Origin of the sequence: Anaerococcus faecalis (assembly GCF_013371425.1) — a bacterium.
GTDB classification, from domain to species: domain Bacteria; phylum Bacillota; class Clostridia; order Tissierellales; family Peptoniphilaceae; genus Anaerococcus; species Anaerococcus porci.
In genome coordinates, this window is record NZ_JABVBA010000005.1 from 1 (window position 1) to 115,343 (window position 115,343).

105 protein-coding genes (1 of these 105 running past the window's edge) are annotated in these 115,343 nt (G+C 30.0%); 100 read left to right on the forward strand and 5 right to left on the reverse strand.

Annotated elements, in window-relative coordinates; genetic code table 11:
* Window positions 1–791: 791 nt before the first annotated feature.
* Entirely contained in the window at window positions 792–1,451 is a 660-nt protein-coding gene (locus HV819_RS05655; RefSeq protein ID WP_154539926.1) for a winged helix-turn-helix domain-containing protein, read from the forward strand.
* Window positions 1,452–1,743: 292 nt separating this feature from the next.
* Here the strand turns inward: HV819_RS05655 and HV819_RS05660 are convergent, their stop codons facing one another.
* Window positions 1,744–2,766, reverse strand: a complete 1,023-nt coding sequence (locus tag HV819_RS05660) for a PTS transporter subunit IIC (protein ID WP_154539928.1) — start codon at window positions 2,764–2,766, stop codon at window positions 1,744–1,746.
* A gap of 301 nt (window positions 2,767–3,067) precedes the next feature.
* On the opposite strand from HV819_RS05660, the gene HV819_RS05665 reads away from it, so the two are divergent.
* From HV819_RS05665 to HV819_RS05700, 8 genes are all read left to right on the forward strand, one after another.
* On the forward strand, window positions 3,068–4,231 hold the full coding sequence (locus tag HV819_RS05665) for a M20 metallopeptidase family protein (RefSeq protein ID WP_154539930.1): 1,164 nt from the start codon (window positions 3,068–3,070) through the stop codon (window positions 4,229–4,231).
* Window positions 4,232–4,409: 178 nt separating this feature from the next.
* Window positions 4,410–5,789 (forward strand): MATE family efflux transporter, encoded by a 1,380-nt coding sequence (locus HV819_RS05670; RefSeq protein ID WP_154539932.1) that lies wholly within the window; start codon window positions 4,410–4,412, stop codon window positions 5,787–5,789.
* 39 nt (window positions 5,790–5,828) lie between these two features.
* A complete protein-coding gene (locus HV819_RS05675) occupies window positions 5,829–6,209 on the forward strand; it encodes a MerR family transcriptional regulator (RefSeq protein WP_176269764.1) in 381 nt (126 codons plus the stop codon).
* Window positions 6,173–6,604 (forward strand): GyrI-like domain-containing protein, encoded by a 432-nt coding sequence (locus HV819_RS05680; protein ID WP_154539936.1) that lies wholly within the window; start codon window positions 6,173–6,175, stop codon window positions 6,602–6,604. Before HV819_RS05675 ends, HV819_RS05680 begins: the two co-directional genes overlap by 37 nt.
* 53 nt (window positions 6,605–6,657) lie before the next feature.
* Window positions 6,658–7,521 (forward strand): nucleoside hydrolase, encoded by an 864-nt coding sequence (locus HV819_RS05685; RefSeq protein ID WP_176269705.1) that lies wholly within the window; start codon window positions 6,658–6,660, stop codon window positions 7,519–7,521.
* Complete coding sequence (locus HV819_RS05690; RefSeq protein WP_154539940.1) at window positions 7,522–8,046, forward strand: FUSC family protein; 525 nt, start codon at window positions 7,522–7,524, stop codon at window positions 8,044–8,046. It abuts the gene before it with no gap.
* Between the two features lie 82 nt (window positions 8,047–8,128).
* A complete protein-coding gene (locus HV819_RS05695) occupies window positions 8,129–9,019 on the forward strand; it encodes an ABC transporter ATP-binding protein (protein WP_176269706.1) in 891 nt (296 codons plus the stop codon).
* On the forward strand, window positions 9,012–10,232 hold the full coding sequence (locus HV819_RS05700) for an ABC transporter permease (RefSeq protein ID WP_154539944.1): 1,221 nt from the start codon (window positions 9,012–9,014) through the stop codon (window positions 10,230–10,232). Before HV819_RS05695 ends, HV819_RS05700 begins: the two co-directional genes overlap by 8 nt.
* Before the next feature lie 58 nt (window positions 10,233–10,290).
* Here the strand turns inward: HV819_RS05700 and HV819_RS05705 are convergent, their stop codons facing one another.
* Window positions 10,291–10,947 carry a hypothetical protein gene (locus tag HV819_RS05705; protein ID WP_154539946.1) on the reverse strand — a complete coding sequence of 219 codons (657 nt, stop codon included), beginning with the start codon at window positions 10,945–10,947 and terminating at the stop codon, window positions 10,291–10,293.
* 209 nt (window positions 10,948–11,156) lie between these two features.
* On the opposite strand from HV819_RS05705, the gene HV819_RS05710 reads away from it, so the two are divergent.
* The 5 genes from HV819_RS05710 to HV819_RS05730 all read left to right on the forward strand — a co-directional run bounded on the left by HV819_RS05710 (window position 11,157) and on the right by HV819_RS05730 (window position 15,701).
* Window positions 11,157–11,699 carry an ECF transporter S component gene (locus HV819_RS05710; protein ID WP_154539948.1) on the forward strand — a complete coding sequence of 181 codons (543 nt, stop codon included), beginning with the start codon at window positions 11,157–11,159 and terminating at the stop codon, window positions 11,697–11,699.
* A gap of 157 nt (window positions 11,700–11,856) precedes the next feature.
* A complete protein-coding gene (locus HV819_RS05715; protein WP_154539950.1) occupies window positions 11,857–12,276 on the forward strand; it encodes a PPC domain-containing DNA-binding protein in 420 nt (139 codons plus the stop codon).
* A 1-nt stretch (window position 12,277) separates the two neighbouring features.
* Window positions 12,278–13,567, forward strand: coding sequence for an HAD-IA family hydrolase (locus HV819_RS05720; protein WP_176269707.1), 1,290 nt, complete (start codon window positions 12,278–12,280; stop codon window positions 13,565–13,567).
* Complete coding sequence (locus tag HV819_RS05725; RefSeq protein ID WP_154539954.1) at window positions 13,564–14,871, forward strand: radical SAM protein; 1,308 nt, start codon at window positions 13,564–13,566, stop codon at window positions 14,869–14,871. Before HV819_RS05720 ends, HV819_RS05725 begins: the two co-directional genes overlap by 4 nt.
* 17 nt (window positions 14,872–14,888) lie before the next feature.
* Window positions 14,889–15,701 (forward strand): Cof-type HAD-IIB family hydrolase, encoded by an 813-nt coding sequence (locus tag HV819_RS05730; protein WP_154539956.1) that lies wholly within the window; start codon window positions 14,889–14,891, stop codon window positions 15,699–15,701.
* A 53-nt stretch (window positions 15,702–15,754) separates the two neighbouring features.
* Here the strand turns inward: HV819_RS05730 and HV819_RS05735 are convergent, their stop codons facing one another.
* Window positions 15,755–16,816 carry a zinc-binding dehydrogenase gene (locus tag HV819_RS05735; protein WP_154539958.1) on the reverse strand — a complete coding sequence of 354 codons (1,062 nt, stop codon included), beginning with the start codon at window positions 16,814–16,816 and terminating at the stop codon, window positions 15,755–15,757.
* A gap of 197 nt (window positions 16,817–17,013) precedes the next feature.
* On the opposite strand from HV819_RS05735, the gene HV819_RS05740 reads away from it, so the two are divergent.
* From HV819_RS05740 to HV819_RS05795, 12 genes are all read left to right on the forward strand, one after another.
* Window positions 17,014–17,805, forward strand: a complete 792-nt coding sequence (locus HV819_RS05740) for an MBL fold metallo-hydrolase (protein WP_154539960.1) — start codon at window positions 17,014–17,016, stop codon at window positions 17,803–17,805.
* Window positions 17,805–18,614 carry a tRNA 2-thiocytidine biosynthesis TtcA family protein gene (locus tag HV819_RS05745; protein ID WP_154539962.1) on the forward strand — a complete coding sequence of 270 codons (810 nt, stop codon included), beginning with the start codon at window positions 17,805–17,807 and terminating at the stop codon, window positions 18,612–18,614. Before HV819_RS05740 ends, HV819_RS05745 begins: the two co-directional genes overlap by 1 nt.
* Window positions 18,611–19,495, forward strand: coding sequence for an undecaprenyl-diphosphate phosphatase (locus HV819_RS05750; protein ID WP_154539964.1), 885 nt, complete (start codon window positions 18,611–18,613; stop codon window positions 19,493–19,495). The genes HV819_RS05745 and HV819_RS05750 overlap by 4 nt, the downstream gene beginning before the upstream one ends.
* Window positions 19,496–19,594: 99 nt before the next feature.
* Complete coding sequence (locus HV819_RS05755) at window positions 19,595–20,740, forward strand: glycosyltransferase (protein WP_154539966.1); 1,146 nt, start codon at window positions 19,595–19,597, stop codon at window positions 20,738–20,740.
* 4 nt (window positions 20,741–20,744) lie between these two features.
* Entirely contained in the window at window positions 20,745–21,524 is a 780-nt protein-coding gene (locus tag HV819_RS05760; RefSeq protein WP_176269708.1) for a glycosyltransferase, read from the forward strand.
* Window position 21,525: 1 nt separating this feature from the next.
* Window positions 21,526–22,434, forward strand: coding sequence for a YveK family protein (locus tag HV819_RS05765; RefSeq protein ID WP_176269709.1), 909 nt, complete (start codon window positions 21,526–21,528; stop codon window positions 22,432–22,434).
* Window positions 22,427–23,032, forward strand: a complete 606-nt coding sequence (locus HV819_RS05770) for a P-loop NTPase family protein (RefSeq protein WP_154539972.1) — start codon at window positions 22,427–22,429, stop codon at window positions 23,030–23,032. The genes HV819_RS05765 and HV819_RS05770 overlap by 8 nt, the downstream gene beginning before the upstream one ends.
* 9 nt (window positions 23,033–23,041) lie before the next feature.
* Complete coding sequence (locus tag HV819_RS05775; protein ID WP_154539974.1) at window positions 23,042–23,542, forward strand: SH3 domain-containing protein; 501 nt, start codon at window positions 23,042–23,044, stop codon at window positions 23,540–23,542.
* 660 nt (window positions 23,543–24,202) lie between these two features.
* A complete protein-coding gene (locus tag HV819_RS05780; protein WP_154539976.1) occupies window positions 24,203–25,039 on the forward strand; it encodes an SAM hydrolase/SAM-dependent halogenase family protein in 837 nt (278 codons plus the stop codon).
* The gene (locus HV819_RS05785; protein WP_154539978.1) at window positions 25,039–25,590 is read left to right on the forward strand and encodes an ECF-type riboflavin transporter substrate-binding protein; all 552 of its coding nucleotides are present in this window, start codon (window positions 25,039–25,041) and stop codon (window positions 25,588–25,590) included. The genes HV819_RS05780 and HV819_RS05785 overlap by 1 nt, the downstream gene beginning before the upstream one ends.
* A 2-nt stretch (window positions 25,591–25,592) precedes the next feature.
* Window positions 25,593–27,305, forward strand: coding sequence for an ABC transporter ATP-binding protein (locus HV819_RS05790; RefSeq protein WP_176269710.1), 1,713 nt, complete (start codon window positions 25,593–25,595; stop codon window positions 27,303–27,305).
* A complete protein-coding gene (locus HV819_RS05795; RefSeq protein ID WP_154539982.1) occupies window positions 27,302–28,129 on the forward strand; it encodes an energy-coupling factor transporter transmembrane component T family protein in 828 nt (275 codons plus the stop codon). Before HV819_RS05790 ends, HV819_RS05795 begins: the two co-directional genes overlap by 4 nt.
* A gap of 888 nt (window positions 28,130–29,017) precedes the next feature.
* Here HV819_RS05795 and HV819_RS05800 read toward each other — a convergent pair.
* Window positions 29,018–30,337, reverse strand: a complete 1,320-nt coding sequence (locus tag HV819_RS05800; RefSeq protein ID WP_154539984.1) for a C1 family peptidase — start codon at window positions 30,335–30,337, stop codon at window positions 29,018–29,020.
* 72 nt (window positions 30,338–30,409) lie between these two features.
* Here HV819_RS05800 and HV819_RS05805 point away from each other — a divergent pair, with 72 nt between their 5' ends.
* The 48 genes from HV819_RS05805 to HV819_RS06040 all read left to right on the forward strand — a co-directional run bounded on the left by HV819_RS05805 (window position 30,410) and on the right by HV819_RS06040 (window position 74,336).
* Window positions 30,410–30,700 carry a hypothetical protein gene (locus tag HV819_RS05805; RefSeq protein WP_154539986.1) on the forward strand — a complete coding sequence of 97 codons (291 nt, stop codon included), beginning with the start codon at window positions 30,410–30,412 and terminating at the stop codon, window positions 30,698–30,700.
* A gap of 61 nt (window positions 30,701–30,761) precedes the next feature.
* Window positions 30,762–31,832, forward strand: a complete 1,071-nt coding sequence (locus tag HV819_RS05810) for an ABC transporter ATP-binding protein (RefSeq protein WP_176269711.1) — start codon at window positions 30,762–30,764, stop codon at window positions 31,830–31,832.
* Window positions 31,832–32,716 (forward strand): carbohydrate ABC transporter permease, encoded by an 885-nt coding sequence (locus HV819_RS05815; protein ID WP_176269712.1) that lies wholly within the window; start codon window positions 31,832–31,834, stop codon window positions 32,714–32,716. The genes HV819_RS05810 and HV819_RS05815 overlap by 1 nt, the downstream gene beginning before the upstream one ends.
* Window positions 32,717–33,535 (forward strand): carbohydrate ABC transporter permease, encoded by an 819-nt coding sequence (locus HV819_RS05820; protein ID WP_176269713.1) that lies wholly within the window; start codon window positions 32,717–32,719, stop codon window positions 33,533–33,535.
* Window positions 33,516–34,826, forward strand: a complete 1,311-nt coding sequence (locus HV819_RS05825; protein WP_154539992.1) for an MBL fold metallo-hydrolase — start codon at window positions 33,516–33,518, stop codon at window positions 34,824–34,826. The genes HV819_RS05820 and HV819_RS05825 overlap by 20 nt, the downstream gene beginning before the upstream one ends.
* 9 nt (window positions 34,827–34,835) lie before the next feature.
* On the forward strand, window positions 34,836–36,155 hold the full coding sequence (locus HV819_RS05830) for an ABC transporter substrate-binding protein (protein ID WP_154539994.1): 1,320 nt from the start codon (window positions 34,836–34,838) through the stop codon (window positions 36,153–36,155).
* 233 nt (window positions 36,156–36,388) lie between these two features.
* On the forward strand, window positions 36,389–37,792 hold the full coding sequence (locus tag HV819_RS05835; protein ID WP_176269714.1) for a carbohydrate ABC transporter substrate-binding protein: 1,404 nt from the start codon (window positions 36,389–36,391) through the stop codon (window positions 37,790–37,792).
* A gap of 1,145 nt (window positions 37,793–38,937) precedes the next feature.
* Window positions 38,938–40,026: a DMT family transporter gene (locus tag HV819_RS05840; RefSeq protein WP_235942766.1), complete on the forward strand. Its 1,089-nt coding sequence runs from the start codon at window positions 38,938–38,940 to the stop codon at window positions 40,024–40,026.
* Window positions 40,026–40,289: a hypothetical protein gene (locus tag HV819_RS05845; protein WP_154540000.1), complete on the forward strand. Its 264-nt coding sequence runs from the start codon at window positions 40,026–40,028 to the stop codon at window positions 40,287–40,289. The genes HV819_RS05840 and HV819_RS05845 overlap by 1 nt, the downstream gene beginning before the upstream one ends.
* Window positions 40,290–40,296: 7 nt before the next feature.
* On the forward strand, window positions 40,297–40,590 hold the full coding sequence (locus HV819_RS05850) for a BMC domain-containing protein (protein WP_154540002.1): 294 nt from the start codon (window positions 40,297–40,299) through the stop codon (window positions 40,588–40,590).
* A gap of 8 nt (window positions 40,591–40,598) precedes the next feature.
* Entirely contained in the window at window positions 40,599–40,889 is a 291-nt protein-coding gene (locus HV819_RS05855) for a BMC domain-containing protein (RefSeq protein ID WP_154540004.1), read from the forward strand.
* A 12-nt stretch (window positions 40,890–40,901) separates the two neighbouring features.
* Window positions 40,902–42,335 carry an aldehyde dehydrogenase family protein gene (locus HV819_RS05860; protein ID WP_176269715.1) on the forward strand — a complete coding sequence of 478 codons (1,434 nt, stop codon included), beginning with the start codon at window positions 40,902–40,904 and terminating at the stop codon, window positions 42,333–42,335.
* 8 nt (window positions 42,336–42,343) lie between these two features.
* Window positions 42,344–44,893 (forward strand): choline trimethylamine-lyase, encoded by a 2,550-nt coding sequence (gene cutC / locus HV819_RS05865; RefSeq protein ID WP_176269716.1) that lies wholly within the window; start codon window positions 42,344–42,346, stop codon window positions 44,891–44,893.
* 20 nt (window positions 44,894–44,913) lie between these two features.
* Window positions 44,914–45,876 carry a choline TMA-lyase-activating enzyme gene (cutD, locus tag HV819_RS05870; protein ID WP_176269717.1) on the forward strand — a complete coding sequence of 321 codons (963 nt, stop codon included), beginning with the start codon at window positions 44,914–44,916 and terminating at the stop codon, window positions 45,874–45,876.
* Between the two features lie 8 nt (window positions 45,877–45,884).
* On the forward strand, window positions 45,885–46,223 hold the full coding sequence (locus tag HV819_RS05875; RefSeq protein ID WP_154540012.1) for a BMC domain-containing protein: 339 nt from the start codon (window positions 45,885–45,887) through the stop codon (window positions 46,221–46,223).
* Window positions 46,220–46,675 (forward strand): EutP/PduV family microcompartment system protein, encoded by a 456-nt coding sequence (locus tag HV819_RS05880; protein WP_176269718.1) that lies wholly within the window; start codon window positions 46,220–46,222, stop codon window positions 46,673–46,675. Before HV819_RS05875 ends, HV819_RS05880 begins: the two co-directional genes overlap by 4 nt.
* Window positions 46,663–47,187 carry a cobalamin adenosyltransferase gene (locus tag HV819_RS05885; RefSeq protein ID WP_176269719.1) on the forward strand — a complete coding sequence of 175 codons (525 nt, stop codon included), beginning with the start codon at window positions 46,663–46,665 and terminating at the stop codon, window positions 47,185–47,187. The genes HV819_RS05880 and HV819_RS05885 overlap by 13 nt, the downstream gene beginning before the upstream one ends.
* A gap of 4 nt (window positions 47,188–47,191) precedes the next feature.
* On the forward strand, window positions 47,192–48,028 hold the full coding sequence (gene eutJ / locus HV819_RS05890; protein WP_176269765.1) for an ethanolamine utilization protein EutJ: 837 nt from the start codon (window positions 47,192–47,194) through the stop codon (window positions 48,026–48,028).
* Window positions 48,018–48,311 (forward strand): BMC domain-containing protein, encoded by a 294-nt coding sequence (locus HV819_RS05895; protein ID WP_154540018.1) that lies wholly within the window; start codon window positions 48,018–48,020, stop codon window positions 48,309–48,311. Before eutJ ends, HV819_RS05895 begins: the two co-directional genes overlap by 11 nt.
* A complete protein-coding gene (locus HV819_RS05900) occupies window positions 48,305–48,574 on the forward strand; it encodes a EutN/CcmL family microcompartment protein (protein ID WP_154540020.1) in 270 nt (89 codons plus the stop codon). Before HV819_RS05895 ends, HV819_RS05900 begins: the two co-directional genes overlap by 7 nt.
* Window positions 48,575–48,585: 11 nt before the next feature.
* Window positions 48,586–48,906, forward strand: a complete 321-nt coding sequence (locus HV819_RS05905) for a hypothetical protein (RefSeq protein WP_176269720.1) — start codon at window positions 48,586–48,588, stop codon at window positions 48,904–48,906.
* Window positions 48,907–49,551 (forward strand): phosphate propanoyltransferase, encoded by a 645-nt coding sequence (locus HV819_RS05910; protein ID WP_176269721.1) that lies wholly within the window; start codon window positions 48,907–48,909, stop codon window positions 49,549–49,551.
* 147 nt (window positions 49,552–49,698) lie between these two features.
* Window positions 49,699–49,980, forward strand: a complete 282-nt coding sequence (gene eutM / locus HV819_RS05915; RefSeq protein ID WP_154540243.1) for an ethanolamine utilization microcompartment protein EutM — start codon at window positions 49,699–49,701, stop codon at window positions 49,978–49,980.
* Between the two features lie 55 nt (window positions 49,981–50,035).
* Window positions 50,036–51,610, forward strand: a complete 1,575-nt coding sequence (locus HV819_RS05920; RefSeq protein WP_176269722.1) for an acetaldehyde dehydrogenase (acetylating) — start codon at window positions 50,036–50,038, stop codon at window positions 51,608–51,610.
* A 36-nt stretch (window positions 51,611–51,646) separates the two neighbouring features.
* Window positions 51,647–51,925, forward strand: coding sequence for an ethanolamine utilization microcompartment protein EutM (gene eutM, locus HV819_RS05925; RefSeq protein ID WP_326831241.1), 279 nt, complete (start codon window positions 51,647–51,649; stop codon window positions 51,923–51,925).
* An 11-nt stretch (window positions 51,926–51,936) separates the two neighbouring features.
* The gene (locus HV819_RS05930; RefSeq protein ID WP_176269723.1) at window positions 51,937–52,728 is read left to right on the forward strand and encodes a tetratricopeptide repeat protein; all 792 of its coding nucleotides are present in this window, start codon (window positions 51,937–51,939) and stop codon (window positions 52,726–52,728) included.
* Window positions 52,725–53,651 (forward strand): DUF4037 domain-containing protein, encoded by a 927-nt coding sequence (locus tag HV819_RS05935; RefSeq protein WP_176269724.1) that lies wholly within the window; start codon window positions 52,725–52,727, stop codon window positions 53,649–53,651. Before HV819_RS05930 ends, HV819_RS05935 begins: the two co-directional genes overlap by 4 nt.
* Complete coding sequence (locus HV819_RS05940) at window positions 53,652–54,302, forward strand: DUF4125 family protein (RefSeq protein WP_176269725.1); 651 nt, start codon at window positions 53,652–53,654, stop codon at window positions 54,300–54,302.
* Window positions 54,286–55,137, forward strand: coding sequence for a MerR family transcriptional regulator (locus HV819_RS05945; RefSeq protein ID WP_154540036.1), 852 nt, complete (start codon window positions 54,286–54,288; stop codon window positions 55,135–55,137). Before HV819_RS05940 ends, HV819_RS05945 begins: the two co-directional genes overlap by 17 nt.
* 10 nt (window positions 55,138–55,147) lie before the next feature.
* Window positions 55,148–56,233 carry a 1-propanol dehydrogenase PduQ gene (locus HV819_RS05950; RefSeq protein WP_176269726.1) on the forward strand — a complete coding sequence of 362 codons (1,086 nt, stop codon included), beginning with the start codon at window positions 55,148–55,150 and terminating at the stop codon, window positions 56,231–56,233.
* A 190-nt stretch (window positions 56,234–56,423) separates the two neighbouring features.
* Window positions 56,424–57,836 (forward strand): LCP family protein, encoded by a 1,413-nt coding sequence (locus HV819_RS05955; RefSeq protein WP_176269727.1) that lies wholly within the window; start codon window positions 56,424–56,426, stop codon window positions 57,834–57,836.
* A 27-nt stretch (window positions 57,837–57,863) separates the two neighbouring features.
* The gene (gene murJ, locus HV819_RS05960) at window positions 57,864–59,387 is read left to right on the forward strand and encodes a murein biosynthesis integral membrane protein MurJ (protein ID WP_176269728.1); all 1,524 of its coding nucleotides are present in this window, start codon (window positions 57,864–57,866) and stop codon (window positions 59,385–59,387) included.
* An 11-nt stretch (window positions 59,388–59,398) separates the two neighbouring features.
* Window positions 59,399–61,360: a polysaccharide biosynthesis protein gene (locus HV819_RS05965; protein WP_176269729.1), complete on the forward strand. Its 1,962-nt coding sequence runs from the start codon at window positions 59,399–59,401 to the stop codon at window positions 61,358–61,360.
* Window positions 61,361–61,368: 8 nt separating this feature from the next.
* On the forward strand, window positions 61,369–62,637 hold the full coding sequence (locus HV819_RS05970; RefSeq protein ID WP_176269730.1) for a DegT/DnrJ/EryC1/StrS family aminotransferase: 1,269 nt from the start codon (window positions 61,369–61,371) through the stop codon (window positions 62,635–62,637).
* Window positions 62,638–62,646: 9 nt separating this feature from the next.
* A complete protein-coding gene (locus HV819_RS05975; protein ID WP_176269731.1) occupies window positions 62,647–63,240 on the forward strand; it encodes a sugar transferase in 594 nt (197 codons plus the stop codon).
* A gap of 28 nt (window positions 63,241–63,268) precedes the next feature.
* The gene (locus tag HV819_RS05980) at window positions 63,269–63,823 is read left to right on the forward strand and encodes a GNAT family N-acetyltransferase (RefSeq protein ID WP_176269732.1); all 555 of its coding nucleotides are present in this window, start codon (window positions 63,269–63,271) and stop codon (window positions 63,821–63,823) included.
* Window positions 63,824–63,826: 3 nt separating this feature from the next.
* Window positions 63,827–64,753, forward strand: coding sequence for a 1-aminocyclopropane-1-carboxylate deaminase/D-cysteine desulfhydrase (locus HV819_RS05985; protein WP_176269733.1), 927 nt, complete (start codon window positions 63,827–63,829; stop codon window positions 64,751–64,753).
* A complete protein-coding gene (locus HV819_RS05990) occupies window positions 64,746–65,711 on the forward strand; it encodes an ATP-grasp domain-containing protein (protein ID WP_176269734.1) in 966 nt (321 codons plus the stop codon). Before HV819_RS05985 ends, HV819_RS05990 begins: the two co-directional genes overlap by 8 nt.
* Entirely contained in the window at window positions 65,712–66,803 is a 1,092-nt protein-coding gene (locus HV819_RS05995) for a sugar-transfer associated ATP-grasp domain-containing protein (RefSeq protein WP_176269735.1), read from the forward strand.
* Between the two features lie 17 nt (window positions 66,804–66,820).
* A complete protein-coding gene (locus HV819_RS06000) occupies window positions 66,821–67,906 on the forward strand; it encodes an NAD/NADP octopine/nopaline dehydrogenase family protein (RefSeq protein WP_176269736.1) in 1,086 nt (361 codons plus the stop codon).
* The gene (locus HV819_RS06005) at window positions 67,899–68,462 is read left to right on the forward strand and encodes an acyltransferase (protein ID WP_235942767.1); all 564 of its coding nucleotides are present in this window, start codon (window positions 67,899–67,901) and stop codon (window positions 68,460–68,462) included. The genes HV819_RS06000 and HV819_RS06005 overlap by 8 nt, the downstream gene beginning before the upstream one ends.
* A 4-nt stretch (window positions 68,463–68,466) precedes the next feature.
* Window positions 68,467–69,474 (forward strand): sugar-transfer associated ATP-grasp domain-containing protein, encoded by a 1,008-nt coding sequence (locus tag HV819_RS06010; RefSeq protein ID WP_176269737.1) that lies wholly within the window; start codon window positions 68,467–68,469, stop codon window positions 69,472–69,474.
* 2 nt (window positions 69,475–69,476) lie between these two features.
* Complete coding sequence (locus tag HV819_RS06015) at window positions 69,477–70,520, forward strand: threonine aldolase family protein (RefSeq protein ID WP_176269738.1); 1,044 nt, start codon at window positions 69,477–69,479, stop codon at window positions 70,518–70,520.
* Complete coding sequence (locus HV819_RS06020; protein WP_176269739.1) at window positions 70,507–71,793, forward strand: O-antigen ligase family protein; 1,287 nt, start codon at window positions 70,507–70,509, stop codon at window positions 71,791–71,793. The genes HV819_RS06015 and HV819_RS06020 overlap by 14 nt, the downstream gene beginning before the upstream one ends.
* Window positions 71,790–72,482, forward strand: coding sequence for a YveK family protein (locus tag HV819_RS06025; protein ID WP_176269740.1), 693 nt, complete (start codon window positions 71,790–71,792; stop codon window positions 72,480–72,482). The genes HV819_RS06020 and HV819_RS06025 overlap by 4 nt, the downstream gene beginning before the upstream one ends.
* A 9-nt stretch (window positions 72,483–72,491) precedes the next feature.
* Window positions 72,492–73,145: a CpsD/CapB family tyrosine-protein kinase gene (locus HV819_RS06030; protein ID WP_154540070.1), complete on the forward strand. Its 654-nt coding sequence runs from the start codon at window positions 72,492–72,494 to the stop codon at window positions 73,143–73,145.
* A 1-nt stretch (window position 73,146) separates the two neighbouring features.
* Entirely contained in the window at window positions 73,147–73,926 is a 780-nt protein-coding gene (locus tag HV819_RS06035) for a tyrosine-protein phosphatase (protein WP_176269741.1), read from the forward strand.
* Window positions 73,923–74,336 (forward strand): SH3 domain-containing protein, encoded by a 414-nt coding sequence (locus HV819_RS06040; protein WP_176269742.1) that lies wholly within the window; start codon window positions 73,923–73,925, stop codon window positions 74,334–74,336. The genes HV819_RS06035 and HV819_RS06040 overlap by 4 nt, the downstream gene beginning before the upstream one ends.
* 467 nt (window positions 74,337–74,803) lie before the next feature.
* On the opposite strand, the gene carB is transcribed toward HV819_RS06040, so the two are convergent.
* A complete protein-coding gene (carB, locus tag HV819_RS06045) occupies window positions 74,804–78,013 on the reverse strand; it encodes a carbamoyl-phosphate synthase large subunit (protein WP_176269743.1) in 3,210 nt (1,069 codons plus the stop codon).
* Window positions 78,014–78,697: 684 nt separating this feature from the next.
* Between carB and HV819_RS06050 the strand changes: the two genes are divergently transcribed.
* The 26 genes from HV819_RS06050 to HV819_RS06175 all read left to right on the forward strand — a co-directional run.
* Entirely contained in the window at window positions 78,698–79,852 is a 1,155-nt protein-coding gene (locus HV819_RS06050; protein WP_154540078.1) for an iron-containing alcohol dehydrogenase, read from the forward strand.
* 247 nt (window positions 79,853–80,099) lie between these two features.
* Complete coding sequence (locus tag HV819_RS06055; protein WP_176269744.1) at window positions 80,100–80,576, forward strand: hypothetical protein; 477 nt, start codon at window positions 80,100–80,102, stop codon at window positions 80,574–80,576.
* Window positions 80,577–80,854: 278 nt separating this feature from the next.
* Window positions 80,855–82,120, forward strand: coding sequence for a tyrosine--tRNA ligase (gene tyrS / locus HV819_RS06060; protein ID WP_154540080.1), 1,266 nt, complete (start codon window positions 80,855–80,857; stop codon window positions 82,118–82,120).
* 120 nt (window positions 82,121–82,240) lie between these two features.
* Window positions 82,241–82,540, forward strand: a complete 300-nt coding sequence (locus tag HV819_RS11950; protein WP_154540082.1) for a hypothetical protein — start codon at window positions 82,241–82,243, stop codon at window positions 82,538–82,540.
* Between the two features lie 387 nt (window positions 82,541–82,927).
* Window positions 82,928–86,416: a hypothetical protein gene (locus tag HV819_RS06070; RefSeq protein ID WP_176269745.1), complete on the forward strand. Its 3,489-nt coding sequence runs from the start codon at window positions 82,928–82,930 to the stop codon at window positions 86,414–86,416.
* 289 nt (window positions 86,417–86,705) lie between these two features.
* Window positions 86,706–88,646 (forward strand): methionine--tRNA ligase, encoded by a 1,941-nt coding sequence (gene metG, locus HV819_RS06075; RefSeq protein ID WP_154540086.1) that lies wholly within the window; start codon window positions 86,706–86,708, stop codon window positions 88,644–88,646.
* On the forward strand, window positions 88,646–89,410 hold the full coding sequence (locus tag HV819_RS06080) for a TatD family hydrolase (protein WP_154540088.1): 765 nt from the start codon (window positions 88,646–88,648) through the stop codon (window positions 89,408–89,410). Before metG ends, HV819_RS06080 begins: the two co-directional genes overlap by 1 nt.
* Before the next feature lie 3 nt (window positions 89,411–89,413).
* The gene (gene rnmV / locus HV819_RS06085; RefSeq protein ID WP_154540090.1) at window positions 89,414–89,944 is read left to right on the forward strand and encodes a ribonuclease M5; all 531 of its coding nucleotides are present in this window, start codon (window positions 89,414–89,416) and stop codon (window positions 89,942–89,944) included.
* Window positions 89,941–90,780, forward strand: coding sequence for a 16S rRNA (adenine(1518)-N(6)/adenine(1519)-N(6))-dimethyltransferase RsmA (gene rsmA, locus HV819_RS06090; protein WP_154540092.1), 840 nt, complete (start codon window positions 89,941–89,943; stop codon window positions 90,778–90,780). Before rnmV ends, rsmA begins: the two co-directional genes overlap by 4 nt.
* A 68-nt stretch (window positions 90,781–90,848) precedes the next feature.
* A complete protein-coding gene (locus HV819_RS06095; RefSeq protein WP_154540094.1) occupies window positions 90,849–91,079 on the forward strand; it encodes a glutaredoxin family protein in 231 nt (76 codons plus the stop codon).
* 313 nt (window positions 91,080–91,392) lie between these two features.
* Window positions 91,393–95,037 carry a hypothetical protein gene (locus HV819_RS06100; protein ID WP_176269746.1) on the forward strand — a complete coding sequence of 1,215 codons (3,645 nt, stop codon included), beginning with the start codon at window positions 91,393–91,395 and terminating at the stop codon, window positions 95,035–95,037.
* A 76-nt stretch (window positions 95,038–95,113) separates the two neighbouring features.
* Window positions 95,114–98,614: a hypothetical protein gene (locus HV819_RS06105; protein WP_176269747.1), complete on the forward strand. Its 3,501-nt coding sequence runs from the start codon at window positions 95,114–95,116 to the stop codon at window positions 98,612–98,614.
* A 290-nt stretch (window positions 98,615–98,904) separates the two neighbouring features.
* Complete coding sequence (gene ilvA / locus HV819_RS06110; RefSeq protein WP_154540116.1) at window positions 98,905–100,089, forward strand: threonine ammonia-lyase; 1,185 nt, start codon at window positions 98,905–98,907, stop codon at window positions 100,087–100,089.
* On the forward strand, window positions 100,090–101,520 hold the full coding sequence (locus tag HV819_RS06115; protein WP_176269748.1) for a UDP-N-acetylmuramoyl-L-alanyl-D-glutamate--2,6-diaminopimelate ligase: 1,431 nt from the start codon (window positions 100,090–100,092) through the stop codon (window positions 101,518–101,520).
* Complete coding sequence (locus tag HV819_RS06120; RefSeq protein WP_176269749.1) at window positions 101,517–102,719, forward strand: aminoacetone oxidase family FAD-binding enzyme; 1,203 nt, start codon at window positions 101,517–101,519, stop codon at window positions 102,717–102,719. Before HV819_RS06115 ends, HV819_RS06120 begins: the two co-directional genes overlap by 4 nt.
* Complete coding sequence (locus tag HV819_RS06125; RefSeq protein WP_154540122.1) at window positions 102,712–104,004, forward strand: NAD(P)H-dependent oxidoreductase; 1,293 nt, start codon at window positions 102,712–102,714, stop codon at window positions 104,002–104,004. Before HV819_RS06120 ends, HV819_RS06125 begins: the two co-directional genes overlap by 8 nt.
* Window positions 104,005–104,096: 92 nt before the next feature.
* Window positions 104,097–104,768: a response regulator transcription factor gene (locus HV819_RS06130; RefSeq protein WP_154540124.1), complete on the forward strand. Its 672-nt coding sequence runs from the start codon at window positions 104,097–104,099 to the stop codon at window positions 104,766–104,768.
* Entirely contained in the window at window positions 104,765–105,709 is a 945-nt protein-coding gene (locus HV819_RS06135) for a sensor histidine kinase (protein WP_154540126.1), read from the forward strand. Before HV819_RS06130 ends, HV819_RS06135 begins: the two co-directional genes overlap by 4 nt.
* A 93-nt stretch (window positions 105,710–105,802) precedes the next feature.
* A complete protein-coding gene (locus HV819_RS06140; RefSeq protein ID WP_154540128.1) occupies window positions 105,803–106,570 on the forward strand; it encodes an ABC transporter ATP-binding protein in 768 nt (255 codons plus the stop codon).
* Window positions 106,554–108,566: an FtsX-like permease family protein gene (locus HV819_RS06145; RefSeq protein ID WP_326831240.1), complete on the forward strand. Its 2,013-nt coding sequence runs from the start codon at window positions 106,554–106,556 to the stop codon at window positions 108,564–108,566. The genes HV819_RS06140 and HV819_RS06145 overlap by 17 nt, the downstream gene beginning before the upstream one ends.
* A 2-nt stretch (window positions 108,567–108,568) precedes the next feature.
* Window positions 108,569–109,810: an erythromycin esterase family protein gene (locus HV819_RS06150; protein WP_154540132.1), complete on the forward strand. Its 1,242-nt coding sequence runs from the start codon at window positions 108,569–108,571 to the stop codon at window positions 109,808–109,810.
* Window positions 109,811–110,014: 204 nt separating this feature from the next.
* Window positions 110,015–111,757: an ABC transporter ATP-binding protein gene (locus HV819_RS06155; RefSeq protein ID WP_154540134.1), complete on the forward strand. Its 1,743-nt coding sequence runs from the start codon at window positions 110,015–110,017 to the stop codon at window positions 111,755–111,757.
* Window position 111,758: 1 nt separating this feature from the next.
* Window positions 111,759–113,480, forward strand: a complete 1,722-nt coding sequence (locus tag HV819_RS06160; RefSeq protein WP_176269750.1) for an ABC transporter ATP-binding protein — start codon at window positions 111,759–111,761, stop codon at window positions 113,478–113,480.
* A 20-nt stretch (window positions 113,481–113,500) separates the two neighbouring features.
* Complete coding sequence (locus HV819_RS06165) at window positions 113,501–114,082, forward strand: MptD family putative ECF transporter S component (protein ID WP_154540138.1); 582 nt, start codon at window positions 113,501–113,503, stop codon at window positions 114,080–114,082.
* Between the two features lies 1 nt (window position 114,083).
* Window positions 114,084–114,785, forward strand: a complete 702-nt coding sequence (locus HV819_RS06170) for an energy-coupling factor transporter transmembrane component T (protein ID WP_154540140.1) — start codon at window positions 114,084–114,086, stop codon at window positions 114,783–114,785.
* Window positions 114,772–115,343: the 5' end (the start) of an ATP-binding cassette domain-containing protein gene (locus HV819_RS06175; RefSeq protein ID WP_154540142.1), read on the forward strand. Its footprint extends 829 nt past the window's final position; the window shows 572 of its 1,401 coding nt (coding positions 1–572); it begins with the start codon at window positions 114,772–114,774; the stop codon falls past the right edge of the window. The genes HV819_RS06170 and HV819_RS06175 overlap by 14 nt, the downstream gene beginning before the upstream one ends.

Genomic DNA, 115,343 nt, shown 5'->3' on the forward strand with positions numbered 1-115,343 from the left:
TATTAGACTAATAGGCGCAATCCTCATTGATATCAATGAGGATTGGATAACTTCTTCTAAATTGTATATTAGAATGAAATAGTAAATATTGGACTAGGATAATTTACACAATATTATGGACTTGACTAATAAAATGACACTAAAAGGTATAAAATAATTAAAAGATATATTTACAAGATATATAGATATTAGAAAGATAGGAAACAATGAAAAAATAAAATTTAATGAGTGTCTAATAAAGGCGAGAAGAGGAGTATCCTAACTATGATTTTGATTATATGCTTATTAGGATAAATGAAAAATTTTATTATACTATTGACTTGATTTCTCTAAGAATATATTAAGAAAGATTTGATTTATTTTGATACATAATAAGATAAGGTTTTTATTCTATAAGTTGATAAGATAAAGATAAGTTCCTTTAACTTAAGTTGATATATTTAGTCAAGTAGTTAAAAATATTATAAAAATCATAGCGAATATATTCTTATACTTGATAAAAAAGTTAAAAGATTGGACAATTCCTCTAACTATTATACATATAAATAATACTGAAAAACTAGGTGTGGATGATTAAGAATATGTAAGAAGCTAATAACTTTACATATAAATTATTAATTGTATCTTAAAGATTAAGGATAGTTTTTTTAAGCTTTTATTGAAAAAATATGAAATGATAATGAATTTTTTCGCTAAATTAATTGAATTAAAGACCTTACAATTATATAATTAGTTGTAAGCGGATAATTCTATTTAAAATTAAACTTTTATGTTTATAGATTGGAGAGACAATGAAAATAGCGTCTATGGAGAATGAAAATGGAATTTCTAATTTGCTGAATTCTAAATTTGATGAGAATGAAGTTGTCGTTAAAAGGTATGAAAATTATGAGGATATTATCTTAGAGGAGGATCTATCAGAATTTGACCTTATTTTGGTTGATATGACTCACAATAGATGTATAGAATTAATTCAATACATAAAGCAAACAACTGATATACCTGTTATATATCTTACTAATAGGTACAAAAAAAGTCCTTATGAACAAGAATTAGATGATAAAGACTTTGTGATTCATTCTTACTCAAGAGAAGAATTTGTGAAATTTACCTTAAAGAAGGTAGAGGAGATTAACAATTCTAAGATTATAAATTTTGGTTTTTGTTCGATAGAAGTTGATAATGGTATTTTTAGGATAGGCAATGATATTTTAAACCTAACTAAAAGTGAAATCAATCTTTGTATCATTCTTATTAAAAGAATGGGAAATCCTGTTTCTAAGGAATTAATTGTAAAAGAGATGGCAAAGATGGGTATAGAAACGACTGATAGGTCGGTTAGAGAACATATCAGAAAGGTTCGAAAGGAATTCAAAAAAGTTAAACTTGCCCCAATTAAGACTGTAAGAGGGGAAGGATACACTTGGGTTTTGGAGTCTTGTGAGTGTTAGCATATAGGTTTAAAACTAAGTAAAGATAGTATTTTTCTATTTAATAATTTAGTTTTTAATTACAGTTTAAAAACAGTATTTAAGTTTTAAACTGAAGCTTAAAAACCGAGATAGGGATTAATAGCTTCAGTAAGGACTTAATACTGTTTTTTTATTTCTTATAATTATATAAAGAATTATTTATAAAAACCAAAAGCAGTATTTCATAAGAGAAATAAAATATTTTCAAATATTTTTTAGATTAAATTCCAAAAACTCTTGTCTTATATTGGCAAGAGTTTTTGCTTTCTTATTACTTAGAAAAATCAAGTTTTAAGTCTCCTTCTTTTATCCATCCTAACTTTCTTACAAAATAATCAATTATAAGAGAAACAATGGCAGGTAATATTATATGCATCAATAAAACTATTAATAGAAGAGTGAAAAATGGAGTTGAACTCATCTCTGTAAAGGTTGATATTTGACCAACCAAGCCACAGGTTCCCATTCCAGCTCCTATTGGGGAGTTTTCAAGTTTAAATACAAGGGTAGATACGGGTCCAAGTATTGCAGAAGCAAGGGTTGGTGGTATAAGTACCCTCGGATTTCTCATTATATTTGGCATTTGAAGCATGCTTGTACCAAGCCCTTGTGCAATCAAACCTTCCATCTTATTTTCTCTGTAAGATATTACAGCAAATCCTATCATTTGACAACAACATCCTATTGTCGCAGCACCAGCGGCAAGGCCTGATAGAGATATGGTCATACAAAGAGCGGCAGATGAAATAGGCAAGGTTAGGACAATTCCTACTATGACTGAGACTATAATTCCCATAATAAAAGGTTTTTGTTTTGTAGCATCCATTATTATAATTCCGATTTGAGTCATGAACTTTTGGATGACAGGTCCTACAAAACTTGAAATTGCAACTCCAACCAGAACTGTTACAACTGGGGTTACAACTATATCAATCTTAGTTTCTTTTGAAATAAGTTTTGCTACTTCAACAGAAATTAAGCTTGCTATGAATACTCCCATAGGCCCACCCAATTTGTTAGAGGCTATACCAACAATAGTTGATGAAAATAAAATCATTCTGTCAGCCTTTAGAGCATAGGCAATTGATACAGCTATTGCAGGACCTGTAGCTTCTTGTGCAAGTGGCCAAATTGTTTCGGATAAGAATTTTATATTAAAAGATTGTCCTATAGTATTTAGGATTGTTCCTACCAAAAGTGTTGCAAAAAGACCAAAAGCCATAGCTCCCAAGGCATCTATAAAGTAGACTTTTGCTGAAAGGCTTATACCTTTTTTTTCTAAAAATTTTCTCATTATATTCCTCCTAAGTTTTTATATATTTAAATTATCTTATAATATATTTTATTTTTTGTAAATATTCTTAAAATATGGCGAATTTTTTTTAACAATTAGACTAATTTGTATTTTATCAAACGATTATAATGCATTAAATTCTTGCTAATCCATATTTTAAACAAGAAGATTTTATACATATAAAAATTATTAATTTTATCTCTGATTATTAGTAATTATTTTCAGAAATGGGTATAGAAGTATAGGAATAAAAATCTCATCATTTGATGTTTTTTTTATTTTGAAAAGAAAGGATGTTATTATGAAAGATTATTTTAAAGAAGCAAAAGAACTAAAAGATCAATTAATAAAAGACCGTAGACACATTCATGAAAATCCAGAACTTGGATTAGAATTACCAAAAACCAAGGCTTATGTAAAAAAAAGGCTAGAGGACTTGGGTGCTGAAGTTAAAGAAATTGGGGAAAGTGGTATACAAGCGACCATTAAGGGAGAAGCAGGTGGTGGAAAGACAGTGCTTATAAGGTGCGATATGGATGCTCTTCCTATGGATGAGGAAACAGGACTTGATTTTTCATCTAAAAATAAAGGGGTAGCCCATACTTGTGGTCATGACCTTCATACAGCTATTGGACTTTCTACTGCAAAACTTCTAACAGAGCATAAGAAAGACTTCAAGGGTGAGGTAAGATTTATGTTCCAACCTGCAGAAGAAATCTTTAAAGGCTCTAAAATGATGATAGAAAATGGAGTGCTTGATGGAGTGGATATTGCTTTAGCTCTTCATACAAATCTAAATCACAAGGCAGGCTCAATTTCTTATTATGAAGGATATATGGCAACTAGTTGTGATAACTTTAAAATAAATATAAAGGGTCAAGGTGGTCATGGTGGTTATCCTCATACTACAAAGGATCCAATAAATGCAGGTGTAATAGTATATCAACAATTTAACCAACTTATAAGTCGTGATGCGAATCCATCAAAGCATACTACCCTAACATTTGGACAATTTGCTTCAGGCTCAAACTCTAATATAATTCCTGATACAGCTACACTTCAAGGAACTATTAGAACATATGATCCAGAAATTAGGGAAAAACTTCTTAAAAGAATGGATGATATCGTAAAGGGAGTAGCTAAGCTTACAAATTGCCAAGTAGACCTTGAGTTTTTTGCAAGTGTTCCAAGTCTTTACTCAAATCCTGACCTTACAAAAGAACTTGTAGGATATGTAAAAGATTCTTCAGATGTAGAAATGATAAGCAGTGAAAGACTTATGGCAAGCGAGGATATGGCTTTTGTTTCAGAAAAAGTTCCAACAGTTTATTTCTTGCTTAACTCAAAAGTTGAAGGAAATGAATTTTCTCATCATAATCCAAAGGTAGACTTTTCAGAAGATGCTATGCCTATAGGAGTAGGCTTATTCCTAACTTGTGCTATTAATTGGCTAAATAACAATTAAATTTTACAATTTCTGACCAGCCATAGGGCTGGTTTTATTTTACAAAAATTAAAGAAAATTACATTATTGAAAATAAAGCATATTAAAAAGTTCACTTTTACATAAATATTTCTTGACTCTATAATAACTATAGAGTTTATAGTATTAAGGTATGATAATATTTTAAGGAGAATTAACGATGAATTATAAAAGAAAAGATATATTAAAAAAGATGGCTTTATTTTCTATACCATATCTTATATCAATCCTTATGCAGGCTTTGTATGGTATGGCAGACTTATTTATAGTAGGTCAATTTAATGGAGTAGAAAGTATAACAGGAGTTTCTATAGGTAGCCAGGTTATGCATATGATAACCGTAATGATTATAGGTCTTGCTATGGGAACTACAGTACTTATTGGAAAAGCAGTAGGTAGTGGAAGAAAAGATGAGGAAGCAAAGATTATAGCTAATACTGTAAATATATTTTTTATATTTTCTATAATCATTACTATAATTTTATTATATTTTCTAAAGTCTATAGTTTATCTTATGTCAACACCAAAAGATGCTATAAGCGAAACGATTCATTATCTTAGGGTATGCTTTTTGGGAATTCCTTTCATTGTTTTCTATAATGTAATAAGCTCTATTTTTAGAGGAAAGGGTGATAGCAAAACACCAATGTATTTTGTAGCTATTGCTTGTGTTTCAAATATTATCCTAGATTTAATTCTTATAGGTGTGCTAGGAATGGGAGCTATGGGTGCAGCACTTGGGACTGTCTTATCCCAGGCTGTAAGTGTGATTGTTTCTCTTCTTTTTATGATGATTAAAGATATGGGTATAAAAGTAAAAAAATCCGATTTCATTATAAATAATAGGATTATAAAAGAACTACTTAAAACTGGTGTGCCGATTTCTCTGCAAGATGGGTTTATACAAATATCATTTTTACTTATAGCCTTATTTGCCAATCTTAGAGGAATAGAAGATGCAGCTGCAGTTGGCATAGTTGAAAAAATTATAGGAATTTTATTTTTAGTTCCCTCTACAATGCTTTCTACAGTATCAGCCTTATCAGCTCAATATCTTGGTGGTAAAAGAATTATTCATGCTAGAAAAACTCTTAAATATGCGATTTTACTTTGTTTTTCATTTTGTATGATATCATTTTTATTAATGCAGTTTGTAGCAGAAGACATAGTGGGACTTTTTACAAGTGATAAGATGGTAATAATAAAGGGAGGCCAATATATGAGAGGTTATGCTTTTGATTGTGTTCTTGCTGGAATTCACTTCTGTTTTAGTGGATATTTCTTTGCTTGCAAAAAATCTTCTATATCTTTCTTTCATAACTGCGTATCAATCATATGTGCAAGAATTCCTATATCATATTTTGCATCAATTTACTTTAAAGATACACTTTTCCCAATGGGACTTGCACCAGCAGTTGGCTCTCTTATTTCAGTTATAATTTGTCTTATAGCCTATAAATTTATAAAAAAAGATGAGGATAAGCTTATAAAAAAAGAATTATTGAAGGAAAAGATATATGGAAAAAAAAGACTTATTTAGAATAGGAGAGATGGCAAAGATTTTTCATCTAAGTGTGGGATTTTAAGATATTATGAAAAGATAGGACTTATAAAACCTCATTATATAGATTTGAATTCTAGTTATAGATACTATCATACTAGTCAATTTGAAAACTTTAATACTATAAGATATCTAAGAATCCTAGGCATGCCACTTGATAAGGTATCTGAATTTTTAAATGATAGGTCTATAGGAAGTATAAAAAATATGCTTAATGAACAAAAGGATGAAATTTCTAAAAAAATTAAGGAACTTACACTTATAAAAAGAAAAATAGACAATAGATTAGTTCAACTTGAAAGTGTAGAAAAAAGTAAACCTGTAATTATTAAGATTAAAAAAGTTCCATCTAGAAAAATTGTTTGGATAAAAAAACTTCTAAAGTTAGAAATGAAATAAATATAGAATTTTCTATAAGAGAACTTGAGAAAAACGAAAAAAATGCCATGGTGTTTTTTGGAAAGGTTGGGTTGGGAATATCCAAAGAAAATCTTCAAAAATCAAATTATAATACCTATGATAGGTTTTTTTTAATTCTTGATGAGGAAGATAACTACAACGGAGAAACTTCTTTTATAAAAGAGCATAAGTGTGTAATTATTAGGTATTTTGGAGGGCATGAAGATGCCTTTAAGCTATATGAAAAATTAATGGTATTTATAAAAGAAAACAATCTTGAAATAACTGGATTTTCACAAGAAATCACTCTAATTGATTATGGTTATTCCAATGATAAGTCAAGGTTTCTTACAGAGATACAAATTCCCATAAGTGATAGCCATATAACTTGTTAGAGCTATGAATATATTAGCTTAATTGGTATAATTACTTTTAAAGGAAGTGAATTATGCAAAGAGAAAAACCATTTGTTTACATAGATACTAATTTTAGCTTATCAGAGATGTTAATGATAAAACTTGCCTTTAATTCAAGTGAGTTTGAGCTTGTAGGTTTATCAACTATAACATCCTTTATGGATAGCAAGGCAGCAGCCAATAATATCCTTTCTATGGTGGCTGAGGAAGGGCTTATCTTTCCTATAGCTTCTGGAGAGAATAAGAACTTAAAGGGACAAGATATACTTAGTCTTGGTGAAAATAAGACTTATTTTAATAAACCATTAGATTATTTACAAGAAGATGAAGGATATAAGGCTTTGTACCAAATAGCCCAAGATTGTGGAAGGCTTGATATAATTACTACAGGACCTTTGACAAATGTTGCCAAGGCTATTATAAAATATCCGGACTTTGTTTCCTATATTGACCATATTTTTATATATGGTTCAAGTTTTGGCATGGGCGATATCACTCTAAATTCAGAATTTAATTTCTTTACAGATCCAAAGGCTGTAAATATTGTTTTAAATGAAGATATAGAAACTTTTATTCTGCCTATTGATCTTTCAAATAGCTTAGGACTTTCTGATGATATTTTAAAAATTGATACTCATGATGAGATTTTATCTAAGATTTTTAATCTTTATAAAAAACTTGATAAGGATCAAAGAGATATATCTAGAGTGCTTTTACTTTATATGGCCATGACTCCACAGGCATTTATATTTGAAGAAAAGTCTATCAAGGTAAGTGAAGATATTGATAGGGGAAGTATTTTAGAAATTGATGGGAAAAAGAAAAAATATATAGCAAATAGGGTAAATGAGAAAAGTTTTTATGACTTTTTAAGGGACAAACTAGGTGATATATAGATGAAGTTAAAAAGACCTGGGCAAAGAATTTTAAAAACATCACTGGCAGTTTTTTTATCCTTTGTTTTTTCACATTTTAGGTCAAGCTATGCCTTGCCTTTTTATTCTGCCATAGCTGCGATTATTTGTACCAAATCAGACTTTAATGACTCTATAATTGTTGGGGTAAATAGGATTTTTGGGACACTCATAGGTGGTATTTGTGGATTTTTATATTTATTGTTTGTAAAAAATAGACTCAATAGTGAGCTTATAAATTATTTTTTTATCTCAATAATAATAGCCTTTTTGATATGGTTTATGTCAAGTATTAATAAACCTAATGCCATATCTATTATGGCAATAGTTTTTTGTTCTATATCTATAAATCACGCAGGAGAAAGCTTTGGAGCTATAGAATTTGCTTTAAATAGGACCTTAGATACCTTGGTAGGGGTTGTTATAGCAATCTTTATAAATTCTATAGACTTTGAGCTTAGAAAATTTATGATATTTAAGAAAAATAAGGACTCTAAGGACTTGTAGTTAATAGCTTTTATTTTTTGGATAAGGTTTATATTTTAAAATAAGAGGGTAGTAATTTAATAGAAAAATACAAGGAGATATTATGTTAAAGGTTAACAATGTTACAAAAAGTTTTGGTGATGTTACTGCCTTAGACCATGTAACTTTTGAAGTGAAAGATGGAGAGCTTTTTGGAGTTATAGGTCAAAATGGTGCTGGCAAGTCTACGCTTTTTAGGTGCATAATGGATTTTTATTCTAAATATGATGGTGAAATCACTTATAATGATAAGAAATTTTCAAAGCTTGCTCTTGAAAAAATTGGATTTTTGCCAGAAGAAAGATCACTTGATCCAAAAAGAAAGGTAGAAGATCAAATTAGATATTTTGCCAAATTAAACAAGATGAAATTTTTATCAGATACTAAACTTAAAGAATGGTTTGATTACTTTGAAATAGATGGAAAACTATCATCAAAGATAAAGGAACTTTCTAAGGGCAACCAACAAAAGGTTCAACTTTTGTGTTCTTTAATCTATAAGCCAGAATTTGTAATTCTAGATGAGCCATTCTCAGGACTTGACCCTTATAATATAAGGCTTTTGAAATCTATCATAAAGGATATAAATAAAGAGGGAACTACAATTATGTTCTCTTCTCACAATATGGAAAATGTAGAAAGTCTATGTAATAAGTTAATCATGCTAAAAAAGGGGAAAATAGTTTTGAATGGTTCACCATCTGAGATAAGAAATTCTTATGAGAGAAAAAAACTTATTGTAGAAAGTGATAAGGACCTATTTTTCCTAAATGACGAGAATATTGAAATCTTATCTCAAGATGGAAATATGTGGACTTTTATCTTAAAAGATGAGGATTATGCTAAGGTTATTTTTAGAAAGATAGTTGATGAAATTGGGTTTGTTTCATATTTTGACCAATCCCCACCAAGCCTTAATGAAATATTTGCAAGAAAGGTGAAAGAAAATGTCTAGATTTTTAACAGTATCCTTAGATACAGCCAAAAAACATATCAAATCAGCTTCCTTTTGGATTATGGTTCTTATGCCTTTTATAATGGCTATTATAATATGGGTAATAGGCTATATATCATCTTCAAATAAAACTCCAGATACTATAGCAGTTGTTACTGAAGATAGCTATAAGAAAAAATTTGAAGAAAATCCCTTGATTGATTTTAAATTTATAAATAATAGGAATGAGGCTAAAAAAGCTCTAGAAGATAAGGAAATATCAGCCTATCTTCTAGTGGAAAACAAGGAAGGGATAATAAACTTTGATTACTATGGAGATACTACAGCGAGAATTCCCCTTATTGCTATAAATTCACTTTCAGAAGAAATCCAACATGAAGAAAATTTGAAAAATTCTAATATTAATGCCAAACAAAATGCTATACTTTCTCAAAAAGCATCTGTTAATCTTCATGAAATAAAGGATAATTTGCAAAATCCAGTTAATATGATTGCCTTATTTGGAACAATTATGATAATGTATTTTGTATTAATAATTTATTCACAAATTATAATGCTTGATATAGCTGTAGAAAAGGGTTCTAAGATGCTAGAATTTATCTTCTCATCAGTTAAAGCTGGAACTTACATGGCAGGTAAAATCTTTGGGACAATACTAGCCCTAATAATTCACATAGGTATATATATAGTTTTTGGATTAATAAGCTTTGCTATAATAAGGCTTACTGGTTTGTGGGATAAGATAGGGCAAATGATTGATTTGAATAATATTTTAAAGGGGGTCAACTATCCTTTAATTGCAGAAATATTTTTGTTCATGGTATTAGGAATAATGATATTTATTATACTTTCAGCCATGCTAGGCTCTTTGGTACAAAAGCAAGAAGATGCTGGAAAGATGTCTACGCCTATTATGCTTATAATTATGTTTGCCTACTTTATATCAATATCCTTTGTTGGAAGTGAGCCAAACTTATTTATAAAAATACTTTCATATATCCCATTTGTATCAACTTTCTTTATGCCAATGAGATTAATCTATGAAAATGCAACACTCATACAAGGTTCTATATCACTTCTTATCCTATTTGTAGGAATTATAGTAATGTATATAATAGCTTCAAGGGTATACAAGAAAAATATACTAAATTATTCAACAGATAAACTATTTGGAAGAGGAAAGAAACTTAAATTAAAAAAGAAAAATAAATAAAATAAGAGGGACTGATGCAAAATAATGAATTATTTTGTATCAATCCCTGATTTTTTGTTTATTTTTTATAAATTCTGTAATTTATTCCACCAACAAGGTCAACTTGGTAGTCTGATTCATCAAAGTATCCTTTTAAAAACTCATACCTATATAAATGATAAGGGGAATTCTCAACTCTTAGTTCAAAGTCTTTTGTATTTATTTCAAAGGATTCATGGTGGTCGTGACTATGTCCACCTTCACAGGTATTATTTAAAGAATCCTCAGGATTGACAAAGTCTTTAAAGTATTTTTCATGACAATTTACATTGGTTATTAAAAATAAGTCTCCGTTTTTATCAATACTTGCAGAAAGTCCATTATCACAAGGCATTCCATCAAGCAAGTACATATTTAAATCAGAAAAAATATCATTGAAATTGTCAAAACATTTACCTTTAGCCTTTTCCCTTCCAAATTCAAATAACTTACCTTTAGCATTATCTGAATTTTTAATGGCATAGGCAAGTCTATTTTCAACCACATCAATCTTTGAGTCAAGCCAACCATGAATATTTTCTTGATCTATTAAAGTATCCAAACTTTCATGACTTACAGCTTTGATTTGTTTATCTAATTTTTCTGTATTTCCATCAAGAAGATAGTTTGTAATCTCATCTTGAAATTTTATTTTATCATACATCATATAATGTATAGGTCCTAGAAATTCACTCATTTAATCACTCCTTTATTCTATCTTAGTATTATAATAAAAATTTTAAAATAATACCGTAACAAATGTTACATATCTACTTTACAATGAAAAATTAATTTTAAAAGATAGGCTGGCATAAAAAGAATAAATTTACAATTTACCATGCCTATTATATAATTGATTTGTATATCTTACATAGATTCATAGATTAATTTGATAAGGAGGATCAGATGAATAATCTTAATACTAAAAAACTTACATATACAGGCTTATTCATAGCTTTAGTATTTATTTTTTCGGCATTTTTCCAAATACCTCTTGCAACACCAATGGGAGAGACAAGATTTCATTTAGGAAATACTTTTTGTATTCTAGCAGGAATAATTCTTGGACCAGGTTTTGGAGGACTTGCATCAGGATTGGGTTCTGTAATATTTGACCTAACAAACCCGCTCTACTTTGCATCAGCACCCTTTACTTTTATAAATAAATTTATGATGGGATTTGTGGCAGGCCTAGTTTATAAACAACTAGGAAAAAAGGATTCAAAAAAATCAGTTGTAATAGCAGGAATACTAGGACAAATAACATATATAATACTTTATTTAAGCTATACCTTCCTAAAAAATAAAATAGCAATGGGCTTATCAAATGTAGCAAACCTTACAGAAGTAGTACAAAAACTTGGAGTCTCAAGTATAAATGGGCTTATTTCTGTAATAATAGCTTCTATATTTGCTCTTGCAATAATAAAAAAGGTTAAATTAGATTAAATTTAAAAATATAATTTTTAAAAAGACGGATTTTTATTTCTGTCTTTTTTTTATATAAAAACGAGCTTAATATATTAAGGAATCTAAAAGCTTATGGGTATAATGTATATAAAAGAATATTAATTTTTAAGGAAAGAGAAAGAAGAAAGGATAAGTAATGATTTATAAAAGATTTGATGATAAATTAGTAATTAGACTTAGAAAAGGTGACAAACTTGTAGAAAGTGTAAGAGAAATCTTAGAAAAAGAAAATATTAAAGCAGGTTTTGTTACAGGAATTGGAGCTACTAATGACCTTAATATAGGTTTATATGATCCAAAAGAGAAAAAATACAATAGTAAAACTTATAAGGAAGACTTGGAGATAACAAATTTTGCTGGAAATATTTCAAATATGGATGGCAAGCTTTACACCCATTTTCATATAACTTGTGGAAAAAGTGATGGAACAGCTATTGCAGGTCACTTAAATGAAGCTGTAATTTCTCTAACTGCAGAGATTTTTATCACTATTATTGATGGAGAAATTAATAGAATTTATGATGAAGAATTGGGACTAAATTTAATTGAGTTTTAATATGAATACTTTTATTTTTGATATGGATGGAACTATCTTTGATACTGAAAGTTTTTATTATGAAACTTGGATTGACTTAGCTAAGATTCATGGCCTTGATTTTGGTATTGAAGATAAGATGAACTTATCAGGAAAACAAAATAAGGAAGCCATAGCCTACATGGTGAAAAACTTCAAAATGGATGAGGATAGGGCTATCTCTTTGAGGGCTAAGTTAAATCAATTAAGGGATGAGAAATTTAAAACACTTGATTATTCCTTAAAAAAGGAGGGACTTTTAGAGATCCTATCCTATCTTAAAAAGGAAAATAAAAAAATAGGTCTTGCTTCATCATCTATAAAATCTAGGATTAATTTTTTGCTTGATAGGGAAGGAGTAGGTGGATTTTTTGATACTGTAATTTCATCAGATGATATAGTAAAGGGGAAACCAGATCCCGAAATATTTAATCTTTGTATGGAAAGATTAAACTCAAATAAAGAAACAACTTATATAATCGAAGATTCTCTTGCTGGGATAAAAGCTGCCAAGGCAAGTGGTGCTGTAGCAGTTTTAATCCTTGATCTTGATAAAAGTGATGAGATAAAATCTCATGCAGACCTTGTTTTCAATTCACTTTTAGATTTTTTAAACTTTATTAAAAAAAATGAAATTGAAGATAGAAGGGATAAAAATTTTAAGATAAATTGTCCTTATTGTAAAACTACTTTCGAAAAATCTCTTCCCACAGCAATTCTAAGGCACATGGAAAGCTATAATCTTTTGGAAGATAATAAATTAGACCTTGTAAAATGTCCTTCATGTGGTCATGAATTTAGGCTTAATTATAGGTTTGCTTATACTGACTATGAGAAAAAACTCATGTTTTTAAATGACCCTAAATTTGAAAAAAGAATTAACCAATTAGCCTTTAAGTCATCTCTTAAACTTGTGGATAGGATAAAGGGAGAAAGTATGGATGGATTTATTATAAGGATGACCACAAATATAGAAGATTTAAGGGAAAAGATTAGGATATATGAAGATAAGAAGATTGATAATATAGTTGAACTTATGAAAATTGTAATTAAGGAGAATCCAGACTTTAAAGTAGATACTAAATCTATTAAAGGATTTTTCTATAAAAATCATAATAAATTTAAGATTATCACCAATACTGGTTCATACGAAATGGATTTTATAGAAGATTTATATAAATCGCTTTTAGATAAGTATGGGGACTTGATAGATGAAAAGGAAGTAAGTCTTGTTGATAAAACTTGGGCTTATGATATGATAAAATCTCTATGATAGTATATTTAGATAAGGAAAATTTAAGAAAGGATGTCTATGATATCTTAAATATTTTCTATGAAAGGTATGACTTTTACTTTGTAGAAGAAAAGAGTAAAGCAGATCTTTTAATTGAAGATAAAAAGATAATATATGATGGGAAGGAGATTTTCTTGAAAGATAAATTAGATATGAAAATCTCCCTATATGAAATCCTAGAAAAAATTACAGGAAAATCATCGGCTTGGGGAATCTTAACAGGTTCAAAACCATTAAAGCTTTTAAAAAATCATAGCCTTACTGACTTAAAAAATATATATAAGGTCTCTGATAAAAAAATTGGCTTATTAAAGTCTGTAAAACTTAGTCAAGATAAGAAAAATTTCAATAAAAATGATTTTAATATTTATATAAATATTCCATTTTGCCCAAAAAGATGTTCTTACTGCTCTTATCCTACTATTGTGTCTAACACAGTAGACAAAAAAGCTTATATCAAAACCATCATAAAAGAAATTAGTGAGATTAATATTCCAAAAAAACTAGATACTATATATATAGGAGGAGGAACTCCTTCAAATCTTGATATAGAAGATATAGAAAGAATCCTTGAAGCTTTAGATAATAAATTTAGCTACATGGAATTTACATTTGAAGCTGGAAGAGAAGATAGTCTAGATTTTGATAAACTTAAATTATTAAAAGACATGGGAGTTGGCAGAATATCCCTAAATCCACAGACTTTTACTAAAAGTGTGCTAAAAAATATAGATAGACCTTTAGACTTTGATAACTTTATAAAATTATATGATTATGCTAAAAGTTTGGGATTTATCATAAATATGGACTTTATCATAGGACTTTTTGGAGAAAGCAGGGAAAGTTTTAGGAAAAATTTCAATATTTTAGAAAAGCTAAGACCAAACAATATAACCTTTCATGCCTTGGCTCAAAAGGTAGGATCTAAGTTTTTTGAAAATAAGGTAAATGGAGATAAGGATGAAGCCTATAAAATTTCAAATGATATAGAAAATTTCATTAAAGAAAATTCCTATAAGCCTTATTATTTATATAGGCAAAAAAATATAATAGGAAACCTTGAAAATGTAGGATATGAGATAGGTAATACAGCACAAAGATATAATATCTTAATAAATGAAGAGCTTGAAAATATTATAGGACTTGGTATGAATTCCAATACTAAGCTTACTAATGGCAAAAAATACAGAAATAGCAGAAATCTCAGAGATTATTATAAGAATATAGGAGATGAGATATATAAAAAAAATAAATTGATTGAAGAATTTTTCATTAATAATTAAAAATAAAAGGAGTAGCCATGGATAAGGATATAAAATTAGTTGCAATTGATCTTGACGGAACTCTTTTAGACTCTCATAAGGAAGTTGCAAAGAGAAATATTGATGCTATTAATAAAATTAGAAGCAATGGAGTCTATGTGGTAATTTCTACAGGTAGGCCATGTGCTGGATTTTCTTGGATACTTGATAAGCTTAATCTTTTTCATGATGATGACTATTCTATAACAAATACCGGTACTCTTATCATGAAGAATATGGATAAGTCAGATGTTTGGAAAAAGTGTCTTAGCATGAAAGACTTCAAATTTGCCCAAACTCTTATTAAAGACAATATGCAAATAGGAATTTACAATAAATATTCTATTTTAAATAATTATAAGGTTATAAACAAACATTTCTTATTTGAGGCAGATATATTAAAAATGCCTATAGAAAAATTTGATGAAAGCGATATGAATACAGATGTTGATAGGATTACTATAACTGGAGATACCCATATAATGGATGAGTTTTCTGAAAAATATAACGAAAAATTATTAAGAGATTACCAAACAGTAAGAAATGTACCAGAAGTTTTCGAAATTTTAAACAAAAAAGCAGATAAGGGAAAAGCCTTAACAGAACTTGGGAAAATGCTTGGTATAGAGCTTGATGAAATGCTTGCAATTGGAGATTCAAATAATGATAAGTCAATGCTTTCAATCGTTGGAATTCCTGCGACTTGCTCAAATGGACTAAAATCAGTTAAGGATATATGTAAGATAGTATCAGACTTTTCAAATGATGAGGCAGGAGTAGCAAGAATAATAGAAGAAGTTTTTGATATATGAATTTATTAAAAAAGGCTATTGCCAATAATTGATTATTTGCAATAGCCTTTTTTTTACCATTTAATATGAACAACAGGTTTTATCAAATCTCTTGGTTTTTCATGCATTATATTAAAGGCATCTTCAATTTTTTCAAAACCATCATATGATTTATTTAGTAAAAGTGATGGGTCAACTCTCTTATTTGCAATCATATTTAAGAGCCTTTCAATTCTTTTTGCTCCACCTGGACAAAATCCTCCCACTATTGATATATCACCCATACCAAGTCCCCATTCAAGGGTTGGGAAAGATATGGTATCTTTAGAGTCAAAATAATTAACATTTGAAATAAAACCATTTGGTTTAACCATTCTTAAAGCTTGATTTATTGAATTGGCATTTCCACCAGCTATAATCACAGAATCAATACCGTTTGGGAAAAGTTCTTTAACCTGCTCATCTACAGGACCTTCTTTATAATTTATAATCTCACTAGCCCCATATTTTTTTGCCAGTTCAACACAATTAGGTCTTGTACCAACACCTATAATGTGACCTGCTCCTTGAAGTTTAGCTCCTGCTACAGCCATAAGACCAACTGGACCAATTCCTATGACTACAACATTATCGCCAAACTTAACCCTAGCATTTTCTACCCCATAAAAACCTGTACTCATCATATCGCAAGTCATAAGAGCTTGGTCTACAGTTACATTTTTAGGTAGGTGAACTAGGTTAGCATCAGCATTATTGACATGGAAAAATTCCGCAAAAGATCCATCTTTTGAATTTAAAAATTTAAAAGATCCCATAAAGCTACTATCATGAGCGTTGTTTATATTACGGTCTTGAAGACCTACTTCGTTCCAATCTGGTGTAACACATGGAACAACTACTACATCACCTTTTTTAAATCTTTTTATTTCGGATGAAACTTCAACAACTTCAGCTACAGCCTCATGACCTAAGATTAAATTTTCCTTAACTCCAGCTCCACCATGAGCTGAGTGAGTGTCAGATGAACAAGGTGCTAGAGCAATAGGTCTTAAAATAGCATCATTTCCCTTTAAGGATGGCTTCTTTTTTTCAATCCAACCAGTTTTTGGTGTCTTTATTACTCCAAATCCTTTCATATATCTCTCCTTTTATGTTTAACTTCAAAATCTTCTAATAATTTATACCCAAGAAGATAGAAATTAAAAATATTAAATTATAAAATATTGAAAATAAGCTAAAAACTAGTATTATAAAACAGTAATTGTTTGCGTAAGATTTTAAAAATCTTTAATATTTTATATTGAAATATAAAATCAGATATGAAGGAGGAGATATGAGTAGATTTTGCTCTCTATCCTCAGGATCTTCGGGAAATTGTGTCTTTGTTGAGCATAGAGGTAAAAAAATTCTTATAGATTGTGGTTTTTCAGGAAGAACTATAGAAAAACTTCTTGAGAAAATCGGAGAAAATGCTAACGATCTAGATGGAATCTTCATAACTCATGAGCATGCAGATCATGTTAAAGGAGCAGGAGTTTTATCTAGAAGGTATGATTTACCTATCTATGCCAATAAGGGAACTTGGCTTTCTTTGATAAAATCATGTGGAAAAATAAAAGAAGAAAATATCAAATTATTCAAGAGTAATGAGTTTTTAAATTTTAAGACATTTGATATCTTGCCAATTAGAATCCACCATGATGCCAAAGAACCAGTTGGATTTATCCTATACTTAGACAATAAAAAGATAACTGTCCTTACAGATACAGGAATTATAGATGAAAAGATTGCAATTGAAATTAGGGGCTCTGATATATATTATTTTGAGGCGAATCATGACCTTGAGGCCCTCAAGAGAGGTCCATACACCTATCCTATGAAAGTTAGGATTATGGGAAACATGGGACATTTATCAAATGAGCAATCAGCTATGGCTTTGGCTGATGCCCTAGAAGGTAAGAATGAGAAAATATTTCTTGCTCACCTTTCAGATACTAATAATTCTGCTGATTTGTGTAAGTTAACAGTTGAAAATTACCTAAAATCATGTGGCTTAGATACTGATAGAGATATAAAGTTAGAGGTTGCTAGAAGGTATGAACCTTCAACCATAGTGGAGTTATAATGGATATAGAAGAAATAGAAAAATCGATAATAAAAAAATATAGGAAGGAACTTTGGTCTAAGTTTGTCAAGGCTGTCAAAAAGTTTGAGCTTATTAATGAAGGAGATAAGGTATGTTGTGCAATTTCTGGAGGAAAGGACTCACTCCTTACTGCAAAACTTGTAGAAGAGCTTCATAAACACTCAAATGTGGATTTTGAAGTAGAATATCTTTCAATGGATCCGGGATATGACTCCTACAATAGAAAGCTATTAGAAGAAAACTTGGCTTACTTAAATATAGATGCCCATATATATGATTCAGATATCTTTGAAGTAAGTGAGAAGATTTCTGGAAACTATCCTTGTTATATGTGTGCAAGGATGAGAAGGGGATTTCTTTATGCCAAGGCCAAAGAGTTAGGTTGTAATAAGATTGCTCTAGGTCATCATATGAATGATGCCATAGAAACTACTCTTATGAATATATTCTATGCTGGGAATTTCAAGACCATGAAGCCAAAGCTTAAAGCTCAAAACTTTGAAAACATTGAGCTTATAAGGCCAATGTACTTTATAGAAGAAAAAGATATAATAGCTTGGAGGGACTATGCTGGACTTAATGCTCTAAATTGTGCCTGTACAGTAACAAAAAAAAGCGAGTCCTATACTAGAAAAAAGATTAAAAATCTAATTGATGACTTAAAAGACGATATACCAAATCTTGAAAAATCAATCCTAAGATCTGCCGACAATGTAAATTGCGACATGGTATTAGGTTATACCTTAAATGGCAAAAAACATTCATTCTTGGAGGAATTTGAACAATGATATTAGACTTATTAAAGGTAGCTATCCTTTCAATTGTAGAGGGAGTTACAGAATTTTTACCTGTTTCATCAACAGGACACCTTATTTTGGTAAACGAATTTGTAAAACTTGAACCAGATGGTTTTGCCAATGCTTTTAACGTTATAATCCAGCTTGGGGCTATACTCTCAGTAGTAGTTTTATATTTTAGAAAACTTAACCCTTGGGATTATGAGAAGACAAGAAACTACTTTCCCAAAAATTACAATAATTTAAATATGCAATCAAAGGCATATTATAGGCTAAGTCACCCTGACCAAAATACCATAGAATTATGGAAAAGGGTAATAATTGGGGTTATACCTGCAGGAGTTTTGGGACTTTTACTTGATGATTTTATAGATGAACACTTATTTAAGCCAATGGTCGTTGCAGCAATGCTTTTGATTTGGGGTATAATTATAATCTTGGTTGAGAATAAAAATAAAAGAGAAAAAATGCAAAGACTTGATAATCTAAGCTTGATTTCTTTTAAAACAGCCTTTTTTATAGGATGCTTTCAAGTTCTTGCAATGGTACCAGGAACAAGTAGATCAGCTGCAACTATAATAGGAGCCATGCTTTTAGGCTTGTCAAGGGGAGCAAGTGCAGAATTCTCATTCTTTCTTGCAATCCCAACTATGCTTGGAGCAACCCTACTTAAGGTTATTAAAAATGTATCAGGTTTTTCAGGCTATGAGTGGTTTTTAATCCTTGTAGGAATGGTTTTATCATTTATAGTTGCCTATATAGTTATAAAGAAATTTATATCTTATGTTCAAAGAAATGATTTTATAATTTTTGGGAAGTACAGGATAGTCTTATCTATTCTTGTATTTTTATTCTTTGTAATATTTAGGTAAATATCAGGGGATTTATTCCCCTTATTTTTATGCTTTAAAAAAACTTACTAATGGTGTAAAATTAGACTAAGAGTTAAAATTAGACAAAGAGGAAAATAGATGAAAATATTATTTTTTATATCAGCATTTGCACTTTTTTATGCAATGCTAGGTTATCCAATTACTTTAATATTACTGGATAAAATTTTAAAAAAGAAAAACAAAAAGGACTATACATATAAACCCAAGGTATCAATGATAATTTCAGCCTATAATGAAGAAAAAGTTATAGAAAAAAAACTTGAAAATATCACAAAATCAGACTACAAAAATCTCGAAATCATTATAGCCAATGACTGCTCTGATGATAGGACTGTAGAAATTTCTCAAAATTTCATAAAGAATCATCCAGATATAGACATAAAAATAAATACAGCCAAAGACCACTTTGGAAAGACTAATGCACAAAATGAGGCAGTTGCTGTGGCTAATGGTGAGATTATAGTTTTCTCTGATGCAAACTCCATGTTTAAGGAAGATGCTATAAAAGAACTAGTGTCATATTTTACCTCAGATGATATAGAATATGTATGTGGTTCACTAATATATAAAAAAGATGATGATATATCAAGTGTTGTTGCAGAAAATACTTATTGGAATCTTGAGCTTAAGATGCGTGAAATAGAAAGTAAGATTGATACTATAGCTGCAGGAAATGGGGCAATCTATGCTTGTCGAAAAAAAGACTACAGACACTATAATCTTGTTTCAAGTCATGACTATGAAATGCCACTTTATGCAGGACTTAGTAATAAAAGAGCACTTTACAATAAGGATGCCATAGCAGTAGAAAAGGCAGGAGCTACAACTGAAGATGAATTCAAAAGAAAGGTTAGGATGCAAAGAAGGATATTGACAAATATTTTTACAAACTTAAAAAGACTCAATGTATTTAAATATGGTTGGTTTTCTTTCTTTCACTTTAATCACAAGACCCTTAGGTTTTTACAAAGCTTTTTTCATATAGTTTTATTTGTAAGCAACATATTTTTGTTAAATGAAGGGCCATTTTATAAAATTACATTTTTAGGACAAATTTTATTTTACCTAATAGCCCTACTTGGATATTTAACGAAATCTCAATCAAAATTATTATATTTTCCACTTTATTATTCTATGATGATGCTTGCACAAATAAAGGGTGCTATCAACGAAGCAAGTGGTAAAAGCAAGCCAACATGGGAGAAGGCAGAATCAACAAGGTAGAATTATGAGATTAGAAGTATTAGTATCAACTATGCATCAAAATAGCATAGACTTTTATAAGAAATTAAATATAAAATCAGATTGCATAATAATAAATCAAACTGATAAAGAAAACTATGATGAAGTGATAGATAAAGGCCACAAGATAAGGATGATATCTACAAAAACAAGGGGACTTGGTAGGAGTAGAAATATTGGATTATTAAATTCTAAAGCTGATATAATATTATTATGTGATGATGATGAAGTATTTGAAGATGATTATGTTGAAAAAGTTAAATCGGAATTTGAAAATTATTCTGATACACATTTTTTCATAATGAAGACTATAATTTATCAAAATGGAGAAGAGATTATAAAGGTAAAAGATGATAGTGAACTTAAACTATATAATAGTTTAAAATATGGGTCAGTTCACTTTGCCTTTAAAAGAGAAGTAATAGAAAAGTACAATATGTCATTTTCGACTTACTTTGGAGCAGGTACAAATCATGGCTCAGGTGAGGATTCTTTATTTCTAAGAGATGCTTTCAAAAATAATCTTAAAGTAAGATCATCAAATAAGCTTATTGCAAAAGTATACAACGATGAGTCTACATGGTTTACAGGCTATGATGAAAAACATTTTTTTGATAAAGGAATGCTTTCTAAGGCTTTATTTCCCAAAGCTTATAGGGTATATATAGAATACTACCTAAAAGGTCACGAAAAATTAATGATAAATATAGATAAAAAGACAGCTAGAAAGAAGATGTTGGAAGGGGCGAAATATTTTGGAGGTTAAGATGAAAAAGAAAAAATCGATATTAAGCGTTATACCCAAAGCTCTAGTTTTTGGTATTATAGTGGGTATAGGATTTTACTTTTTGGCACCAAGACTTGGTCTTAAAAGTTATAGGGCGCAAGCCAAAATACTTACAACTGATACTAAAAATATAGAAAAAGATGATAAGACTGCCTACACTTATGCAGAAACTGTAAATTCAGATGCTATTAAAAATAAGGTTATAGAAAATCTAAAACTTAATTTAAATCCAGCAGAACTTGACGAAAAGATGGATATTGATACAGTATCAAACACCCATATTATTAATATAAATGTAAAAGATAGTGTAAAATTAAGGGCAGAAGACATAGCAGATGAGTATGCAGATCTTACGGTTTCAGTAATAAATCAATTATATAATGCAAATGCCAAAGTTCTTGACTATGCTTATCAAAACGGATCTTTATTAAAGCCTTCGGCAGAAATGACAACTAGAGTTGGTCTTGCAGCCTTTGTAACATATTTTATCCTATCTTCTTTGCGAATATTCTTATCAAACTCTAGAATAGAAGATGAAATTATAGACGACAATAGAAAAGTTATAAGAAAAGTAGTCTTTGAAGAAGATAATGATAATGAAAAAGCTAAAGATTATGAAGATAAAGAAGAAATTGAAGAGAATAAAGATAATGAAGAATTTGTAGTTTATGAAGAAGTTGAAGAAGACAAAGAAGATGAAAAAACTAAGGAATCTGTAAAAATAGATGAGTTCAATAAAGTAGAAGAAGACTATGGATATAGGTATAAGAATACTAAAGAGGATAAAGAAGAAAATGTAGAAACAAGGGAAATATTCATAAATGACGGTAAAAAATATATGATTATATCTGATATACCAAAATATGAAGATGGTGATTTAGATGTTTAATAAGAACAAGAATTTAAGAGTAAAAAAAGCTTTTGAAAATCTTAAAGATAACTTTATAAAGTCGGTTGATAGACACGAAGTTATTCAATTTGTACCAGCTACTGAAAAAATAGATAAGACTTCTATAATTCTCAATCTTGGAAGAATACTCACGAAAAATGGATATAAGGTCATAATAATAGAATCAGACTTTAGAAATCCAACACTTTCTGAAAAGGCAGAAGTTGAGATAAATAGGGGACTAGTTGATATATTAGAAAAAGAAAGACCTTATGAAAATTATATTATAAATGATTCCATAGAAAAAGGGCTTGATATGATACTTGCTCCGGAAAAAAGAGAAGACACTCTAGGTTTTCTTGATATAGATAGGCTTGATGATATATTTTACTTACTTTCTGAAAAGTACGACTATATCTTACTTGATACAGCAAGCAATGAAAAAAATGATGATGCACATTTTTATGCTGACTTAGTAGACTCAGTAATGATTCTTGCACCTAAAAAAGATTTCAGGGACAAAAAATTAAAAAATGCCCTAGAAAAGCTTGAAAATGTTGGGGCAAAAATAAGTGCAATCATAAAAACAGAAAAATAAGGAGCTATTATGAAAAAGAAAATTTTATTTATTTTAAGCCTTGGACTTATCTTGTCTGCTTGTCAAAAAGAAGACTACAAGTCTCAAAGACATCCTGAAGAAAACAATAAAAGCCAAGTTGAAGCCAATGTACAATATAGTAAAAAAGATAAATCTAATGACACAAGTAATGCTAAACTTAAAAAAGAGAATCCATCAGAAGAGAAAAAGGATGAGAAAAATGCATCCAATACAGACAATAAAGAAAATAAAAAGATAGAGAATGAAGAAGAAAAAACAAAAAATCAAGATGAAAAAACAGAAAATAAAGATGAAAATATAGAAGGTTCATTTACAGTAGATAATATAACAAATATCAGACGAAATACAACAACAGACTCAGAAATAGTAGCAAAATTACAACCAGGGAATATAGTAAACAGAACAGAAATTGATGGAGAGTGGTCAAAGGTTATATTCGAGTCATATGAAGGATATATCTTGACAGAACTTCTTGTTCCAGCAAATTAATATCTATTTTTAATGTAGGGCAAAAAAGCCCTATTTTTTATATCTGTATATAATTTATTATTCATATTATGGTGAAAGAACTTTATACTTTTAAAAATTATACATATATATAATTGTGTAAAAAAAGTCATTTGAAAGCTTATCTAGTAGAATATTTTAAAAATAAATAGGTAAATCAAATTACCTAATTAAATCTTACAATCAATTGTTTGAAAAAAGATAGGTATTTATGTAGTAAAGCTATCTAATATAGAGATACTGACGGATAATATAAATGTAAGTAAAAGTGAAAATAGTAACTTTAAAGCTAAGAATAACAAAGGTAATAGAAAATCTATGTGAAAAACCTATAAAAGCACTTTTTAAATAAGGACATAAAACTATCTTGTTTAGAATATTCATGTAAATGTCAAATTATAATTTAACAAAAAATAGTAGTATATACCTATAATAATAAAAATAAGACTATAGCAAGCTTGATGAGCTTTTTAGAACCTATCTTTTGTAAGGCACTAAAGCTTGAGATAGATACATAGTCATCTCTTGGTAAAGAATGGTGTTTTTTTAATATATATTGCTATTTTTATTGACTAGGTCTATTTTTTAAATATAATTAAATTATATGATAATTTCATATGAATTATTTTTAGGGGGATAAAAATGAGTACACTAGTTTTTCAATCTGACTTTGGTTTAGGTGATGGTGCAGTTTCTGCAATGCATGGAGTTAGCAACATGGTAAATCCTGATATCAAAGTTGATGATTTAACTCATGAAATCAAGCCATACGATATATTTGAAGCGTCATATAGGCTCTTACAAACTATTTCTTACTGGCCAGAAGGAACAGTTTTTGTATCTGTAGTTGATCCTGGGGTAGGTTCTGATAGACATTCTATAGTAGTCAAAACAAATTCAAACCACTATATAGTAACACCTGATAATGGAACTATTTCTCATGTGGCAAAATTTATTGGACTTAAATCAGCAAAAATTATAGATGAGCTTAAGGATAGGCTACCATTTTCAGAAAATAGCCATACCTTCCATGGTAGGGATGTTTATGCCTATAATGGTGCAAAACTTGCAACAAACGAAGACTATTATGAAAAGCTTAAATCTTGTGAAATAAAGAATCTCGTGATTAAGGATATTAAAGAAGCTACAATTACAAATGGAGTTATTGAAGGAACAATTGATATACTTGATATTAGATTTGGCTCTTTATGGACAAATATAAGCCTAGATCTTTTAAAAAAAGTTGGTATAAATCAAGGCGATAGCATCAAAGTCACAATTTATAATAAAGAAATTAAAAAATATGAAAATCAAATGACTTTTGGTCATTCATTTTCAGATGTTGCTCTTGGTGAAACTATAGCCTATATCAATTCGCTAATTAACTTAGGAATTGCTATAAATCAAGCGTCATTTTCAGATACTTATCAAATAGGAACAGGATCTGATTGGATAATTTATATTAGAAAGGAAAAATAATGAAAAAGAATAATTCGATTACAACAATAGTAGCAATTGGTATTGGTGCGGCAGTATTTTTTATCTTAGGTAGATTTTTATCTATTCCAGTTGGCTTTATTCCTAATACATCAATTGAAACAACCTATCCATTTTTAGCACTTATGTCAGTACTTTTTGGACCAGTAGCAGGAGCATTAATTGGCTTTATAGGACATGCAATTAAAGATCTTTTAACATATGGTCTTTGGTGGTCATGGGTTATCTCATCTGGGGTAACAGGTTTGGGTTATGGACTTGTAGGCAAAAATCTAAATCTTAGAAATGGTGAATTTACAAAAAAAGACATTATCAAATTTAATATTGGACAAGTAATCACAAATATAGTAGCCTGGGCTGTTGTTGCTCCAATTTTAGATATCCTTATCTATTCAGAGCCGGCAAACAAGGTATTTACACAAGGTCTAGTTTCAGCAGGACTTAACTCACTAGCTGTAGCAATCCTTGGTACAATTTTAATCACAGCCTATGCTAAAACTCAAATAAAAGAAGGTTCATTAAGTAGAGATTAATTATGGAAGTTAAAAAGCAACTACTAGTAAAATTTAATAAATACAATTTTAAGTATAAGTCTCAAAAAGCTCCAACCCTTTATGATGTTGACTTAGAGATAAAGGAAGGGGAAAAAATTGTAATAGTAGGCCCATCTGGCTCTGGGAAGTCAACTCTTGCTAAAAGTCTAAATGGGCAAATTCCTAATACTTTTGATGGCAATATACTAGGTGATTGCTTTATAGATGGTAAAAAACTAAAGGAATCTTCGATATTTGATTTATCCCTATCAGTAGGAACAGTTCTTCAAGATACAGACGGTCAATTTGTAGGTCTTACAGTAGCAGAAGATATAGCATTTTCTTTAGAAAATGACAATGTCCATATAGAAAAAATGCGAGAAATAGTCCATAAGTGGGCAGATGAATTAAATATTAAATACCTACTAGATAGAAAACCATCTGATCTATCCGGAGGTCAAAAACAGACTGTATCAATTGCAGGAGTATTAGTTTCAGATGTTCCAATTTTATTATTAGATGAACCACTTGCAAACCTAGATCCAAAAAGCGGGCGAGCTACTATGGAGCTTGTAAAAAACTTATCGGAAAGACGAGGCTATACAGTAATTGTAATAGAGCACAGGCTCGAGGAAGCCTTACTTTTAGATCCAGATAGGATTGTGGCAGTAAGTGATGGAAAAATTGTTGCAGATGATAATCCTACAAATATATTAAAATCAGGTATTTTAGACAAGATAGGTATTAGAAAGCCCTTATATATAGATGCTTTAAATTATGCGAGTATTGATCTTAGTAAATATAAGGATTTATCAGATATAAGTAAGATTGATTTTTGTTATGAGGACTTATTAAAATTAAGAGATTGGTCAAATCAAATTGCTTATAAAGAAGACCACAAAGAGGCTATTAGAGAAATAAATATAAACAATCTTTCTTTTTCTTATGGTAAGGTAGAAGTTTTAAAAAACATAAATTTAACTATTAATAAGGGAGAAATCATCTCTATTGTTGGGCCAAATGGTGCAGGTAAATCAACGCTTGCTAAGCTCTTATGTGGATTTTTAAGACCAAATAGTGGTTCTATAATAATTGAGGATGTAGATACAAAAACTCTTTCAATTAAGGAAATTGCTGATAAGATTGGCTTTGTGCTTCAAAACCCAAATGCTATGATTTCAAAGACAATGATTTTTGATGAAGTTGCCTTTGGTCTTAGGGTAAGGGGAGTAGAGGAGAAAGAATTAAAGGAAAGGGTTGAAAAAATTTTAAAGGTTTGTGGGCTTTATCCATTTAGAAATTGGCCAATAGCTGCTCTCTCATATGGACAAAAAAGAAGAGTAACTATTGCATCAATTCTTGTTTTAAATCCGTCTGTAATTATTTTAGATGAGCCAACTGCAGGTCAGGATTTTAGGAATTATACACAAATGATGGAATTTATCGGTAAGCTAAACAGAGAATATGGACTAACAATCCTTATGATAAGCCACAATATGCATTTAATCCAAGAATACACAGATAGGTCTATAGTTGTAGCTGACAAAAATATCTTAGCAGATTTAAAACCTGCTGAACTTTTCTCAAATAAGGATTTAATAAAAGCTGCAAATCTTGCAGAAACCTCTCTGTTTACTCTTGGCAAAAAGATAAAAGGTGTGAATCCAAAAGATTTTATAGAAAGATTTATTTCTTATGAAAGGGGTAGAAAATGAATAGTACACTAGGGTATATAAAAAATGATACTCCTATTCATAGGCTATCAGGAACAACAAAACTAATGGTCTTTATCCTTCTTTCGATAATTGTAATGACGACATTTGATACAAGATACTTATTTTTCATTATGCTAATATCACTTATAACTATGAAAATAGCAAAGATTAAATGGGAAGATGTATCATTTTTGGTAAAGGTGGTATTTGTCTTTTCGCTGATAAATATTATAGCAATCTATATCTTTGAACCAGAATATGGAGTTAAACTTTACGGATCAAGAAATGTAATATTTGAAGGAATAGGAAGGTATTCACTAACAGCTGAACAGCTTTTCTATGAATTTAATGTAGTTTTAAAATATTTTTCAACAATCCCACTAGCCCTAATCTTTATCCTAACAACAGATCCAAGTGAATTTTCATCAAGTCTAAATAGAATAGGAATATCATATAAAATTTCTTACGCAGTTGCTCTTGCTTTAAGATATATCCCAGATATACAGAATTCATACTATGAAATAAGACAAGCAAGTCAAGCCAGAGGAATAGAAATGAGCAGTAAGGTAGGACTAATAGATAGAGTTAAGGAGAGTGCAAACATAGTAATGCCACTAATTTTTGATAGCCTTGGAAGAATAGAAACCATAGCCCAAGCAATGGAACTAAGGCGTTTTGGCAAAAACAAGACTAGGACTTGGTATAGGGCGAAGGATTTTTCAAGAAATGACTTTCTAGTTATAATAGGAGTAATAATTTTACTAGCTCTGGGCGTTTCACTATTTTTTGTAAATGATGGAAGATTTTACAATCCATTTTTATAAAAATATATAGCAATAGATCTGAAAGATTTAACATACTCTTTATAGAGTATATATGATAAACAACGCCTATAATAACTATGTGAATTTTTCTAGACATGGTAGAAATTGTCTAAATTTCTTTCTCAATAATATAGGAAAAGAATATAGAATTTGATACTACAGATTCATCTTATTATAAAATAGCAATAGAAATATTTTGATCTGGAGCAAATGAACTTTATACTAATCTTTTGGAAATGATTATGTAAGTTCATAAGGATTTTAGGCTAATACAAGTAGCATTTTATATAATATAAAAGTAGGTAATTTTGTATTTATAAGCTCTGACTAAGATAGATTACAAATAAACGTGCATAACAAAATATCAAAGTGGTAATTAAATCTAACTAAGACATAAATCATACAATAAATAGGCTAGATTGGCCGGTATCTTATTATAAGGCAGTAAAAAATATATAAGACAAAACTTGTTATGAGAAAAATTAAATATGAAAAAAGAGGAGTCTTTGGATTCTCTAAGAGCATCGACAAACTCACGAAATTATTGATATTGTTGATGCTTTTTTTATTTCCTAAAATTATAATTATGTTTTTTAATTCTATAATTCATTATTCATATTAGAGTAGAAGAATAAGGGCTTTATACTTTAAAAGTCATCTAAATTCAAACTCTATTTAAATTTTTATTTTTGTTTTTAAAACAATAATTAATATAATATTTTTTTCCTAAGCCAAAAAAGTGAAGTATGAATATTACTATCTATTATAAAATATAGTTAATAATGGACTTTAAATATTAATGATTAAGCTAAAACTCAAATAAATAAGGACCTTAAAAGGTCCAAATTCAAATCAAAATATAGGCTTAAATTAAAATTATTTCTAGAACTATCTTATATTTTTAAGCATCCTATACATAGGATCAAACTCATCATAAACAATTTCTTTTTTATCCATTGCTTTTAAAACTTTTTGTGTTAGATATTTTTTGTCTACTATTATCTCAAAAGTATTTTCTCTAAACCACTCATCAGTCATTGAAAAATATCCATCGTGGCCATTTTCATCTCCCCAAGAATTTTCTATTTTCCAATAATTTATTTTTTTTCCTCTCTTATCAAAGCCTGTAAGGTTCATCGCATGACAAGCTGTTGAAAATCTTGCGTCTATTCTTTCAGCTTTAGTCATATCTTCATAGTTTATGAAGGTATCTTTTAGGTTGAACAAGTTTTCGTCTAGGATTCCACTTTCCCTATCCTCATTTATATCAACATCACAAGCAAACCACATGGTTTCTCCGTCTTTTATAGATTTTTGAGCAATTTTACTCATGGTATCCATGTCGATGTTTATTCCCTTTAAATCTTCTAGGTCTACTGCGTTTTTGGACATTGTATCCACTAGAACCCTATTATAAGGATGTCTTGGATCATTTAATAGTTTTACCTTGTTATCAAAAAAGTCTCCCACATATTTTTCGAAAAATAGCTTTGGGGTCATATCTTTTTCTATGTGATATTTATGATCTTTATCATAGTATTTAAAATCAAATTTTTCTACTGGTTTTCCTATAGATTTGGTGAAAATATTATAGGCATAGGATAGGCCTTTTTTTCTTAAATCTTCAATTTCTTTTTTATCATCAGACTTTCTTATATCCACAGCTATTTTCTTTAAGGCTCTTTCTAAAGTATAAAACATATAGAAAGAATTTTGAGAATTAAAAAGCTCTCCCATAGCTGTTTTTGGAACTATTCCATATTTTTTTATAAGATAGTAAAAAAATTCAAAGTATCCACCATCGTTTGGTTCTGAGAAAAGTACATCTTCAACCCTTCTGTCCTTTATGTCCAAATCTTTTGTATCAATTATTCTTTGTAAGAACCTATTAGTTTTTTCCATATTGTCAAAAAAGTAAAGGTATGATTCAGAAAGCTCAAAGTTTTCCATATTTAGATTCTCTGCAATTTTCATTCTAATCATATTAAGACCTGCAAACATCCAGCACCTACCAGTTTTCTTTTGGTCTGTGACATCATTTGTTTTAACTTCATTAGAGAAAATAAAATTATGTTTATTTATTACATTTTTATTTAAAGATGCTTCCCTTATTCCAACATTTGAGATAGCATTTGATATTATTTTATTTGACGGGTCTCTATCATATATTTCTTCTAATTCTTTATATAAATTTTTATCTAATTTCATATCCACTCCTTTGACTAAATTATACTACATATTTTTATTATGATATAATTAAAACATGAAAAGGGGGATAGTATGGACTTTATTTGGCCTATATTTACAGCATTATTTGTAATATTTATGCTTAATTTTATATTAGACAGAAGGAAAGTTAACCTATATTTGTCCTTATTTATGGCTGTTTTATCCCTTGGATATGGTTTTGTTTTTGGTTTAAACTTTAAGGAAATTTACTTCTTTTCCTTTCTTTTATCCATAGGACTTATTATTATATCCTTAAGAAAAGAAATAGAATCTTTCACAGTCATAGCAATTGCCCTTATGCTCGTAATGCTTGCTATATTATTTAAGTACCCGCTTTTATAGTTATTATAAGATTAATATTTTAGTATTAAGTTATAAGGGATAAAATTTATAAGAGGTTTATATGATAAAAATTGAAAAATTAAACAAGGTCTATGAGAATGGATACGAAGCTCTTAAAAGTGTTGACTTAGAGGTTCCTAAAGGAGCTTTGATGTCACTTTTAGGACCAAGTGGTTGTGGGAAATCTACAATATTAAATATTGTTGCAGGACTTTTGGACCCTACAAAGGGTGATATAAAGTTTGATGGAGAGTCAGTAATTAATAAGCATCCTAAGGATAGAGATATTGGAATGGTATTTCAAAACTATGCTCTCTACCCACACATGAGTGTTTTGGAAAATGTAATATTTCCACTTACAGTTGGAAGCAATAAAATAAAAAAACAAGAGGCAGTTAAGATTGCTCAAAAATATATAGATCTTACTGATATTTCTGATATAAAAGACAAAAAGCCTAAGGCACTTTCAGGTGGGCAGCAACAAAGGGTTGCTATAGCAAGGGCTCTTGTACAAAATCCTAAAATCTTACTTTTAGATGAACCTTTAAGTAACCTAGATGCAAGGCTAAGGATAAAGATTCGTGAAGAAATTAGATCGATTGTAAAAAAACTTGGGGTAACTACAGTTTTTGTAACACATGATCAAGAAGAGGCCTTATCTATTTCTGACTATATAGCCCTTATGGATAAGGGGATAATTCAACAAGTTGATATTCCACAAAACTTATACCTAAATCCTTCCAATCTTTTTGTGGCGAAATTTATAGGAACTCCTATAATTAATACATATAAGGCAAGCTTTGATGGAAACTCTTTGATTACAAAAGATTTCTCTATTAAATTATCTGAGCTAGAAAATAGTAGATTTAGAGAAGAGTTTAAAAGTGGTGAAGATTATACCCTTGCCATAAGACCAGAACACCTTAAGATAAGTGAGGGAGGAATTCCTGTAGAAGTTATATCAATTGAGATGATAGGAAGATATATGATTGTCCATTTTGATTTAGATAATGAGAAATCAAGGCTTTTGGTAGATTCCAATATTTTGATAAATGAGGGTGATAGGATCAATCTTTCCATAGATTATCCTTCAATTTATATATTTGATAAGGATGATAGGAGAGTCTACTGATGAAAAACAGATTCAAATATAAGGCCGAAAATTCACCTAAGGCTTGGCTTTATTTATTGCCTGCTCTTATATTTATACTAATATTTAATGTATACCCTTTGATTAGGACATTTACTATGGCTATGAAGTCAAACAATATACTAAATCCAGAATTCCTTGGTCTTTCAAACTTTTCCTATGTTTTAAAAGATCCACAATTTCATTTAGCTATGAAAAATACTTTTATATATGCCATAACGGTAGTGCCAGGCTCAATTATTATAGCTATGATAATTGCCCTAATTCTTTATACTAAGATTAAGGGAGCGAAGTTTTTTGAAACAATATTTTTTATTCCTTATCTTACTTCTGTTATAGCTATAGGTATTGTATTTAGGTATTTATTTAATGGTCAATATGGTATAATTAACTTTCTTTTAGAGAAGGTAGGGCTTGGACCATATAACTTCCTAGATGACCCAAATTACAACATGCCAGCCCTAATTGTGTTTGGTATATGGAATAGTTTGGCTTTTAACATAATAATAATTCTTGCAGGACTTAGGGGTATAGATAAATCCTACTATAAAATTGCTGAAACCTTTGGTGCAAGCAAGTTTGAGCAATTTGTAAAAATAACCCTACCTCAACTTAACTCTATTATGACTTTTCTAACTATAACAAGTTTTATAGGGGCCTTTAAGGTTTATAGCCAAATATTTGCCCTCTTTAATGGTTCGGCAGGTATTGGCAATAGGTTGGTTACTGCAGTATTTTATATATTTAATAAGTTTTATGTAGAAAATAGGTATGGTCAAGCTATGGCTGCAGCTGTAATTTTGTTTATATTTTTGTTAATATTGACCTTTATTCAAAGGCTAATATTTAGAAAGCTTGAGGACTAAATGAAAAAAATAGGTAAATTATTTCAATATATATTTGTAATACTAATGGCAATTATTACTCTCTTTCCTTTTGTCTACATGATTTTATCATCAGTAATGACTTACCAAGAAGTAATATCTATACCGCCAACTTTGATACCAAAAGGCTTAAACTTTAAAAACTACTCTGAGGCTATGAAGGTTGCACCTTTTGCTAGATACTTTTTAAATACAATTTTTGTAACAAGTATAAATACTATAGCAACCTTAATTACAACAACACTAGCAGCTTTTGCCTTAAACTTTATGAATTTTAAATACAAAAATGCCCTTCAAACCTTTCTCATATCACTATTGATGATACCTTTTGAAATAGTAGTTTTTACAAATTTTAGAACAATTGCAAACATTAAACTAATAGATACCTATCTTGCTTTAATTCTTCCCTTTATGGCAAGTGTTTATTATATCTTCTACCTTAAACAATTTCTAAATTCTATCCCTAAAGAATATTACAATGTTGCCAGGGTAGATGGAGCAAGCGACTTTGAATTTATCAGAAAGGTTATGATACCTATGTCTAAGTCAAACTTATTTACCATAGGATTATTAAATTTCATAACAGGTTGGAATTCATTTTTATGGCCAATCCTTGTTACAAACTCAAAGGAGATGAGGATGATTTCAAATGGTCTATCAGCTTTTGCAACAGAGGCAGGTTCCCTAATTCATCTTCAAATGGCAGCTTCAACAATAACAATTCTTCCAATACTTATCCTTTACTTTTTGTTTAGAAAGAGAATACTAGAAGGAGTTTCATATGGTGGAATCAAAGGATAGGACAAGAATAGTCTTTCATAAGGGAACTCATACCATAGGGGGAACTCTTATAGAAATAAAATATAAAAAATCAAGGATATTTTTTGATTTAGGAGCCCTATTTAACAGGGAAATTGTGATAAAAGATTTAGATGATTTAATAGAAAACAATCTTTGTGCTTATGTAGATGGTCTTTATGATAAAAATGCAAGTAGTAAGGATATGGTAAAAGATGACTATTATTATGAAAATGAAGCTTTGTTTTTTTCCCATATTCATCTAGACCATACATCTTTGATAAACTATACTAATCCTAAGATAAAAGTTTACTGCTCCAAAGATTCCAAGAAAGCGTTAGAGGCCTTATCAATAAATAATAAATTTGTCTATCCATTTAGTAAAAATCAAAAGTTAGAAGGATATATTAGAAATATTGAGGGAGTAGACTATGGCGATATCGTTAAAATAGGAGATATAGAAGTTCAATTTATAAGAGTTGATCATGATGGTTTTGGAGCTTGTGGTTTTATTATAAAAACTTTCGATAAGAAAATCTCTTATACTGGAGATATCAGACTTCATGGATTTAGAAGAAAAGATAGTGAAAACTTCATAAAACATGCTCAAAACTCAGACTATCTTATAACTGAGGGAGTAAGCTTTTCATTTAATAGGCTAGGAGAAGATGAAGCTGAGATAGGTGAAGCTGAACTTATTGAAAATATTGTAAAGGTAATTAAAAAAAATAAGAATAGACCTATTTTATTTAACTACTATCAAGGAAATTTTGAAAGAATAAAGAAGCTTATAGAAAATCTTAGGGGTATAAGAAAACTTGTTTTTTCTGAATACAATGCTTATACCATAAAAAAGGTTCTAGGTCTTAATCTCTACTATATAAAAGATAGGGACTATGACTATAAACTAGATAAAGACTTAGAAATCAATTTAGATGATATTGTAAAAAATAAATCTTCTTATCTTTTACAAATTAGAAAAGATGATGTAGATTTGGGAGAATTTTTTGAAGGAGGTATTTATATTCACACAGATGCAGAACCTTTGGGAGACTATGATCCGGAATATATGCCTTTTATGAAAAAATTAGAAAAATTTAATATTAAAGTTTTAATTATGAAAACTTCTGGTCATGCTCCTACAGAGGATATAAATTATATAATAGAGAAAATTAATCCTAAAAAGTTATTCACAATTCACTCTAAAAATCCAGAATGGGTATATAATGATAGTAGAAGTAGATTCAAAGATAGGGGATATGCTCCCTATGATGGAGAAGAAATTATTTTGTAAGGAGAAAGTATGAAAATCAAAAAAATTCTAAAAACTTCTTTGGCACTAGCCTTATCATTAGGCGTATTAGTAGGCTGTGGCGGAAATGAAAAGGCTAATACTGCATCAAATGATGCTAGTAATGCTAGTACTGAGAAAAAGGAAAGTACAATAGTTGAAGACCTAAAAGACAAGAAGGTAGAAATCACTTTTTGGCATGCGATGAGTGGTGGCCAAGGTGAAGCATTAGAAAAATTGGTAAAAGAATTTGAAGAAAAAAATCCTAATATCAAGGTAAATCTTCAAAATCAAGCAGCCTACAAGGATTTAAATCAAAAACTAACAGCAACTATGCAATCAGTTGACCAACTTCCAACTATAACTCAAGCTTATCCAGACTGGATGGTACAATTTATAGATGGGGGATTAGTTCAAGATCTAAAACCTTATATAGAAAATGAAAAATTGAAATTTGATAACTATGATGACATAGTGGAAGGCTTAAGAAATGAAGTAGAAAAAGATGGCAAAATAATGGCCCTTCCTTTCAATAAGTCTACAGAAATCTTTTGGTACAATAAGTCATTGTTTGATGAATTAGGACTTAAGGTTCCAAGAAATTACGATGAACTAAAGGAAGTAGCAAAGAAAATTCACGATGAGAAGGGAATTGCTGGAGTAGGATTTGACTCGCTTTCAAACTATTATCAAACCTACCTTGAGAATAAAGGAATCAAGATGGATTCAAAACTTGATGTAACAAGTGATGTATCAAAAGAGGCTATAAACTATTATCTAGATGGTATAAAAGAAGGATACTTTAGAATTGCAGGAAGTGACAAATATATGTCAGCTCCATTTGCAAATGAACAAGTAGGAGCCTATATTGGTTCAAATGCAGGTGAAGTGTATGTAAAAGATGGAGTTCAAGGTAAATTTGAATATGAAGCAGCAGCATATCCAGCAGAGAAATCTGTTCAACAAGGTACAAATATCTACATGTTTAATAATGCAACAGAGGAAGAAAAAACTGCAGCATACCTATTCTTGAAATTCTTAACAGAAAAAGACAGTCAAATCCAATTTGGACTTGATACTGGATATATACCAGTAAGACAATCTGCTATAAAAGATGATGCCTATAAAAATTCCGACTCAAAAGTTGCCCCAATCATAGGTGAAGCAACAAAAGAACTTTATACAAGAGTAGTTGAACCAGGTAGCCAACAAGCCTACAATGATACCCAATCCTTCCTTGAAAAAATATTCTCAAATCCAGAAAATGTAGACTTGGATAAGGAATTGGAATCTTTCAAACAAACTTATGAGTCAGCTTACCAACAACAATAATAAAAACTGTTAGGGATTTATGATATATCCCCTCTTTACTAGACAAAGCAGTAAGGAGGGGATTTTTATTTGAAAGTATTGTTTTCCTTTTTCATCAACAAAATCTTTAATACTAACTATTTTAGACATTTGAATCTTTAAGAGATTATAAAAATGTTTACTTTATTTCTTGACAAAATTGCAAAGACTTTATATAATAATGGAAAAGGTAATTACCATATTAGGAGGAAATTATGAAAAAAATAAAAGCAGGATTGGTAGCGTTAGCTGCAGCTTTAGCCCTAACAGCTTGTGGTGGGAACAATAAAGCTGACGATAAGGCATCAAATCAAGATACTTCAAAAGAAAACGTTACAAGTAATGCCGGAAGTAACGAATCTAGTGGTGAAAAGTCTTTTAGTGGAAAAACTTTAACTATAGCAGGTCTTGATTCAGGTTATGGTACTGAAGGATGGAAAAAAGTTATAGCAGACTTTGAAGAAGAAACTGGTGCTAAAGTTGAAGCTAAATTCGAAAAAAATATAGCAGATGTTATTAGACCAGAAATCCAAGCTGGAAATTCACCAGACTTTATTTATCACTCTGTGGGAACAGAATCAGCACTTACAGAAACAATGGTTAAAGAAAACATGGTGGATGAGATTACAGATGTTCTTGATAAGAAAGTACCTGGAGAAGATAAAACAGTAAGAGAAAAAATAATCCCAGGTTTCTTAGATACAGCAGTAACAAATCCATATGGAGATGGAAAAACATATCTTGCCCCATTATTCTATTCACCAACAGGACTTTGGTACAACAAGGCAATGTTTAAAGAAGGTGGTGGAAAATATGAACTTCCAGAAACAATGGATGACTTTATAAAACTTGGTGAAGAAGCTAAAAAAGATGGTATAGCATTATTCACATATCCTACAACAGGATACTTTGATACATTCACATTTGCCATGCTTTATGATATAGGTGGACAAAAATTATTTGATAAACTTATGAGCTATGACAAAGATGCTTGGGAAAATGAAGCTACACCATATTTTGAAAACACAGGCAAAATTCTTAAATATGTAAATAAGGACACAGTAGCTCAAGCAAATAATGAATCATTTACTAAAAACCAACTACAAGTTATGAAAAATGAATCATTATTTATGCCAAATGGTACATGGGTTGTGGAAGAGATGAAAGATGCTGAAGGTGTTGCAAAAGATTTTGAATGGGGTCTAATGCCACTTCCAAAAGTTAATAAAGATGGTGAAAGATATGCATACTCATTCTTTGAGCAAGGATTTATCCCTAAGGATGCTAAAGAAAAAGAACTTGCAAAAGAATTCGTAGCCTTCCTATACTCAGATAAAGCAGCTAAAGCTTTTGCTGAAAATGGTGGAGCAGTTCAACCTATAGAAGGTGCAGAAGGTATGCTTAAAGATGAAGTTAAAAAATCTTACTATTCTATCTATGAAAATGGCGTAAAAGCAGCTTTAGGTGGATGGACAGCAGCGCCATCAGTAGAGGGAGTAGATATGACTAAAACAATATTTGATTCTATAAACTCAGTAGCAAATGGGGACAAATCAGTAGAAGATTGGCACAAAGAAGTAGTAGAAGCAGCAGGAAAAATTCAAGACGCAATGAAATAAAAAATTATAAGATCAGTCGAAAAGATTGTTCAAAGCATCGGCAATTATTGATTTTGTCGATGCTTTTTATTTGTAATAATTAAAATTATGATTTTTATAAATAATTTAAAATTTTAAAATTAGAGAATAATGGTCTAGATTTTCCTATAAACTTATTTGGCAACTTTGTAAAATGATTCATACTTTTATGTAAGTTTATATAAATATGGTATTTTTAATTTTTTATTTTATTATTAATATTGACGAAATTTCAAAGAGAATAAGCTATAAATCAAGCTAAACGAAATTATTTAAAATACCAATCTAAAGAAGAATTATTGACAAATTATAGGGGATAAAGGAAGATTATGCTAATATAGATACAAATAATTCCTAAAATTAATGATTCAATTTTACAGGAGGTAGAATATTATAAATTCTTTAGGAAGAATAATTGTTAAAAGTTTTTATAAAGAAATTAAACTACTTAATATAAAGAGAATTAATATTTATAGTTATTATTTATCACTATATAATAAGAGAAATGAAGTTGTACCTATCCTAACTTAAGTCCTTAAAAGGGATGTAAAAACATCTAGAAAAACGTTTACTTAAAGTATTTAATCTATAAATAACTATTTGCCAGTTTGACCCTTAGTAGTTATTTAAATTAAAACTATACATTACCTTAATTAAATGATAATTTAATTAAGGTAAAGGTATAAAAAAGCATATAGTTAAAGATAAACTTACTATAGAGAGATAGCTTAAAATTATCATGTGCTTATTGCTTTTTTAGTAAAGTTTTTAAAAAGATGGAAAACAACTGCGGTAGAATTTAAAATTAAGTAAGGAAGAAGGTGAGATAAGGCTTTAATCAAGGGTTTATTAAAGAAATTAATAAATTTATTAATTTTATAAAAATTAAAAAAACAAATATTAGCAAAAAAAAATTTAGAAAAAGTCAAAACTTTAACGTTAAGGTAAGAGTTCATTGTTATTTTTTAAACTATTGATTTTTTTTGATAGCAATTAAGCTTGAAATTCCAACGAAAAATTGTTTTCCAAAAAAATTTTTGACCTTAACCTTAGGGATATTGATACTATTTAGACAAGGAAAACATTTATAGTTTTTAAATATTTAAAGAAAGAAGGAGAGAATGAGAGTGGAGAAATCACAAAACTACACAAATACTACAAAAGCCAGTGTAGCAAAAGAAGCTTTAGATAAGAAGTACTTTTCCAAAGGCCTTAATATTGGAATCCAATCTGGTATTTACTACGGTCTTTATACAGCTTTGGTCACTACTGCTACAGTTTATGGTATATGGAAGTTCTGGTATTCAGGAGAAGCTGGATTATCTGAAATGACCTTAGCTTTTATCTTAGGTACCCTTGCTACAGGAATCAACGACTTAACATCTGCTATTTGGGCCTTAGGCAATTCACTTTTAAAGGGTAAATTCGGAGATTTCATTAAAACCATTAAGACAAAACCAGGCCTTATAATGATATTTGCAGCCATAGTCGGAGGTCCTATTGCAGGAGTTACATATATCCTAGCAGTGCAAATGGGTGGTCCAGTTGTAATACCTATAGCAGGTTTAAATGTTGCGATTGGAGCAATTCTTGGAAGAATAATCCTAAAACAAGAATTATCAGCTAGGATGATTGCTGGTATTGTAATTTGCCTTATAGCTTCTCTACTTATTGGTGCAACAAGCTTAACAGGAGAGATTAAAGATGGAATGCTACTTGGCATTATTCTTGCTCTTATAGCCGCTTTTGGATGGGGACTTGAAGGAGTTATAGCAGGATTTGGTACATCAATGATTGATTCAGAAATTGGAATAGCAATTAGACAATCAACATCAGCCCTATCAAACTTACTTATAGTTTTACCAATACTTGCACTAATTGAGGGGACAGGAATTGGACTTATTGGAAGTCTATTCACAAAAGCCATAACAGATCCGACAATTTTATTATTATTTGCTAGTGGATTTTTCACATTTATATCTTTTAATTTTTGGTATAAAGGAAATTCAATGTGTGGAGCAGCTCTAGGTATGGCATGTAATGGTACATATGCATTTTGGGGACCGTTCTTCTGTTGGATAATACTTGGAGTAATCCTTAAAAATCCAGGATATGAAATAGCTCCAATAGCTTGGATAGCTTCAATCCTTATGGCAATTGGAATATTTATAATGAGTGTCAACCCACTTGATTATTTTAAAAGAGGTAAGAATTAATGAGAAGACCATTAAATTATGAAATACTAAAATATTTTACTAATGTAGACAAGGCTTCAGCTCAAGATATCTACCTTGCTTTAGAAAGTGAATATAAAGACCACAAAGCTTTTAATTACGATAATATAGTAGAAAGTTTGATGACAGCTAAAGAAAACGGTCTTATAGATGAGGATTCATACGAACTTATAGACAACAAGTTAGTAGTTTACTATAAGGCAAGTGATGAACAAAAGAAGACGATTAATTATTATATAAAGTAGGTGCCATATGGAATATGAATCTCAGGCAATCGGTCTTATAGAAACACTTGGCATGCTGCCAGCACTTAAGGCCCTAGATGCAATGTTAAAGGCAGCTGATGTAAAGCTTGTATCATACGAGAATGTAGGTTCAACTCTTGTTACTGTAATAGTAAGAGGAGATGTATCATCTTGTATAAGTGCAGTTGAAGCAGGTGTTAAAGAAGGCGAAAAGATTGGAAAAATTACAGCTCACAATGTTATGAAAAGACCGGTTACAAATGTAAGTAAAGTTATATCAGTTCACAAAGTAGAAAATTAGGAGAAAATATGCAAGCATTCGGAGGTATAGAAACTTTCGGTTTAGTGTATGTGCTTGAGGCTGCTGATGCGATGGAAAAGGCAAGTGATGTAGAAATAGTAGGCTACGAAAATGTGGCAAGTGGTTATATATCAGTTCTTATAAAAGGAGACGTATCAGCAGTTGAAGCAGCAGTTGAGGCAGGAGTTAGGGCGGTAGAAGCCATGGGAGCAGAAGTTTATTCATCTCTAGTTATACCATCTCCTCACCCAGACCTTAACAAGGTAACCGAAATATATAATTTAGACAATTTAGTATAGAAAGGGAGAATTATGAAAGTTATAGATACTGACCTTCTTTCTGTACAAGAAGCAAGAATTCTTCTAGAAGAAGCCTACCATAGCAGGGAAAATCTTCTAGAAGTTGATAAGAAAACAAGAGCTTATCTACTAGGAAAAATCAAAAAATACTACGAGGAAAATTTGGAAAAGCTTACAAAACTTGCTTTTGATGAAACAAATTATGGCAAGAGTGAAGATGAACTAAGACTTGCTAAATTTTATCTTGATAACTTAGATGAAGAACTTAGGGACTATCCTCAAATATTTGATGTAGTCGAAGGAGGCCATAACAAGGAAGTAGCTCTAGCAAAGGGAGTAAGTCTAATCTTTATAGCACCATATCTTTCAACCCTTACAAGTTTTCAAGCAATATATCTTGCAACAAGAGCAGCGAATCCAGTAATAATTGTAAGCGATTCAAGGTGTAAGCAGACAGTAACAAAGATGGTTAAGGATATCATAAAGATAGAAGATGAACTCTACTATCCAAAGGGATCTTTATCAATACTAGAATATGGCTCTAAACTTGGAGAAAGAACACTTTATGAAAGTGATAAAGTTTCCTTCATTGTAGAAAATATCTTAAGTGATAATAAAAGAGAAATAAAAAATGAAAATGCTCAAGTTTTCGAAGCAGAAGTTGGAAATAACATTGTCTTTATAGACAAGTCTTGTGATGTTGATAAGGCAAGCTATGAAGTAATAAATTCAAAGGCTTTTAATAATGGTCTTCTTCCAGGGGTTGAACAATCCATAGTAGTTGAAGAAAATGTTTATGAAAAAACAGTAGAAAGCTTTAAAAAACATGGTGCTTACTTTTTATCAAAAGATGAGCATGTGGAACTTGAAAAGATAATCTATGACAAAGACCATAAGGTTAGAAAAGAACTTATAGGAAGAACAGTTAAAGAAATTGCAGATATAGCAGGGATAAAAGTGGATGATGATACAAAAATACTTGTAGTTACAAAACCTTACGTATCAGAAACAAGTCCTTATTCAAAAGAAAAATATAACCCTATAGTTTCTTTATATATAGAAAATGACTGGTTAAACGCCTGTGAAAAATGTGTAGAGTTAATTTTAAATGATAAAAAGGGTCAAAGCCTTTCAATTTACTCAAACGATTCTTATGTAATAGAGCAATTTATAGAGAAAAAGCCAGTGTCAAGAGTTTTAGTAAATTCGCCAACAGGACTTGGCTCAGTAGGGATAGGAACAAATTTACCTATATCATTTTCCTTATCAACTAAGAAGATAGACGGAAGCAACCAAACTTCCCTTAGTCCAAATCACTTTATGAAATTTAGGGAAATTGGTATATGCGATAGAGATGATATAAACTCATTTTTAAACAAAAAAGAAATAGAAAAAGATAAAAATTTATTTAGTAAAGTGTTAAATTCATTAAACAAAGATTATTAGGAGGAGAAATGGACTTAAGAGAATTTTCTAAGAAGTTAGCCATGGCTACAGAGCACATGTCTGATGAAGAAAAACAAAGTGTACGTCAATTATTTGAAAAAGTACAAGACCAATTAAATAAAAAAACAGAATCAAGCCAAAACCTAAATGCAGGATTTGAATCAGAAGGAGAAGAAATTCCAGATGGTCCTACTCAAAGACTAGTAGACCTTAAAAATAATTTCTTAAAGCAAGTACCAACTATTACTATACATAGAGCAAAGATAGTAACAGAACTTGCTAAAGAAAATCCAGGAATGCCTGAAATAATTCTTAGAGCAAAATCATTTAGAAAATGTTGTGAAACAGCACCATTAGTTATCCAAGACGAAGAGCTTATAGTTGGAGCACCATGTGGAGCACCAAGAAGTGGAGCCTTCTCACCAGATATATCATGGAGATGGCTAAGAGATGAGCTTGATACTATAGGAGATAGACCACAAGATCCATTCTATATTTCAGAAGAAGACAAGCAATATTGTAAAGATATAATATTTCCATATTGGGAAGGAAGATCACTTGACGAAGCTTGTGAGGCAAAATATAGAGATGCTGGAGTATGGGAATTATCAGGAGAATCATTCGTATCTGACTGTTCTTACCATCAAATAAATGGAGGTGGGGACTCAAACCCAGGTTATGACGTAATTCTTATGAAAAAGGGTATGCTTGATATCCAAAACGAAGCAAAAGAACACCTAGAAAAACTAGACTACTCAAATCCTGAAGATATAGACAAAATCTACTTCTACAAATCAGTAATAGAAACAACAGAAGGTGTAATGATCTATGCTAAGAGAATGAGTGAATATGCAAAAGAACTTGCTAGAGGAGAATCTAATCCAAAAAGAAAAAGAGAACTCGAAAAGATAGCCGAAGTTAACGCTCATGTTCCAGCTCACAAGCCTAGAACATTCTGGGAAGCTATTCAATCAGTATTTACAATAGAATCTCTACTTGTAGTAGAAGAAAATCAAACAGGTATGTCAATAGGAAGAGTTGACCAATACATGTATCCATTTTACAAAGCTGACATCGAAGAGGGAAGAATTAATGACTATCAAGCGTTCGAACTTGCGGGATGTATGCTTATAAAAATGAGTGAGATGATGTGGCTTACAAGTGAAGGTTCATCTAAATTCTTTGCAGGATACCAACCATTCGTAAACATTACAGTAGGTGGTGTTACAAGAGAAGGAAGAGATGCTACTAATGACTTAACATATCTTTTAATGGATGCAGTAAGGCACGTAAAGGTATATCAACCATCACTTGCAACAAGAATTCATACCAAATCACCAGAAAAATATCTAAGAAAGATTGTAGATGTAGTAAGAAGTGGTATGGGATTTCCGGCTTGTCACTTTGATGATACTCATATTAAGATGATGCTTGCAAAAGGTGTAAGTGTGGAAGATGCAAGAGACTATTGTATGATGGGATGCGTTGAGCCACAAAAATCAGGTAGACTATACCAATGGACATCAACATCTTATACACAATGGCCAATAGCAATTGAGCTTGTACTAAACAACGGCGTTCCACTTTGGTATGGAAAACAGGTAACACCAGATCTTGGAAGCCTATCACAATATGACACATATGAAAAATTCCAAAAAGCAGTTTATGAACAAGTTTCATATATAACAAAGCTTACAGCAGCAGCCACAACAATCTCACAAATAGTACACAGAGACATGGCACCAAAGCCACTTATGTCAATCATGTATGAAGGCTGTATGGAAAGTGGAAAGGACGTATCAGCAGGTGGTGCAATGTATAATTTCGGACCAGGAGTAGTTTGGTCAGGACTTGCAACATATGCAGATAGTATGGCAGCAATTAAAAAACTTGTATACGATGACAAAAAATATACACTAGAAGAATTAAACCAAGCACTTAAAGCAGACTTTGAAGGCTATGACCAAATCAAAAGAGACTGCCTAGATGCACCAAAATATGGTAACGATGACGATTATGCTGATAACATTTGTAATGACATAATCACATTTACAGAAAGAGAACACGCAAAATACAAAACACTTTACTCAAGACTTTGTCACGGAACTCTTTCAATATCAAACAACACACCATTTGGTCAAATGACAGGAGCTTCTGCTAATGGACGTGGTGCATGGACACCACTTTCAGATGGTATATCACCAACTCAAGGTGCAGACTACAAGGGTCCTACAGCAATCATTAAGTCAGTATCAAAAATGGCAAATGATTCAATGAATATGGGGATGGTTCACAACTTTAAGATTCAAAAAGGAATTCTTGATTCAAAAGAAGGAGAAAATGCTCTTGTTACACTACTTCGTACAGCTTGTATGTATGGAAATGGTGAAATGCAATTTAACTACTTAGACAATGAAACAATGTTAGATGCACAAAAACATCCAGAAAAACATAGAGACTTAGTAGTTCGTGTAGCTGGATATTCAGCATTCTTCGTAGAATTATGTAAGGACGTACAAGACGAGATTATAAGCCGTACAATGCTAGAACATTTCTAAGATAATAGAAAGGATTAAGGATGGATGTAGATTTAAAAAAAGATGGGATTGAAAGATGTGCAAGAATCTTTAATACCCAAAAATACAACGTCCATGATGGTCCTGGAGTTAGAACTTTAATATTCTTCAAGGGTTGCCCACTTAGGTGTAAGTGGTGCTCTAACCCAGAAGGACTTAGAAGTGACTGCCAGGTAATGATGAAGAAGAATGCTTGTATAAACTGTGGCCTCTGTGTTGGAGTTTGTCCTAAGAAAATCCACTATATGGAAAATGGAGTCCATAAGATAAATCGTGATATAACTTGTATAGGTTGTAGAAAATGCGAAAAAGCCTGCCTTCAAAATGCCATAGAAATAGTTGGAGAAGATAAGACAATATCAGAAATAATGGATATTGTAAGAGAGGACAAAGATTTTTATTTGATGAGTGGTGGAGGACTTACGGTTGGAGGAGGCGAATGTTCAAATCAAGCAGAAAGTCTAAAATCACTCCTTGAAGCAAGCCATATGGATGGGATAAATACAGCCATAGAAACTTGTGGATATATGTCTCAAAAATCCCTTGATTTAATAAAAGATCATGTTGACTTATTCCTATTCGATATAAAACAAATGGATCCTGTAAAACACAAATATTGGACTGGAGTAAATAACGAAAGAATCCTAAGAAACCTAGCCTATCTCTTAGAAAATGGGCATAAGGTTAGAGTAAGGATGCCAATTCTTAAAGGAGTAAATGATAGTAAAGAAGAAATAATGGCAGTAGTAGACTTTCTAGAAGACTACAAGTGCTTTAAAAACTTTGATGGAATAGATCTTCTACCATACCATAGATATGGAGTAGGAAAGTATGGACAACTAGATATGGAATATCCAATGGATAAGGAAATGGAAGGGGAATTTGGATTATCAGATGAAGAACTTGACAGGATTCAAAAATGGATTGACGAAGAAAATATAGAAGTAAACTTAGTAAGGCATTAGGTGAGAAAATGGAAAATCTACAAAGAATAGTACAAGAATCAGTACCAGGAAAACAAATAACCCTACTTCATTTAATATCTTCACCAGATTCACAAGTTAACGAAAAAATTGGACTTGACAAGGGAAATGCCATAGGAATAATGACACTTACACCCACAGAAAGCTCAATTATAGCAGCAGATGTAGCATCAAAGGCTGCGTGTGTGGAAATTTGTTTTATAGATAGGTTCAACGGATGTGTTCTTTTGCAAGGAGATAATGAAAGTGTAAGACAATCTCTTGAAGCAGTAAAAGATACATTTGAAAGAATGCTTAAATTTACATCGTCTCCTGTAACAATATCATGAAACTAAAGTGGCTTATTATAGGAAATGACGGGGTTGGGAAAACAAGCTTATCATCCATTATAGAAGAAAAAGACCTAAACAAGAAAAAAAGCCTCGACTTTCAATATAGGGATAAGACAATAGAAGCTCCTGAAGGTTTTATAGAAAACTCCTACCTAAACAATGCCTTAATAATGATCGGGCAAAACCAAGCGAAAGTAGTTGTTTTTATGCTTGATGATGAAAAAGACAACCACATTCCACCTAACTTTGCCAGAACATTTACAAGAAAAACCATTACCATAATCAATAAAATCGACCTTTATGACAAAGAGGACATGGATAGGCTAAGAGAGATAAAAGATTCAATAGGAAGTGAAATAGGATTTGAAATATCCTTAAAAACAGGTGAGGGAGTCGATAAATTAAAAAAATATATAAAAGAAATTGAGGATGAAAGATGCTTTTTATAACAGAAGATAAATTAAGGAATCAATATAAAAAAAGCCCTTTTGACTCATACCTACTAAAAAAAGGAAACAAGCTCACTCCTCAAGCAAGACAATTTCTCATAGACTTTAGGATAAAAATCATAAATGAAGAAAATCCTAAGCCTATAAAAAAGAAAGAAGATTTAAAGATTGAAGATAAAGTCTTTAAAGATAAGAAGTATATAAAAAAAGTTCTAATTCTAAAAGAGCTTGCCCTAGATATAAGAGAATTTGATCAAGAATTTGCCTTAATAATAAATCAATATGCCTTAGACTTTTATAAGAAAAAAGAAATTAAAATCGATCAAACAGATATTAGTAAAGATGAGGCGATTGAGATATACATAAAGCTAGATCTCATAAGTCCATACCTAAGGGCATTTACAAGTATAAATAAGGCCATAGAAAAACTAGAAGAAATTCATGATGATGATGTAGAAAAAATATCATCAATCCTATATGCCTGGTTTATAAATATAAGCAAAGGAGGATAGTCTTATTAATTTAGAAAATGTAAATAAAGTTATAAAAGATTTCGAAAAATCAATAGAAAATCCTAAAAAATCCAAGGGCAAAAAACTTTACACAGGTGTAGACCTAGGTACAGCCTTTATTGTACTTTGTGTTTTTGATGAAGATAAAAAACCAATAGCCGGTGCTTATGAATTTGCTCAAGTAGTAAGGGATGGGATGGTAGTTGATTATATAGGAGCTTGTGACATAGTAAGAAAACTTAAAAGTAAGCTTGAAGAAGAAATTGGGGATGAGCTTATCTATGCAGGATGTGCAATCCCTCCAGGAACAGAAAACATTGACGGTGGAGCTGTCAAAAATGTTGTAGAATCCGCAGGCTTTATAACAGAAAAAGTTCTAGATGAGCCAAGTGCAGCTAATACACTCCTAAAACTTGATAATGGAGCAGTGGTAGATATAGGTGGCGGCACAACAGGTATATCTATAATAAAGGATAATAAGGTAATAAAAGTTTTGGATGAGGCCAGCGGAGGTACTCACTTTTCCTTAGTTTTATCAGGGGCATACAAGGTAGACTTTGATAAGGCAGAAGAGATAAAAAGAGACTTCAACAAACATCAAGAAATCTTTCCTGTGGTAAGAGCTGTAATAGATAAAATAATTTCAATAATTGATAATGCTTGTATGGGTTATGACATAGATCAAATAGTTCTTGTAGGTGGTACAGCACTTTTAACTGGTATGGAAGAATATATTGAGAAAAAACTTGGTATAAGGACTTTAAAACCATCAAATCCAATGTTTGTAACACCAATTGGAATTGCTCTTTCACTTATAGAGGATGATAAAAATGGACATTAAGCTAATAAAGGCGCCAAGTCCTGCAACACTTGATATAATACAAAACAGATCAAAGCTCAAATTTGATAAAAGCCCTGGAGCCATGGGACTTGTTCAAGGAAAGATGATAGAAATGACCGTAGCTTGTGATATAGCTTATAAGACTAGTGGTGTAGAAGTGTCAGATGTAAGAGGATCTTGTCCTCAAAATATGGTCATGCTTGCCATAGTAGGTGATATGGAAGAAGTCAAGGTAGCACTTAGAAATATTGAAGAAAAAAGCAAGGAAAAAGACATATGGTAATCGCAAAACTTATTGGCAATGTATGGGCAACAAGAAAATATGATTCACTAAATGGTTTAAAGTTTATGTTAGTAGAAATTTTAGACGGAAGTGATAAAAATAAAAAAATTGTAGCAGTAGATACTATAGGAGCAGGAAGGGGAGATAGGGTTATAATAACCCAAGGTTCATCAGCAAGAGCAATCCTTGAAGAAGAATCTCATAGTAAAATTCCTGTTGATGCTGTCATAGTTGGAATAATAGATGAGGATTGCGATTTTTAAGGGAGGTTTTAATGAAAAGACTTATAAGCCAAGAAGAAGTCTTGAAAAATAAGGATCAAAAAGAAATCTTTGTTGATAAAAATACCTTAATAACTGCAGCAGCTAGGGACCTTTGTAAGGACTTAGGTATAGAAATAAAGTGTATTAATTCAGTTAAAGAGGTAGAAGAAAATAAAGAATCTACAAAAAAAGAATATATAGAAATTAAAGATAAAGAAAATAAAAAAGAAAACCAAGCTGTTTTATCAGAAAACCAAATCTATAACATCCTAAAAGATGGTATAAATCAAGGACTAATATCAGAAAGTGATATTGAAAGGATGTTGGGATAGATGAGTGAGTTTAGTCTGTTACTTAGTAAATTAGTGGAAAATTATAAAGAAAATAATGAAAAAGTTAATATAGACCTTTACAAAATACCTATAGGTATATCAGGAAGACATATTCACCTTTCACAAAAAGACTTAGATACCTTATTTGGAAAAGGATATGAACTTACACCCATAAAAAAACTATCACAACCTGGTCAATTTGCTTGTAAAGAAACACTTACAATAGCAGCTAGGAAGGGATGTATAGAAAATGTAAGGATAATAGGTCCTGTAAGAAGTCAAAGTCAGGTAGAAATACTTAGGGCAGATGCTTTTAAACTAGGAATAAAACCTGTTTTAAGACTTTCAGGAGATTTAGAAAATACTCCAGGAGTTACAATTATAGGAGCCAAAGGAAGCATAATACTTAAAGAAGGTGTAATAGTAGCCCAAAGACATATCCACTTTAACAATGAACAAGCAAGAGTTCGTGGTTATAAAAATGGAGACATAGTTTCCATAAGAGTAGGTGGACAAAGATCAGCTATTCTAGAAAATGTAAGCATCAGGGTAGGAGATAATGGATACCTTGATTGTCACATTGACCAAGAAGAGGCAAATGCCTTAGGACTTGGCCCAAAAGACTATGCAGAGATTATAAGATAAGGGGTTTAGATGACTGAAAAAAAAGAACAAGCTAAAAATGAAACTGTAAACAAAAAAACAGAAAACGAAAAAAAAGCTCAAGAAGAAGTAAAAGAAATATCAAATAAAACAAAAAATAAAAAAGAAGAAAAAAAGGAGATAAAAACAATGGCACAATTAGACGCATTAGGAATGATTGAAACAAAAGGTTTAGTAGGAAGTATCGAAGCAGCAGATGCAATGGTAAAGGCAGCAAATGTAACATTAGTTGGAAAAGAACATGTAGGTGGAGGTCTTGTAACAGTTCTTGTAAGAGGAGATGTAGGAGCAGTGAAAGCAGCAACAGATGCAGGAGCTGCAGCAGCACAAAGAGTTGGAGAATTAATCTCAGTACATGTAATTCCAAGACCACATGCAGAAGTAGAAACAATCTTACCTCATAAAGAATAAGAAAAACCTTTAAAATTAATAGATAAAAATTTAAAAATATAGAAAGAAGGTAAGTATGCAAGAATTCGATTTTGATCTTGCTTCTATTCAAGCCGCAAGAGACCTTGCAAGACGTGGACACGAAGCAGAACTTAAACTAAGAGCTTATACATTTGACCAAATTGATAGAATCATAAAAGCCATAGCAGAAGCTGGAGAAATCCACGCAAAAGAACTTGCACAAATGGCAGTAGAAGAAACAGGATTTGGTAAAGTTGAAGATAAAATTTATAAAAACCACATGGCTAGCGGACTTCTATATGAAGGAATCAAAAACCAACAAACAATCGGTATAGTAGATGCTGATGAAGCTGGTCAAGTAATAACAATAGCAGATCCAGTTGGCCTAATAATGGGAATTGTTCCATCAACAAATCCAACATCAACTGTTTTATATAATTCAATGATAGCTATAAAATCAAGAAATCCGATTATCTTTAGTCCACATCCAAAGGCTAGTAAGTGTACAACCAGGGCAATTGAGATAGTAAACGAAGCAGCAGTAAAGGCTGGAGCACCAGATAACATAGTTCAAGGATTATCAAAACTTTCTATGGATGCAACCAACGCCCTAATGCATGCTGATGAAGTTAAACTTATCATCGCTACAGGTGGACCAGCAATGGTAAAAGCAGCATATTCAGCTGGGAAACCAGCTATTGGAGTAGGTGCAGGAAATTCACCAGCTTATATTGAAAGAACTGCAGATATTAAAAAGGCCGTAAGAAATATAATGGCTTCAAAGACATTTGACAATGGTACTATCTGTGCTTCAGAGCAATCAATAATAGTAGAAATATCAAATAGAGAAGAAGTTATAAGAGAATTTAAACAAGCCGGTGCCTACTTCATGAATGATGAAGAATGCAAAAAAGTTTGTGCCCTTTTATTTAGAAATGGGACAGCAATGAACCCTAACTTTGTAGGTAGAAGTGCAAAGGTAATAGCCGATGCTGCAGGAATATCAATTCCACAAGGTACAAGAATACTTATAGGCGAACAATATGGAGTTGGTAAAGAATATCCACTTTCATTTGAAAAACTTACATCAGTATTAGGATTTTATACAGTAAGTGACTGGAAAGAAGCATGCGATCTATCATTTAAACTTCTTGAAAATGGTATAGGACACACAATGAGTCTTCACACAGAAGATAAGGAAATTGCAAGGAAATTTGCTATAAAACCAGCAAGTAGAATCTTAGTAAATACAGGTGGAACAATGGGTGGTACTGGACTTTCAACGGGACTTCCAATAGCATTAACACTTGGATGTGGAACAATGGGTGGCTCAAGTGTATCTGAAAATGTTGGACCAAAGCATTTAGTAAACTTTAAAAAACTAGTATATGGGACAATTGATGCAGATAAGGTAGTAGCAGAAGACAAAATATTTGCTAAGTATCATGGAAATTGCTCAAGTCAAATAAATAATGGACTACCAAAATACTTTGAATATTCAACAGGATGTAACAATTGTAAAACTGAGGAAGAAAGAAAACATTCAAACTTTAATGAAACAGGAGAGATTAACCTAGAAGAATTAAAAGATATGGTTGACTCACTAGTAAAAGCCTTCAAAGGTGAATAATACGTTTATAAATTAAAATAAAAATAAAGGAGAATTATAATGAACGAAGCATTAGGAATGATTGAAACAAAAGGTTTAGTAGGAAGTATCGAAGCAGCAGATGCAATGGTAAAGGCAGCAAATGTAACATTAGTTGGAAAAGAACATGTAGGTGGAGGCCTTGTAACAGTTCTTGTAAGAGGAGATGTAGGAGCAGTGAAAGCAGCAACAGATGCAGGAGCTGCAGCAGCACAAAGGGTTGGAGAATTAATCTCAGTACATGTAATTCCAAGACCACACACAGAAGTAGAAACAATTCTTCCTTCTAGAAAATAAGAATAAAAAATATGCGATATGATTTATCGAACTTTTATGAAAAATTAAAAGAAAAGTTTAATAAATCTCAAGCAAGAGAAACCCTAATATACCTATTAGAAGAATTCTCTAAAACAATAAGTTTAAAGGATGAAGGAGCCATTATCTTTGTAGGTAATGAGCTCTCATCTTTTCTTAGAGTAAAGGGACAGACAGACCTTGCTTATAAGATTTATAAAATATTAGTTGACTTAGTTATAAAAAACTATGGCAAAAAATCTAAAGAATATGCAAGTCTTCTCTTAAATATAGGAAACTGTGATATAGTAGCAAAAAACTACGATAAGGCCATAAAAAGGCTTGATGAATGTGAAGAAATCCTCAAAAACTTTGATGATATAGGCTATCTACTAGCTAGTCTATATAATAATAGGTCACAAGCTTATAGGTCAAAATCTATCCTAGATAAAGCTGAATCTGATATAGAAAAAGCCCTAGACTTAATAGATAAAAAGGAAAGAATTGCAGTATCTAGGATAAATCTTGCAGAAATTTTAATACTTAAAAAAGAATATAACAAGGCCCTTACAAATGCAAAGTTTGCCATAGACTATTATGAAAAAAATAACCTTAAAGTACCTCATCTAGCTAATGCCTATGCAACTTGTGCTAATATCTTTTATAAACTAGGAAAATATGATATAGCAATCAAATATTACAAAAAAGCAATTGAAGTATTCGATCAAACAGTAGGAGAAGGTCCAGCCAAAAAAGTTCTAGAAAGAAATCTAGAAGAGACAAAAAGGAAAAGAGATATCTTATGAAGGCAATAGAATTATCAAAAAACTACTTCTATGATGTAGCTTATCCTATCTTTAAAAAAGAATATCCACAAATTGAAGACATCTGGGCTACAGGCTTGGTTGGAGAAGGATCAGAAAACTTTAGGCTAGATGATGAAATCTCAAAAGACCATGACTATGGTCCGGGATTTTGTATATGGTTAAAAGAAGAAGATAAGATAAAGCACCAAAGAAAAATAGAAGAAATTTTAAAGAAAATCCCTAAAAAATATATGGGATATGAAAGAATTGAGACTGCTACTTCTGGCAAAAGAACGGGACTTTTTTCTATAGAAGAATTTTATTACAAGTACACATCTTTTAGGAAATTTCCTATAGAAGATATTGATTTTCTTAAAATTCCAGAATCATATCTAGCGACAGCAACTAATGGCGAAGTATTTTTTGATAATTGTAAGATTTTTACAAGATATAGATTATACCTAAAAGAATTCTATCCAGATGATGTGTTAAAGAAAAAACTTGCAGCCTACTTATTTCAAATGGGACAAGCCGGACAATATAACCTAAAAAGAAGCCTTGATAGAAAAGATATTGGTGGAGTTTTTTTATCAAAAAGTGAATTTATAGAGGGATTATTCGGTTCACTTTTCTTACTTGCCAAAGTATATATGCCATATTATAAACTCAGACTAAGAAGATTAAAACAAATAGATTACTATCCAAAAGAGCTTATGAATGATATAGAAAAATTTATCCTTTCAAATGATTATAAAGAGCTTATAGACTTATCCGAAAAACTATCTATATATATAAAAGAAATATTAAAGTTTAGAAATATGACAAGGATAGATGAGTCATTTTTACTTATCCAAGCTCAGCAAGTACAAAAATCTATAAGAAATCCACAAATTAGAAATATAAGTCTTATGAAAGGAAATTAAATGAGAGATATATTTTTATATGTAGATAAGGAAAAGTTAGATGAAATCTATAAAGAAAAAAATATAAGCAAAGAGTCTAGGGCAAAGATAAATTTTATTGTAAACTTTGAATGGGATCAATTTGACAAAGTCAAAGGACTCAATGGAAGGGCATCATGTCAAGACTCTCCTATAGAGTTTATGATAATGAGACTTGCCCAATACCTATCATATGATAGGGAGCTTATAAGTCTAATCTTTGATAACATGACTTACGCAAAAGATGAAAAATTTAATCCAATCTATGATAAGTATGCTAGGATGATGGAATATACTGATAAGAAAAACTTTGAAAAAATAAAGAAAGGTCTAAATTATTTATCACCAGTAAAAAGATCTACACTTTTATCTATCAAAAATGCTCTACAAAATCAAAAAGTCAAATTTCCAGATAAGCTTGAAAAAGTAAGACCAGAAAAAAGTGAGTCAAAAAGAATCTCTTCCACAGACTATTTTATATGTGAGATATCTTTTATGTCCCTAAAAACCTTATGGAAAATAGAAGAGTTAGTAAAAATGAAAAACCATAATTTAGTTGAAAAAATATATCAAAATACTATATATTTATATAAAAGATTGAATTATGGGGTGGGAAATGAAAGACAAAAATGAACTTTATTCTATAGGACAAGCATCAAAGCTTGCAGATGTATCTACAAGAACCCTAAGACACTATGAGTCTATAGGAATAATAAAACCAGACTATGTCAAAGAAAATGGCTACAGATACTACAATAAGGACACCATAATGATGATGTCAATAATAAAATACCTACAATTTATGGACTTTTCTCTAGATGAGATAAAAGAATTCATCTTCAAAGCAAATTACCATGACATAGATGAAAGCTTTAGCAAACTTATAAAAAATACAGAAAATGAAATAAAAAAACTTAGGGAAAGATTAGTTATAATAAAAGATTGGCATGAGCTTATAAACGAAGCAGCAGCAGCTTTTACCTTGGGAAATAGCAATCCAAGTGTTAAATACTTCGAAGAAGAAGAGTTTATAGCTTATCCATTTGACTTTGACTACAATTACGAAAAATCTATCCTAAGTCTTGATTATACAAACTTTGTAAAAGAAGAAAATAACAAGATTACAGGCGCAGTCATGTTTTATTTTTCCTCCTTTGTAGATAGGATAAAACATGAAGATGAAAATAGAGATATTGATGCAATCTACATCCAAAAAACTGTGAAAGATATTGAAAATAGAAACCATATATTCAAAAGAGAAAAGGGATTTTATGCATCAGTTTACCACTTTGGACCATATAATAATATAAAGAAATCCTACAAAAAGCTCATAGAATGGAGCAAAAGCTATAGGTACAAATTAAAGGGTTCATCCATAGAAAGATTTGTTGTGGATACATGGACCTTTAGGGATAAGAGCCAGTACTTAACAGAAATACTTATACCGATAGAAATGAAAGTAAATTAAAGGAGAACAGATGACATTTTCAGTAAAATCTACTATAAAGGTTGGAGATGATAGCCTTGAAACAATTAATACCCTTGGGGCAAAAAAAATATTTTTCATAACTGATCCTTTTGTAGTAGAAAGTAGAATGATAGATCAAGTTATAAATTTACTTGATAAGTCAGTAAACTATACTATATTTAGTGAAATAAGACCTGACCCCGACCAAGAGCTAGTAGATAATGGAAAAAGCGTTCTTAAAAACTTTAATCCAGATCTTGTAATAGCTATAGGTGGGGGAAGTGCTATAGATGCAACAAAGGCAATTATATACAATATCTACAAAGAAAGAGGAGAAAAAATTCCATTTATAGCTATACCTACAACAGCAGGAACCGGGTCAGAGGCTACAAATTTTGCTGTAGTTACAGTTGGTGATAGCAAAAAGGTTCTTATAGATGATCTGATGTTACCAGATTACGCTCTCTTGGTAGCTAAATTCACCAAAACAGTTCCAAACTTTATAACAGCAGATACAGGAATGGATGTTCTAACCCATGCCCTTGAAGCCTATATAAGTAAAAATGCTTCAATTTATACAGATACCTTTGCAGAAACTTGTATAAAAACAGTCTTTGAGATTCTACCAAAGGTATATGATGATGGGGATAGACTTTCACTTAGAGAAAGAATGCTTGAAGTATCAAACATAGCAGGTATTGCCTTTAACAATGCGGGACTTGGCATAAACCACTCCCTTGCCCACACCATAGGAGGAAACTTCCATATATCCCATGGAAGATTAAACGCAATTCTTCTTCCATATGTCCTAGACTATAACTGTAAGAATGATGAAAGAGCAAGAAAAAAACTAGATAGCTTAGCTAAGAAACTAGGACATAATGATTACACCTGTATAATAAAAGAGATAGAAAAACTAAACAAAAAATTTAAAATTCCAGAAAAGCTATCAGGACTTGGAAAAATTGATGCAAGAAACTATGCAAATGCAATAGATAAGATGGCAGATACAGCCCTCAATGATAGGTGTACACCTACAAATCCTGCCCTTGTAACAAAATTTGATCTCGCAAATATACTAAGAGATTCTTTCTAATTATGAAAAATTTTACAAAAAAATCAAAAAAATTCTACGATTAAGTAGGATTTTTTTAATTTTCTTACTAACTTTAATAAATTAAAAGACATAATTTATCAAAGATTAACCTTTGCCTAGATTGACAAATAATCTTTTGTAGTATAAAATATTTTTTGAAATAATATGTTTTATAATAAAGGAGAGAAAATTGAATAAGTCGGTATTGGGGAAAATTACTTCCATAATATTTCTAGTAACATATGCAATATTTTTTGTATTTATAAATAATTATAACATTCTACCAATAAAGTACAGAATATTAATTCTATTTATACTATTTATTCCAGTACTAGGAAATCTAATCTTATGCTTTTTAGGTAAAAAATTTCTAATAGGGAAAATCTTACTTTTTATTATCCTATTTCTCTTAAGTCTTGGAGAAGTTTTATTTATTTCCTATGCACACAAATCCATTAGCACAGTTGAAGAGATATCAAATAGCAAATATCAAATAAAAAATGAAGTATCCTTTCTTGTATTAAAGGATTCTCCTATAAAATCAATCGAAGAAATAGATGGGAAAAATATAATTACAGCAGAAACTATAGATTCTAAAAGTACCACCAAAGCACTAGAATCACTTGATTCTACAAACTTAGAACCAATTGACTATACCGACTATGTAACAGGTGCTAAGGGACTTTTAAATGGTGAGGCAGATCTTATGCTTCTTAATGAAAGCTTTAGACCTATGGTAGAGGAAAACATTGAAGGCTTTAGTGAAAAAACTAGAGTTTTAAAATCAGTTTTAATAGATGAGAAAAAAGAAAAACAAGAAAAAAAGCAAGTAAAAGAAGATGAAAGCTTCAATGTATTTATATCGGGCATAGACACCTACGGAGCTCTTTCCAATGTCTCAAGATCTGATGTAAATATGATAGTGAGTGTAAATCCAAGGAAGGGAAAAATCTTAATTACATCAATACCAAGAGATACCTACCTTAAAATAGGTGATATGGGTTATGATAAACTAACTCATGCTGGACTTTTTGGGGTAGATACCTCCATTAAAAGTATAGAGAACTTTTTTGATATAGATATAGACTACTTTGGAAAAGTGAATTTCACTAGTTTAAAAGAATTAGTAGATATACTTGGAGGAATTACAGTAGAAAATCCGGTAGAATTCACTACATCAGGAGGAGCCTACCACTTTCCACAAGGTGAAATATATATGGACGGTGATATGGCACTTTCCTTTGCTAGAGAAAGATATCATCTAGAAGAGGGAGATTTCGATAGAGGGCGAAACCATACAAGGATAATGACAGGAATAATAAAAAAATTATTAAGTCCAGAGATGCTACTAAATTTCAACACTCTTGCAGAAATAGCCCTAAAATCAGTAAACACAAATATGTCTTATGATAAGATGATAGAGCTTGTCAACAAGCAAATAGAAAAAGGGCAAAACTGGGATATAGAAAGCCAATCTCTTGAAGGATACGGAAGCATGGGAGAAGAATCTCTACTCATGCCAAATGCACAATTATACATGATGATACCAAGTGAGGATTCAGTTAAAGAGGTTAGGGAAAATATTATAGAGAACAATAAGTAGAATTATCTTGATTGAAAGAGGTACAATATGGGACAAACAACCATAATTATAATGATTTTAACAATTATATCCAAGCTGTTTGGATTTATAAGAGAGTCAGTAATGGCTGCCTTTATAGGGGCAGGGGAACTTAAATCAATATATACAACAGCTACAACTATCCCAACTATGTTAGCTAACGTTATATCTTTAGGTATAGTTTCAGGTTTTATCCCTATATATAATAAAGCTAAAAATGAAGGGGGTGAAGAAAGAGCTAACATTTTTACCTCTAACCTCATTAATATTATATTGATATATGGTGTTGTAGCTTTGTCTATAATATTTATATTTGCAGGTCCTATATGTAAAATTCTTTCACCAGACCTTGCTGGAGATTCCTTAAAGCTAGCTATTAATTTTACGAGAATAGTTATTTTCTCTCTATTTGCTTTATTATATTCATCTATTATTAAGGGTTATTTAAATATAAAGGGTAATTTTGTTGATCCAGCAAGTACAGGAATTATTTTAAATATTTTTATAATTATATCAACAATATTAACTGGTATTTTTAAAAATCCTTACATATTAGTCGTAGGTACATTTTTAGCTTTTACTCTTCAATATGTAAGGTTTCCATTTGTAGCTAAAAAATTAGGTTTTAAATATATAAAAAAATTAGATTTTTCTGACGCATATGTAAGATCAATGTTAATAATAGGTATTCCTGTTATTATATCTAGTGCAGCGGATCATATCTCTGTCTTAATAGATAATTCTATGGCATCTGCTTTCTTTGGTGTTTCAAGTGTATCCAAAATGTTTTATGCAAAAACCATGCTTAATTTTATTATGGGAGTTGTTACTATATCAGTGACAACAGCAACTTTTCCTGAGATAGCAAAATTAGGACAAAGTGGAAAGATTAAAGAAATGAAAGATAAGACAATATCAGCTGTTGTTTTATCCATGCTCTTAGTTATCCCGGCTACATTTGGCATGATGGCACTTTCTAATCCTATTATAAAACTAGCTTTTGAAAGGAATGCATTTACAACATCGGATACTGATATAGTAGCTAGTGTTCTTGTATCATATGGTCCATATATCATATTTTCATCTTTGATAAAAATACTTGCAAATGCATTTTATTCTGTAAGAGATAGTAAAACACCAGTAATAATATTACTTATACAGCAAATAATAAATTTGATTATGAACATAATATTATCAAAAATATTTGGTCTTAATGGTCTGGCTTATTCTACCAGTGTGGCAACTTTGATTTGTAGCGTTTTATTATTTATTTCTTTTAGAAAAAAACTTGGAGATTTTAAATTAAAAACTACAATAAAGTCATTATTGAAAATAAGCATTGTATCATTTTTAATATGTATAATTGCAAGGCTAAGCTTTGAATTTTTTATAAGTACCTTACCACTTATTTTAAGTATAACAGTATCAGTATTATTGGCTGGTGTTATTTATCTAATAGGAATAATCTTATTGAAAATTCCAGAGTTCAATTATTTGATAAGTTCAGTTAAAAAGAAAATATCAAAAAAATAGGAGATAGATGAATGGAGTTTAAAAAAATTTTCAGTAAAAAATCACTTATACTGTTGACATTTGACATTGTAATAATAAACTTGGCATTTTTTATAGCTTTATTCCTAAGATTTGATGCAAGCTTTAATAAGATACCAGAAATTTACCTAAATTCTTTTAGAAACTATGCTTTGATAAATACTATAATAACTATAATGATTTATTCTATGTTTAAGCTATATAGGATGATATTAGAGTATGCATCTTACAATGAGTTAATAAAAATAACGGAAGCAGTTATCTTGTCATTACTAGTTCATATTTTAGGTATAACAATATTTGTACATAGGATGCCTATATCTTATTTTATCTTTGGGTTTTTAATCCAATATGTTCTTACAGTCGGTCTAAGATTTTCCAAAAAAATGCTTATCCAAGGAAGATATAACGCAATTGAAAAAAATCCTAAATTTAAAAGAGCAATCATAGTAGGAGCAGGATCTGCTGGACAGACTATAAAAGAAGATATAAATAAATCTAATAGGCAAGAAAACACTCAAATAAATGTAATAGCCTTTATAGATGATAATCCAGGCAAAAAAGGTCAATACATAGATGGAGCGATGGTATATGGTGGAAGAAATGATATAAAAGATCTAGTAGTAAAAGAAAATATAGATATTATATTAGTTGCCTTACCATCAGCACAAAGTGACCAAAAGAAAGATATCCTCAAGATATGCAATAGTACAGGATGTGAAGTTAAAATTCTTCCAGGTCTTTATCAGCTAGTTCAAGGAAAGATTTCAGTATCAAGGATGAAAGACATACAAATAGAAGACCTTCTTGGACGTGAGCCTGTAAAGGTATTTAACAATGAAACATTTGAATATCTTAATGATAAAGTAGTCTTAGTTACAGGTGGAGGTGGCTCTATAGGCTCAGAATTATGTAGGCAAATTGCCCAATATGGTCCCAAAGAGCTTATAATCTTTGATATATATGAAAACAATGCTTATGAGATAGAGCAAGAGCTTAAGAGGAATTTCAAAGATTTAAACTTAAGAACACTAATAGGTTCTGTAAGGGACTACAATAGAGTAAAACATGTTTTTGAAAAACATAGGCCTGACATTATATTTCATGCGGCAGCTCATAAGCATGTACCTTTAATGGAAGTAAGTCCTATTGAAGCTATAAAAAATAATGTAAGAGGAACCTATATAGTTGGCCTTTTAGCACTTATATATGATGCTAAAAGATTTGTACTTATATCAACAGATAAAGCGGTAAATCCAACATCAATAATGGGAGCTACAAAAAGAGTATGTGAGAAAATAATTCAAGGTCTAAATGATGTAAAAAAAGACCAAGAATACTCAAAACTTTCAAAGATAATTGAAAGAGATGGGGATCATACTATAGTAATAGATCCATCAAAAGAGCTTGAAGGAAAAAATCCTACTACGGAATTTGTAGCAGTAAGGTTTGGTAATGTATTAGGATCCAATGGTTCAGTTATACCCCTATTTAAAAGACAAATTGCAGAAGGGGGACCTGTCACAGTAACACATCCTGATATTATAAGATATTTTATGACAATAAAAGAGGCTGTAAAACTAGTACTTCAAGCAGGCTCAATGGCCAAGGGTGGAGAAATTTTTGTCCTTGATATGGGAGATCCAGTAAAGATAGATACCCTTGCAAGAGAGCTTATAAAACTATCAGGATATGAACCTGATATTGATATAAAAATAGTGTACACAGGTCTTAGACCTGGTGAAAAACTTTATGAAGAAAAACTAATGGATGAAGAATGCCTTGAAGGAACAGAAAATAAGGGAATAGCCATAGGAAAGCCACTTGAGTTTTCAAGGGAAGATTTCTTTGAAAAACTTGATAATATTATAAACCAAGACCACATAGATGATATAAATATATTTGAAACTATAAACACTTTGATAAGCACTTTTATAGGGGAAAAAGAAAAGTAGGAGAGTATATGTTTAAAGATAAAGATGAATTTAGACCATTAGAAAACAAAGCTTGGCTTTCATCACCTACTATGCATGGTGATGAGTTAAAATATATGCAAAAAGCATACGAAACTAATTGGATGTCAACTGTTGGAGAAAACATTAATATAGTTGAAGAAGAAATAAGCAAAATTCTTGAATCAAAATATACAGTAGGTCTTTCTGCTGGAACAAGTGCCTTACACCTTGCAATGAAACTTGCAGGAATAAAAAGGGGAGATAAGGTATTTTGTTCTGATATGACCTTTGCAGCAACTGTGAACCCAATTTTATATGAAGGTGGAATTCCGATATTTATAGATACAGAATATGATACTTGGAATATGGATCCAAAAGCTTTAGAGAAAGCCTTCGAACTATATCCAGAGGTTAAAGTAGTGGTTATGGTAAACTTATATGGAGTTCCAGCAAAAATTGATGAAATAAAAGAAATATGCAAAAAACATAGAGCTTACCTAGTAGAGGATGCCGCAGAATCATTTGGTGCAAAATATAAGGGAGTTCAAACAGGAACCTTTGGAGATGTGTCTATAATTTCCTTTAATGGAAACAAGATTATAACAGGTTCATCAGGTGGTATGCTAATCTCAGATTCAAAGCATGATATAGAAAAAGCAAAAAAATGGTCAACCCAATCAAGAGAAGATGCTCCATGGTACCAACATGAAGAAGTTGGATACAACTACAGAATGAGTAATGTTATAGCAGGTGTAGTAAGAGGACAACTTCCATATCTTAATGAACACATAGAACAAAAAAGAAAAATCTATGAAAGATACAAAGAAGGATTAAAAGATTTGCCAATATCAATGAATCCTTATGATAAGGAAAATTCAAAACCAAGTTTTTGGCTATCTTGTATGATAATAGATGAAGAGGCTATGTCAGAGCATGTAAGAAGTGACAAAAAAGCTTTATATATTAGGGAAGAAGGAAAATCATCTCCTACAGAAATTCTTGAAGTTCTTGCAAATCACAACGCTGAAGGAAGACCTATATGGAAACCTATGCATCTGCAACCTATCTATCGAATGAATTCATTTGTAAATAGATTTGGAAATGCAAGAGCAATGTCAAATGCATATATAAAACATTCGCAAAAAGATGACGAAGGTAGAGCCTTTGATGTTGGAGAAGATATATTCAATAGAGGATTATGCTTGCCAAGTGATAACAAAATGACAGAAAATGATCAAGATAGAATTATTGAGCTTATTAAAGCTTGCTTTGAGTAGGAGTGAATATTGTATAGAAAATATTTTAAAAGATTAATCGATTTTCTTTTATCCTTAATAGGAATTATTATCATATGTCCTATTCTAATTATTTTAGCAATTTTAATAAAGCTTAATTCGAAAGGACCTATCTTATTTAAGCAAAAAAGATTAGGAGAAGGTGGAGAAGCTTTTTTTATTTACAAATTTAGAACTATGGTTGTAAATGCTGAAAATATAGGTGATGGACTTAAAGTTAAAAGCGAGAGTGACTCAAGAATTACCAAAGTAGGAAAAGTACTTAGAAAACTAAGTCTTGATGAGCTTCCACAATTGTTTAATGTAATTGTTGGGAATATGAGCTTAGTCGGTCCAAGACCACCAGTTACATACCATCCTTATGATGGTTATGAAAATTATCCAGGATGGGCAAAAAAAAGATTTGAAGTAAAACCAGGTATAACAGGATACGCACAAGTCAAAGTCAGAAATAATGCTAGTTGGGACGAAAGAATAAAATATGATAATAAATATGTGAATAATGTAACTTTAGTAAATGATTTAAAAATATTAATAGAAACTATATTGGTAGTATTTAAAAGTAAAGACATATACAAGTCTTAAATTTGTTCGAATTATGAGAGGATATAAAATGGAAAATACTTTAGTAGGTAATAAAATTATTTTGAAATTAATAGAAAAGGAAGATATGAAAAAAAGAGCAGAATGGATTAATGACATAGAAATTCAAGCCACCTTAAACTATGATTTTCCGACATCAATCTCAAAAACTCAAGCATGGTTTCAAAAAGCACAAATGGATAGTTCTAGAAGAGAATTTTCTATATTTAATAAAGAAACAAATGAATATATTGGATTTTGTGGTTTATTTGATATAGACTATAAAGCAAGAAAAGCTGAACATCATTGCGTGATAGGAAATAAAGCATATCATTCAAAAGGTTATGGAATAGATGCTTATAAAGTTATAGTAAACTATGGCTTTAAAGAACTAGGATTAAATAGAATATATGCATTTCAAAGAACAAATAATATTGCTGCTCATAAATTAGTTGAGAAATTAGGTTGGACTAGAGAAGGACTTTTAAGAGAAGATCTTTATTCTCATGGTGAGATTAGAGACAGATATATAATATCTATTTTAAGGTCAGAATGGAAAAATAATAAAATATATGAGATTAATTAATTTATGAATACTCCAATTTATAAAATAGAAGATAAAAAAAATAGAATATATATAAAAAGAGATGACCTATTTCCATATTCTTTTGGAGGAAATAAGGCAAGAAAGGGAATGCTTTTTTTTAAGAATATTATATACAAAAAAAGTGACTATGTCGTAACTTACGGTAGTTCTAGTTCAAACCATGTTAGAATTATATCAAATAAATGTGCAGAGCTTAAGATACCTTGTCTTATAATATCTCCATTAGAAGCTGATAAACAAACATATAATAAGAAAATGTATGATTTATTTGGGGCAAAAGTAATTTTTACAAAGCTTGATAATGTATCGAAAAAAATAGACGAAACTTTAAATGATTTAAAAAATAAAGGTTACTATCCATATTTTATTCAAGGTGGAGGTCATGGAAACATTGGTACTCAAGCATATGTAGATTGCTATAAGGAAATCAAAGAATATGAAAAAAATAAGAATTTAAACTTTGATTATATATTTCATGCATCTGGCACGGGTACAACTCAAGCAGGACTTGTTTGTGGTAGTATTATTAACAATGATAACAATAAAATTATTGGTATAAGTATAGCGAGAATGAATCCACGTGGGAGAAATATTGTTTTAAAAAGCGTAAAGGATTATCTAAAGGAAAGAAATATTAATATTTCTGATGAAATAATAGAAAAAAAAGTAATCTTTACTGATAAGTACATAAATGGTGGATATGGAAAATATAACCAGAAAATAATAGAAACAATCAAAAATGCCATGATTAATTATGGTATACCAATGGATACTACTTATGTAGGCAAAGCTTTCACAGGGATGTTTAGCTATATAGGCGATAATGAAATAAAAGATAAAAATATTTTGTTTATACATACAGGTGGAACACCCTTATTTTTTGATGATTTGGAGGAATTATATGAGTAATATTTTATTATTAAGTGTTGGTACAAGAAATAAAATAATTCAATATTTTAAAGAAAATAATAAAAGTGGAAAAGTTATAGCAACAGATATGAGTGAAATAGCACCAGCAATTTATGAAGCTGATAAGCACTATATAGTTCCAAGAATAACTGATAATAATTATTTAGATATTATTTTAGATATATGCAAAAAAGAAAAAATGGATGGTATTCTTTCCCTTATTGATCCAGAATTATCCTTGCTTGCTATGAATAAAGAAAAGTTTGATACTCTTGGAGTAAAGATTGTCGGTTCATCATATGAATTATGTGAGATGTCTTTAAATAAAATAAATATGTTTAATTGGTTAAATGAACATGGTTATAACTGTGCTAAATCTTATGATAAAAAGGAAGAATTCTACAAAGACCTAGATAATGGAGATATATCTTTTCCAGTTTTTGTGAAACCTGTAGAGGGTAGTGCATCAATTTTAATTAGCAAGGTTGATAATAGAGATGAAATAGAATTACTATTTTCTAAGCATGATGGGCTAATGATTCAAGAATTTTTAAAGGGTCAAGAAATTGGCGCTGATGTATACATAGATCTTATAAGCAAAGAAGTAGTTTCTATATTTACAAAGAAAAAAATAGTGATGAGAGCTGGGGAAACAGATAAGTCTGTATCCTTTAAAGATGAAAAATTATTTGCTTTAATTAAGAAATTTGTAAAAGAAGCAGGATATACTGGCCAAATAGATATAGATATATTTGATGTTGATGGAGATTATTATATTTCAGAAGTTAACCCTAGATTTGGTGGGGGATATCCTCATGCATATGAATGTGGAGTTAATAATATTAAACTTATTTATAAGAATTTAAATGGTGAAGAAAATGAGTACTCTTCAGAGTATGAAGAAGGTGTATATATGATGAAATATAATGAAGTTTGTATGAAAAAATTAGGTGAGTAGATGAGAAGTTCTTATAGGAAAAAACTTGATGACTTAAACATTAAACTCGAAAGTCTTTATCGTATGTATTCATATAAAAAGGCAGCTAAACTTAGACGAAAGAGAATGAAAGGAGGTTTTAATTGTGACAAAGAATACAAAGAAGAAGTCCTACCTTATTGGAGAAAATTTGGTTTAAAACCAGATAAGTTATGGTTTGAAATATTCTCAGATAGAGATAAAAAAGTAGATCCAAGATATATACCAGATGATTTGTGGTATGGAAAAATAGTTCCCTATTTTTCAAATACACAGTTTAGAAGATTTGGTGAAGATAAGTGCATGCACTATAAATTTTTCGATAATCTAAAAAGGCCTAGAACTATTGTTAAAAACATGGCTTGTGTATTTTATGATAGCAATATGAATGTCATAAAAGAAGATAAGGCAATAGAAATAATATTATCACATAAAGGGGAGTTTCTTGTAAAACCATCAATTGATAGTGGAGAAGGAAGACTTATACATTTCTTTGATGAAAATACTAACAGTAAAGAAAGTATAAAAGAAGCTATTGATAATTTGAAAGCAAACTATATTTTTCAAGAATCAGTAGAACAACATGAAGATTTAAAAAGATTAAACCCTTCATCCTTAAATACTATAAGAGTGGTAACATTATTTTTCAAAGGCGAAGTTCATATACTATCATCTATTTTAAGAATAGGTGGTAATGGGGCTAAAGTTGATAATATTGGGGCTGGAGGATTTGCTTGTCATATTAATGAAGATGGAAAACTTGATTATAGGGGAGTAAATAGAAAGGCTCAATGGGTAACAGAGGGACATGGTAATATAAAATTTGCTGATGTAGTAGTGCCTTCTTACAATAAAATATTAGATTTAATAGATCAAACACACAAAAATTTACCTCATTTTAAATTAATAGGGTGGGATTTTTGTATTGATAAAAATGGCGAACCCATATTTATAGAATATAACACTTGTCCTGGTCCTAATCAAATAACTTGTGGACCAACATTTGGAGATATAACAGAAGAAGTATTAGACGAAGTATTTGTTAAACAAAGTTTAAAATACGCTCAAAATTAAAAAAAAGGAGATCTGATATGAAAGTAGCAATATTAGGCGCAGGAAACGCTGGTTGTGCAGTTGGAGCAGACCTGACATTACATGGTCATGAGGTAACGTTAATTAAAACTTCTCATGCTATGCATGATGAAAATTTCAAATATTTGCAAGAAAATGATGGGAAAATGATTCTAAATGAATTTGGTAAAATATCTGAGGCTAATATCAGTAAAGTAACTAGAGATCTAGAAGAGATTTCAAATAATGAAATAATAATTATTTACATACAAACTAACTATCACAAAGACCTAATTAAAAGAATAGTGAAATATTTAAAGGATGATCAAATTATTCTCATTAATCCAGGTTATTTATCAAGTGCTTATCTATTAGAATACTGTGATAAAGATATAATAATAGCAGAAGCCCAAAGTTCTTTTATTGATGGAAGAATAATGGAAAATGGTTACTTTAGAGTGGGATTTAGGAACGTAAGAAATCCAATAGGAATATATCCTTCTAGTAGAAAAGAAGAAGCTATTGAGAAATTAGATAAATTAGGTGAAAGATTTGTATATCTAGATTCCATAATTGAGGCTGCCCTACATAATCCTAATATGATAGTTCACACCATAGGTTCAGTTATGTCTATACCAAGAATAGAAATAGCAAAAGATGATTTTTGTATGTATCATGAAGCCTATACTAGAGAAAACACTCATACATGGCAAGTTCTTGAAGCTCTTGATGAAGAAAAAATGAATGTATTAGAAAAATTAGGCTTTGAAAGATTATCATATGAAGAAGCTTGTAAATATAGAAATTCTTTAGATACTAGTATTGATGCAAAAGAAGTGTTTTTAGACTATGCTGCTATGGATACAAGGGCAAAAGGTCCTGTAAAAGTAGATTCTAGATATATTTCAGAAGATGTTCCAGAAGGTCTAGTAATGCTAGAATCACTTGGAAAAGTTTTAGATATAAGAACTCCTATTGCTACAAGTTTTATTGAAATAGCAAGTGCAGCACTTGGAAGAGAATTAAGAAAAAGTGGTAGATCAGTTGAAGATCTTGGCTATGAAAATATAAAAAAATTAATAAACGATAGCAAAAGCAATGAATAATAGATATTTAATGACACTAAGACTACTTTTTATAAAATCACCTATGAAAAGAGCACGACTTATGAAAAAATGGGGTGTTTTCAGAGAATGTGGTGATAGAGTAATGATTACATCAAGAAAAATCCCTCTTTATTCAAGACTTATATCAATAGGGGAGAATGTTTGGCTTGCATCAAATGTTCAATTTATCACTCACGATGTAAGTCACTTTATGCTTAATGGCATGAAAATATATGATAAAAAATTCAAAGAAAAAGTAGGATGTATATCTGTAGGGAATAATGTATTTGTTGGAGCAAATACTCAAATCCTATATGATGTCAAAATAGGTAATAATGTTATTATAGCAGCAGGTAGTATAGTTAATAAAGATATTGAAGATAATTCTGTTGTAGCAGGAGTACCAGCAAAAAAGATTGGGAAATTTGAGGATTTTGTTGAAAAGAGAAAAAATAATAATATAGATGTTAGGGTTGACAACAAAAAATCAAAAATTGATCGAGTAAGTGAAGATATTTTATGGGGAAATTTTCAAAAGCAAAGAAGATTTAGGTGAAAAAATGAAAAAAGAAAATATATTTCAGAAAATAAATAGAGTATTTGACAGCATTGAAAGAGATATAGATCCCAGTGCTTCAATATTTAAGAAATTGTATATTTTATTTGACTTTTCAAAAGAATACTTGTTTCACGGAGCATATTTTCTTGATTATGTCCAATACGATTTTTATGGAAAAAGAAGAAGAGAAAGAGATAAGTATGTAGTATTTGGTAGACTTCTTGAAATAATTGAAATATGTAATGACAAAAATAAGAAAAAAATATTTGATAGTAAGCCAGAGTTTAATAAATTCTTTAATAAATATATAAACAGAGATTGGTTGTTTACTAAAGACTCTACACTAGAACAATTTAAAAATTTCATCTCAAAACATGATGTGTTTTTTACTAAAGAATCAAATGGAATGTTTGGTTTAGGTGTAAATAAAATTTATAGTAAAGATATAAAGGATATTGAAACAACATATAATGATTTGAGAAATAAATCAACTTTATGCGAAGAATATTTGACTCAATGTAAGGAACTTAAAGAATTTAATGATTCTTCAATAAATTCTTTAAGAGTCGTAACAATTAGAAAAGCTAATAATGAAGTTGAAGTAGTAGGCGGTTTGTTAAGAATAGGCAGAAAAGGAAGAATAGCTGATAATTTTCACCATATGGGTATATGTGCATACCTAGATCCAAAAGAGGGTATAGTAAGCACAATGGGAATAGATAAAACTTATACTAGACATGTTGTACACCCAGACTCAAGAAAGCAGATAGTTGGCTTTAAAGTTCCACACTGGCATGATGTTGTAAAAACTGTAAAAGAAGCAGCTCTATTAGTGCCCGAGGTAAGATATATTGGTTGGGATGTAGTTATCAATGAAGATTACAAAGTTGTATTAGTAGAAGGAAATCCAGGAGCAGATCCTGATGCTGAACAAATTTCTACAAGAGAAGGTAGATGGTATATATATAAACCAATTTTAGAGGATATTAAAAATTTAAATAAGGAGTGATTATGATAAGTTTTATTAATGATTATAGTGAAGTAGCTCATCCCAAAGTTTTGGAAAATTTAGCTTTATTAAGTAATGAAAAAAACCCAGGATATTCCAATGATAAGCATTCAAAAATAGCAACGAATCTTATAAAATCTAAAATTGATGATAATAATGCATATGTTCAAATCCTAGTTATAGGTACTCAAACTAATCTTATTGCAGCAGCTGCCTTTTTAAGACCACATGAGGCTTTGATTACTGTAGAAACAGGCCATGTTCATGATCATGAAGTTGGTTCTATTGAAAGCACTGGTCATAAGTGTATTACAGTTAAAGGTGAATCTGGGAAAATTACAATTGATGATTTAAAGAGAGTTTGTAGTGATAAATATTGGGGTAATGCTGGAATTTTAAATATAAAACCTAAAATGGTATATATTAGCCAAACCACTGAAGTAGGAACATTTTATACTAAAGAAGAATTAACACAAATAAGAAAGTTTTGTGATGACTATGGCTTATATTTATATTGTGACGGTGCAAGACTTGCAAGTGCTTTAGATTGTTCAGATGTTACTTTGAAAGATCTTGCCAAACTTTGTGATGCTTTTTACATAGGTGGAACAAAGAATGGTGCTCTAATGGGTGAAGCAATGGTAATTATTAATGATAAGTTGAAAGAAGATTTTTTCTATATAGCCAAACAGAGGGGTGGCATATTATCTAAAGGATTTTTACTTGGTATACAGTTCGAAACTCTTATGAGTAATAATTTATATGAAAAAATAGGAGAACACCAAAACAAAATGGCTAATCTGCTTAGAGAAGGTCTAAAAAAATTAAACATTGAGATTATTAATGAATCAAAAACTAATCAAATTTTTGCAATTATTTCAAATAATATATTAGATAAACTAAGAAATAAATTTGCTTGGGAAACTATTAATACAAGTGATGACTCAACAGAAATAAGATTGGTTACAAGCTGGAGCACAAAGAAAGAAGAGGTAAATTCTTTTATTAATAGTATCAGTGAGTACTTGGAAAATGAAGTTTGTTAGATTTAGGTATATAAAATTAGATTATATTAAAGAAAATTTATTATTTTTTTGGCTTATACAAATAGTTATACTTACTGGAGTTAGATTTTTATTGACAAGATTTGGTATATATGGCGGATTTTATAGAGAACTATTACTTATTACACTGTCTTCATTTCCGATTATTATTTTAATGATATTTTCAAATTATTTAGATAATAAATCTATAACTTTATTTATATTATTACTAGTTGTAGTTATAATATCAATATTAATGTCTTATATATTTTATCCAGGACATAGGTATTTCATCTTACGACCTGACTACGGTATATTAAGATTTTTAAAACCAGATGGTGCTATATTTGCCTTTTTATTCTTTATAATTAATGATAAATCAGAATCTATATATAGAGCTTTAAAAAAATTTGCTATAATATACATCTTATATTTGGTAATTGTTCAATGGTCACCAGCGATTGTGAATGGATATTGGGAAGATATAAGTTACGATGGAAGTTTGGTTAAAAGAAATTATAGTTTAACTTTTGGATATTCTGTTGCTTTAGCTAGTATATTATATTTATACTTCTATTTCAAAGAAAAAAGAGGAATATACTTATTATTGTCTATTTTTGGATATTACATGATATTTTCTCAAGGATCTAGGGGAGCCTTGATATTGCCTATAATATTTATAATTTTATATATTATTAGCGGTATCTTATGGTCAAATAATAGTAATTTAAAATTATTAAAAATAATAATATTATTAGCTTTTCTAGGTATTATTGTTTTTTTTGGAAATATAGTAATTACTAATCTTGCAAGATTTCTTGTAGATATTGGATTTGATTCAAGAAATTTGATTTCTATAGCTAGCGAAGATTTCTCTAATGATACTGGAAGGTCTACTATATGGGGGGCAGTTATTAATGGAATAAAGACATCTCCCATAATAGGGTTAGGATTTTTCGGGGATAGACCTTGGGTGTTTCCTTATCATTATGCAGCTTACTCTCATAATTTATTTCTAGAATTAATTTCAAATTTTGGAATTTTTGGATATTTGGATATACTAATAATAGTATTTTTAAGTATATATATGATATTCTTTTCAAAAGATAAAGAATGGAGAGATTTATTTATTATATTCTTTTCTTTATCATGTCAGTTGATTACATCGTATTCTTACTGGTATGTGTTTGAGTTTTGGGCAATGCTTGCAATAGCAATAAAATATATATTTTTTATTAAAAACAAATCTGATGATATAGTTTTGGGGGAGATATGAAAGAAAAAAATGAAGTTGATTTATTAGAAGTACTAAATGTATTAAAAGATAACATAATTACAATTATTATTACCACATTTATTGTAGCTATGTCTGTGTTTGTATTTAGTAAGTTTTTGCTTACACCCAAATACGAAAGTTCTGCGACAATGATTATAGGTAGTTCTCAACAAGAGAAAGATGAGAATAAGAATTTACAGTATTATGAAATACAAGCTAACAAGGCATTAGTTTCGACTTATTCAGAGGTTGTAAAATCAAAGGGAATTGCAAATCATGTAATAAATAATTTAAATCTTGATATGGATTATAGAGAGTTTGCGAAAAAAGTATCTATTGAGCCAGTTAAGGATACTCAAATTATATCAGTAAAGGTTATTGATACTATTCCTGAAAGGGCGGCAGATATTGCCAATGAGACATCTAAAATCTTTAAAGAGTCCATAACTGAGATTATGAAGGTTGATAATGTTCAAATCCTTGACAAAGCAATTTTACCTGAAGGACCATCTTCACCTAATATTATTAGAAATACAATAGCAGGTGGATTGTTTGGATTGTTTTTGGGTATTATAATTGTTTTAATTAGAGTATTAAGTGATAATACATTTAAGAGCATTGATGATGTAACACATAATTTTGATATACCAGTTCTAGGTATGATACCTAATAAGAGTATAGAAAAATAGGAGTTTTATATGAGTGATAAGAATAATTACTACACTTCCTCAGTCTACAATGAGGCTATTCGTTCTGTTAGAACTAATATACAATTTTCAGATATAGATAATAAAAATAGGATTTTTGCTATAACTTCTTCCAAGCCTAGTGAGGGTAAGACTACTGTAATTTATGATTTAGCCAAGTCCTTTGCCCAAAATGGGGACAAGGTTGCCCTTCTTGATTTTGATCTTAGAGCTCCTAAGGTTGGTAAGGTTTCTGGTATAGAGACCAACATGGGTGTAACTAATGTTATAACAGGAAAAGTCAGTTTAGATAAGGCGCTTATTAAGGATCAATATGAAGATAATTTATTTGTTTTATTGTCTGGTCCTGTTCCACCAAATCCTACAGAAATTTTAGCATCAGATCATGTTAAAGAGCTTGTTAGATTATTAAATGGGCAATTTGATTATGTTTTTATAGATACACCACCTGTCGGACTTTTTACTGATGCATCTATTGTATCTACCTTGTGTGATGGGGTAATCTTTGCTATTAAGTCTAATGATACTAAAATTGATGAAGTTAATCATGCCTTGGATAATCTTAAAAAAGTAAACGCTAAAATAATTGGGGCGGTTTTGACTTTTGCTGATGTAAAGGAATCATCTTATAAGGGATATTATTAAAATGATTGATATACACAATCATATAGTCTATGGTGTTGACGATGGGTCAAAAAGTCTTGATGAAAGCCTTAAGATGGTCGATATTTTTATGGAAAATGGCTTTACCGATATTATTGCCACAAGCCACTACGATCCAGGAAGGTACATGGTAAAGGCAAGTGAAATAAATGATAAGGTTAAAGTTTTAAATGAAGAGGTAAAAAAAAGAGGTCTTGATTTTAAAATTTATAGGGGACATGAAATTCAAATTCAGCCAGATTCTTTAAAAAAGATAAAAGAAGGTAAGCTTTTAAAGTTAAATGATTCTAGATATATTCTTTTAGAGCTTTCATTTTTAAATAAGCCTACTTTTTTAAAAGATTTAATCTACAATATAGGGCTTGAGGGTCTTATTCCAATTATAGCTCATGCAGAAAGGTATCCTTATGTAGAAAAAAACATAGACTATCTTTTAGAATTTATAAAGATGGGTGCCTTGATTCAGGCTAATTATTCTTCTATAAGGTCACATAGGGATACTTTAACAGAGTTGTTGATGAGAAATATGGTTCATATTTTGGCTACAGACAGCCACCAAGCAGTGTGGAGGTCTCCAAATATTGGTGATTATAAAAAAGAAATAGCCGATATAATAGGTGATGAAAAGTTAGAGGTTTTATCAACTATGAATCCTAAGAAGGTTTTAGAAGATGAATTTCTTTCAAGCTCTTATGACCATATTATAAAGGCGGAAGACAAGCCAAAAAAGAGATCTATTTTTAGTTTTTGGAGAAAGAAATGAATTTAAAAAAAGTAATCCTATCTCTTTTTCTAATTATAATTCTTGCTTCTTGTAGTAAAAAGGAAGAGTCTTATGAAAAAAGAGATGTAAAAATTGATTCGGTTTTTGATAATGTTAATTTAAGTAAAGAAGATAAAAAAGATAATGAAGCTAAAGAAGATTTAAAAGAAGATTCTAATAAAGTAGCAGAAAATCAAGATAAGGCTGATGAAAGCACTGTGGCTAGGACTAATGCAGAGGTAAACTTAAGAGAGTCTCCTACAACAAAAGAGGATAATTTTATAACTTCTTTACCAAATAATGCAGAAGTAAATATTCTAGAAGAAGTTCAAGCCAATGGTGAAGCTTGGCTTAAGATTTCCTATAAGGGTAGGGAAGGCTTTGTAAAAAGTGATTTTGTAAATAGATAGTTTTTGCCCTGGTAAAATATGAATATATTGTAGCTTAATTTTATAAATTTATCCATATATTATAGCTTATATATATTTTGATTTATACCAAGATATTGTTTTTTTATAAAATTTAATATATGTTTTTGATGAGAGGGATTGTTTTAGATTTTCATAGCTAAAGAGAATATCGACTATCAAATCATCTTCTACATAGTCCTTATTTTGACAATTTCTCTTATATAGGAATTTTCTATAAAACTATATCTAACTTAGACTTGATCCTTTATGCACTATTATTAGCTTATTCAGCTATCAGTCAGTTAAAGATTTGGATTTTTTTAAATATCCAAAGATATCTGTTATTAGGCTCTGTGCTCTTGTTAGAAATCATTTTTGCTTACTCTTTTAAAATATTGTCTTGTAATTAATAGTAACATCTATAAGTAAATTTAAAACCCGGTTTAATCCGGGTTTTTTATGTGGTCTTATTTGCCTAATTCTGATATTTCATATACGCCTATGTCTTTTTGGTCAAAGTCTTTTGCCTCTACTCTTAACCTTGCTTTTATTGTATCAAGACTTGTTATAGTTTCTATACCATGTTCTATGGCAGCTCTTCTTATTTTGAAACCATCTCTTTGGCTATCTCCACCCTTGGTCGGGGTATTTATTATTATATCAAGCTTTCCTTCTTTGATAAGGTCTAGTATATCTTTTTTATCTTGGTCTATTTTTGCTACAGTTTTAGTTTCTATACCATTTTTATTTAAGAATTTAGCAGTATTTTCTGTAGCTATAAATGAATAACCCAATTCTTTCATTATTTTTGCGATTTCAAGAAATTCTTCTTTGTCAGAGTTTTTGATTGAAGCGAGAACTTTTTTATGATTTTTGCTTATAGGTTCACCACTTGCTTCATAACCCTTAAAAAGGGCTTCATCTATGTCTTTTCCTATACCTAGAACTTCCCCTGTTGATTTCATTTCAGGTCCTAGAGAAATTTCTACACGATTGAGCTTGTTTAGGGAAAAAACTGGGACCTTTACACAGGTCATCTTGCTTTCTTTGTAGATTCCTGTACCATATCCTAGGTCTTTTAGTTTATCACCAAGCATTATTTTTGTTGCTATATCAACTATTGGTACTGTAGATACCTTTGATATGTAGGGAACAGTTCTAGATGCTCGTGGATTTACTTCAATAATATAAAGATCGTCTTTGTATTCTATAAATTGTATATTTATCATTCCCTTAACATTAAGCTCTCTGGCAATTTTTTTAGTATAGTCGTAGATTTTTTCTTTTATTTTATCAGAGATATTGATTGATGGATAGATTGAGGTTGAGTCTCCAGAATGTACCCCCGCCCTTTCTAAGTGCTCCATTATTCCTGGAATAAGAAAATCTTCACCATCTGATATAGCATCTACTTCTATTTCACGACCTATGAGGTATTTGTCTATAAGTACTGTATTTTCCTTATCTCTCTTGAATGCTTCATTTAGGTATTGTTCTAGTATATTTTTTTCATAGCTTATTTCCATTCCTTGTCCACCAAGAACATATGATGGTCTTATTAGGACTGGATAGCCTATTCTTTCTGCAACATTGAGACCTTCTTCAACGCTTGTAACTCCTGCTCCCTTTGGCCTATTGATATCAAGTTTTTCAAGAAGTTTTTCAAATTTTTTCCTATCTTCTGCCCTGTCTATAATATCAAAGCCTGTTCCTATAATGTTGATGTGATGTCTGTCTAAGTTTTTAGCAAGTTTTATGGCAGTTTGTCCACCAAAGGCGAGGATAACTCCCTCTGGATTTTCTTTTTTTATGATATTAATAACATCTTCATCTGTAAGCGGCTCAAAGTAAAGTTTGTCTGATGTATCAAAGTCTGTAGATACTGTCTCTGGATTATTGTTAATAGTTATTGTTTCAATTCCCATTTTGATTAAAGTTTTTATAGCATGAACTGAACAATAGTCAAACTCTATACCTTGTCCAATCCTTATAGGACCTGATCCTATTACTATTACTTTTCTCTTATCAGATATTTCAGACTCATCTTTACCTACATATGATGAGTATATGTATTGGCCATTTTTCCTAAAGGCTGATACATCAAGTTTCCTGTATTTTGGATAGATTTTATTTTCTTTTTTTATTTTTGCTATATCGTGACTGTGGCAGCCTATAAGCCTTGCTATTGTTTTATCAGAAAAACCATCTTCCTTTAATTTTCTTAAATATTTACTATCAAGGTCTTCTAGGCATAGTTTTCTAAGTTTTTCTTCATCATCGATGATTTCTTTTATAAGCTTAAGAAAGTAGTTTTCAATTCTTGTTATATCATGTACTTCTTCTATACTGTGACCACGTCGGATAAACTCTGCAAGGTCAAAGAGTCTTTCATCATCAGGATTTTGCATCCTTGATATAAGCTCTTGATCTGATTTTTCTTTTGAAAACTCTGATTCAAGAGAGGTTTTTCCTATTTCAAGACTTCTAATTCCCTTAAGAAGGGCTTCCTTGAAGTTGTGTCCAATTGCCATAACTTCACCAGTTGCCATCATCTTTGTACCGAGTTTTCTCTTTGCATTTTTGAACTTATCAAATGGCCATTTTGGAATTTTAACTACTACATAGTCACATTTTGGTTCATAATTTCCAAGTGGCTTTCCAGTAGTTTCATTTAAGATATCAGAAAAGTTAAGACCAAGGGCAATCTTTGTAGCAACCTTTGCTATAGGATATCCTACAGCCTTACTGGCAAGGGAAGATGAGCGAGAAACTCTTGGATTTATTTCGATTACTGCATATTCATCATTTTCCCTGTTGTAGGCAAGTTGTACATTGCATGCACCTTTTACACCAATTGCCTCTACTATATCTAAAGATGCCCTTTTGAGTTTATCTACGATTTCTCTTTTAAGACTTTGACAAGGAGCAACTACTATAGAATCTCCTGTATGTACTCCAACAGGATCAACATTTTCCATATCACAAACTACAATTTTTTGACCTATATTGTCTCTTAAAACTTCAAACTCTATCTCAAGCCAACCTTTAATGGATTTTTCTATTAAGCATTCTGTAATAGGGGAAAGGGAAAGGCCAAGGGATAGGACTTCCCTTAATTCTTCTTCGTTATTTGCAAATCCACCACCAGTTCCACCTAGGGTATAGGCTGGTCTTATAACTACAGGATAGCCGATTTTTTTGGCTAATTTTACACCTTCATCAAGCTTATGACAAATCTCAGATGAGATAAGAGGTTGACCAATTTCTGACATAGTTTGTCTGAATAGGTCCCTATCTTCCCCTTTTTCTATAGCTTTAATATCAGTTCCAATAACCTTAATCCCATACTTGTCAAGGATTCCATTTTCATTAAGCTTAAGTGTCATATTGAGAGAAGTTTGTCCTCCCATTGTGGCTATAATTGAATCAGGTCTTTCAATTTCTATAATCTTTTCTACACTTCTAAGGGTGATAGGTTCTATATAGGTTTTGTCAGCAACATTTGGGTCAGTCATTATAGTAGCAGGATTTGAGTTTATGAGAACAGTTTCAACTCCACATGCTTTCAAAGTCTCACAGGCTTGGGTTCCTGAGTAATCAAACTCGGCTGCTTGTCCTATGATAATTGGACCTGAACCTATAACTAGGGTCTTTTTTACTGAAAATTCTTTGGACATATTAACTCCTTCTTATTTTCGAGAAATACAATTTTTCCTTAAAATTGGGCAAAAAAATTTTGCGATTAACTAGAAGTAAGTAAAAAAATTTACATACTATTAAAAATAGGCAAAAAAAATTTGTAAGAAAGCCTAGCAAATATGGGCAAAACTTTCCTTTTCAAACTTTTAATTTATTTTCTTAATAATTAAAACACTTTTTAAAAGATAAATCAAGAAAAAATTTAAATTTATTTAGAAATACAATATTTCGAATATGATATGTAAAATATCACTTTAATCTAATATCTTTAACAAGTTTATCAAAAATAAACAAATAAAACTTTGTTTATATTTTAATAAAGCTTTAATTGAGAGAGGTAAAAACTTTAAAATTGTATAGCCTTAGATTTTGTATAATTTAGTAAAGATATTTTTAGAATTAAAACCTGCAAAATATTTTCAATATAATAATCTGAAAATTTATTATTGGCTTATATATTTTTAATATTTATTATATATTTTATATAATTTTAATTATCTTAAAAAATATATTGTATAGCTAAGAAAAGTTAATTTTTAACAATGTTATCAAATTAACATTAAAATACTGTAAGATAAAAATAATGTTGACAAAAATATACAAAGATATATAATAACTGTAGTGATAAAATATTAACAAATAAAATACATATGGAGGAGTATATGACTTATAGTACATTTCAAGTACCTAGAACTATTGTTCATGGAGTAGATTGTCTAGAATACCTCAAAAACTTAGAAGGAAAGAAGGCAGTTCTTGTTACAGGTGGATCTTCAATGAAAAGATTCGGATTTTTAGATAAGGCAAAGGCTTATCTTGAAGAAGGTGGATTTGAAGTTTTAATTATTGATGGAGTGGAACCAGATCCATCAGTTAAAACTTGTCTTGAAGGTGGAAAGAAGATGGAAGAGTTTGGCCCTGATTGGATAATTCCTATAGGTGGAGGCTCTGCTATGGATGCTGCTAAAGCTATGTGGATTTTCTATGAACATCCTGGATATAGTTTCGAAAAGCTTGCAAACTTTGACAACCCACCACTTAGAACTAAGGCAAGAATGGCTTGCATCCCATCAACATCAGGAACAGCTTCAGAGATTACAGCTTTTTCAGTTATTACTGATACAGAAAATGAAATCAAATACCCATTAGTACATCCAGACTTTGTACCTGATGTAGCAATTTGTGATCCAATTATAGCAAGTAAAATGCCTCCAAAGATTACAGCTCAAACAGGTATGGATGTTATGACTCATGCAGTTGAGGCCTTCGTATCTACAAGTGCAGATGACTATTCATCACCACTAGCTATAAGGGCAATTGAACTTGTTTTTGAAAATCTTAAAAAAGCTTATGACAATGGAGAAGATCTTGATGCAAGGGAGAAGATGCATGATGCATCAACTATAGCTGGTATGGCATTTTCTAATGCATCCCTTGGTATAGTTCACTCTATGGCTCACAAAATTGGTGGAATCTTCCACTTAACACATGGTGAAGCTAATGCAATAATGCTTCCATACATCATTGACTACAATAGAAAATCTACAGATAGATATGATGTGATTGAGAAAATTCTTGGTATAGATGATCTTGCAGAAGAAATTAGAAAATTAAACAAGGCTGTTGGAATCTCAGCAAATATAAAAGATGGCAAAAATACTATAATAAAGGAAAATGAATTTTTAGAAGTACTTGATAAAATGAGTGAAAATGCCTTTAAAGATGCATGTACCCTAACAAATCCTAGAGAAACTTCAGCAGAAGATATTAAGAAGATTTACGAAGCTTCATACTACGGAAAAGAAATAGACTTCTAAATCCAAAAAATACTTAATATACTAATATAAAACCTAATAAAATCGATATAAAAACCGGGCGCCACCCGGTTTTTTGTGTAAGGAGTCAATACAAAAATTATTGTTATATTAAATTTTATTGTTTTTTTGAAAATTAAGCGAGAAATTTACGTTTATAATATAAAAACTAAAGAATAAACTAAAGATATCTAGAATTTTTAATTTATATGGGTATATTTATTCAATAAATTTAAATAAAGGATATATTATGGATTATATTTATAAAATATACTATCAAGATAGAAATAAATATAAAGATGTATATAAAAATAGGGTAAGTAACGAATTAGCTTTTCTTACTGATCTTTCTATACTTCATAAAAATCATGCCAAATCAAATGTATATTTTTTGCCTAATATTAACACATGGAATAAACTAGAAAAGATTAGAGAAAATGATAATATTCTTATAAATATTAAAAATGAACTCCCAAGTCATGTACATGAGTCACTTATTATAGATGCTATATCTAGTGAACTTCAAAGACTTCTTCTTATTGGATTCATACCAAACGCTATATATTTATATAACCTTGAAATTACAAGAAATGAAATTATTGATATTTTGAAAAAAGAAAGATACCCAGTAAGTAGAATAAAAAAAGGTCTTGATAAATTAGTAAATTTAGGATATATAAGCGTGGTGAGAAAAAGACCGTTATCATATATATATAATTATGATTAGATTAGCAAAAGGGATAGCATTATACCTTTTGCTATTTTATTTTAAAATGTTTAGACTAGTTGATAAATTAAGAATAAGCGTGTATAATACAAAATAAGTAAATAGGACTTACAGGGTTTCCAGTAGAAGAAAGTAAAAATCTTCGAATTACAAAATTCTTTGTCCAAGGTTGACTTTCTACCTAGTGAAAGTGATGAGTATAAAAAGAAGTGGTACCGCATATACATGCCTTCTTAGTACTCTTTTTTTGTGCTCAAATTTAAGAAAAGGAGAATAAAATGAAATTTCAATACCCAAAAGAATATGACTCAGTATTTGATGAGTTAAAAGATCGTGGATATTTTGAAGCAGCCACAGATGAAGAAGAATTAGCAAAAAAATTAAAAGATGAGAAGCTAACATTTTATTGTGGTTTCGATGCTACAGCTGATTCTCTAACTGTTGGCCACCTTATTCAAATTATGGTAATGATGAGAATGCAAAACTACGGTCACAGACCAATCGCCCTACTAGGTGGAGGTACTACAATGATAGGAGATCCATCGGGAAGGTCAGATATGAGAATGGTTATGACTAAAGAAAGAATAGATCACAATGCCCAATGTTTCTATAACCAATTCCAAAGATTTCTAGAATTTGAAGATGAAGGAGAAGATACAGGCGAGAAAGCTATAATGGTAAACAATGGAGATTGGTTACTCAAGCTTCCATTTGTAGAATTTTTAAGAGATGTAGGAAGTAATTTCCTTGTAAATGAAATGCTTAAAAAAGATGCCTACAAAAATAGGATGGATAAGGGACTTACCTTCTTTGAATTTTCATACATGCTACTTCAATCATATGACTTCTTAGAACTTTATAGAAGACATAATTGTACTCTTCAAATTGGTGGTTCTGACCAATGGTCAAACATCATAGGTGGATATGATTTAATAAGAAAAAAAGAAGATAAGAAGGTATATGGTATGACCTTCAAACTTCTTACAACTGCTGATGGAGTTAAGATGGGTAAAAGCCAAAAGGGAGCTGTATGGCTTGATGAAGAAAAAACATCAGCATATGAACTTTTCCAATACATGAGAAATGTAGATGATAGGGATGTTGAGAAATTTTTACTAATGCTAACTTTCCTTCCAACAGATGAATGTAGAAGACTTGGAAATGGCAAAGATGCCAAAGAAATAAACCATGCAAAAGAAGTTTTGGCTTATGAAGTTACAAAGCTAATCCATGGAGAAGATAAGGCAAAAGAAGCCTTAGAAGCGTCAAAAGCCTTGTTTAGTGGAGCTGGAGATGAATCAGCAATGCCTACAACAGAAATTAAAAAAGATGAACTTCCAATGGGAATCTTAACCCTCCTTACAAAATTATCTCTTACAAAGTCAAATTCTCAAGCAAGAGATACCGTAAAGGGTGGAGGAGTTTCAATAAATGATGAAAAAATTACAGATCCTAGATTTGAAATAAATGAAGACTTATTTAAAGATGGAAAAATAATAGTAAAAAAAGGTAAAAAGAGCTTTCATAAGCTGACAATAAAATAAAGAAAAAGACTTCCAAGTCAAAACTTGGAAGTTTTTTTCTTTTCTATTCTAATTTCTATATTAAAATTAAAAAGTGATTTTTTTATCTTGTCATATAATGTTATAAAAGGGAGGATTTTTATGAATAAAGAAATGTTTTTAATAATGAAAAATGACCCTGACTTTATAGAAACTTTAGATCAAAGTGTTGGATCCACTCCAAAGGCTTTAAAGGCTTATGGAATAGAAGAAGATGAGGGTTACTATATGCAAATATTTGACTCAGACTATATAGAAAAATCCGAAAACTTCCCTGGAAAGGCTGAAGAGCTAGAGGAGCTTAAAAAATATATGCCAGATGAAGAAGTAGAAGAAAGAACCAGTGTAGTTCCAGAACTTATAAACACCTGTATGCCAGATAGCTTAGAAGAGCTTGCCTAAAAATTTGAGATAGAAGATGTAGATAGTTTTATAGAGCAAGTTAAAAGATACAATAAATTTTTTGTGACAAGGGAGAAGATTTAGAATTTGGAGTAGATATAAAATATTTAACAAAAATTGATACATATCCTTATATTGAAATTCATAGACAAGTAATACTAAACATGGCTATGGGTGGAGTTGATATTTACGAAAAATCAAACTGCCAAGAGAAGATGGCTGAAAAATAAATAACGTATTAAGACAAAGTCCAAATAGGACTTGGTGTTTTTTGGATTTATTAAATAATTTTCGCCTTAAAATATATAAAAAAAATCCCAAATATTATACAAATTTGCTATAATATATGTAAGCTATAAAATGTAGAAGGGAGAATTACAGTAGCAAATGAAGTCAAATGATTTAAAAAAATTAGTATTATTAGCAGCTATTTCAACATCTGTCCTTATACAAACAGACAATGTTTCTCATGCAGATACTAATAAAAATAATATTGAAGACAAAAATGAAGTAAGCCCTCAAAATCTTAATAAGGCTCAAGATGAACTAAATAAGGCCGAGTCTGACCTAATTAAGGCAGATAATGATCTAAAAAATGAAGAAAAATCATATAAGGACTTATCAGAAAGTGAAAAAAAACTTGAAGAAGATAAGAAAAACGCTCAATCTAAAGTAGATATAAGCAAGGATAATTTAGAAAAAGGCGTAGAAGATAATAAGAAAAATTATGAAAATACTTTAAAAGAAGCCCAAGCTAGTCTAGCTAAGGAAAAAGAAGACTTAGAAAAGGCTAAAAAAGAAGAAAGCATATCAAAAAAAGAACTAGAAGAAGATACTAAGGCTAAAGAATCTGAAGAGAAAAAAGCTAAGGAAAATAACAAAAAAGCCTTAGATGAAAAGAAAAACCTTGAAAGCCTTGAAAAAAGTTTATCAGACAAGAATAAGGAAAAAGAAAATCTTGTAAATAATATCTCACAAAAAGATAAGGCTATAAATGATAAGACAAATTCATTAAACAAGGACAAAGAAATTGTTCAAAGTAATAAAGCAAATATTGAAAAAATCAATAAAGAGATAAAAACTTTAGAACAATCTATAGAAAATTCATCTAAAACCATAGAAGATCTTAAAAAATCTTTAGACGATTCTAATAAGACTTCTGATGAAGTTAAAAAAATCAAAGAAGAACTTAGCTTAAAAGAAGATGAACTTAAAAAAATCGAGGATAATATAAAGTCAAAAGATGTAGAAATCACAGGTTTAGAAAATAAGCTAAGTGAAGTTAATAAGTCTATAAAAGATATTGAAAATTCTATCAAAGAAATTGATAAAAAAATATCATCATTAAACAATGATAAGTCTAAATCTCTAACTGACCTAGCCAAGGCAAATGATGATATTTTAGAAAATCAAAATGACCAAGAAAGACTTATTAAAGATAATAATGATATAGAAAGTGCTATAACAGAAAATATAAAAAATATTGAGCCTATAAAAGAAGAAAAAGCTAAAAAAGATCAAAGTTTAGCTGACTTAAAAAATCAAGAAAAATCCTTACTTGATGAAATAAATAAAAGAAAAGCTGATCTAGAAAATCTCAAAAATTCTGCTACAAAAACTATAACAGAAGAAGATAAAAAGAAAGCCCAAGCTCAATGGGATAAGGGTTCAGTAGGATTTTTTGAGAAGATGGGATCACAAAAGGCTCTAGATGTATTTACAAGACTTCCTATACCAAAAGATGGTAGCCATAAAGAAAGACTTGATGAAATAGGAGCAGAGTATTTAGAAAAAAACAAGCTAATAGGTAAAGAGGATTCAAGAAAACTTGAATACATGAAAAAATCAATCGAATCTTTAAAAATAATAAATGAAAAAAGACAAAAAGATGGTGGAATTGATGGTAAGAAATTAAGTGTTTTAAAAGTAAATGATTACGTAATGGCTGTTGCACAAGCTAATGCAAATTATTCAGCCAATAAAATGGATCATGCTAAAATTCATGACCAAACATTTGAAAATTTAGCTTGGAATCCTAATTTTAATGCAGGTAAATCAGATTATCCAAATATAGAGAGTCCATTAGAAGGATGGTGGGATATAGAAAAAAGAACATTCGATTATCTTAGATCCATAGGGGTCAATTCTAGAATGGATATGCAAAAGTATATATCAAACCATAAAAATGAATTAAAACAATTAGGATATGAACCAAAAGTAGGACATTATACAACTTTAGTAGATGATAATATGTATAATAATTTTAAATTTGGCGATTCAATTAGTGCAGGTTACGCTATAAGAGAAGGATTATACGGTTATGTTCACTCCGTAGTTTTAAATCCTGAAGCAGATAATGAAAAATTATATTCAATAGAAGACTACGAAAAAAGATTAGATGACTATATGAAAGACCTCAAAGATACTATAAATGGGGTAGCTAAGCTTGATGAAAAAACAAGTCGAGAAATAAAAGAACTTGAAGCTAGAATTAAAGATCAAGAAAATGCTCTTAGCCGAAAAAGACAAGAAATTAAAGCCTTAGAAGAAAATATAGCTGTATTAGATGATCAAATTAGTGCAAATAATCAGATAAACAAAGACAATAAAGAGATAATAAAGAAAAATAAGGCGGATTTAGAAAAGCTAAAAACTGATAAAATAGCTCTTGATAATAAGGTTAAAACTTTAAAAGAAAATATAGCTAAGCTCGATGGAAAAATCTCAGATGAGAATAGCATGAAAAAAGAAAAGCAAAATAAATTGTCTGAACTTACAAAAGAATCCAAAACTTTAAACGATTCACTAAAGATTAAGAAAGATGAAAAAAACACCTTAAATAATCAAAAAAGTGATTTGGCTAGAAATATAAAAGAGCTTAATGATAAAATTCAAAATTCATCATCAAATTCAAAAGAATTAAGTGAAAAAATAAGACTTGAAGAAGAAAATCTTAAAAATCTAAAAGATAAAAGGGATACAAAAGTTAATGAAGTAAAAGCTTTAGAATCTCAAAATGAAGCTCTTAATAAGGATATTAATGACCTTTATGAAAGTGTAAAAATATTAGAAAATGAAAAGGCAAATTCTCAAAGACTTTTAGATGATAAAAATAAAGAAATAAAAGCAAATGAAGAAGATATTTCTAATAGTAAGGCTAGCTTAAAGGCATTAGAAGAAGAACTAAATAATTTAAAACTTAAAGAAGAAAAACTTAAAGCTTCTAAAAATAAAAATGACCAAGATAAGGCAACTATTAAAAAATTAGAAGATAAGATTAAATTAACTAATGAAAAATATAGTAAATTAGAAAAATTATTGCAAATGGCTAAAGCCATAAACTTAGATAATCCTCAAAGTTTTGAAGATTTTGATAATATAAAAGCTTTATATAAAGTATTTAAAGAAAGTCAAAAATCTTTAGATGATATAAATAATTTACTTAAGGAAGTAAAAGATAAAAAGAAGCTTAGTAAAGATAAATTAGAAGAATTAGAAAATCTTTATAAGAAAGCCAAAGCCTCTTTTCTAGATTTTCAATTATTAGTAGATAAGCTAAAAGAAGAAAAATCTGAACTTGAAAAACAAAAATTATTAGAGGATGAAGAAAAAGTTGAGAAACCTTCTAAGAATGTAGAAAATGAAGAAGAAAATAAAGTAGATGAAAAAGATCCAGAAACTAAAGATAAATATGAAAATAGCAGTCAAAAAATAAGCAATAGAAAAAAATCTAATCAAAAACAAAGTTCAAAGGAAATAAAATACACTTATGAAAAGAAAAACCCTAAAACAGGAGTATCAAGTGGTCTATTAAGTCTAGTAATAGGATCAATTAGCTCTGCTACAAGCTTTGTTTTAAGAAAAAAAGAAAAATAAGCTAAGATAAATTTATAACTGATATCAAGAGTTAATCAAGGTGTCAGTTTTTTTGTCTAAATAATTCTCCCTTTGGGTCTCATTGATTAAAGTAAGTGAAAGTGTTTAGTATTTAAGTAAAGTTTGCTAATATTTTATTTTCCATTATAGGCAGGCCTTAAACTGAAATCTATTTTAGCTTACATAGCTTTATTAAAAATTGGAAAATAAGGACAAAAAGGCTATAATAAGGATAGATATAATTAAAATTTTAGATATACTTAATAGTATTTTAATTAAAGGAGAGTTTATGGATAAACAAGCATATTATATAACAACACCAATATATTATCCAAATAGTAACCTACATATTGGTAATATTTATACTTCTGTTATAGCAGATGTTTTAAAAAGATATAAAAATTTACAAGGCTATGATGCCTTTCTTACAACTGGAACAGATGAACATGGTCAAAAGATTATGAATGCAGCCTTATCTCATGGGAGCCAACCTCAACAATTTGTAGATAAAATAGCTGGAGAAACTAAGCTTTTACTTAAAAAACTTGATATAGATTATGATTCATTTATAAGGTCAACTGATCCAAAACATGAAGAAAATGTACAAAAGATATTCCAGTATCTTTATGACAAGGGTGATATTTATAAGGGAGAGTATGAGGGATATTACTGCGAATCATGCGAGTCTTATTTTACAGAAAGTCAGCTAGATAATGGAAACTGTCCAGATTGTGGACGAAAAGTTGACTATCACAAGGAAGAGTCTTATTTTTTTAGACTTTCAAAATACACAGATAGATTAAGGGAACTTTTCAAAGACCGCCCAGAGTTTCTTGAGCCTAAATTTAGGCAAAATGAAATGTTGAATAATTTTATAAATAAGGGACTTGAGGATTTGTCAGTTACAAGAAACACCTTTGATTGGGGTGTAGATGTTCCGTTTGATAATGAACATGTTGTTTATGTATGGATAGATGCACTTTCATGTTATCTTACAGCAATAGGATATGGTTATGATCAAGAGAAATTTAACAAATATTGGCCTGCATCAGTTCACTTGATTGGAAAGGATATAGTAAGATTTCATACTATAATTTGGCCTGCACTTTTGATGGCACTTGATATGCCACTTCCAAAAAAAGTTTTTGCTCATGGTTGGATTTTATTTGATAATGACAAGATGAGTAAGTCTAAGGGAAATATTATGTATCCAGAACCACTTGTTGAGCTTTATGGAACAGATGCCCTAAAATACTTCCTACTTCGCGAATTTAACTTTGGATCAGATGGAAACTTTTTATCTAAGAAATTCATGGATAGGTACAACTCTGATCTTGTAAATGACCTAGGAAACCTTCTTTCAAGAACTATTTCAATGATTTCAAAGTACAATGGTGGAGAAATAAAAAAAGGCAAGGAATTTGATGCTTTTGATGAAGATCTAATAAGACTTGCAGGTCTTACTTATGATAAGTTCACATCTTTGATGGATGAATTCAAATTCAATGAAGCTCTAGAAGTTTTATGGAATTTTGTAAGAAGATCTAATAAGTATGTAGATCAAACAGAACCTTGGATTTTAGGTCGTGAAGAAAAATATGATAGACTAAATACTGTTTTATATAATCTTGCAGAAAGTTTAAGAATTATAGCTCAACTTGTTGAGCCAATTATGAGAAATACAACTAGTGAGATTCTAAAACAACTAGGTGTAGAAAATTTTGGCTTTGAATCAGCTAAAGAATTTGGCCTTATAAAAGAGAAAACAAAGGTGAACAAAGGTAAAAACCTATTCAATAGGCTTGATACAGAAGAAGAACTTAAAAAACTTCATGACTTAAATAACAAATTAGTTGAAGAAAGACTTGGAGTTAAAATGGATGAAGATGACAAAAAAGAAAAAGAGGATAAGGTAGAAATCAAAATAGATGATTTTGATAAGCTTGACTTAGTTGTCGGTAAAATTCTTGAAGCAAAGGAACATCCAAATGCTGACAAACTTTTAGTTTTCAAGATTGATATAGGAAGTGAAAAGAGAACTATAGTCTCTGGTATTAAAAAGTTCTACAAACCAGAATATTTGGTTGGAAAAAATGTTGTAGTAATCAAAAATCTTAAACCTGTAAAAATGAGAGGAATACTTTCAGAGGGTATGCTACTTGCAGCAGGAGATGAAGCTGTTCTTCTTACCACAATAAAAGATGTAAAACCAGGTACGGTGATATCTTAATGGATTTAATTGATTCACATGCTCATTTATTAAGTGATGATTTTAATGATGACAGATCTTTTCTTATAAGGGATCTGTCTAATTTTGGTGTAAATTATGTAATAGTGCCATCAGTAAACCTTGAAAATTCAAGACAAATTGTTAAATTTTGTAATGAATATGACAACATTTATGGAGAGGTTGGATTTCATCCATCAGATGTGCATGAATATAGAGATGGGGATATAGAAAGATTAGAAGAGCTTTGTGAGAATGAAAAAGTTGTTGCTATTGGAGAGATAGGTCTTGATTATTATTGGAGAGATGATGATAAGAATCTACAAAAGGATATCTTTATTAAACAATTAGAGCTTGCAAGAAAAGTAGATCTTCCGGTTATAATTCATTCTAGAGATTCTATTGATGATTGTCTTGATGTACTTAAGAACTTTCCTGATCTAAGTGTTCAAATTCATTGCTTTTCTTATACTTATAATCATCTAAGAGAGTGTATGAAAAGAGGATACTATATTTCAATTGGTGGGGTAGTGACTTTTAAAAATGCAGAAAATGAAAAAAATGCAGCTATAAATGTAGATTTGGATAAGCTTATGCTTGAAACAGACTCACCTTATCTTACACCAGAGCCATATAGGGGCTATAGAAATGATCCAAGAAAGATAGTAGAAGTTGCAAGAGAAATTGCGAGCCTAAGAGGTATGAAACTATCAAAGCTTTGTAAGAAAACTTCTAAAAATGCCAAAAGATTTTTTAATATAGGATAGATTATGATAAAAGAAACAATAGTAGTTGAAGGAAAAGATGATATTACTAATATTAAATCTGCCATAGATTGTGAGCTTATAGCAACCAATGGTCTTGCTTTTGGACATGATTTAATAGATAGATTAAAAGAGATAGACAAAAGATGTGGGATTATTATATTTACAGACCCAGACTTTGCCGGAAAAAAGATAAGGGAAAAGATTGCAAAAGAAATACCAAATGCAAAACATGCCTTTCTTGATAGGAATAAGGCAATAAAAAAAGGAGATTTAGGTATTGAGAATGCTTCAAAAGATGATATAATAAATGCTTTAAAAAATGCTCATGCAAGTACTAGACAAAGAAGAGAAGAATTTACAATCAAAGACCTACTAGATAATAACCTAACCTTATCTAAATCTAGCAAGGAAAGACGAGCAAGACTTGGAGATATTCTATCTATAGGATATTTTAATTCAAAACAACTCCTATCAAAACTAAATTCCTTTAATATAAGCCGAGAAGAATTTGAAAGTGCAGTAAAAAAGATATGAAAAAACTATATTCACCAAAGACAATAAAAGATATCCAGAAACTATATGGATTTAAATTTACTAAGTCTCTTGGGCAAAATTTCCTTATAGATAAAAACTTTGTAGATAAAATAATAGACTTATCTGAAGTAGAGGGAGAAAACATCCTAGAAATAGGACCGGGAATCGGAACAATAAGCCAAGAGATGGCTAAAACTTGCAAAAAACTTGTAGTAATAGAAATTGATAAAACCCTTATTCCAATTCTTAAGGATAATCTTGGAGAATTTTCAAATATTGATATAATAAATGCCGATATATTAAAGATAGATTTAGAAAAAGTTGTAAAAGAAAACTTCAATGGAGAAAGCTTTAAGGTCGTGTCAAATCTTCCTTACTATATTACAACTCCAATCATAGAAAAACTTGTTGAAAATGATCTAGCTTGTAAAGATATGACTATAATGGTACAAAAGGAAGTTGCAGATAGGATAAAAGCTGACGAAAGCATGAAAGATTATTCTTCTCTTTCTATATTTATAAAATTTTATTCAAATCTTATAAGTGGCTTCAAGGTTCCTAAATCAGTTTTTATGCCACAACCAAAGATAGATTCCCAAGTTTTAAAACTTGATTTAAGAATCTATGATAAAGATGTTGATAGGGATATTTTATTTAAACTTGTAAGGGCAGGATTTAATAAAAGGCGAAAAACTATCTTAAATTCTCTATCAAGTGTTATTGAAAAGGAAAAACTTAGGGAGATTTTTGAAAAATTAGGATTAAAGGAGAATTTAAGGGCTGAAAATCTATCCCTAGATGACTTTATTAAGATAAGCAATGAACTTGACAATTGAAATTAGCTATCAATTTAGTATAATGTCTTATACAGAAAAAGATTTTAAGAAAAACAAAAGGAGATTTTATGAGTAAAGTAACAATATATACATCAAATACATGCCCACATTGTAAGGCAGCTAAAAATTATTTAAGAGAAAATAATATAGACTTTGAAGAAAAAAATGTAGATGAAGACAGATCAGCTATAGACTATCTTGTTGAAAAAGGATATAGAGGAGTTCCTGTAATAAACATAGATGGTGAAGATATGGTTGGATTTAACAAAAATCTAGTAGCTGAAAAGCTAGGATTATAAAACTAATATAAAAGAACCTTAGGGTTCTTTTTTAGTGCAGAAAAACTTATATATATTCAAATGAGTTAGGTATTAAAATTAAGGCTAAATTTATCTACTATAAAACTATTAATTTCAAACTTATCTTTTTATCAAATTTTTAATGATTTATATATAAAACAAAAAAATATTTTAAAAATTATTTGTAAATAAATATTTATTAAAATAGATTGTATTCAAATAATAATTATATTGATAATCAATATCATTGACTTTTTTTAAATATCACCCTATAATTTGACTTGATAAATATTAAATATTGTAAGGAGATAAAATGAAAAATAAAAACATAAAAAGAGCTATATCATTAACGGCTGTAGCTCTTGCACTTAATTTTGTACCTATTGTCAATAATAATACTAATAAAGAACAAATAAATATAAAAAACGAGAATATTAGTAGGCATAGAAGGTCACAATCAATTTCCAATAAGAACAATTATACTAAGATAAAGATAAAAGGTGGCTATCTTGGTATTAGTGGGATTAATAAAGTAAAAATCAATGGAAAAGAATTAAATTACAGTTATATAAGTATCAATGGGGTAAAGGCAGGAAATCTAAAAGCAGATCCTAATTCATATCTTAAAGATAATAATGAATATGCTATTTATATTTTCCCAGCAGTTTCAAGTACAGATAAAATTGAATTTGAGGTATCTAAAGGATTTTTAGCTAAACCAATTTGGGTTGATTATAAAGAAAAGGGAGAAATTGATCTAACGGATGGAGGATATGCTGATTCTAAAGGAGAAAATAAAAAAGAAAATGAATTAAACCCCGTAATCAGACCTAATGAGAAAACAAAAGTAGATGATATTAAAAATCTAAGTGATGAAGTTATCAACAAGCTTATAAAAGAAGTTAAAGACTTAAATCCCAAAGCTGAAATAAGCAAAACAAGTGATGGTAAATTAAAATTTAAGTACAGTGATGATTCATCTAATGAAATAGAATTAAGCGATTTTTTTATAGAAAAAACGTCAGATGAGAAAATAGCTGATCTGAAAAAGGAAATAGAGAAAGCTAAAGAAGAACTATCAAAGGCAAACAATGATAAAGATAAAGCTATTAAGGAGAAAGAAACTGCAGAAAAAAAATTAAATGATGCAAAGGAAGCTGAAAATAAAGCAATTGAGGCTAAGAACCTAGCAGAGGCTAAGGTAAGCGAACTTGAGAAAGCTAAAAATTCCTCAGATCTTGAAATAGAAAGAGCTAAAAAAGAGGTAATAGATGCAAAGAATAAGCTTGTAGAAGCAGAAAACGCCAAAAAAGCAGCTGAAACAAGTCTAGAAAAAGCAAAAGAAGAAACAAATGCTGCTAAAAAAGAAGCTAGTGAAGCAAATGAGGCAAAAAAAACTCTAGAATCTCAAAAAGAGAGTCTTGAAATAGCAAAGGCTAATGTTGAAAAAGAGAAAAATAAGGTTGAAAGTGAAAAGAATGAGGCTATAAAGAGCTTAGAAAATGCAAGGACAGATTTTGATAAAAAATTAGCGGAAGCTAATAAAAAGCTAGATGATGCTAATAAGAAAGCTTCAGATAATAAAATTATATTAGATCAAAAAGAAAAAGAATTACAAGATGCAAATAATAAACTTACAGAAGCTCAAAAGAACCTAGAAATTCTTAAGAAATCAACAAGTACAACAGACAAACAAAAGGCTGAGCTTATAAAAAATCTAGAAAGTCTAAAAGAAGAATTAAAGACACTAAAAGCTGAAAAAGATGATGCTAATAAAAAATTAGAAGAAGCAGAAAAGGTCAAAAAGCAAGCTTTAAAAGAAAAAGAATTGGCAGAATCTCAAAAACTTGCAGCCGAAAAATCTAAAAATGAAGCCCTAGCAAAAAGTAAAGAATCAGAAAATAGCTTAAAAGAAGCCAATAATAAGCTTTTAAATAAAACTAATGAATTAGAAGGAATAAAAGATGCTTTGAAAAAGGCTCAAGATGCTGAAAAAATAGCTAGTGAAGCTAAAAAGAAGGCTGAAGATAAAATTGCTGAATTAGAAAAATCAAACAAAGCATCAGAAACAGAAAAAGCCCTAGCAAAAACTGAACTTGAAAAGCTTAAAAAAGACTTAAAAGAAAAAAGCAAGGAGTTAGAAAAAGCTAAAGAGGATGCAGCCAATTCATTAAAATTAGCTATCCAAAAAGCAGACGAGTCTATACAAGAAAAGGATAGGGAACTTATTAAGGTCAAAGAAGATGCCAAAAAAGCTCAAGATAAATTAAATGAACTCCAAAAATATCAAAATGTCTCAAAAGAGGAAATATCAAATATAAAAAATGAATTAGCTAAGGCAAATGATACAATCAAATCTTTAGAAAAAGACAAAGAAAATCTTAATGATGAGAAAAAGAAACTAGTAGAAAAAAATAATTCTATAGAACTTGCAAAAAATAAGGTCGAAAATGATAAAAATACTTTATCAGAAAAATTAGAAAAATCTAATAAAGAAATTAAATCTTTAAATGATGAAGTTAAGAGATTAAATAAGCTATCAAGTGATGCTGTTAAATCTCTAGATGACAAAACAAATGAGCTTATAAATACACAAAAATCATTAGAAGAAGCAAAGAAAAAGTTAAAGGAAGCTAAGGACAACGAAGCTAGTAAAGAAGAGATTATAAGCCTTGAAAAACAACTAGAAAATGTTAATACTCAAGTTAAAAAGCTAGAAAAACAAAAAGAAGAAGCAGAGAAAAAAGCAGAAAGCTCTAAAAAAGAAGCAGAAAATGCACAGGCTGATTTAAATAAGGCTAAAAATGACCTAGCTTTATTAGAAAAATCTAAAAACGAAGCCTTAGCTGGAAAGAAACAAGTAGAAGGTGAAAGAGATAAGCTTTTAGATGATCTATCAAATAAGAAAAAAGACTTAGAATCTGAAAAACAAAAAGCTCAAAAAGCTTTAGAAGATAAGAATAAGTCTGATAAAAAATTAGAAGAGGCCAACTTAGATAAGAAAAAGGCTCAAGACGATTTAAATAAGGCAAATGAAAAGATAAAGGGCCTTGAAAATGAAATTAATTTAGCAAATGATGTAAAAAATAAGGCTGAAAATAAAATTAAAGAATTAGAAAATAGTATATCTGATTTAAAAGCTAATGAAAACAAACTCATTGAAGAAAAAACAATTGCAAGTGACAAAATTGCAAATTTAGAATCTAATCTAGCTAAGGCAAAAAATGAGCTTCTAAATTCTGAAAATAAATTAAATGAGGCTTTAAATAAGGCTGAAACAACAGAAGAAGAGAAAGTAAATTTAGAAAAAGAACTAGATAATCAAAAGACTAAAGTAAAAGAATTAGAAAGCCAAAATGAAAGTGCAAAATCTGAGATTGCAAGATTAGAAAATGAATTAGCCGATGCAAATAATAAAAGAGCAAATGCTGAGTCTGAAAGGGATAAGGCCATAAATGAAGCTAATCAAGCAAAAGCTAAGCTTGAAAAACTTGAAGAAGAGAAAACTTATCTTGAAAATTCAAATAAAGAATTAAACGAAAAATTAAAAGAAGACACAGACAATAAGCTAAATGTTGAAGAAGAAAATTCTAATGAAAAAGTAAATGAAATTTCAAATGAGAAAAAGACTGAAAAAGATACTGATATAGATAAAAATACATCAAAGCCATTAGATAATGATATAGGTAAAGAAGAAACTAAGCCAATTACAAATAAAGATGATAAAAAAGATCAAATGTCTAGCGAAAATAATGATACCCAAGATGATAAGGTATCTAATAATAAGCCTAGCTTAGAGAATAAAAATCAAGCTAAAGATTATAATAAAAAAACTATCAAAAATCCTAGTACATCAAAAAATTCAAATGTAAAAACAGGAGTAGAATCTTCTCTTTCAAGCATACTTGTTCTAGCTATAAGCACAATAGGATTAAAATTAACTAAAAAAAGAAAATAATCAACTTAAAGACCAGATTCTTATTTGATCTGGTCTTATAATGAAAAAATAAAATAAAAATAAAAAAGGAGACAATATGAAAAGCATAAAAAAAGTTGTAGCTGTATCGGCTCTAGCTCTAGCTCTTAACTTTACAAGCCTAACAAGTAAGGCCGATAATATAAATACAATAGTATCAACCACATCAAATGGTATATATGGTTGTTCATTTACTTTCTCTAATAGGGATATTTTAGATAAGATTAAAGATGTGAAAATCAATGGAGAATCATATGAGAAAAGGGATGAGCAAATTGAGCTTAAAGATAAGGAAGGTTATAGTATAAACCAAGTAGATCCACAATTATTTATATCAAAATTAAAAAAGGGAGATAAGCTTGAAATTATAACAAGTGATAATAAGAAAATAAGCCTAAATATTGAAGATCCTAATAGATTTATGGGACTTATCTTTGCTAAAGATTCACTAAAAGAGGAGAAGCTATCAGACGAGAAGAAAGAAAATAAGATAGATGAGAAAAAAGAAGAAGTAAAAAAAGAAAACAACACTGACTCTATAGTAAAATCTTACAATGAAGATGTGTCTGACGGTTACATAGAACTTATGGATAACAGTCTTATAGGAAAAATTGATTCTATAAAAATAAGGGGAAAAGTCTTAGAAAAAGCTTCAAGTAAACTAGTAATATTTAATAGAGATGCCTATGCTATTTCAGATAACAAAATCTATATAAATAGATTAGCTAACAATGATATAGTAAGTATAAAAATAGCTGATAAAGACTATAATTATGTCTATAACAAAAGTAATAATAGTCTAAATATTACTGATAAGACACAAAGAATTTATAAGGTAAAACTTGTTGGAAGTTTTGAGCCAGCAGTCATTGGACAAAAAAAGTATGACGGAGTATCAGCGGCGACAGGAACGGCAACAAATAGTAAAAATTCAAATGTAAAAATTCTTGTAAGTGACAAAGAAAACCCAACAGACGAAGATTATAAGGAACTTAATGAGTTTAGAGATCTTAAGGTAAAAAATATAATCCTTAATGAAAAATCAGGGATGAAAGGAAAATATGATTCATATAGCTCAGCTATAATCCTAAATGGAGATCCTAAAGAAAAGGGAATATATCCTATTTCTGTACAATTAGTAGATAATATGGGAAACGAAATTACTACAAATTCTTTAGACTTTAAAATTTATAGGACAGATGAGTATCTATCAGATTTCATAAAAGAAGAAAACTTCAAAAAGACTAAAGATGGTAAATTTATGTGGGATATGAGTCCTTGGCTTATTACAAGATTTGATAAGGATAAAGAAGTGGTTGAAGTTCCAAAAGATTTAAAAGCATGGTTTGGTTCCCATGAAAGTGGAAAGCTAGGAGAGCTTGGTTATCTAAATAAGGAAAAAACACAAACACTAATCGTAGGTAAGGGAAGAAATTTAACTATACAAAATATGAAAGTCTTATCATCGGTAAATATAATTGTTAAAGATGGTGGAATATTAAATGTAAGAGATTCTTCAATCTTTGGAAAAATAACTGTAGAAAACGGCGGAAGACTTTCTGTAAACTATGACCCATATAATAAAGAGTTTTTAAATGGAGCATCTATAAATGGTCAAATAGAGCTTAAAAAAGGCGGGATTTTAGAAAATTCTCTCATATATTCAAACACAAACTTTTTAACAGATTCAAATAAGGCAAATAAAAATGTTAAACCTGTAGTACTCGTAAGTGGAGATAGTAAGATTGTTGGAGAAGTTTATGTAAGAGGAGACGAAGCACCAACAGGAAAGGATCCTGAAACAAAAAGAGTCTATACTGGTCAAAATGCATTAAAGATAGAAAATGCTAAATTAAGTATAGAAAAAGATTCTACACTAGGCCTATATGGGGCAGGAAGAATGGCTACAACATCTATTGGAGGGGATGCCTTAATCCTTAATAATGGAAAAGTTGATGGAGAAGGTAGACTTATAGCTATAGGAGGAAGTGGACATTCATATGAAGGAGGAGCTGCTGTAAGTGGTAAGGGTGAGATATCTAATAAAGAAGCTTATCTAAAGGCAGGAAATACCTATGCCAGTGACGCTAAAAAAGCGAAAGCCTTTGATAGTGAAAATATAAAACTATCTAAACAAACTGTAGGATATGCCAAAGATAGTGAATACAAAAAACTCCAAAACGATGATGACCAACCAGGATATTGGCTAAATTCTCAACAACCACCTAAAAATGAAAAACTTCCTAACTATGATAAGGAAAAGTTTGTATATAATGACCTAGAAATAGAAAGGGAAAAGGAAAAATCTCAAGAAACTAATAGCAACAAAATAGAAGAAAAAGATTCTAAGATAGATAAAAATGAAGCCAAGCCATTAGATAAAAAACAAACAGATTATAATAAGCAAAAAGAAGAAACTAAGCCAATTACAAACGAAGAGGATAAAAAAGATTCTAAAAAAGACTCAGATAAGAAGACAGATGTTGATGAAATAAAAGATGATAATTTAGATAAGAAGATAAAAGCTTTAAGTAATGAAAATGAAAAACTACAAAAAGATATAGAAAATCTTAATTCCCAATCCCAATCTCTTGAAAAAGAAATAGAAGTATCAAATAAGGAAAAAGATGAGGCTACTTTAGAAAAAGAAAAATGTGAAAAAGAATTAGAGAAAAAGGAAAGTCTTCTTAATGATGCGAACAATAAGCTAAATGAATTTAAAAACCAAGCAATAAATGATAAGGAAAAATCAGAAGAAGAAAAAGAAAAGCTTAAAGAGAACATAAGACTTCTAGAAGAAGCTAAAAACAAAGCCGAAGAAGATAAGAAACAAGCCTTAGAAAATCTAGAAAAGCTTAAAAATGAAAATGATGCTAAGCTAAATGCTTCCTTAGAAAAAGAAAAAGTAGCTAAAGAAAAACTAGAAAAAGTTCAAAGTGAAAAGGAAATACTTCTAGATAAAGTAAAAAAATTAGAAGAAGAAAAATCATCTGTTGAAAAGAAAATGGAGGGGTTAAAGAATTCTAAAAATAAGAAAGATAAAAATAAGAAAGATGAGGGTGTACAAACTGATAATAAAGAAAACACATCCTATAATAGCAAGTCAAATGGTTTGGAAAATAAAGAAGTAAAATCTAGTGAAAATAAAGATGAAGAATTTTCTAAAGAAAATGTTAAAAAGGGAGAAATGGTTACAAATCCTAATAGTCAAGAAGGAAATTCAAAGGTAAATGGAAAAACACAAGTTTCTAATGCTAGTGAAAGCAACAATAAATCAAAAGAAGATAAAAATTCTAAAACTAACAATACAGAAGAATCTAGCTCAGAAATAAATGACAATTCTAACAACACAGATAAAAAAGATAAGCCTGAGCTTTCACCAATTAGTAATGCTAAATCAGACAAGAATACACATGAGAAAAATAAGATGGATGCAAGTAAAAATAAATCTAAGTCTAGTTCATCAAATGTAAGAACAGGTATAAGAAGCTCCTTACCAGCACTGTTTATTATAATCATAAGTTCTATTAGCTTAATAATTAGCAAAAAAATAAAATAATATTTTAAATCAGAGTCTTCTAAATTAAGGCTCTGATTTTTATTTTTAAAAAATAATGTCCAATTAATCAAATCTTTGTTTTTTTGATTGAATTGTAGTATACTTATTAAGGTTTAAAAAAACGTTTTTACAAGATAGATAAGGGGAAAAACTATATAAAAAAGATTAAAAGTATCATTTAAATATCTATATTTAGCTATTTCTCTTTTGGAGTATATTAAGCTTTTATTCTTTATGAAAAAACATTATTTTAAATTTTACTTGTGTTATAATCAAATAAAGGAGGCATTATGTTTGATTTTAAAAATGCAAAAAAAAGAGTAGACGAAGCAATTGACCCAACCTATATGCTTTATTCAGAGGTTTTTTCTAACCTTTCAAAGAATAATGTATATATTAAACCAGAAAACTTACAAAAGACTGGTTCTTTTAAATTAAGAGGAGCCTATAACAAAATTTCTAAATTAGATGAAGCTTCTAAGTCTGTAGGAATTGTAACAGCTTCAGCTGGAAACCATGCCCAAGGTGTAGCATATTCTGCAAACCATCAAGGTATAAAGGCTATAGTTTGTATGCCAGAAACAACACCAATGATTAAAGTAGAAGGGACTTTAAAATATGGAGCAGAAGTTGATTTACATGGACAAACATTTGATGAAACAAATACATATGCACAAAATTTAGCCAAAGAAAAGGGATATACCTTTATTCCACCATATGATGATGAAGATGTTATTGAAGGACAAGGAACAATAGCTCTTGAAATATTAGAAAAATTTAAAGAAGCTGACTACATTTTAGTTCCAATCGGTGGAGGTGGACTTATCTCAGGTATAGCAAAGGCTGCAAAAGAAATTAAACCTGAAATTAAAATAGTTGGGGTAGAGCCAGCAAATGCTGCTTCTATGCAAGCTGCAATTAAAAATGGTGGTCCGGTAACCCTCGCTTCAGCTGATACTATAGCAGATGGTACAGCGGTTGCTAGAGTTGGAGATATAACTTATAAGATTTGTAAAGAATATGTTGATGAATATATCTCAGTAACAGAAGAAGAAATTATGGTGGCCTTGACTACTTTGATGGAAAAACATAAACTAGTAGCAGAGCCTTCAGGTGCTCTTAGTCTTGCTGCAAGCAAAAAACTTGATTGTGAAGGAAAGAATGTTGTTTGTGTTATAAGTGGTGGAAATATTGATATGTCATTTATTTCTCAACTTATTCATAAAGGACTTTATGAAGATGGAAGGATTGCAAGATTTACAGTTGAACTTGTAAATGCACCAGGAAAACTTAGAGATCTTCTTGATATAATTGCCTATACAAAGGCAAACATTATAAGTGTAGTGCATGATTCTCTAGCTTCAGCAAGTAGGTATAAGAACATTCAAGTAGAGTTGACACTAGAAACAAACGGAAAAGACCATATCAGGAAGATTGAGGATTTACTTACTGAGAAAGGATATAACGTTCATTAGATGAATATTGAAAAATTACTAGAAGGAATCGACTATATTGACAAAAATATAGGAAATGATAGAGATATAGAGGGGATTTCTTCAAATTCTAGAGAAATAAAAGAAAATTATATATTTTTAGCTATCAAAGGATTAGAATTTGATGGACACAAATTTATAGGCTCAGCCATTGAAAATGGAGCAAGTACTATAGTTTATACAAATAAGGATATAGACTTCAGAGGTGGTATAAATTATATAAGAGTTGATGATTCAAGGATAGCTCTTGCCCAAATTTCAAATAAACTTTCTAACTATCCTTCTAAAAAACTAAGGATGATAGGAGTTACAGGGACCAATGGCAAGACAACAACAGCCAATATGATTTCTTTTATTTTAACAAAACTTGGGGACAGTTGTGGGAATATAGGAACAGATGGGGCAGATTTGATATATAAAACTATAGCTACAGAACACACAACTCCTGAGATTACAGATATAAATAATATACTCATAGAAGCAAATAAACTTAATCTTAAAAATATAGTTATGGAGACATCATCCCATGGTTTATATCTAAAAAGATGCTTTGGTATAGACTATGATTATGGTGTATTTACTAATCTTTCACCAGAACACATGGATTTTCATAAGAATATGGAAAATTATTTTAAGGCTAAAATGATTTTGATTCAAAATTGTAAAAAAGCTATTATAAATAAGGATGATGATTATGGTAAGAAAGCCCTAAAGCTTGTTAAAAATCCTATAAGCATATCCATAAATGAAGAAAGTGACTATAGGGCATTAGATATTAAAAAAATTGATGAAGGACTATCATTTAAGATAAAAGGAATAAACTTTAAGCTTAAAAGATTTGGCATTTATGATATATACAATGCACTTTGTGCCATAGCAATTGCCTCTGATTTAGGATATAGATTAGAAGATATAGCAGATGTATTGAAAGACTTTAAAGGGGTAAAATCAAGGCTTGAATTTATAGAAAATGACCTTGCTATAAATATAGTAGTAGACTTTGCCCACACAAGCACAGCCTTTGAAAATATATACAAGGTTTTGCCAAAAGATAAGGACATATATGCAGTTTATGGTATAAGTGGGGATAGGACAGTAGAAATTAGGGAAGCTATTGGAGAAATTTCTGCCAAATATGGAGTTTTCTCTGTAATTACAGTTGATGATCCCAAGTTTGATACCTTTGAAAATATCTCAAATGATATAGCAAGAGGTATAAAAAAGAGAAATGGTAAATATAAAATAATAGGAAATAGAAAAGATGCTATAAAATATGCCATCAAAAGTGCAAAAAAAGGTGATTTTGTACTTTGTCTTGGGAAAGGTGAAGAAAATTTCTTAAAACTTAAGGCAAATATCAAGACTCATTATTATGAAAAAGACACAATAAGGGAAGTTTTAAAAGAGATATGAAAATATTTGTAATAGGAGCAGGGGTAAGCTCGCTTGCCTTCTGCTCTTTTTTAGATAAAAATGATATAACAGTTTTGGAATCAAATCAATTTTCTGGAAGAAAGCTTCTTGCAACTGGAAATGGAAGGTGTAATTTTACAAATATAAACATGGATCATAAAAACTTTTACTCAAACGAAAAAGATTTTGTAAATTACAGTCTTGATAGCTTTTCAAACAAGGATTTATTAGAGTATTTTGAATATTTGGGAATAGAATGGATTAACTTTCCATCTGGAAGATGCTATCCTAAGACTCAATCCTCAAAAACTGTCAGGGACTCACTTTTGATGAAGGCAGAAGAAAACGCTAAATTTATCTACAATATAAAAGTAGTAGACATTGATTTTAAGAAAAAACTTATTATTACTGATAAAAAAAGTTTTAAATATGATATTTTAGTTATTGCAAGTGGAGGACTTAGCCTTAAAAATTCAGGTTCTGATGGGTCTATTTTAAAGATTTTAAAAAAACACACTAAACTTATTGATCAAACATTTGGTATAACTAATTTTAAGACTGAGAATCCCCTATCAAAGACTGCCAAGGGCTGTAAGGTATTTGCCAAGGCTTCACTTTTTGTAGATGATAAATTCCAAAAATCGTCAACAGATGACATAATTTTTCAATCCTATGGTCTTACTGGAACTGCAATACTTGATCTTTCCAATATAATTTCTCTAGCTCTTAAAGATAAAAGAAAGATTAGGCTTGACATTGACTTTTATCCAGAGTATAAAAAAAAGGGACTTTTTGATATTTTAGAAAAAAAAGCCCAAAGATTTCCAAAAAGAGCTATTAAAAATTTACTTATTGGAAATATTGACCAAAAACTCATAATTGATATATTAAAAAGGGCTAAAATAAATGAGGATTCGGTAAAAATATCAAAAAATGACTTGGAAAAGTTGGTAAAAATATTAAAGAAATTTTCTTTTAATATAGTAGATATACATGACAAAAACAATGCCCAAGTAACACTTGGGGGTGTAGCTTGCGATAGAATTTATAAGAATTCGATGAAGTCAAAGGATATGGCTGATACCTATTTTATAGGTGAGATTATGGATGTGGCTGGAGATTGTGGAGGATATAATATTCAGTGGGCTTTTTCATCGGCAAAGGCTGCATCAGATGATATAAGGAGATTAAATGTTTAAAATTAATAGAAAGCTTAAAGAATTAAAGCACAATGGAGAAAAGATATCATTGGCTATTGTAGGATGTGGAAAAATGGGAGCAAGTCTTATTAACCAATTAGGTAGCATAGATGCAATAGACGTAGCCCTAGTGGTAGAACACACACCTAAAAAGGGTAAAGAGGCTCTTATCGATTCTGGAATTTCAGAAGATAAAATCATAAATACTGATTCTTTTGATGAGGCTTTTGAGGCACTAAATAGAGGTTTCGTAGTAGTTAGCTCAAATTACAAACTAGCCTATAAACTTTTACAAATTACAGCGGTTATAGATGCTACAGGAAATCCACCTTTTGGGGCCCTACTTGCTACAAAAACTATCCAATATCATAAACATTTTATAACTCTTAATGTAGAATGTGATGCAGTAGTTGGGCCAGTTCTTTATGATATGGCCAAAAAGGCTGGAGTTATTTATACTGGAATTGCTGGAGATGAACCAGGTTCTATAATTGAATTATGTGATTTTGCCTATGGGATAGGTCTTGAAATTCTTGTAGCTGCCAAGGGTAAAAATAACCCTCTTGATAATTATGCTACAGCAGAAAAATTAAAAGATGAGGCAGAAAAAAAGGGACTTTCACCAAGAATGCTTACAAGTTTTGTCGACGGAACAAATACAATGATTGAGCTTAACTCAGTATGCAACTGCCTAGGATTTTTACCAGATACCTTTGGGTGTCATGGTATAAAAACAAGTCCTGAAACAGCAGTAGAAGACTTTAGGTTGAAAGATAAGGGAGGAGTTTTATCTTCATATAAGGTAGTAGACTTTTCACCTGGTATGGCTCCAGGAGTTTTTCTTATAGTAACAAGTGATAAAAAAGAAGTAAGAGATTTGATGAAATTCTTAGGCTTCGGAGATGGTCCAAATTATTTATTATTTAGGCCATACCATTTAACAAGTCTTGAAACTCCTATAACTATCTTTAATGCAGTAGTAGAAAATGAACCAACTATAGCTCCACTTCATGGTCAAGTTGCTGATACTGTATCAGTTGCAAAAAGAGATATAAAAAAGGGAGAAACCCTCGATGGTATTGGAAGTGACAAGGTATTTGGAAAGCTAACTGACCACAATAGGTCAATTAAAGAGGACCTACTACCAATAGCCCTTATTACAGAAAAAACAAGAGCTATTGTTGATATCAAAAAGGATACAGTAATAGACTTATCTATGGTAGAGCTTGATGAAGATGCCATAATTACAAAACTTAGAAGAAGACAAAATTCAATGAAACTTTAATTTAAGTTAGATTCTTGCAAGAATTAATTTTGCAGGAGTCTTTTTTTATGATATTTTTTAAAAATCACTTATAATTATATAAAGGAGATTTTATGAAAATACTATTAGTTGAAGATGACAAGAAAATAGGAGAAGAGCTATCTTTCCAGCTTGAGCTTTTGGGCTATAAGACAAGTAGGGTGGAAAATTTTGAAAAAGTAATAGATGATTTTAATAAAAGTGATTTTAGCCTTGTTATTATGGATTTGAAATTACCTTATAAAAATGGATTTTACTGGACTTCTGAAATTAGAAAAGTATCCAAAGTTCCAATTATTTTTCTAACTTCTGCATCAGATGATATAAATTTAATATCTGCTATAAACTATGGAGCAGATGATTTTATTGCAAAGCCATTTTCTATGCAAGTCCTTCATTCTAAAATTATAGCAATTCTTAGAAGGTCTTTTGACTTTAATGATGTAGATGATTTAAAGTTAAAATATGAGAACTTAGTTCTTGATAGAGATAAGATGATTTTAGAAATTGATAGTAAAAGCATAGCTCTTTCTAAAAATGAATTTTTAATTATGGAAATATTACTTGAAAGTCCAAGAAAGATTGTAAGTCGAGAGAAGATTATGGATAAACTTTGGGCTACCGAATCTTTTATAGATGACAATACCTTAACTGTGAATATAAATAGGATAAGAAAAAAGATAAAAGCTCTTGGCTTAGATAATCTTATTCATACAAAAAAGGGAGTAGGTTATTATATAAAATGAAAAAGTTGAAAAATTTTTGTTCAGGAAATAAAGACTATATCATTTCTTTGATTGTATTTTCGCTTACATTTGGACTTATCTCTTTTGCCTTTTCACTTGATTGGTTGATTTTTCTTTATACTTTAGCCTTAGTTTCCTTTATTTTACTAATTTTATGTATTGTTAGATATGTAAAAGTTCAAAAATTGTTAGAAAACAGCGAATTTACCTATCTTAGAGATGATATATATGAAAAACATATAGGTGAAATTTTCAAAAAAAAAGATAAGGAACTTAAGGATATAGTACTTAAAAGCAAGATAAGACAAGATGATTTGGAAGGGCTTTTAACCATATGGACTCATCAGATTAAAACCCCTATATCAGCAATTTCACTTATTAGCCAAAGATACGATTGTATGGATATAGACTTAGAACTTATAAAGATTGATGATTATATTTCATCTCTACTTTCTTTTATAAAATCTAGGAGGGCAAGCCTTGATTATAATTTCAAGTCATTTTCTATTGAAAGCCTTATAAAAGATATAGCAAAAAGATATAGGAGTTTTTTTATAGAAAAAAGATTAAGTCTAAATCTTTGTATAGAAGATGAAATGATAGTATCAGATCCAAAGTGGCTTTCTTTTGTTATAGAGCAAATTTTATTTAATTCTATAAAATATACAGAAAAAGGCTTTATATCTATAAGATATAAGGAAAATGTCTTGGAAATTATCGACAGTGGTATTGGAATAAAGAAAGAGGATATAGAAAATATTAAAAAATTTGGATATTCTGGAGATACTTATAAAAGAGATGCAAACTCTACTGGTATAGGATTATTCTTGGTTGATGATATACTTGCTAAACTTGGATATTCATATTCTATTAAATCAGAGCCTAATAAAGGAACTGATTTTTCTATAAATTTGAAGAGAAATAAATTAATTCAAGATTAAACTTACATTTTGTAAGTTTAATTTTTTAAATTGTAATATTAGATTAGGGATTAATTTTCTGATTTGTACTAATATAGACTTACGGAGGATAGTATGAATATTTTAGAAATTAATAATTTAAGAAAAGTATATAATGAAGGGAAAATAGAAACAAAAGTGACAGCCTTAAAGGATATAAATTTTAAGGTAAAAAAGGGAGAGTTTGTAGCTATAATGGGAGAGTCTGGTTCTGGCAAGTCAACCCTACTTAACCTTATAGCAACTTTAGACAATCCTACAAGTGGTGAAATAATTTTAAATAATGAAGAGATAAAAAATAAAAATGACAAGGAAAAGGCGAGATTTCGTCGTGAAAAACTAGGATTTGTCTACCAAGACTTCTCCTTACTTAACTCTTTAAATATTAAAGATAATATATTTTTACCCTTAGTTTTAGAAAATACTAAGTATAAAGAAATGGAAGAAAAACTAAATCCTATAGCTAAGGCTTTAAAGATTGACAGTCTTCTTTATAAGTTTCCCTATGAGCTTTCAGGAGGGCAAAAACAAAGAGTAGCTGTTGCAAGAGCAATAATTACAAATCCAGAAATACTACTTGCAGATGAACCAACAGGTGCACTTGATTCAAATTCATCAATGGAACTTCTAAATATTTTTGAAAAGATAAATGAAACAGGTCAAACTATTTTGATGGTAACCCATTCAACCATGGCTGCAGCAAGAGCGTCTAGGGTTTTATTTATAAAAGATGGGAAAATATTTTATGATCTTTATAAGGGAGAAATGACTAATGAGCAAATGTATGAAAAACTTGTTAAAAGCCAAATGATAATACTTGCTGGAGGTGAGGGTCTTGAATAAGCTAAACTTTACCCTAGCTAAAAGGCAAATTTCTACAAACAAGTATTTGTACCTACCTTATATAATAGCATCATCCCTCATGCTTTTTATATTTAACCTTATAGTTGACTTAAAGACAGAAGACTTTATTTTAAATTCTAGGGGTGGAGCCTTTATTGAATCTATACTAGGATATGGTCAATTTGTAATTGCACTTTTTGCAGTATTATTTCTAATATATATGACAAATGCTGTTGTAAAAAGTCGTTATAAGGAATTGGGACTTTTATATGGACTAGGCATGGATAAAGGATCTTTAAGAGGAATTTTATTTATTCAAAATATAATCCTAGCTCTTCTTAGCCTTTTATCTGGAACATTTTTGTCCTTACTTTTATCACCCCTAATTATAAATTTGGTTGGGAGGTTATTAGGATATGGAAAAATAAATCTTAATTTTAATATAGATGCTATAAAATTGGGATTTATAGTATTTTCTCTTATATTTATCCTTATAACTATCATAAGTTTGAATTCTATAAGAAAGAAAAATCCATTAGAACTCTCTCAAATGGCAAAAAAGGGACAAGCTCAACCTAAGTTTTCAATGATAAGTTTTATTTTATCCATAATATTTTTAGCTTTATCCTATAAAATAGCTCTATCAATAGATGGGGCATTGGATGCTATACCAAAGTTCTTTCCTGCGATTATTCTTGCTATTTTTGGGACATTCTTATTCTTTAGGTCAGTTACAATTTGGATATTAAAACTACTTAGAAAAAACAAAAGAATTTATTATAAATCTACAAATATGACTTTTATAGGAGAACTTATAAAAAGAAGCAAAGAATCAGCTATGGCCCTTTCATCTATAAGCATAATAGCATCCATGCTTTTGATGAGCTTTATAGTAATGGTTGCTATGTTTATAGGAAAAAATAGTCTTTTAGATAGGATAAGTCCAAGAGATTTTGTAATATCCTATCAAAGTGAAGACTTAAAAGATAACATAGATAAGCTTATAAATCTAGAAAAGTCCGATTTTAATATAAAAGAAAAAAATGAGGGGATTGCAGATATAAGCTTACTTACAACAAATGAGATAGAAGATGAAAAATTAAAGTTAGTGGAAGATGATGAATTTAAAAATATTATGATGGATAAAAGCATAACAATAGTATCTCTTACTGACATAGATTCATTTAATAAGGCCAATAATACAAAAGAAAGCTTAAATGATGGAGAGGCCTTAGTTTATGATTCTAAAAACAAGACCTACCAAAGCTTATCCATAGATGGGGTAGATTTAAATGTTAGTAAAAACTTAAGGGAAATAGACTACATTTTAACAGATACAACCGCTACTCTTTTTCATAATCTTTTAGTTGTTGTAAAAGATAAAAGTGACTTTTTAAAAAAACTTGAAGAAAAAGGACCTGGGTATGATTTTGGTGAAAGGAGTATTCATTTAAAGTACTTTGATGTAGAAGAAAAAGATGTCCAAAAAATGGATGAATTTTCTAAGATAATGATTGATCATATATCAAAAAATCAAAATTTAAAAGGAAAGGTTGAATTTAAGAATGCCTACGAAGCAAGACTTGAATTCGACCAAATACACCAAGGAGCCTATATAACTGTAATACTTCTCTCTTTCATGTTCTTTGTATCTGCTATAGTTGTAATCTATTACAAACAAGTGGCAGAAGGAATCGATGATGGACGTAGTATAGGAATTCTTAAAAAAATCGGAATGAGTAATAGTGAGATTAGAAAATCAGTAGCCAAGCAAAATTATGTGACATTTTTTGCACCCCTAGTCCTTGCTATAATTCATATACTAGTTGCAAGTAAGCTAGCCTTTGGTATTCTACAATTATTTACTGTGTTAGATAAGTCCCTATTTATAAAAATTGAAGTTCTATGTATATTGATATTTGCTATAATATATTTTCTTATATTTAGGATAACTCTACCTATATATTTTGAAATTGGAAAGTTAAACAAGGAGTAAGCATGAGAGTATTAAAGAAAATTTTAAAACTTATATTTTGTATAAGCATAATAGGATTTATAGCAATAGGACTTGGACTTACAATTTGGACTAAATATCCTGAGTTTAAGGCAAGAAAAGAAATATCAGATCTTGACAAAAATGCTCGTAAAATTTCTGATATTAAAATAGGTGAAAAAGCAAAGATTATTGCCCTTGGAGAGGCAAGCCATGGAAATAAAGAGTTTCAAAAGCTTAAACTTGATGTATTTAAAAATCTGGTAGAAAATAATGATGTGAGAGCCTTTGCATTAGAGTGTGATTTTTCTGAGGGAATTCTTATAGACAAATATATAAAAAATCCAAATATTAAAGTAAATCCATTGGAATATTTTTCATTTTCTATATATAAGACTGAAGAAATGAAAAATCTAATAGAATGGATGAAAGAATATAACAAGATTCACAATGAGAAACTTTCCTTCTATGGTTTTGATATGCAAAATCCAGAGAAGCTTATACCAACCATAAAAGATTATGTGGGAAAAAATAGGATAGAATTTGCCCTAGATAAGCTAAAAGTCCTTGAAACTTATCCTATAAAAGTAAAAGATTCAAAAGTAAAAGACTTGATAGAAAATCTTAAAGTTCTTAAAGATAAGATAAAAGAAGAAAGCGATGATGATATAATTTTTAAGAAAGCGATAGACAATTTTCTTGAAGGATTTTCCTACTATAGCCTTGATGATAATTTTAAAGAATATGAAACAAGAGATAGGCTAATGGCAGAAAATGTAATCTGGATTAGTAAATTTGAAGATAATAGAAACTCAAAGCTTATGATAGCAGGGCACAATGGCCATATAGGAAAGACTTCAAATATTTACAAAATCATGGGTGACCACCTTAGTGAATTTTTTAAAGATAAGTACTTTACCATAGGTACAGACTTTTATAAGACAAGGGTTAATATAAGCTCAATGACAGATAAAAAAAGAGTTATCAAAAAATTTATATCAGCAGACCCAATAGCCCAAAAGGCAGAAAAATATGATGGGATTTTTTACCTAGATTTTAACAATCTTCAAAATGGGGCTACTAAGTCCATAGTAGAAAGTAAAATGAAAATGGGTTCTTTGGGCGAAGGATATTTTCCTATGATGAATGTAATTGCAAAAACTTATAGAATAGACCAAGTTCCAAAAGATTTGTATGATTCAATGATATTTATCTATGAAGCCAATCCTACTGAAATAATAAATTAGAAAAATTAATTTTATATATGTTTAGTTTATGCCGGATCTAATTTTAGTTTAGATCTGGTATTTTTTAATTTTCCTATAGTTTTTAATATTCTTAGATTTTGTTTCTAGATACTTTATGAATAAGAAACGATAAATGATAAGAAAAATCAGAATATCTCGTATATAATGATAATAGTTATTAATATCATAAATTAGGAGGTTAAGATGAACACATATAAAAAATTATTTGCCTATGTACCAGAGATAAAAAATAAGGCAATATTTGCTGTAATTTTTACAGCTATTTCTAATCTGACTTTATTTTTTGCTTATTATAAGATATGGACAATAATTAAAGTGATTTTTACTAAAAATTCAAGCGATGGACTTATCAAATATTCAAATCTTATTGTAATTCTTTTTATAGCTTATGGTCTTATATATTTTTTGGGGCTTTGGCAAAGTCATTTATTAGCCTTTAGGCTTGAAACAAGATTAAGAGAGAAAGGAGCAAAAAAACTTCTTAGGGCTAGCGAAAGTTTTTTTGATACACATAGCTCAGGTGAAGTTAGAAAAATTATAGACAATAATGTTGAAGGAACCCATATGGCAGTAGCACATCTTATTCCAGATCAAACAGCTGCTATTATTACTCCAATTTTAATGCTAATTTTAGTATTTAAGATTGATCTATTTTTAGGATTATTCTTTGTAGGAGTTGTTCTAGCTTCATTTTTTATAATGAAGGCTATGATGGGAGATAAAACTTTTATGGAAATCTATATGAAAAAATTAGATAAGCTTAATGCTGGAGCTGTAGAATATGTAAGATTTATTCCAGTAGTTAAAATTTTCAATGCTCCTCTTAAGGGAATTAAAAGCTTATATGAATCAATAATAGATTATAGGGATATCGTATATGAATATTCAATGTCTTGTAGGATACCTTTTGTAACTTTCCAATGGTTATTAAACATATTTATTGTAAGTCCGATTTTTCTTGCGATTTTCATGGTGAAAAATGGATCTGATCCTTATCTATGGTCAGCAAAGATTTTGTTTTTTACGCTTTTTACAGGTATGTTTTTTGCCAATATGATGAAGATTATGTACGTATCAACTTATCATTTTCAAGCAAATTCTGCGGTTGATAACCTAGAAAGATTATTTGAAGAGATGCAATCAAAGAAAGTTATTTTTGGAGAAGCAAAGAAAATAGATAAGGCGGATATTGTTTTTGAAAAGGTAGATTTCTCTTATGATGATGAAAAAAATATCTTAGAAGATTTTTCTGTAAAATTTCAAGAAGGTAAGTCTTATGCTCTTGTGGGAAGTTCGGGTTCTGGAAAGTCAACTATAGCAAGGCTTATTTCAGGTTCTTATCCACTTGATAAGGGAAAGATTCTTCTAGATGGTCGTGATATAAAATCCTATGACAAGGATTTTCTGATGGATAACATTGGAATGGTTTTTCAAAATCCAAAGCTTTTTAAGGGGATTTCAATTTATGATAATGTTGCCCTTGCTAAAGAAAATTCAGAGAAAAAAGAAGTAATAGAAGCACTTAAAAAAGCACGTTGTTTTGAGTTTATAGATAAGTTTGAAAAGGGAGTTGATACAGTAATAGGAGATGCTGGAGTGAATCTTTCTGGTGGAGAAATTCAAAGAATTTCTATTGCAAGAATATTTCTGAAAAATCCTAGAATTCTTATCTTAGATGAGGCATCGGCTGCGGCAGATCCCGAAAATGAACATGAATTACAAATTGCTTTCAAAGAATTAATGAAAAATAGGACAACTATTATGATTGCCCATAGACTTTCATCTATTAGGGGAGTAGACGAAATATTTCTTATAGATGATGGAAAGATAAAAGAAAAAGGAAATCACAAAGACCTTATGGCAAAAGATGGATCTTATAAGTATTTTGTAGATCTTTATGATAAAGCTAATGAGTGGAGGATTTGATATGAAAAATTACTTGATAAATAAATATTCCATAACAGAAAAGGGAGCAAGTGGCTTATGCAAAGCTATATTTTTTTCAACACTTAAAAGTTTATCCTTTATGACTCCTATAATTTTAATGATGTATGCAATACAAGGTCTTATGGGGCTTGGAAAATTTGATTTTAAAATTTGTCTTATAGGATTTTTACTAATAGCCTTACTAATGGTCTTTATTCTTAATAGGGACTATATTACAACCTACAATGAAACCTACAAAGAATCAGCTAATCTTAGAATAGAGATAGCTGACAGGATAAAAGATCTTCCACTTTCATTTTATACAAAAACAAATCTTACAGATCTTTCTCAAACTATAATGAAGGATGTGGAAACAATTGAACATGCGCTAAGTCATGCTCTCCCAGGTTACTATGGTTTTTTAATAAGCTTTTTAATTATCTCTATACTTTTACTTATAGGAAGTCCAATTCTAGGGATTTCTATTATAATACCTACTGCTTTAAGCATAGGAGCGGGTTTCCTATCAGCTAAAAATCAAAGTAAGGCAACAAGTACTTATTACAAAAAGCAAAGAAGATCGTCTGAACTTTTTCAAGAGATAATAGACCTTCAAAAAGAAATAAGAGAATATAAACTAAGAGATAAAAAAGAAAAAGAAATTTTAAATTTTATAAAAGTTTTGGAAAAAGAGCACATAAAATCAGAGCTTGGTCAAGTTATACCTATAGCAATAGCAACTTCAATTTCAAACCTATCTTTGGGACTTGTCATGTTTTTTGGTCTAAGAGAATTAATAAGTGGAAATATAAATGTTTTATATTTAGCAGGCTATCTTTTTGCAGCTGCAAGGATTATAGATAGTGTAACAGCTTTTAATCAATATTTTGGTGAAATTATGTATATAAACCCAGCAGTTGAAAAGATTAGAAGTCTAAAAGATTTTCCAATAATAGAAGGAGAAGAAACTAATTTTAAAAATTTTGATATAGAAGGTGAAAATGTAGAATTTTCTTATCTAAAGGATAAAAAAGTTATAGATAATATTTCATTTAAGGCAAGGGAAGGCGAAAGTACAGCCCTTGTGGGACCATCTGGTTGTGGTAAGACCACTCTTTTAAGACTTATGGCAAAGTTATATGACTATGATAAAGGTTCTATAAAAATAGATAAAAAAGATATTAAAACAAGTAGAACTGAGGATTTATTTTCCCATATCTCCATGGTATTTCAAGATGTTCTTCTTATAGATGGAACAGTAATGGATAATATTAGGATAGGAAAAATGGATGCAAGTGATGAGGAAGTTCTTAAAGCAGGAAGGCTTGCTTCTTGTGATGATTTTGTAAATAAATTAAAAGATGGCTACAATACTAAAATTGGAGAAAATGGCTCTAAGCTTTCTGGAGGAGAAAGACAAAGAATTTCTATTGCAAGAGCATTTTTAAAGGATGCTGATATTATTCTTCTAGATGAAATTGCAGCAAATCTTGACGTAGAAAATGAAAAATATATCCAAGATTCTCTCAATAAATTAAGCAAGGATAAAACTCTAGTAATAATATCTCACAGAATGAAATCAATTCAAAATGTAGATCAAATAATAGTAATGAAAGATGGAAGGATAGAAAAATCGGGTAAACATGAAGAACTTTTAAAAGAAAGTTCAGCTTATAAGAAAATGATAGAATCATCAAGACTTTCTGAAGAGTTTGTCTATTAAAATAAAGAAAGGATAAGTATATGAATAAATTTTCAGTAAGAGACTTAGTAAACGCAGGAGTATTTTCTCTTTTGGTATTAGTAGCTTCATGGTGTGGAGGTATGATTGGCTTTATCCCTCAAACTATGCCTTTTGTACCCTTTGCCTGTGGAATATTAGGAGGAATAGTATTTATGCTTTATTCAACAAAGATAGATAAGTTTGGTATGATTCTAATAATGGGAATACTATTTGGAATAGCCTTTTCTCTATCAGGTCATGGAGCAATAGTTTTTCCTGGTATAGTTATAATTTCACTACTTGCAGAATGGATTCTTAAAAAAGGAAATTATAAATCAATTAAATATGCAAGATTATCTTTTGCAACTTTTATGCTTTTTGGAGGAGTAAATATCTTACCTATGTATTATGCAAGGCAATCTTATATTGAAAAATTAATCTCTCAAGGTTATGGTGAGGAATATGTAAAAACTTTATTTGCAGTTATGCCAAATTGGTCATTCATACCAGTAACTCTTCTTGGAATTGTTGGTGGATTTATTGGTTGCACTATAGGAATAAAGCTACTTAATAAACATTTCAAAAAAGCAGGAATGGCTTAAAATGAGATTTGATTTTAGGTCAAAACTTTTTATGACTCTTGTTGTAGGCTTTATTGCGACAGAAGGGACGCTTTCTGAAAGATATGGATTTATTGGGCTTTCTTTAGCCCTTTTTCCATTTTTTTTATCACTTTTTGATAAAAATTATTCTTTTTTTATAAGGGGAGTGATTTTTTATAGTCTTGTTGCGATTTATCCTATACTTTTAAGAAATTTTAAAGACAATATATTAATAGTTTTGATAGGAATTTATGTAATGATAGGAATTAAGATTATGCCAATTGTTATGATGACTTATTATTCAATTACTACAACTAAAATGAGCGATTTAGTAAAAAGCCTACAAAAAATGAAGGTTCCAGATCCTATAATTATCCCTATTTCTGTAATGTTTAGGTTTTTTTATTCTATTAGAGAAGATAAGAAAACTATAAAAGAGGCTATGTATATGCATGGGATTACTATGAGAAATTTCTTTAAAGATCCAGGGAAATTTCTCGAATATAAGTTTGTACCACTTCTTATGATAACATCACAAACTGCAGATAATGTAGCAATTTCTGCAATGACTAGAGGTATGAAAATAGGTTATCCTAGAACATCTATTTCAAAAACAAGGATAAAGTTAGAAGATTTTTTTCTAATAAGCTTTGGTATTTTTCTTTTAGCCTTATATATAGGAGTAAAATATGTTGGAATTTAAAGATTTTTCCCTTTATTTTAAGGACCAAGATGAAAAAGAAATAAAAATCTTAGATAGGATAAACCTAGCCTTTAAAAAGGGAACTATAAATGTCATAACAGGAAAGTCAGGCTCAGGTAAGTCTACACTTATAAGTTTAATTAATGGAATAATTCCTGAAATTAACAAGGCCAATATAAGTGGGGATATACTGTTTGAAGGAAATAGTCTTTTAGATAAAAATATAAGCGATAGAAGTCTTTTTATATCAACAGTTTTTCAAAATCCTAAAAATCAATTTTATGCGGTAAACTCCTTGGATGAGATAGCTTTTGGACTAGAAAATAGAAATATTTCTAAAGATGGAATATATAAAAAAATAAACCATTTTACTAAACTTCTTCAAACAGAAAATCTTCTTGATAGGGATCTTATGAAATTATCAGGAGGAGAAAAACAACTCGTAGCAATTACTTCTGTATCTGTAATGGACAATGAGATTTATATATTTGATGAACCGAGCGCATCCCTTGATAAGGAATCTATAATAAGGCTTAAATCAGCTATCAATCAGCTTAA

Bases quoted from the DNA above. Each gene is read 5' to 3' on its own strand.
- HV819_RS05655 (WP_154539926.1), top strand. From the start codon at position 792: ATGAAAATAGCGTCTATGGAGAATGAAAATGGAATTTCTAATTTGCTG.
- HV819_RS05660 (WP_154539928.1), bottom strand. From the start codon at position 2,766: ATGAGAAAATTTTTAGAAAAAAAAGGTATAAGCCTTTCAGCAAAAGTC.
- HV819_RS05665 (WP_154539930.1), top strand. From the start codon at position 3,068: ATGAAAGATTATTTTAAAGAAGCAAAAGAACTAAAAGATCAATTAATA.
- HV819_RS05670 (WP_154539932.1), top strand. From the start codon at position 4,410: ATGAATTATAAAAGAAAAGATATATTAAAAAAGATGGCTTTATTTTCT.
- HV819_RS05685 (WP_176269705.1), top strand. From the start codon at position 6,658: ATGCAAAGAGAAAAACCATTTGTTTACATAGATACTAATTTTAGCTTA.
- HV819_RS05690 (WP_154539940.1), top strand. From the start codon at position 7,522: ATGAAGTTAAAAAGACCTGGGCAAAGAATTTTAAAAACATCACTGGCA.
- HV819_RS05695 (WP_176269706.1), top strand. From the start codon at position 8,129: ATGTTAAAGGTTAACAATGTTACAAAAAGTTTTGGTGATGTTACTGCC.
- HV819_RS05700 (WP_154539944.1), top strand. From the start codon at position 9,012: ATGTCTAGATTTTTAACAGTATCCTTAGATACAGCCAAAAAACATATC.
- HV819_RS05705 (WP_154539946.1), bottom strand. From the start codon at position 10,947: ATGAGTGAATTTCTAGGACCTATACATTATATGATGTATGATAAAATA.
- HV819_RS05710 (WP_154539948.1), top strand. From the start codon at position 11,157: ATGAATAATCTTAATACTAAAAAACTTACATATACAGGCTTATTCATA.
- HV819_RS05715 (WP_154539950.1), top strand. From the start codon at position 11,857: ATGATTTATAAAAGATTTGATGATAAATTAGTAATTAGACTTAGAAAA.
- HV819_RS05720 (WP_176269707.1), top strand. From the start codon at position 12,278: ATGAATACTTTTATTTTTGATATGGATGGAACTATCTTTGATACTGAA.
- HV819_RS05725 (WP_154539954.1), top strand. From the start codon at position 13,564: ATGATAGTATATTTAGATAAGGAAAATTTAAGAAAGGATGTCTATGAT.
- HV819_RS05730 (WP_154539956.1), top strand. From the start codon at position 14,889: ATGGATAAGGATATAAAATTAGTTGCAATTGATCTTGACGGAACTCTT.
- HV819_RS05735 (WP_154539958.1), bottom strand. From the start codon at position 16,816: ATGAAAGGATTTGGAGTAATAAAGACACCAAAAACTGGTTGGATTGAA.
- HV819_RS05740 (WP_154539960.1), top strand. From the start codon at position 17,014: ATGAGTAGATTTTGCTCTCTATCCTCAGGATCTTCGGGAAATTGTGTC.
- HV819_RS05745 (WP_154539962.1), top strand. From the start codon at position 17,805: ATGGATATAGAAGAAATAGAAAAATCGATAATAAAAAAATATAGGAAG.
- HV819_RS05750 (WP_154539964.1), top strand. From the start codon at position 18,611: ATGATATTAGACTTATTAAAGGTAGCTATCCTTTCAATTGTAGAGGGA.
- HV819_RS05755 (WP_154539966.1), top strand. From the start codon at position 19,595: ATGAAAATATTATTTTTTATATCAGCATTTGCACTTTTTTATGCAATG.
- HV819_RS05760 (WP_176269708.1), top strand. From the start codon at position 20,745: ATGAGATTAGAAGTATTAGTATCAACTATGCATCAAAATAGCATAGAC.
- HV819_RS05765 (WP_176269709.1), top strand. From the start codon at position 21,526: ATGAAAAAGAAAAAATCGATATTAAGCGTTATACCCAAAGCTCTAGTT.
- HV819_RS05770 (WP_154539972.1), top strand. From the start codon at position 22,427: ATGTTTAATAAGAACAAGAATTTAAGAGTAAAAAAAGCTTTTGAAAAT.
- HV819_RS05775 (WP_154539974.1), top strand. From the start codon at position 23,042: ATGAAAAAGAAAATTTTATTTATTTTAAGCCTTGGACTTATCTTGTCT.
- HV819_RS05780 (WP_154539976.1), top strand. From the start codon at position 24,203: ATGAGTACACTAGTTTTTCAATCTGACTTTGGTTTAGGTGATGGTGCA.
- HV819_RS05785 (WP_154539978.1), top strand. From the start codon at position 25,039: ATGAAAAAGAATAATTCGATTACAACAATAGTAGCAATTGGTATTGGT.
- HV819_RS05790 (WP_176269710.1), top strand. From the start codon at position 25,593: ATGGAAGTTAAAAAGCAACTACTAGTAAAATTTAATAAATACAATTTT.
- HV819_RS05795 (WP_154539982.1), top strand. From the start codon at position 27,302: ATGAATAGTACACTAGGGTATATAAAAAATGATACTCCTATTCATAGG.
- HV819_RS05800 (WP_154539984.1), bottom strand. From the start codon at position 30,337: ATGAAATTAGATAAAAATTTATATAAAGAATTAGAAGAAATATATGAT.
- HV819_RS05805 (WP_154539986.1), top strand. From the start codon at position 30,410: ATGGACTTTATTTGGCCTATATTTACAGCATTATTTGTAATATTTATG.
- HV819_RS05810 (WP_176269711.1), top strand. From the start codon at position 30,762: ATGATAAAAATTGAAAAATTAAACAAGGTCTATGAGAATGGATACGAA.
- HV819_RS05815 (WP_176269712.1), top strand. From the start codon at position 31,832: ATGAAAAACAGATTCAAATATAAGGCCGAAAATTCACCTAAGGCTTGG.
- HV819_RS05820 (WP_176269713.1), top strand. From the start codon at position 32,717: ATGAAAAAAATAGGTAAATTATTTCAATATATATTTGTAATACTAATG.
- HV819_RS05825 (WP_154539992.1), top strand. From the start codon at position 33,516: ATGGTGGAATCAAAGGATAGGACAAGAATAGTCTTTCATAAGGGAACT.
- HV819_RS05830 (WP_154539994.1), top strand. From the start codon at position 34,836: ATGAAAATCAAAAAAATTCTAAAAACTTCTTTGGCACTAGCCTTATCA.
- HV819_RS05835 (WP_176269714.1), top strand. From the start codon at position 36,389: ATGAAAAAAATAAAAGCAGGATTGGTAGCGTTAGCTGCAGCTTTAGCC.
- HV819_RS05845 (WP_154540000.1), top strand. From the start codon at position 40,026: ATGAGAAGACCATTAAATTATGAAATACTAAAATATTTTACTAATGTA.
- HV819_RS05850 (WP_154540002.1), top strand. From the start codon at position 40,297: ATGGAATATGAATCTCAGGCAATCGGTCTTATAGAAACACTTGGCATG.
- HV819_RS05855 (WP_154540004.1), top strand. From the start codon at position 40,599: ATGCAAGCATTCGGAGGTATAGAAACTTTCGGTTTAGTGTATGTGCTT.
- HV819_RS05860 (WP_176269715.1), top strand. From the start codon at position 40,902: ATGAAAGTTATAGATACTGACCTTCTTTCTGTACAAGAAGCAAGAATT.
- cutC (WP_176269716.1), top strand. From the start codon at position 42,344: ATGGACTTAAGAGAATTTTCTAAGAAGTTAGCCATGGCTACAGAGCAC.
- cutD (WP_176269717.1), top strand. From the start codon at position 44,914: ATGGATGTAGATTTAAAAAAAGATGGGATTGAAAGATGTGCAAGAATC.
- HV819_RS05875 (WP_154540012.1), top strand. From the start codon at position 45,885: ATGGAAAATCTACAAAGAATAGTACAAGAATCAGTACCAGGAAAACAA.
- HV819_RS05880 (WP_176269718.1), top strand. From the start codon at position 46,220: ATGAAACTAAAGTGGCTTATTATAGGAAATGACGGGGTTGGGAAAACA.
- HV819_RS05885 (WP_176269719.1), top strand. From the start codon at position 46,663: ATGCTTTTTATAACAGAAGATAAATTAAGGAATCAATATAAAAAAAGC.
- HV819_RS05895 (WP_154540018.1), top strand. From the start codon at position 48,018: ATGGACATTAAGCTAATAAAGGCGCCAAGTCCTGCAACACTTGATATA.
- HV819_RS05900 (WP_154540020.1), top strand. From the start codon at position 48,305: ATGGTAATCGCAAAACTTATTGGCAATGTATGGGCAACAAGAAAATAT.
- HV819_RS05905 (WP_176269720.1), top strand. From the start codon at position 48,586: ATGAAAAGACTTATAAGCCAAGAAGAAGTCTTGAAAAATAAGGATCAA.
- HV819_RS05910 (WP_176269721.1), top strand. From the start codon at position 48,907: ATGAGTGAGTTTAGTCTGTTACTTAGTAAATTAGTGGAAAATTATAAA.
- eutM (WP_154540243.1), top strand. From the start codon at position 49,699: ATGGCACAATTAGACGCATTAGGAATGATTGAAACAAAAGGTTTAGTA.
- HV819_RS05920 (WP_176269722.1), top strand. From the start codon at position 50,036: ATGCAAGAATTCGATTTTGATCTTGCTTCTATTCAAGCCGCAAGAGAC.
- HV819_RS05930 (WP_176269723.1), top strand. From the start codon at position 51,937: ATGCGATATGATTTATCGAACTTTTATGAAAAATTAAAAGAAAAGTTT.
- HV819_RS05935 (WP_176269724.1), top strand. From the start codon at position 52,725: ATGAAGGCAATAGAATTATCAAAAAACTACTTCTATGATGTAGCTTAT.
- HV819_RS05940 (WP_176269725.1), top strand. From the start codon at position 53,652: ATGAGAGATATATTTTTATATGTAGATAAGGAAAAGTTAGATGAAATC.
- HV819_RS05945 (WP_154540036.1), top strand. From the start codon at position 54,286: ATGAAAGACAAAAATGAACTTTATTCTATAGGACAAGCATCAAAGCTT.
- HV819_RS05950 (WP_176269726.1), top strand. From the start codon at position 55,148: ATGACATTTTCAGTAAAATCTACTATAAAGGTTGGAGATGATAGCCTT.
- murJ (WP_176269728.1), top strand. From the start codon at position 57,864: ATGGGACAAACAACCATAATTATAATGATTTTAACAATTATATCCAAG.
- HV819_RS05965 (WP_176269729.1), top strand. From the start codon at position 59,399: ATGGAGTTTAAAAAAATTTTCAGTAAAAAATCACTTATACTGTTGACA.
- HV819_RS05970 (WP_176269730.1), top strand. From the start codon at position 61,369: ATGTTTAAAGATAAAGATGAATTTAGACCATTAGAAAACAAAGCTTGG.
- HV819_RS05980 (WP_176269732.1), top strand. From the start codon at position 63,269: ATGGAAAATACTTTAGTAGGTAATAAAATTATTTTGAAATTAATAGAA.
- HV819_RS05985 (WP_176269733.1), top strand. From the start codon at position 63,827: ATGAATACTCCAATTTATAAAATAGAAGATAAAAAAAATAGAATATAT.
- HV819_RS05990 (WP_176269734.1), top strand. From the start codon at position 64,746: ATGAGTAATATTTTATTATTAAGTGTTGGTACAAGAAATAAAATAATT.
- HV819_RS05995 (WP_176269735.1), top strand. From the start codon at position 65,712: ATGAGAAGTTCTTATAGGAAAAAACTTGATGACTTAAACATTAAACTC.
- HV819_RS06000 (WP_176269736.1), top strand. From the start codon at position 66,821: ATGAAAGTAGCAATATTAGGCGCAGGAAACGCTGGTTGTGCAGTTGGA.
- HV819_RS06005 (WP_235942767.1), top strand. From the start codon at position 67,899: ATGAATAATAGATATTTAATGACACTAAGACTACTTTTTATAAAATCA.
- HV819_RS06010 (WP_176269737.1), top strand. From the start codon at position 68,467: ATGAAAAAAGAAAATATATTTCAGAAAATAAATAGAGTATTTGACAGC.
- HV819_RS06015 (WP_176269738.1), top strand. From the start codon at position 69,477: ATGATAAGTTTTATTAATGATTATAGTGAAGTAGCTCATCCCAAAGTT.
- HV819_RS06020 (WP_176269739.1), top strand. From the start codon at position 70,507: ATGAAGTTTGTTAGATTTAGGTATATAAAATTAGATTATATTAAAGAA.
- HV819_RS06025 (WP_176269740.1), top strand. From the start codon at position 71,790: ATGAAAGAAAAAAATGAAGTTGATTTATTAGAAGTACTAAATGTATTA.
- HV819_RS06030 (WP_154540070.1), top strand. From the start codon at position 72,492: ATGAGTGATAAGAATAATTACTACACTTCCTCAGTCTACAATGAGGCT.
- HV819_RS06035 (WP_176269741.1), top strand. From the start codon at position 73,147: ATGATTGATATACACAATCATATAGTCTATGGTGTTGACGATGGGTCA.
- HV819_RS06040 (WP_176269742.1), top strand. From the start codon at position 73,923: ATGAATTTAAAAAAAGTAATCCTATCTCTTTTTCTAATTATAATTCTT.
- carB (WP_176269743.1), bottom strand. From the start codon at position 78,013: ATGTCCAAAGAATTTTCAGTAAAAAAGACCCTAGTTATAGGTTCAGGT.
- HV819_RS06050 (WP_154540078.1), top strand. From the start codon at position 78,698: ATGACTTATAGTACATTTCAAGTACCTAGAACTATTGTTCATGGAGTA.
- HV819_RS06055 (WP_176269744.1), top strand. From the start codon at position 80,100: ATGGATTATATTTATAAAATATACTATCAAGATAGAAATAAATATAAA.
- tyrS (WP_154540080.1), top strand. From the start codon at position 80,855: ATGAAATTTCAATACCCAAAAGAATATGACTCAGTATTTGATGAGTTA.
- HV819_RS11950 (WP_154540082.1), top strand. From the start codon at position 82,241: ATGAATAAAGAAATGTTTTTAATAATGAAAAATGACCCTGACTTTATA.
- HV819_RS06070 (WP_176269745.1), top strand. From the start codon at position 82,928: ATGAAGTCAAATGATTTAAAAAAATTAGTATTATTAGCAGCTATTTCA.
- metG (WP_154540086.1), top strand. From the start codon at position 86,706: ATGGATAAACAAGCATATTATATAACAACACCAATATATTATCCAAAT.
- HV819_RS06080 (WP_154540088.1), top strand. From the start codon at position 88,646: ATGGATTTAATTGATTCACATGCTCATTTATTAAGTGATGATTTTAAT.
- rnmV (WP_154540090.1), top strand. From the start codon at position 89,414: ATGATAAAAGAAACAATAGTAGTTGAAGGAAAAGATGATATTACTAAT.
- rsmA (WP_154540092.1), top strand. From the start codon at position 89,941: ATGAAAAAACTATATTCACCAAAGACAATAAAAGATATCCAGAAACTA.
- HV819_RS06095 (WP_154540094.1), top strand. From the start codon at position 90,849: ATGAGTAAAGTAACAATATATACATCAAATACATGCCCACATTGTAAG.
- HV819_RS06100 (WP_176269746.1), top strand. From the start codon at position 91,393: ATGAAAAATAAAAACATAAAAAGAGCTATATCATTAACGGCTGTAGCT.
- HV819_RS06105 (WP_176269747.1), top strand. From the start codon at position 95,114: ATGAAAAGCATAAAAAAAGTTGTAGCTGTATCGGCTCTAGCTCTAGCT.
- ilvA (WP_154540116.1), top strand. From the start codon at position 98,905: ATGTTTGATTTTAAAAATGCAAAAAAAAGAGTAGACGAAGCAATTGAC.
- HV819_RS06115 (WP_176269748.1), top strand. From the start codon at position 100,090: ATGAATATTGAAAAATTACTAGAAGGAATCGACTATATTGACAAAAAT.
- HV819_RS06120 (WP_176269749.1), top strand. From the start codon at position 101,517: ATGAAAATATTTGTAATAGGAGCAGGGGTAAGCTCGCTTGCCTTCTGC.
- HV819_RS06125 (WP_154540122.1), top strand. From the start codon at position 102,712: ATGTTTAAAATTAATAGAAAGCTTAAAGAATTAAAGCACAATGGAGAA.
- HV819_RS06130 (WP_154540124.1), top strand. From the start codon at position 104,097: ATGAAAATACTATTAGTTGAAGATGACAAGAAAATAGGAGAAGAGCTA.
- HV819_RS06135 (WP_154540126.1), top strand. From the start codon at position 104,765: ATGAAAAAGTTGAAAAATTTTTGTTCAGGAAATAAAGACTATATCATT.
- HV819_RS06140 (WP_154540128.1), top strand. From the start codon at position 105,803: ATGAATATTTTAGAAATTAATAATTTAAGAAAAGTATATAATGAAGGG.
- HV819_RS06150 (WP_154540132.1), top strand. From the start codon at position 108,569: ATGAGAGTATTAAAGAAAATTTTAAAACTTATATTTTGTATAAGCATA.
- HV819_RS06155 (WP_154540134.1), top strand. From the start codon at position 110,015: ATGAACACATATAAAAAATTATTTGCCTATGTACCAGAGATAAAAAAT.
- HV819_RS06160 (WP_176269750.1), top strand. From the start codon at position 111,759: ATGAAAAATTACTTGATAAATAAATATTCCATAACAGAAAAGGGAGCA.
- HV819_RS06165 (WP_154540138.1), top strand. From the start codon at position 113,501: ATGAATAAATTTTCAGTAAGAGACTTAGTAAACGCAGGAGTATTTTCT.
- HV819_RS06170 (WP_154540140.1), top strand. From the start codon at position 114,084: ATGAGATTTGATTTTAGGTCAAAACTTTTTATGACTCTTGTTGTAGGC.